Here is a 115,343-nt window from a genome sequence, read left to right as displayed (position 1 = left end):
ACCTGTGGCCACTTAGCGCGGAAGTTTTCCAGCGCTGGCGTTAGCCACTGAATACAGCTATGGCACTCAATGGCGATGCGCAGGCGCGTTTGCTGTGGTTCGTTACAGGCCTGTAGCGCACGACTAATCTGTGGCAGCACCTGGCCTGCCAGTTGTAACAGGATCTCCCCCTGTGGCGTAAAGCGCAGCGGTTGGCTTTTACGAATAAATAACCGAAAGCCAAGGCGCTGTTCCAGATCGCTGAACTGGTGAGACAGGGCGGATTGGGTCTGATGCAATGTCGCCGCAGCGGCGGCGAGCGACCCGGTATTCCGCAACGCCTGGAGCGTTTTCAGGTGTTTAATCTCGATCATGAAAGTCCTTCACTTCGGCATGAACAAATTGCGCTTGAGGAATATACAGTAACTGTCAATTATGGATGTGTAAACATCCAGACGGCTAAAATCCTTCATCTTTTAAATTTATGATGCGTTGGCTGCGTTTACTCACCCCGGACACTTACGACTTGTAAGCGCCCGAGGATGAGCAAACTTGCCGCCTTCCCTAAATTCAAAATCCAAAGGATTTACCAATAATTAGAGGAAGAAAATATGACAATTATTAATCACACCCTCGGTTTCCCTCGCGTTGGCCTGCGTCGCGAGCTGAAAAAAGCGCAAGAAAGCTACTGGGCGGGTAACGCCACACGTGAAGAACTGCTGGCGGTGGGGCGTGAACTGCGCGCACGCCACTGGGATCAGCAGAAACAAGCGGGCATTGACCTGCTGCCGGTGGGGGATTTCGCCTGGTACGATCATGTTCTGACCACCAGTCTGCTGTTAGGTAATGTGCCGGCTCGTCATCAGAACAATGAGGGCACGGTCGATCTCGATACGTTGTTTCGCATTGGTCGTGGCCGTGCGCCAACCGGAGAGCCGGCGGCGGCGGCAGAAATGACCAAGTGGTTTAACACTAACTATCACTACATGGTGCCGGAGTTCGTTAAGGGGCAGCAGTTCAAACTGACCTGGACTCAATTGCTGGATGAAGTGGACGAAGCGCTGGCCCTGGGCCATAAGATCAAACCCGTGCTGCTAGGGCCGGTGACATACTTGTGGCTGGGCAAAGTAAAAGGCGAACAGTTCGAACGCCTGAGTCTGCTGAACGACATCCTGCCGGTATATCAGCAGGTGCTGGCTGAACTGGCGAAACGCGGCGTTGAGTGGGTGCAAATTGATGAACCTGCACTGGTACTGGAACTCCCGCAGGAATGGCTTAACGCCTTTAAGGTGGCTTATGACGCGCTTGCCGGTCAGGTGAAACTGTTATTGACCACTTACTTCGAAGGCGTGACGCCGAACCTCAACACCATCACCGCTTTGCCAGTGCAGGGTCTGCATGTTGACCTGGTCCACGGTAAAGACGACGTGGCGGAATTGCACCAGCGTCTGCCTGCTGACTGGCTGTTGTCTGCCGGTCTGGTGAATGGACGTAACGTCTGGCGCGCCGATCTGACGGAAAAATATACCCAAATTAAAGACATCGTCGGAAAACGTGCTCTGTGGGTGGCGTCGTCCTGTTCCCTTCTGCACAGCCCCATTGATTTGAGTGTTGAAACCCGCCTGGATGCAGAAGTGAAGAGCTGGTTCGCTTTTGCCTTACAAAAATGTGAAGAGCTGGCACTGCTGCGCGATGCGCTGAACAGTGGCGACACAACGGCGATTACCCAATGGAGCGCGCCGATTCAGGCCCGTCGTCACTCAACCCGCGTACATAACGCAGCGGTTGAAAAACGTCTGGCGGCTATTACGGCACAGGACAGCCAGCGCCAGAGCGCCTATGAGGTACGTGCTGAGGCGCAGCGTGCGCGCTTCAACCTGCCTGCATGGCCGACGACGACGATAGGCTCTTTCCCGCAAACCACCGAGATTCGCGGCCTGCGTCTGGACTTCAAAAAGGGCAACCTGGATGCGGGCAACTACCGTACCGGTATCGCTGAACACATCAAACAGGCGATTGTTGAGCAGGAGCGCTTAGGGCTGGATGTATTGGTTCACGGCGAAGCTGAGCGTAACGACATGGTGGAATACTTTGGTGAACATCTGGACGGGTTTGTCTTTACCCAGAACGGCTGGGTGCAGAGCTACGGTTCCCGCTGCGTGAAGCCGCCGGTGGTTATCGGTGACGTAAGCCGTCCGGAGCCGATCACCGTGGAATGGGCGAAATATGCGCAATCCCTGACTGACAAACCGGTGAAGGGGATGCTCACCGGGCCGGTAACCATTCTGTGCTGGTCGTTCCCTCGAGAGGACGTGACGCGGGAAACCATCGCGAAGCAAATTGCGCTGGCGCTGCGTGATGAAGTCGCCGATCTGGAAGCCGCAGGTATTGGCATCATTCAGATTGACGAACCGGCGCTGCGCGAAGGTCTGCCGCTACGCCGCAGTGACTGGGACGCGTACCTGCAGTGGGGCGTGGAGGCTTTTCGCATCAATGCGGCAGTGGCGAAAGACGACACGCAGATCCATACGCATATGTGTTATTGCGAGTTCAACGACATTATGGATTCCATCGCAGCACTGGATGCGGATGTCATCACCATTGAAACCTCGCGTTCAGATATGGAACTGCTGGAGTCGTTCGAAGAGTTCGATTATCCGAACGAAATTGGACCGGGCGTGTACGACATTCACTCGCCAAACGTTCCGAGCGTGGAGTGGATAGAAGCGTTGCTGAAAAAAGCGGCACAGCGTATCCCGGCGCAGCGCCTGTGGGTAAACCCGGATTGCGGCCTGAAAACCCGCGGCTGGCCAGAAACCCGCGCCGCGCTGGCGAACATGGTGCAAGCGGCGCAGAACCTGCGTCAGAGTTAATATGTAGGCCGGGTGAGGCGAAGCCGCCGCCCGGCATTTCACCTTTTACTTCTTGCTACCGTACCTGGCAAACCATTCAAGCATTCTCTGCCAGCCGTCTTTCGCAGATTCCTCGTGATAGCTGGCACGATAATCGGCATTAAACGCGTGTCCGGCGTCAGGGTAGACGATAATTTCCGTTGTGGCGTTAGCGGCACGCAGCGCCTGACGCATGGTTTCAACAGTATCCTGCGTGATGCTGTTATCCTGACCACCGTAGAGTCCCAACACCGGGGCATTCAGGTCGGTCGCCACATCGACAGGATGTTTTGGTGAATTCAGAGACTTATCACCAACCAGCTTGCCATACCAGGCAACGGCTGCTTTTAATTGCGGATTATGCGCGGCATACAGCCAGGTAATCCGACCGCCCCAGCAAAAGCCGGTGATCATCAGTCGATGTGCATCGCCACCGTTTCGGGCGGCCCAACTGGCGACGTGATCCAGATCGGCCAGCACCTGAGAGTCTGGCACTTTGGCGACCAGACCGCTTAATAGCGTCGGAATATCGGCGAAGTCATTGGGATCGCCTTCGCGAAAATAGAGTTCTGGTGCGATAGCCAGATACCCTTCCAGCGCCAGGCGACGGCAAATATCGCGGATATGTTCATGCACGCCAAAAATTTCTTGCACTACAATGACCACTGGCAGCGGGCCATCGCTCTGCTTTGGTCGGGCGTGATACGCTGGCATATCATCACCCTGGGAAGGGATCGACGTCATGCCGGCGACAATCGTATCATCCGGGGTATTAACCGTTGTTGAGGCAAGGGGAGAGGCCGCAGGTGCAAAGCCAGTTTGTTGTGTTAGTGTCATGGTATTCTCCGTACCCTTAAAAAATAGCGCAACGTTAACTATAGACAGCCTTTATCAAACCACACTGCCCTGGACAGTTCGATTGTTAAGCAGAAAAAGAAAGTGACGGGTCTTTATTGTGATCTAAATCACTATCTCAAGGTAAATTAATGCAATCGAATATCGTCATGGTGATGAGTGTCACGAAAACATCTCAGTACCTTCGGTAAAGTACCGCTTTGCTTCTTCTGACAAAAACCGAATCACAGAGGAGTTGTATATGTCTAAGTCTGATGTTTTTCATCTCGGCCTCACTAAAAACGATTTACAAGGGGCTACGCTGGCTATCGTCCCTGGCGATCCGGAGCGTGTTGAAAAAATCGCCGCGCTGATGGATAAGCCGGTTAAGCTGGCATCACATCGCGAATTCACGACCTGGCGTGCAGAACTGGATGGTAAGGCCATTATTGTCTGCTCGACCGGGATTGGTGGTCCGTCAACATCTATTGCGGTTGAAGAACTGGCGCAGTTAGGCATTCGCACCTTCCTGCGCATCGGTACTACCGGGGCGATTCAGCCACATATCAATGTGGGTGATGTTTTGGTTACTACAGCGTCTGTTCGTCTGGATGGCGCGAGCCTGCATTTTGCTCCGATGGAATTCCCGGCGGTAGCTGATTTCGAATGTACAACAGCGCTGGTTGAAGCCGCTAAATCCGTTGGCGCGACGACGCATATTGGCGTCACCGCTTCTTCAGATACCTTCTACCCAGGCCAGGAGCGCTACGATACCTACTCTGGTCGTGTGGTAAGCCGTTTCAAAGGTTCGATGGAAGAGTGGCAGGCCATGGGCGTAATGAACTATGAAATGGAATCTGCCACCCTGCTGACCATGTGTGCAAGCCAGGGTCTGCGCGCAGGGATGGTTGCGGGCGTTATCGTTAATCGTACCCAACAAGAGATCCCTAACGCCGAAACGATGAAGCAAACCGAAAGCCATGCGGTGAAAATCGTGGTGGAAGCGGCACGTCGTCTGATCTAGTCCTCCTCTCTGAGATAAAAGGCCGATACGTTCGGCCTTTATTTTTTGCGTAGCGCCTCGCAGGAAATTCCTTTAAAACTGGACGTTTATACAGCACAATTCTATGTTGTGCGGGTGAGTTGTAGCGTCGGGAGGCATTTTGGATATCTCAATCGTCATTTATGCGGTGATTGCACTGGTGGGCATTGCGCTTGGCTGGCTGATTGCCAGCTATCAGCATGCGCAACAAAAAGCCGAACAATTCGCCGAGCGCGAAGAGATGGTGGCGGCATTAAGCGCGACAAAACAACAGCTTGCTCAAAGTGACCACTGGCGCGATGAGTGTGAAATGCTCAATAACGAATTGCGCAATCTGCGCAGCATTAACTCCTCCCTTGAAGCCGATCTGCGTGAAGTCACAACGCGGATGGAAGCAACGCAGCAGCATGCGGAAGAGAAAATACGCCAGATGATAAACAGCGAGCAGCGCCTCAGCGAACAATTTGAAAACTTGGCTAACCGGATATTTGAACAAAGTAATCGCCGGGTTGATGAGCAAAACCGGCAGAGCCTTAATGGTTTGCTGACGCCGCTACGTGAACAGTTAGACGGCTTTCGTCGCCAGGTGCAGGAGAGCTTTGGTCAGGAAGCGCGCGAGCGTCATACCCTGGCGCACGAAATCCGCAATCTCCAACAGCTTAATGCGCAAATGGCGCAGGAGGCCGTTAACCTGACGCGTGCGCTGAAAGGGGATAACAAAACCCAGGGCAACTGGGGCGAGGTGGTGCTGACTCGCGTTCTGGAAGCTTCTGGTCTGCGCGAAGGTTACGAATACGAAACGCAGGTGAGCCTCGAAAATGACGTTCGTTCGCGGATGCAGCCCGATGTGATTGTGCGGTTGCCGCAGGGCAAAGATGTGGTGATCGACGCCAAAATGACGCTGGTGGCCTACGAACGTTACTTTAATGCCGAAGATGATTACACCCGTGAAAGTGCGCTTCAGGAACATATTGCGTCGGTGCGTAACCACATTCGCTTATTGGGGCGTAAGGATTATCAGCAGCTTCCGGGCTTACGCACGCTGGATTATGTGCTGATGTTCGTTCCCGTGGAGCCTGCATTTCTGTTAGCGCTGGACAGGCAACCCGAACTGATTACCGAAGCGCTCAAAAATAATATAATGCTGGTCAGCCCAACGACGCTGCTTGTAGCGTTGCGTACTATTGCTAACCTCTGGCGTTACGAACATCAAAGCCGCAATGCGCAGCAGATTGCCGATCGTGCCAGTAAGCTTTACGACAAGCTGCGACTGTTTGTTGACGATATGTCCTCCATTGGACAGAGCCTGGACAAAGCGCAGGATAACTATCGTCAGGCAATGAAAAAACTCTCTTCAGGGCGCGGTAATGTGCTGGCGCAGGCGGAAGCATTTCGCGGGTTGGGCGTAGAAATAAAACGCGAGATTAATCCGGAACTGGCGGAACACGCCACATCGCAAGATGAAGAGTATCGTTTGCGATCGGTCGCTGAAGAAGCGGATGACACGCCTTATCCCGACGATGACGAGATAAAGCAGCAATCACTTTAAGTCGTCTGGAGTTAGCGGACCGGGCAGAAGGGTAGGGCATTGCGCCCCAATCTGTTACACTTCTTGAACAATTTTTTGATGAGCAGGCACTGAGATGGTGGATAATTCACAAGAAACGACGCACTTTGGTTTTCAGACCGTTGCTAAAGAGCAAAAAGCGGACATGGTGGCCCACGTTTTTCATTCAGTGGCATCAAAATATGATGTCATGAATGATCTGATGTCCTTCGGGATACATCGTTTGTGGAAGCGCTTCACCATTGACTGTAGCGGCGTGCGTCGTGGTCAGACAGTGCTTGATTTGGCCGGTGGTACAGGTGACCTGACGGCGAAATTCTCCCGCATGGTGGGGGAAACGGGCAAAGTGGTCCTGGCCGACATTAACGACTCGATGCTCAAAATGGGCCGTGAAAAGCTGCGCAATATTGGCGTCATCGGCAACGTTGAATACGTCCAGGCGAATGCCGAAGCGCTGCCCTTCCCGGATAACACCTTTGACTGCATCACTATTTCCTTCGGTCTGCGTAACGTCACGGACAAAGACAAAGCCCTGCGTTCGATGTTCCGCGTACTGAAGCCAGGTGGTCGTCTGCTGGTGCTTGAGTTTTCTAAGCCAATTATTGAGCCGCTGAGCAAAGCCTACGACGCATACTCTTTCCATATCCTGCCGCGTATTGGTTCGATGGTCGCTAATGATGCCGACAGCTATCGCTATCTGGCTGAATCCATCCGTATGCATCCGGATCAGGACACCCTTAAAGCCATGATGCAGGACGCCGGATTCGAAAGCGTCGACTATTACAACCTGACTGCGGGTGTGGTTGCGCTACATCGCGGCTATAAGTTCTGACAGGAGAGCGGGGATGCCTTTTAAACCCTTAGTGACCGCAGGAATGGAAAGTCTGCTCAATACTTTTCTGTATCGCTCGCCCGCGTTGAAAACCGCGCGTGCGCGTCTGCTGGGCAAAGTGCTACGTGTGGAGCTAAAAGGCTTTTCGACCTCTTTAATTCTGGTATTCAGCGAGCGTCAGGTTGACGTACTGGGCGAGTGGGCGGACGAGGCGGATTGTACCGTCATTACCCATGCCAGCGTGCTGCCAAAATTGCGTGACCGCCAGCAGCTCGCTGCGTTAATTCGCAGTGGCGAACTGGAAGTGGTGGGCGACATACAGGTAGTACAGAATTTCGTGGCGCTTGCTGACCTGGCGGAATTCGACCCCGCCGAACTGTTGGCCCCTTATACTGGCGATATCGCCGCAGAGGGGATCGGCAAAGTCCTGCGCGGCGGAGCCAAATTTCTTCGTCACGGGATCCAGCGTCAGCAGCGTTACGTCGCTGAAGCGATAACTGAAGAGTGGCGAATGGCTCCGGGACCGCTTGAGGTCGCCTGGTTTGCGGAAGAAACGGCGGCAGTGGAACGCGCTGTTGATGCGCTGAGCAAGCGACTGGAAAAACTGGAGGCTCAATGACGCCAGGTGAAGTACGGCGCCTATATTTCATCATTCGCACCTTTTTAAGCTACGGACTTGATGAGCTCATTCCCAAAATGCGGATCACACTGCCGCTGAGGTTATGGCGTTACAGCCTGTTCTGGATGCCGAACCGGCATAAAGAAAAACTGCTTGGTGAGCGGCTGAGACTGGCACTGCAAGAGCTGGGGCCGGTGTGGATCAAGTTTGGTCAAATGCTCTCCACTCGTCGCGACCTTTTTCCGCCGCAGATTGCCGATCAGCTTGCGCTTTTACAGGACAAAGTCGCGCCATTCGATGGCGCAAAGGCAAAAGAACAGATTGAAGCCGCAATGGGGGGACTTCCCGTTGAGGCCTGGTTTGATGATTTTGACATCCAGCCCCTGGCGTCCGCATCGATTGCCCAGGTTCACACGGCCAGGCTGAAAACCACTGGCAAAGAAGTCGTCATCAAAGTGATTCGCCCGGACATTCTGCCGGTGATTAAAGCGGATCTGAAACTGATCTATCGCCTCGCCCGTTGGGTGCCGCGCTTATTGCCGGATGGCCGCCGTCTGCGACCAACGGAAGTGGTGCGGGAATATGAAAAGACGCTCATAGATGAACTGAATCTGCTGCGCGAGTCGGCCAACGCCATTCAACTGCGTCGAAACTTTGAAGACAGCCCCATGCTCTACATCCCAGAGGTCTATTCTGACTATTGCAGTGAGAATATGATGGTGATGGAGCGCATTTACGGTATCCCTGTTTCCGATGTGGCGGCGCTTGAGAAGAACGGCACCAACATGCAACTGTTGGCAGAGCGTGGGGTACAGGTTTTCTTCACCCAAGTATTCCGCGACAGCTTCTTCCATGCTGACATGCATCCGGGAAATATCTTTGTCAGCTATGAACATCCGGATAACCCGAAATACATCGGCATTGATTGCGGCATCGTCGGTTCCCTCAATAAAGAAGACAAACGTTATCTGGCGGAAAACTTCATCGCTTTCTTTAATCGCGATTATCGCAAAGTTGCTGAACTGCACGTCGATTCCGGTTGGGTGCCACCGGATACCAACGTGGAAGAGTTTGAGTTTGCCATTCGCACCGTCTGTGAGCCTATCTTCGAAAAACCGTTGGCGGAAATTTCATTTGGTCACGTGCTGTTAAATCTGTTCAACACTGCACGTCGCTTTAACATGGAAGTGCAACCGCAACTGGTACTCCTGCAGAAAACCTTACTGTATGTTGAAGGTGTGGGGCGGCAGCTCTATCCGCAGTTAGATCTGTGGAAAACGGCGAAGCCCTTCCTTGAGTCGTGGATTAAAGATCAGGTCGGTATTCCGGCTTTGGTACGGGCATTTAAAGAAAAAGCCCCGTTCTGGGTCGAAAAAATGCCAGAACTACCTGAATTGGTATACGACAGTTTGCGCCAGGGCAAATATTTACAGCACAGCGTTGATAAGATTGCGCGCGAGCTTCAGGCTAACCATGTACGTCAGGGCCAATCCCGTTACTTATTTGGAATTGGTGCGACGTTACTGTTGAGCGGGACATTTTTGCTGATTAATCGACCAGAGTGGGGCTTCATGCCTGGCTGGTTAATGGCGGGTGGGCTGGTCGCCTGGATTGTCGGTTGGCGCAAAACTCGCTGATTTTTTCATCGCTCTGAATGGGTCGCGTAAAGTATAATGTGATCTAATTAATTTAATCATCATCTATCACGAGGAACATGTATGGGTGGTATCAGTATTTGGCAGTTGGTGATCATTGCCGTCATCGTTGTACTGTTGTTTGGCACCAAAAAACTCGGCTCCATCGGTTCCGATCTCGGCGCATCCATCAAAGGCTTCAAAAAAGCGATGAGCGATGAAGACACTAAACAGGATAAAACCAGCCAGGATGCTGACTTTACCGCTAAGTCTATCGCTGAAAAACCGGCAGATGCTAAAAAAGAAGACGCGAAAAGTCACGATAAAGAGCAGGTGTAATTCGTGTTTGATATCGGTTTTAGCGAACTGTTACTGGTGTTCATTATCGGCCTCGTTGTGCTGGGGCCACAGCGACTCCCGGTGGCAGTCAAAACGATTGCCGGCTGGGTGCGCGCCTTGCGTTCCCTTGCAACAACCGTACAGAATGAACTGACCCAGGAACTTAAACTCCAGGAGTTTCAGGACAGCCTGAAAAAGGTTGAAAAAGCGAGCCTGGAGACCCTGACGCCGGAACTGAAAGCATCAATGGATGAACTGCGTCAGGCGGCCGAATCAATGAAGCGCTCATACAGTGTGAATGATCCGGAAAAAGCCAGCGATGAAGCACATACCATCCATAATCCGGTGGTGAAAGGGAACGAAGAACAGCATGAGGGCGTCACGCCTGCCACTGCTGAAGCTCAGGCCAGCGCGCCGGAACAGACACCGAAGATGGCAGAAGATAATCCCCCTGCTGTAAACGTGATGGATGCTCAACCGAAATCCGCAGCGCCTGTTGCAGGCACTTCCCCTACGTCGAGTGATAAACCGTAAACATGGCTGTAGAAGATACTCAACCGCTTATCACGCATCTGATCGAGCTGCGTAAACGTCTGCTTAACTGCATCATTGCGGTTATCGTGATCTTTCTGGCATTGGTCTATTTTGCCAATGACATCTATCACCTGGTTTCTGCGCCGCTCATCAAACAGCTGCCGCAGGGGGCTACGATGATTGCGACAGATGTCGCATCGCCGTTTTTTACCCCTATCAAGCTGACCTTTATGGTGTCGCTGATTCTGTCAGCGCCAGTGATCCTCTATCAGGTCTGGGCTTTTATCGCGCCGGCGCTGTATAAGCATGAACGCCGCCTGGTGGTGCCGCTGCTGGTTTCCAGTTCATTATTGTTTTATATCGGTATGGCGTTTGCCTACTTCGTCGTCTTCCCGCTGGCGTTTGGTTTTCTTGCCAATACCGCGCCGGAAGGTGTTCAGGTATCGACGGACATTGCCAGTTATCTGAGCTTCGTGATGGCGCTGTTTATGGCATTTGGTGTCTCGTTTGAGGTACCGGTCGCTATCGTGTTGATATGCTGGATGGGGATAACTACACCTGATGATTTGCGTAAAAAACGGCCTTATGTGCTGGTTGGCGCGTTTGTCGTCGGGATGTTGCTGACCCCGCCGGACGTTTTTTCGCAAACGCTTTTGGCTATTCCCATGTACTGCCTGTTTGAAATTGGTGTTTTCTTCTCTCGTTTTTATGTGGGTAAGCGACGGTCGAGGGATGAAGATAACGAGGCAGAAATGGCCGCCGAAGCTGAGAAAGCCGAAAAGACTGAAGAATAATTTCAACCGCCCGTCAGGGCGGTTGTCATATGGAGAGACGCATGTTTGATATCGGCGTGAATTTAACCAGTTCGCAGTTCGCCAAAGATCGCAACGAAGTGGTAGCGCGAGCATTTAAGGCTGGCGTGGCGGGAATGCTTCTCACGGGAACCAATCTCCATGAAAGCCAGCAGGCGCAGCGAATGGCGCAGCACTACCCTAACTGCTGGTCAACGGCAGGCGTTCATCCTCACGACAGCAGCCAGTGGCAGGCTGCAACAGAAGCGGCAATTGCGGAACTGGCGCGTTTGCCTGAAGTGGTGGCGATTGGCGAATGCGGCCTCGATTTTAACCGTAATTTTTCCACGCCGAACGAACAAGAACACGCCTTTACCGCACAACTACGACTCGCCGCTGAGTTAGAAATGCCGGTCTTTATGCATTGCCGTGATGCCCACTCACGCTTTCTGGCGCTGCTGGATCCGTGGCTGGATAAACTGCCTGGCGGGGTGCTGCACTGTTTCACCGGTACGCGTCAGGAAATGCAGGACTGTGTCGACAGGGGGTTACACATCGGGATCACCGGGTGGGTATGCGATGAACGTCGTGGGCTTGAACTGCGCGAACTACTGCCCTTTATCCCGGCGGAGAAATTGCTGATCGAGACAGACGCCCCCTATTTGTTACCTCGCGATCTGTCGCCTAAACCCGCCTCGCGGCGCAACGAACCGGCACATTTGCCGCACATTCTTGAACGCATAGCCTTCTGGCGTGGGGAAGATCCGCAGTGGCTTTCCACCACAACGGATGCGAATGTCAGAACGCTATTTGGAATTACTCTCCCGGCAGAGTAAGCCGTTATGCCGTCTTCCAGCACAACGGATTTAAAGCTTACGAAAACCGGTATTCTTCACGCTCTGCTTAACCTCTTTATTCAGCAGGTTGAGCAGCAACATAGATCGTGCTTCGCCGTCCGGTTCGGTGAAAATGGCCTGTAAGCCTTCAAATGCGCCTTCAGTGATAATGACGCTATCGCCAGGATAAGGCGTTTGCGGATCGACAATGCCTACCGGTGTGTGGACAGAAAGTTGATGAATCACGCTGGAAGGCACGGTAGCAGGGGATGCGCCAAAGCGAACGAAATGGCTGACGCCGCGCGTGGCATTGATCGTGGTGGTATGAATCACCTCGGGATCGAACTCCACGAACAGATAATTGGGAAACAATGGCTCGCTGACTGCGGTACGTTTTCCACGCACTATTTTTTCCAGGGTGATCATCGGCGTCAGGCAGTTTACTGCCTGTCTTTCGAGGTGTTCCTGGGCACGCTGAAGTTGCCCGCGTTTGCAGTACAGTAAATACCAGGATTGCATAATAGCTCTTATCCGCTTGTTCGGGGCGCAAGCATAGCAAAACTCATTATACACTTCATCCTTCAAGCCGCATCTGAGTTGGCTGCGCTTAATGTCTCTGCGTCGGCCGCCAGAGTTCACGCTAATTTAACAAAATTACAGCATCACGAAGATGAACACCGTATAATGAGATGCTTACGAAGAGGCCATAATGGACGCCATGAAATATCACGATCTACGCGACTTCCTGACGCTGCTTGAACAACAGGGCGAACTCAAACGCATTTCGCTACCGGTGGATCCATACCTGGAAATCACGGAAATTGCTGACCGCACGCTGCGTGCCGGTGGGCCTGCGCTGCTGTTTGAAAACCCTAAGGGTTATTCGATGCCCGTGTTGTGTAACCTGTTTGGTACGCCAAAGCGCGTTGCGATGGGTATGGGACAAGAAGATGTCTCTGCGCTGCGGGAAGTGGGTAAGCTGCTGGCATTTCTGAAAGAACCTGAGCCACCGAAAGGCTTTCGTGACCTGTTTGATAAGCTGCCGCAGTTTAAGCAAGTGCTGAATATGCCGACGAAGCGACTGCGCGGCGCACCCTGTCAGCAAAAAATTGTCTCAGGCGATGACGTGGATTTAAGCCGCATTCCCATTATGACCTGTTGGCCGGAAGATGCTGCACCGCTCATTACCTGGGGACTAACTGTGACGCGGGGTCCGCATAAAGAGCGGCAAAACTTAGGAATCTATCGCCAGCAGTTGATCGGCAAAAATAAACTGATTATGCGTTGGCTGTCCCATCGCGGCGGCGCGCTGGATTATCAGGATTGGTGCGCGGCCCATCCGGGTGAGCGTTTCCCGGTCTCTGTGGCGCTGGGTGCAGACCCGGCCACCATCCTGGGGGCAGTGACGCCCGTGCCGGATACGCTTTCTGAATATGCGTTTGCGGGCCTGCTGCGTGGCACCAAAACTGAAGTAGTCAAATGCCTGTCAAACGATCTGGAAGTGCCCGCCAGCGCGGAAATAGTGCTGGAAGGGTATATTGATCCGGGCGAGATGGTGCCGGAAGGCCCTTATGGCGATCACACCGGTTATTACAACGAAGTGGACAGCTTCCCGGTCTTTACCGTTACGCACATTACCCAGCGTGAAGACGCAATTTATCACTCTACCTATACCGGTCGTCCGCCGGATGAACCCGCAGTACTCGGTGTGGCGCTCAACGAAGTGTTCGTGCCCATTTTGCAAAAGCAGTTTCCGGAAATTGTTGATTTTTATCTGCCGCCTGAAGGTTGTTCTTATCGCCTTGCTGTCGTCACCATTAAAAAACAGTACGCCGGGCATGCTAAACGCGTCATGATGGGCGTCTGGTCATTTTTGCGCCAGTTTATGTACACTAAGTTTGTCATCGTTTGTGATGATGACGTCAACGCACGCGACTGGAACGATGTAATTTGGGCAATTACTACCCGTATGGATCCTGCTCGGGATACGGTGTTGGTTGAAAACACGCCAATTGATTATCTGGATTTTGCCTCGCCCGTTTCCGGACTGGGTTCAAAAATGGGGCTGGATGCCACGAACAAATGGCCGGGCGAAACCCAACGCGAGTGGGGACGACCTATTAAAAAAGATCCTGAAGTCACCGCGCGTATCGATGCGATTTGGGATGAACTGGCCATTTTTAATGACGGTAAAGGCGCCTGAGGCGCTCGTTTTGCCCTACAGACCCATAGAGGGAGCGCATGACAACCTTAAGCTGTAAAGTGACCTCGGTAGAAGCTATCACCGATACCGTATACCGTGTCCGTTTAGTCCCCGAAGCGGCATTTTCGTTTCGTGCTGGTCAATATTTAATGGTCGTGATGGACGAGCGGGATAAGCGCCCGTTTTCAATGGCATCCACGCCTGATGAAAAGGGGTTTATTGAACTCCACATTGGCGCGTCTGAAATTAACCTCTATGCCAAAGCGGTGATGGATCGCATCCTGAAAGACGATGAAGTTATTGTCGATATTCCTCACGGTGAAGCGTGGCTGCGTGACGATGAAGAGCGTCCTCTGATCCTGATTGCTGGCGGTACTGGCTTTTCCTACGTGCGTTCGATTCTGCTGACCGCGCTGGCTCGCAATCCGAACCGGGATGTCACTATCTATTGGGGGGGGCGTGAAGAGAAACACCTGTACGACCTGTCTGAACTTGAGGCGCTGTCGGTGAATCATCCAGGCCTGCGCATTGAGCCCGTGGTTGAACAGCCTGAAGCCGGCTGGCGTGGGCGTACCGGAACGGTATTAACGGCAGTGATGCAGGATTATGGATCGCTGGCAGAGCATGACATTTACATCGCCGGGCGTTTTGAAATGGCGAAAATTGCCCGCGACCTGTTCTGCAATGAACGTAGCGCGCGTGAAGATCGTCTTTTTGGCGATGCGTTCGCTTTTATTTAAAGAAAAAGCCCGCCCCTGACAGGCGGGAAGAACGGCAACTAAACTTTCTCTCTTCGCCATTGGCACCAATGGCTTTGAGATAACATTTCGTAGGCCGGGAAAGCGCAGCGCCCCCGGCATTATGATGATTAAACTCGCTCAAACACCGTCGCGATGCCCTGGCCCAACCCGATACACATGGTTGCCAGACCAAACTCCACGTCTTTGCGCTCCATTAAGTTCAGCAGTGTGGTACTGATACGTGCGCCCGAACAGCCCAGCGGGTGACCCAACGCGATCGCGCCACCGTTAAGGTTGATCTTCTCGTCGATCTGCTCCATCAGCCCCAGATCTTTAATGCACGGCAGGATCTGTGCAGCAAACGCTTCGTTCATCTCGAACAAACCGATGTCGCTGGCGGATAGGCCGGCCTTTTTCAATGCCAACTTCGAGGCCGGAACCGGACCGTAACCCATGATTGAGGGATCGCAGCCCACAACCGCCATGGAACGCACGCGGGCACGGATTTTCAGCCCCAGCTCACGCGCCCGGCTTTCGCTCATGACCAGCATGGCCGCTGCGCCATCCGAAAGTGCTGAAGAAGTACCGGCGGTGACCGTACCGTTGACCGGATCAAATGCCGGACGCAGTGCAGACAGCGCTTCAACGGTGGTTTCCGGACGGATAACTTCGTCAAAGTTATATTGCTTCAGCACGCCGTCGGCATCATGACCACCGGTCGGGATGATTTCATTTTTAAACGCCCCGGACTGCGTGGCGGCCCAGGCGCGGGCATGGGAACGTGCGGCAAAGGCATCCTGCATTTCACGACTAATACCGTGCATACGAGACAGCATCTCTGCCGTCAGGCCCATCATCCCAGCCGCTTTCGCTACGTTACGACTCATGCCAGGGTGGAAGTCCACGCCGTGACTCATTGGCACATGGCCCATGTGTTCTACGCCGCCGACCAGGCATGCCTGCGCGTCGCCGGTCATGATCATCCGCGCCGCATCATGTAATGCCTGCATCGATGAACCGCACAGGCGGTTAACCGTGACGGCCGGGACAGAGTGTGGAACCTCTGCCATCAGCGCGGCGTTACGGGCGATATTAAAACCCTGCTCCAGCGTCTGTTGGACACAACCCCAGTAGATATCGTCCAGCGCGGCTGGATCCAGCGCCGGGTTACGGGCCAGCAGGCTACGCATTAAGTGAGCGGAAAGATCTTCCGCACGCACGTTGCGAAATGCGCCCCCTTTCGAACGGCCCATTGGGGTACGGATCGCATCAACAATTACAACCTGTTCCATTGTGACTCCTTAAGCCGTTTTCAGGTCGCCAACCGGACGGGCAGGCTCAACCGGGGGATAATACGGTTCGTTATGACGCGCTTTATTGCGCAGACCTTCCGGCACTTCATACAGTGGGCCGAGGTGTTGATACTGCTGTGCCATGTCGAGATATTTTGCACTTCCGAGCGTATCCAGCCAGCGGAACGCACCGCCGTGGAACGGAGGGAAGCCCAGACCGTAAACCAGCGCCATATCGGCTTCTGCCGGGCTGGCGATAATGCCTTCTTCCAGGCAGCGTACTACTTCGTTGACCATCGGGATCATCATGCGGGCGATAATCTCTTCTTCGCTGAAGTCGCGTTTTGCGTGGCTGGTTTCAGCCAACAGGCCATCGACGGCAGCATCTTCTTCTTTCTTCGGTTTGCCTTTGCTGTCTTCTTTATAGCGCCAGAATCCGAGGCCGTTTTTCTGGCCAAAGCGGTTGGCATCAAACAGTGCATCGATCGCGTCGCGGTAATCTTTTTGCATACGCTGCGGGAAGCCTGCCGCCATCACCGCCTGGGCATGATGGGCGGTGTCGATGCCGACAACGTCCAGCAGATATGCTGGGCCCATCGGCCAGCCAAACTGTTTTTCCATCACTTTGTCGACCTTGCGGAAGTCCGCACCGTCGCGCAGCAACTGACTGAAACCGGCGAAGTAAGGGAACAGCACGCGGTTTACAAAGAATCCTGGGCAGTCGTTAACCACGATCGGCGTTTTGCCCATTTTGCTGGCCCAGGCCACCACTTTGGCGATGGTTTCATCGGAGCTTTTCTCGCCGCGAATGATCTCAACCAGCGGCATCCGGTGAACCGGGTTAAAGAAGTGCATGCCGCAGAAGTTTTCCGGGCGCTTCAGCACACTCGCCAGCTCGCTGATGGGAATGGTAGAGGTATTCGATGCCAGAACGGTGTCCGGACGGACTTTATCTTCAGTTTCCGCCAGCACCGCTTTTTTCACTTTCGGGTTCTCAACGACCGCTTCAACAACCACATCCACGCGGTCGAAACCGCTATAGTCCAGCGTCGGGTGGATTGTCGAGATCACACCGGAAAGCTTCAGACCGTCAATTTTGCCGCGCTCAAGCTGTTTATTCAGCAGCTTGGCGGCTTCAGTCATCCCCAGCGTTAAGGATTTATCATTGATATCCTTCATGATCACCGGTACGCCTTTCCAGGCCGACTGATAGGCAATGCCGCCACCCATAATGCCTGCACCCAGCACCGCCGCCTGTTTTGGCGTTTCAACGTTTTTGGTCAGCTGTTTGGCTTTGCCTTTCACGTATTGATCGTTAAGGAAGATACCGACCAGCGCGCGAGCCTCATTGGTATGCGCCAGCGGGACGAAGCTTTTATTTTCCAGGTTTAACGCTTCTTCACGACCAAAACGCGCGGCCGCTTCGATGGTTTTCACGGCGGTAATCGGCGCCGGATAATGCTTACCCGCGGTTTGTGCCACCATGCCTTTGGCGATGGTGAAACTCATGGCGGCCTCGATTTTGCTTAAGCGCAGCGGTTCCAGCTTCGGCTGACGCTTCGCTTTCCAGTCGAGATCGCCGTTAATCGCCTGCCGCAAGATTGCCTTAGCGCCGTCAATCAGCTTCTCGGCCTTTACCACGCCATCGACCAGGCCGATTTTCAGCGCCTGTTCGGCGCTCACGTCTTTACCGGCGGCAATGATCTCCAGCGCACTGTCTGCACCGAGCATTCGTGGCATACGAACTGAACCGCCAAAGCCCGGCATAATGCCCAGCTTTGTTTCCGGCAGGCCGATACGCAGGTCCGGCGTCGCCAGACGGTAGTCGGTGGCGAGTACGCATTCGCAGCCGCCGCCCAACGCGTAGCCGTTGACGGCAGAAATGGTTGGTACCGGCAGATCTTCCAGACGGTTAAAGACGCTATTGGCAAAATGCAGCCACTGACTTAACTGTTCTTCGGGAACGAGAAACAGTGAGAGGAATTCGGTGATATCCGCACCGACAATAAAGGCCGCTTTATTCGAACGCAGCAGCAGCCCTTTTAAATCTTTCTGTTTTTCCAGTACGTCTAGCGCCTGGCCTAGGCTGGCGACGGTCGCAGTGTCGAGTTTATTGACCGAACCTGGCGCATCGAACACCAGTTCGGCGATGCCATCTTCCAGCCAGTCAAGGTACAGGGTGTCGCCTTTGTAAAGCATGTCAGTCTCCTGAATCCGCAAGGTGATCTGGTCATACCAGATGAGGCAAAGTGTGTATATTGTGTTAATAAAATGCAAATGAATGATTAAAGAAATGCCGATGCGATCACGCTCGGCAGAAATCACGCTTCCTGAAACGATGTGCTAAGATGCGGGGACTTAAGGTCAATAAATCAGAAGGATAGAAAATGGAATCGCTGGCCTCACTCTATAAAAATCATATTGTTACCCTGCAAGAGCGAACCCGTGACGCCCTGGCGCGTTTTAAACTGGACGCGCTGCTTATTCACTCCGGTGAGCTGATTAATGTCTTTCTTGACGATCATCCTTATCCATTCAAGGTTAATCCCCAGTTTAAGGCCTGGGTGCCTGTGACACAGGTACCAAATTGCTGGCTGCTGGTGGATGGGGTTAACAAACCGAAATTATGGTTCTATTTGCCTGTCGATTACTGGCATAACGTTGAGCCGCTGCCGACTTCTTTCTGGACAGAAGAAGTGGATGTGATTGCCCTGCCGAAAGCGGATGGAATTGGTAGCCAACTGCCTGCCGCACGCGGCAACATTGGCTATATTGGTCCGGTTCCGGAGCGTGCGCTACAACTGGATATCGCTGCCAGCAATATCAATCCGAAAGGGGTGATCGACTACCTGCATTATTATCGTTCGTACAAAACAGATTACGAGCTGGCGTGTATGCGCGAAGCGCAGAAAATGGCGGTGAGTGGCCATCGTGCGGCGGAAGAAGCATTCCGTTCTGAGATGAGCGAGTTTGATATCAACCTGGCCTACCTGACGGCGACCGGTCATCGTGATACCGATGTGCCTTACAGCAACATCGTTGCGCTCAATGAGCATGCTTCTGTACTTCACTATACAAAGCTTGATCATCAGGCACCGTCTGAAATCCGCAGCTTCCTGCTGGATGCGGGCGCTGAGTACAACGGCTACGCGGCAGACTTGACCCGGACCTGGTCAGCAAAAAGCGACAACGACTACGCACAGCTGGTGAAAGATGTTAATGACGAACAGCTGGCGCTGATCGCGACGATGAAAGCGGGGATGAGCTATGTGGATTATCACGTTCAATTCCATCAGCGTATTGCAAAGCTACTGCGTAAACACGAAATCGTCACCGACATGAGCGAAGAGGCGATGGTCGAAAACGATCTCACCGGACCGTTTATGCCGCACGGTATTGGGCATCCGCTGGGACTACAGGTGCATGATGTTGCTGGCTTTATGCAGGATGACAGCGGCACCCATCTTGCTGCGCCGGCAAAATATCCATACCTGCGTTGCACTCGCGTGCTGGAACCGGGAATGGTTCTGACTATCGAGCCCGGCATTTACTTCATCGAATCACTGTTAGCGCCATGGCGTGAAGGGCAGTTCAGTAAACACTTCAACTGGCAAAAAATTGAAGCCCTGAAGCCGTTCGGCGGCATTCGCATTGAAGATAATGTGGTCGTTCACGGCAATCATATTGAAAACATGACGCGGGATTTGAAACTGGCGTAATGGAAAGTTGGTTAATCCCTGCGTCTCCCGTCACCGCCGTTGAGGAGATCAAAAAAAGCCGCTTCATTACCTGTCTTGCCCATACAGACGGTGTAGAGGCGGCGAAAGCGTTTGTGGAATCAGTGAAAGCGGCGCACCCGGATGCCCGCCACCATTGTGTGGCGTGGGTGGCGGGCGCGCCGGATGATTCGCAACAGTTAGGATTTTCCGACGATGGCGAACCTGCGGGGACGGCGGGTAAGCCTATGCTCGCCCAACTGATGGGGAGCGGTATTGGAGAGATCACCGCCGTCGTGGTGCGTTACTATGGCGGCATTCTTCTTGGTACGGGTGGGCTGGTGAAAGCCTATGGCGGTGGCGTCAGTCAGGCGTTACGCCAGTTAACGACACAGCGCAAGACGCCATTAACCGAATATACTTTGCAGTGTGAGTACGGCCAGTTGGCTGGCGTTGAGGCTCTGCTGGGACAACATGACGGTAAAATCGTCGCCAGTGATTATCAGGCGTTCGTTCTACTGCGGGTAGCGCTTCCTTATGCAAAAGTGGATGAATTTACCGCTAAGCTGGCAGATTTTAGCCGTGGTTCATTGCAATTGTTAGCCGTTGAAGAATAATCCCCATCTCATTTTAAAGAACAAAGGAAGCGGCAGAGATGCATTTTCGCGCCATTACCCGAATCGTTGGACTGCTGGTCATCTTATTTTCGGGAACAATGATCCTCCCTGGGTTAGTAGCGCTACTCTACCGTGATGGGGCGGGGCGTGCATTCACACAAACCTTTTTTGTCGCGCTAGCAATCGGTTCTATGCTGTGGTGGCCGAACCGTCGCGAGAAGGGCGAGCTGAAATCCCGTGAAGGGTTTTTGATTGTGGTGCTGTTCTGGACCGTGCTGGGTAGCGTGGGTGCGCTACCGTTTATTTTCTCCGAAAGCCCGAACCTGACGATTACCGATGCGTTCTTTGAGTCGTTCTCCGGCTTGACCACCACTGGTGCAACCACGCTGGTGGGACTGGACTCCTTACCACACGCTATTCTCTTTTATCGTCAAATGCTGCAATGGTTTGGCGGTATGGGGATCATTGTGCTGGCGGTAGCAATTCTGCCAATTCTTGGGGTCGGTGGGATGCAGCTCTATCGCGCTGAAATGCCCGGGCCACTGAAAGATAACAAGATGCGCCCGCGAATTGCGGAGACAGCGAAAACACTGTGGCTGATCTACGTTCTGCTGACGGTTGCCTGTGCGCTCGCGCTGTGGTTCGCCGGGATGCCTGCGTTTGACGCTATTGGACACAGCTTTGCCACTATCGCAATTGGCGGCTTCTCGACCCACGATGCCAGCGTCGGCTTTTTCGACAGCCCGACGATTAACACGATTATCGCTATCTTCCTTTTAATCTCCGGTTGTAACTACGGCCTGCACTTCTCTTTATTGAGTGGGCGTAGTCTGAAGGTCTACTGGCGTGACCCGGAGTTCCGCATGTTCATTGGCGTTCAGTTAACGCTGGTGGTCATTTGTACCCTCGTGCTGTGGTTCCATGATATTTACAACTCCGCGCTCACGACGCTCAATCAGGCCTTTTTCCAGGTGGTGTCGATGGCAACCACTGCCGGGTTTACAACGGACAGTATTGCGCGCTGGCCGCTGTTCCTGCCGGTGCTGCTACTCTGCTCTGCGTTTATCGGCGGCTGTGCCGGCTCAACGGGCGGGGGGCTGAAGGTTATTCGTATCCTTTTACTGTTCAAACAGGGCAATCGTGAATTAAAGCGTCTGGTGCACCCGAATGCGGTTTACAGCATCAAACTGGGGAATCGGGCACTACCGGAACGCATCCTCGAAGCAGTTTGGGGTTTTTTCTCGGCGTATGCTCTGGTATTTATTGTCAGTATGCTTGCTATTATCGCGACCGGTGTGGATGACTTTTCCGCATTTGCTTCCGTCGTGGCGACGCTAAACAACCTTGGGCCCGGACTGGGTGTTGTAGCCGACAACTTCGCCAGCATGAATCCCGTGGCGAAATGGATCCTGATTGCCAATATGTTATTCGGTCGTCTGGAAGTCTTCACTCTGTTGGTACTTTTTACCCCGACATTCTGGCGTGAATAATGGAGTAACACGTGAAAACACTGATTCTTTTCTCAACCCGGGATGGACAAACCCACGAAATAGCCTCGTATCTGGCTTCTGAGCTCAAAGAGCTTGGGGTTTTGGCGGATGTGATGGATTTGCATCACACCGAGGAACCGGACTGGGAACGCTACGACCGGGTGGTGATCGGCGCGTCAATTCGCTACGGTCACTACCATTCGGCTTTCCAGGCGTTTGTGAAAAAGCATGCTACTCGCCTGAACGGTATGCCGAGTGCATTTTTCTCGGTCAACCTGGTTGCGCGGAAACCAGAAAAGCGGACGCCGCAGACCAACAGCTACGCGCGCAAGTTTTTAATGCATTCACAATGGCGGCCTGACCGTTGTGCAGTCATTGCCGGTGCGCTGCGTTATCCTCGCTATCGCTGGTATGACCGCATCATGATAAAACTCATTATGAAGATGTCGGGTGGCGAAACGGATACGAATAAAGAAGTGATTTATACCGACTGGGAGCAGGTCGCGAGTTTTGCCCGTGATATTGCTCAACTAACCAGCAAATCGACGGTAAAATAGGCGTAAAGAATAAAAATTGCGCGGTTGATAAATAATTTTAAATTTCCCCTTGTCAGCCCGAAATAACTCCCTATAATGCGCCTCCACTGACACGGAACAACGGCACGCAAGCCGCCGGGTCAGCAGGGTTCTCCGGTGAAAACCAGTGATGAACGCCGACAGAGAAAAGCGAAAATAAATGCTTGACTCTGAATGAGGAAAACGTAATATACGGGACCTCGCGACAGAGCGCTGAAGCGCGTCGCAACTGCTCTTTAACAATTTATCAGACAATCTGTGTGGGCACTCAAAGTGACATGGATTCTTAATGTCCTCGGACACTAAATGAATACCAAGTCTCAAAGAGTGAACACGTAATTCATTACGAAGTTTAATTCTACGAGCATCAAACTTAAATTGAAGAGTTTGATCATGGCTCAGATTGAACGCTGGCGGCAGGCCTAACACATGCAAGTCGAACGGTAACAGGAAGCAGCTTGCTGCTTTGCTGACGAGTGGCGGACGGGTGAGTAATGTCTGGGAAACTGCCCGATGGAGGGGGATAACTACTGGAAACGGTAGCTAATACCGCATAACGTCGCAAGACCAAAGAGGGGGACCTTCGGGCCTCTTGCCATCGGATGTGCCCAGATGGGATTAGCTTGTTGGTGAGGTAACGGCTCACCAAGGCGACGATCCCTAGCTGGTCTGAGAGGATGACCAGCCACACTGGAACTGAGACACGGTCCAGACTCCTACGGGAGGCAGCAGTGGGGAATATTGCACAATGGGCGCAAGCCTGATGCAGCCATGCCGCGTGTATGAAGAAGGCCTTCGGGTTGTAAAGTACTTTCAGCGGGGAGGAAGGTGTTGAGGTTAATAACCTCAGCAATTGACGTTACCCGCAGAAGAAGCACCGGCTAACTCCGTGCCAGCAGCCGCGGTAATACGGAGGGTGCAAGCGTTAATCGGAATTACTGGGCGTAAAGCGCACGCAGGCGGTCTGTCAAGTCGGATGTGAAATCCCCGGGCTCAACCTGGGAACTGCATTCGAAACTGGCAGGCTAGAGTCTTGTAGAGGGGGGTAGAATTCCAGGTGTAGCGGTGAAATGCGTAGAGATCTGGAGGAATACCGGTGGCGAAGGCGGCCCCCTGGACAAAGACTGACGCTCAGGTGCGAAAGCGTGGGGAGCAAACAGGATTAGATACCCTGGTAGTCCACGCCGTAAACGATGTCGACTTGGAGGTTGTGCCCTTGAGGCGTGGCTTCCGGAGCTAACGCGTTAAGTCGACCGCCTGGGGAGTACGGCCGCAAGGTTAAAACTCAAATGAATTGACGGGGGCCCGCACAAGCGGTGGAGCATGTGGTTTAATTCGATGCAACGCGAAGAACCTTACCTGGTCTTGACATCCACAGAAGAATCCAGAGATGGATTTGTGCCTTCGGGAACTGTGAGACAGGTGCTGCATGGCTGTCGTCAGCTCGTGTTGTGAAATGTTGGGTTAAGTCCCGCAACGAGCGCAACCCTTATCCTTTGTTGCCAGCGGTCCGGCCGGGAACTCAAAGGAGACTGCCAGTGATAAACTGGAGGAAGGTGGGGATGACGTCAAGTCATCATGGCCCTTACGACCAGGGCTACACACGTGCTACAATGGCATATACAAAGAGAAGCGACCTCGCGAGAGCAAGCGGACCTCATAAAGTATGTCGTAGTCCGGATTGGAGTCTGCAACTCGACTCCATGAAGTCGGAATCGCTAGTAATCGTGGATCAGAATGCCACGGTGAATACGTTCCCGGGCCTTGTACACACCGCCCGTCACACCATGGGAGTGGGTTGCAAAAGAAGTAGGTAGCTTAACCTTCGGGAGGGCGCTTACCACTTTGTGATTCATGACTGGGGTGAAGTCGTAACAAGGTAACCGTAGGGGAACCTGCGGTTGGATCACCTCCTTACCTTAAAGAACCTGCCTTTGTAGTGTCCACACAGATTGTCTGATGAAAAACGAGCAGTAAAACCTCTACAGGCTTGTAGCTCAGGTGGTTAGAGCGCACCCCTGATAAGGGTGAGGTCGGTGGTTCAAGTCCACTCAGGCCTACCAAATTCGCTCCCGTGCTTTGTTGTGGCAAAGCTCGCATACCTAAGTATGCTTCGCTTCACCACGCCGCGCCCGGAAACGAATTGGGGATGAGGTTTAACTACACTGTATGGGGCTATAGCTCAGCTGGGAGAGCGCCTGCTTTGCACGCAGGAGGTCTGCGGTTCGATCCCGCATAGCTCCACCATACTGTAGAACATTTACTTAAGAAAACTTCAGAGTGTACCTGAAAGGGTTCACTGCGAAGTTTTGCTCTTTAAAAATCTGGATCAAGCTGAAAAATTGAAACGACACACAGTTAATGTGTGTTCGAGTCTCTCAAATTTTCGCAATCATGAAGATAACCTGTAAAAGGTGACAAGACATCTTCGGGTTGTGAGGTTAAGCGACTAAGCGTACACGGTGGATGCCCTGGCAGTCAGAGGCGATGAAGGACGTGCTAATCTGCGAAAAGCGTCGGTAAGGTGATATGAACCGTTATAGCCGGCGATGTCCGAATGGGGAAACCCAGTGCAATTCGTTGCACTATCGTTAACTGAATACATAGGTTAACGAGGCGAACCGGGGGAACTGAAACATCTAAGTACCCCGAGGAAAAGAAATCAACCGAGATTCCCCCAGTAGCGGCGAGCGAACGGGGAGCAGCCCAGAGCCTGAATCAGCATATGTGGTAGTGGAACGGTCTGGAAAGGCCGGCGATACAGGGTGACAGCCCCGTACACAAAATCACACATGTTGTGAGCTCGATGAGTAGGGCGGGACACGTGGTATCCTGTCTGAATATGGGGGGACCATCCTCCAAGGCTAAATACTCCTGACTGACCGATAGTGAACCAGTACCGTGAGGGAAAGGCGAAAAGAACCCCGGCGAGGGGAGTGAAAAAGAACCTGAAACCGTGTACGTACAAGCAGTGGGAGCCTCTTTTATGGGGTGACTGCGTACCTTTTGTATAATGGGTCAGCGACTTATATTCTGTAGCAAGGTTAACCGAATAGGGGAGCCGAAGGGAAACCGAGTCTTAACTGGGCGTTAAGTTGCAGGGTATAGACCCGAAACCCGGTGATCTAGCCATGGGCAGGTTGAAGGTTGGGTAACACTAACTGGAGGACCGAACCGACTAATGTTGAAAAATTAGCGGATGACTTGTGGCTGGGGGTGAAAGGCCAATCAAACCGGGAGATAGCTGGTTCTCCCCGAAAGCTATTTAGGTAGCGCCTCGTGAATTCATCTTCGGGGGTAGAGCACTGTTTCGGCTAGGGGGTCATCCCGACTTACCAACCCGATGCAAACTACGAATACCGAAGAATGTTATCACGGGAGACACACGGCGGGTGCTAACGTCCGTCGTGAAGAGGGAAACAACCCAGACCGCCAGCTAAGGTCCCAAAGTCATGGTTAAGTGGGAAACGATGTGGGAAGGCTCAGACAGCCAGGATGTTGGCTTAGAAGCAGCCATCATTTAAAGAAAGCGTAATAGCTCACTGGTCGAGTCGGCCTGCGCGGAAGATGTAACGGGGCTAAACCATGCACCGAAGCTGCGGCAGCGACACTATGTGTTGTTGGGTAGGGGAGCGTTCTGTAAGCCTGTGAAGGTGTACTGTGAGGTATGCTGGAGGTATCAGAAGTGCGAATGCTGACATAAGTAACGATAAAGCGGGTGAAAAGCCCGCTCGCCGGAAGACCAAGGGTTCCTGTCCAACGTTAATCGGGGCAGGGTGAGTCGACCCCTAAGGCGAGGCCGAAAGGCGTAGTCGATGGGAAACAGGTTAATATTCCTGTACCTGGTGTTACTGCGAAGGGGGGACGGAGAAGGCTATGTTGGCCGGGCGACGGTTGTCCCGGTTTAAGCGTGTAGGTGTGTGTACCAGGTAAATCCGGTTCACTTTAACACTGAGGCGTGATGACGAGGCACTACGGTGCTGAAGTGACAAATGCCCTGCTTCCAGGAAAAGCCTCTAAGCATCAGGTAACATCAGATCGTACCCCAAACCGACACAGGTGGTCAGGTAGAGAATACCAAGGCGCTTGAGAGAACTCGGGTGAAGGAACTAGGCAAAATGGTGCCGTAACTTCGGGAGAAGGCACGCTGATATGTAGGTGAAGCGACGTGCTCGTGGAGCTGAAATCAGTCGAAGATACCAGCTGGCTGCAACTGTTTATTAAAAACACAGCACTGTGCAAACACGAAAGTGGACGTATACGGTGTGACGCCTGCCCGGTGCCGGAAGGTTAATTGATGGGGTTATCCGTAAGGAGAAGCTCTTGATCGAAGCCCCGGTAAACGGCGGCCGTAACTATAACGGTCCTAAGGTAGCGAAATTCCTTGTCGGGTAAGTTCCGACCTGCACGAATGGCGTAATGATGGCCAGGCTGTCTCCACCCGAGACTCAGTGAAATTGAACTCGCTGTGAAGATGCAGTGTACCCGCGGCAAGACGGAAAGACCCCGTGAACCTTTACTATAGCTTGACACTGAACACTGGTCCTTGATGTGTAGGATAGGTGGGAGGCTTTGAAGCGTGGACGCCAGTCTGCGTGGAGCCGCCCTTGAAATACCACCCTTTAATGGCTGGTGTTCTAACGTAGGCCCGTGATCCGGGTTGCGGACAGTGTCTGGTGGGTAGTTTGACTGGGGCGGTCTCCTCCTAAAGAGTAACGGAGGAGCACGAAGGTTAGCTAATCCTGGTCGGACATCAGGAGGTTAGTGCAAAGGCATAAGCTAGCTTGACTGCGAGCGTGACGGCGCGAGCAGGTGCGAAAGCAGGTCTTAGTGATCCGGTGGTTCTGAATGGAAGGGCCATCGCTCAACGGATAAAAGGTACTCCGGGGATAACAGGCTGATACCGCCCAAGAGTTCATATCGACGGCGGTGTTTGGCACCTCGATGTCGGCTCATCACATCCTGGGGCTGAAGTAGGTCCCAAGGGTATGGCTGTTCGCCATTTAAAGTGGTACGCGAGCTGGGTTTAGAACGTCGTGAGACAGTTCGGTCCCTATCTGCCGTGGGCGCTGGAGAATTGAGGGGGGCTGCTCCTAGTACGAGAGGACCGGAGTGGACGCATCACTGGTGTTCGGGTTGTCATGCCAATGGCACTGCCCGGTAGCTAAATGCGGAAGAGATAAGTGCTGAAAGCATCTAAGCACGAAACTTGCCCCGAGATGAGTTCTCCCTGAGACTATAAGTCTCCTGAAGGAACGTTGAAGACGACGACGTTGATAGGCCGGGTGTGTAAGCGCAGCGATGCGTTGAGCTAACCGGTACTAATGAACCGTGAGGCTTAACCTTACAACGCCGAAGATGTTTTGGCGGAATTGAGAGAATTTTCAGCTTTGATTACAGATTGTAGTGCGCAATAGTTTGCGCAGCGGCAAGGCGGCAAGTGAAGCGACGGAAGGAGCATACATAAGTATGTGACTGAGGTTCGCGAATGCGGCCAACGCAGCTGATGCGATAAAATATTGCGTACTGAGCACAAAGAATTTGCCTGGCGGCTTTAGCGCGGTGGTCCCACCTGACCCCATGCCGAACTCAGAAGTGAAACGCCGTAGCGCCGATGGTAGTGTGGGGTCTCCCCATGTGAGAGTAGGGAACTGCCAGGCATCAAATAAGTGAAGAGCCCATCCTGACGGATGGGCTTTTTGCGTTTTTTCCCCGCAGAGCAGAGTTGCCGGATGGCGGCTCCGCCTTATCCGGCCTACAGGGAATGTGCTTTCTCTAACCATCGCAAAATGAAGGCAGAAATCTGCGATACATCATTAAGATCCAAAACGGGTACCGCTACGGCAAGTGGAATATCACTGGCAACCGCAATAACATGCTCATCAAGAATTAATTCTTCCTCGCTGTGTCCACATCCCTGACGAAAAAGTAAGATCTTCGCAACTGCTTCGTGTTTAAACCCTTCAACAAGCACTATATCTAGCTTTGCAGCATCCATCCTGCTGACCAGATACGCTAAATTCAACTCGGGCTCTTCCGGAGTTTCCGTCATTAATGCCCAGCGTTGCTGACTGGCGACCAATGTTTGTGCAGCCCCGGCCTTACGTAATTCGTAGCTATCTTTTCCCGGTTTATCTACATCCATATCATGATGAGTATGCTTGATAAGCCCCGGACGAACACCACTGGCACACAGATCCGGAATCAACTGCTTGAGCAACGTTGTTTTTCCCGTTCCGCTCCATGCTGCAATAGCCAGTAAAGGGATCAGCGTGTCTGCTGCCATTTATCGAGTTCCTCAAGAGTATTCACATTCACAAACGCTTCTTTGCAATCGCTGAAATCAACCGCATGCCCCCCGGCGAGAGTCATAAAAACCATTACCCGACGCTCGCCGGACTGCAAATAATCCTGCAACAGCGGCTGAACCGACCGGTTAACCAACGCAATTGTCGGGTGGTCTCGCTCTCCGTCGTGCACCCATACCACATGCGCCTGTTGACGCTCGGCGGCTAATCGTGCGGCAAGCGTCGGGGGAATGTAAGGCGTATCGCAGGGGCAAAACAAAAACCAGTCGCCTTCTTCCTGTTGAAAAACGGAAAGCATACCCGCAAGCGGGCCGGGAAAATCTTCCATAAGATCCGGGATCACTTTCAGCCCACCCGCCCGATACATTTCCTGGTGGCGATTCGCATTCACAATGACGTTATCGAGCTGCGACAAAAGCGTGTCAGCGACATGTTTCCACAGCGGTTTCCCATTTAACTCAAGCAGTCCCTTATCAATGCCGCCCATTCGCCTGGCCTTACCGCCAGCCAGCACAACCCCTGTAATTGCACTATCCTGATTCACTGATATCGCCTCTTTTATTGTGGGATTGACCCTGCTAACGTGTCTGTCTCAAGAGTAAGGAGCACTACCATGAAATGTAAACGCCTGAATGAAGTTATCGAACTCCTCCAGCCAGCCTGGCAAAAAGAGCCAGAACTTAACCTGATGCAATTTTTGCAGAAACTGGCGAAAGAGTCAGGTTTTGACGGCGAACTGACGGAATTAAGTGATGACATTCTGATCTACCACCTGAAAATGCGCGACTCCGCGAAAGATGCCGTTATTCCCGGTATTCAGAAAGACTACGAAGAAGATTTTAAAACGGCACTGCTTCGGGCACGTGGCGTAATTAAAGAGTAAAAGCTTGTAAGAGGCGTCACCGAATGCGTCGTGAAGTGATATCCTGAATTATTCGTAGTAATTTCCGGATGATGGGATGAACGACAACGCTTTTACTTTCCAGACACTACACCCGGATACCATCATGGATGCGCTGTTTGAGCAGGGGATCCGGGTGGATTCCGGTCTTACCCCGCTTAATAGCTATGAAAACCGTGTCTATCAATTCCAGGACGAAGACCGTCAGCGTTTTGTCGTCAAATTCTACCGCCCTGAACGTTGGTCTGTTGATCAAATACTGGAAGAACATCAGTTTGCCATTGAATTGCTTGAAAATGAGGTCCCGGTTGCTGCCCCTTTAGCTTTCAACGGACAAACATTGCTGGCGCATCAGGGGTTCCACTACGCCATTTTCCCAAGCGTAGGGGGCAGACAGTTTGAGTCTGACAACATAGACCAAATGGAAGCGGTAGGCCGCTATCTGGGGCGTATACACCTTAAAGGGCGTGAACACCTCTTTTCATACCGGCCAACCATAGGGCTGGATGAATATCTTATTGAACCGCGGAAGTTATTTGAGAACGCTAAACTCATTCCGTCAGGGCAGAAAGTTGCCTTTCTGAAAGCGACAGATGCCCTGATCGCGGCAGTGACGGATAAATGGCATACCAAATTTGATATGCTTCGTCTGCACGGCGACTGCCATGCTGGAAATATTCTCTGGCGTGATGGCCCGCTGTTTGTCGACTTAGATGATTCACGCAATGGCCCTGCAATTCAGGATCTGTGGATGCTTCTTAATGGAGACAAAGCGGAGCGCCGTATGCAGCTTGAAACGATTATTGAAGCGTATGAAGAAGTTAATGAATTTAATACGGATGAAATCGGACTGATTGAACCTTTACGTGCCATGCGTTTGGTTTATTATCTAGCCTGGCTGATCCGTCGTTGGGACGATCCCGCGTTTCCCAAAAACTTCCCGTGGCTGACCGGAGAAGATTACTGGCATCGCCAGACCGCAACATTTATTGAGCAGGCAAAAATTCTGCAGGAACCCCCGTTACAACTGACACCTATGTATTAATCGGAGATGTGAACATGAAAAAGATTTGGCTGGCGCTGGCTGGTATGGTTTTAGCTTTTAGCGCATCGGCAGCGCAGTTCCAGGATGGTAAGCAGTATACCACGCTGGAAAAGCCTATTGCCGGTGAACCGCAGGTGCTGGAGTTCTTCTCTTTCTATTGCCCACACTGTTACCAGTTTGAAGATGTGCTTCATGTTTCTGATAACGTGAAGAAAAAACTGCCGGAAGGCGTAAAAATGACTAAATACCACGTTGAGTTCCTGGGCCCACTGGGTAAGGATATGACTCAGGCGTGGGCTGTCGCAATGGCACTGGGTGTTGAAGATAAAGTAACCGTGCCTATGTTTGAGGCAGTGCAGAAAAACCAGACGGTACAGACCGTTGCAGATATTCGTAAAGTCTTCGTTGACGCGGGTATCAAGGGTGAAGAATACGATGCAGCATGGAACAGCTTCGTGGTGAAATCCCTGGTAGCACAGCAGGAAAAAGCCGCTGCGGATCTGCAGTTGCAGGGCGTTCCGGCGATGTTTGTTAATGGCAAATACCAGATCAATCCTCAGGGCATGGATACCAGCAGCACGGATATCTTTGTTCAGCAGTATGCCGATACAGTGAAATACCTGGTAGGTAAGAAATAAAAACGAAAACGCCGGTCACTGACCGGCGTTTTGATGTTCGGTTTTAATCTCTTCAATTAGTATGTCTTTCTCGCCCCAGAGCGTATTCAACCAAAGCTGGAAGCGCCGTTTAAACTCTTTATCGTTAATGTAATCGCCGTGAAGCTCGTCGCTAATGGGCTGCATATCTACCCGTACGACAATGCGCGTCAGTTTTCCGCTCAGCATATCGAAGAAAGGTGTGCGATCATTTTCAGGATAACAGAGGGTTACGTTGAGTAACTTATCAAATTGCGATCCTAAAACATTCAATGCCATTGCAATGCCAGCCGCTTTTGGCGGCAACAAATGTTTAAACGGCGAATGGGTTTGCTGATGTTTCTCTGTGGTAAAGCGTGAGCCTTCGACGAAATTAACGATGGTTGTCGGATGCACACGGAATTTTTCGCAGGAACGGCGAGTTGTCTCAATATCCTTACCGCGGCGTTCCGGGTGGCGCAAAAGATAAGCTCGTGAATAACGCTTCATAAACGGCATATCCAGAGCCCAACAGGCGAGGCCGATAAACGGTACCCATGCCAGTTGCTGCTTAAGGAAGTATTTGTTCATGGGAATATGCTTTCGAAAAAGAACGCAAAGCACAACAATGTCGGCCCAGCTGCGATGATTACAAACGAGCAGATACCAGTTTTTTTTGCTTAACCCCTCAAGACCTTCTACATCCCATTTCAAATGTGGATTGAGATGCAGCAAAAGCGCCAGCCCCACGCACCAGCAATACATCATAAAATTACAAAACAAAGAAACCTTGCGCCAGACAAAAGGAATTGGCAGCAGGAGCTTAACGACGCCTGCAAGAATGATCGGTACTGAGCAAAAAATCGTGACCAGAATGGTCATGATAATGCTCAGTAAAAGGGTCACTGACGCGAATAATCTCGTCAAAAATAAACTATTCAAAGGGTTAGCCATAAACAGAACGCGAACGCTGCGCAAAGGGGGCTGATTTTATCAGAAAATGACTCAAATGACGGTTCTTGGCAATAGAGAAAAATTCGCCTTTTCTATCCACATTCAATATTTCAGGAAGATGAAATGGAAATTAAGCGATGATTAATTTAACCATTTGAAATTAAATGAAAAATCAAATGATAGGTAAAGCATTAATTTGAAATTAAATCGAATTAAATTATTTACACACAAAGTTATCCACAGATGTTTGCAACGCGCAGGCTGAAGAACTGTAAAAGATTTACGACAAAAGGGGCGAAATACTCATGTTTTCAGTCTGTCTGTGGCATCCTTTACCCATAATCTGATAAACAGGCACGGACATTATGGTTCAGATCCCAGAAAACCCACTTATCCTTGTAGATGGCTCTTCATATCTCTATCGCGCATACCATGCGTTTCCTCCGCTGACTAACAGTGCAGGCGAACCCACAGGCGCGATGTATGGCGTCCTTAACATGCTGCGCAGCCTGATCATGCAGTATCAGCCAACACATGCCGCTGTGGTCTTTGACGCCAAGGGTAAGACCTTCCGTGATGAATTATTCGAACATTACAAATCACATCGTCCACCCATGCCTGACGATCTCCGCGCGCAAATAGAGCCCCTGCATGCGATGGTCAAAGCGATGGGGTTACCGTTACTGGCCGTATCTGGCGTAGAAGCAGACGATGTCATCGGTACCCTAGCGCGCGAAGCAGAAAAAGTAGGTCGTCCGGTGCTAATCAGTACGGGCGATAAAGACATGGCCCAACTGGTGACGCCAAATATTACACTCATCAACACCATGACCAACACGATCCTTGGTCCGGATGAGGTAGTGAATAAATATGGCGTACCGCCTGAGCTGATCATCGACTTCCTGGCGCTGATGGGTGATTCCTCCGATAACATTCCGGGCGTTCCGGGCGTTGGAGAAAAGACCGCTCAGGCGCTGCTCCAGGGGCTGGGTGGCCTGGATACCCTTTATGCCGAATCAGAGAAAATTGCCGGGCTGACCTTCCGTGGTGCAAAAACCATGGCAGGCAAACTCGAGCAAAACAAAGAGGTCGCTTACCTCTCGTATAAGCTGGCGACGATCAAAACTGACGTTGAGCTGGAGCTCACCTGTGAACAACTGGAAGTCCAACAGCCATTGGCCGATGAGCTGGTTGGCCTGTTTAAAAAGTATGAGTTTAAGCGCTGGACTGCGGACGTTGAGGCTGGAAAATGGCTACAGGCGAAGGGCGCGAAGCCTGCGGCCAAACCGCAGGAAACCATTGTTATTGATGAGACGCCGGAAGAGCCTGCAGTCGCGCTTTCACATGAAAATTATGTGACCATCCTTGATGAAGCGACGCTGGAAACATGGATATCGAAGCTGAAAAAAGCGCCAGTCATCGCTTTCGATACCGAAACCGACAGTCTGGATAACATTTCCGCCAATCTGGTTGGGCTTTCTTTCGCCATTGAACCGGGTGTCGCCGCGTATGTACCGGTTGCGCATGACTATCTTGATGCGCCGGATCAAATCTCCCGCGACCGTGCGCTGGAAATGCTCAAGCCACTGCTGGAAGATGAAAACATTCGCAAAGTTGGTCAAAACCTGAAGTACGATCGCGGTATCCTGGCTAATTACGATATCGAACTGCGCGGTATCGCCTTTGATACCATGCTTGAATCCTACATTTTAAACAGCGTTGCCGGTCGTCACGATATGGACAGCCTGTCTGACCGCTGGCTCAAGCACACGACCATCACGTTTGAACAGATCGCGGGCAAGGGCAAAAACCAACTGACGTTTAATCAGATCGCACTTGAAGAAGCCGGACGATACGCCGCCGAAGATGCTGACGTGACGCTGCAACTGCATCTGAAAATGTGGCCAGAGTTACAACAGCATAAAGGGCCGTTGAATGTCTTCGAAAACATCGAAATGCCGTTGGTGCCTGTGCTTTCACGCGTAGAGCGTAACGGTGTGAAGATTGACCCTGCCGTGCTGCACAAACATTCTGAAGAGATCACCCTGCGCCTGGCGGAGCTGGAAAAGAAAGCCCATGATATCGCGGGAGAAGCGTTTAATCTCTCTTCGACCAAGCAGCTGCAAACGATTTTGTTCGAAAAACAGGGCATTAAGCCGCTGAAGAAAACCCCAGGCGGTGCGCCGTCAACATCAGAAGAAGTGCTGGAAGAGCTGGCGCTGGATTACCCGCTACCGAAAGTGATTCTGGAATATCGTGGTCTTGCGAAGCTGAAATCGACCTATACCGACAAGCTACCGCTGATGATTAACCCGAAAACCGGGCGCGTGCATACGTCGTATCACCAGGCTGTCACCGCGACGGGGCGCTTATCTTCTACCGATCCGAACCTGCAAAATATTCCGGTGCGTAACGAGGAAGGGCGTCGAATCCGTCAGGCATTTATCCCACCGAAAGACTATGTGATTGTCTCTGCCGACTACTCCCAGATTGAACTGCGCATCATGGCGCACCTGTCGCGGGATAAAGGGTTGCTTACTGCCTTTGCCGAAGGGAAAGATATTCACCGTGCCACTGCGGCGGAAGTGTTTGGCCTGCCGTTAGAGTCAGTGACTAACGAACAGCGCCGTAGCGCGAAAGCAATCAACTTTGGTCTGATCTACGGCATGAGCGCGTTTGGTCTGGCGCGTCAGCTGAATATTCCACGCAAAGAAGCGCAGAAGTACATGGATTTGTATTTCGAACGTTATCCTGGCGTACTGGAATATATGGAGCGCACGCGCGCTCAGGCGAAAGAGCAAGGCTATGTTGAAACGCTGGAAGGCCGTCGTCTCTACCTGCCGGATATCAAATCCAGCAATGGCGCACGCCGCGCCGGAGCAGAGCGCGCAGCAATTAACGCCCCGATGCAGGGGACCGCAGCCGATATCATCAAACGCGCGATGATCGCTGTCGATGGCTGGCTGGAAACCGAACAGCCACGCGTGAGAATGATCATGCAGGTGCACGATGAACTGGTGTTTGAAGTGCACAAAGATGACCTTGAAGCCGTATCGCAGAAGATTCATCAATTGATGGAAAATTGTACACGTATTGATGTGCCGCTGCTGGTGGAAGTCGGAAGCGGTGAAAACTGGGATCAGGCGCACTAAGAGGACATGGAATAACGCGATTTTTCCGTAATAAAGCAACATAAGAGAACGCTTTTTGTGATGAGCATTGGAATTTCTTATGCAACAAGTGAAAAAAAATTACAAAAAGGGCTTTCTGTGCTGCTCAAAAAAGAGTAAAGTTATTCGCGTAGGGTACAGAGGTAAGATGTTCTATCTTTCAGACCTTTTACTTCACGTAATCGGATTTGGCTGAATATTTTAGCCGCCCCAGTCAGTTTCTGACTGGGGCGTTTTTTATTGTAGGTACTTATCCGGCATTGCCGGCGGTGCTTCGCTTGCCCGGCCTACGTGACTGCACCTTGCTGTAGGCCGGATAAGGCGTTTACGCCGCCATCCGGCAGATTAACGGTGGGATCACTCCCCGTCCTGCTCCTCTTCCACCGGCGCCAGCTCACTAAACCAGCTATCCAGTTTCTGACGTAGTTTGTCCACGCCCTGTTTCTTCAGGGATGAAAACGTCTCCACCTGCACGTCGCCATTAAAGGCCAGCACTGCTTCACGAACCATATTCAGCTGTGCTTTACGCGCACCGCTCGCCAGCTTGTCTGCTTTAGTCAGCAGTACCAGCACCTGAATATTGCTCTCCACGGCCCACTGCACCATCTGCTGATCGAGATCTTTAAGCGGATGTCGTATATCCATAAGTACAACCAGACCCTGAAGGCTCTGGCGTTTTTCCAGATATTCACCCAGGGCACGTTGCCATTTACGCTTCATCTCTTCCGGTACTTCGGCATAGCCATAGCCCGGCAGGTCAACCAGACGCTTGCCGTCAACCACTTCAAACAGGTTGATAAGCTGAGTACGGCCCGGCGTTTTTGAGGTACGCGCCAGGCTTTTCTGGTTAGTCAGCGTATTCAATGCGCTGGATTTGCCTGCGTTTGAACGGCCAGCAAAAGCCACTTCAATTCCGGTATCGGAAGGTAAATGGCGAATATCAGGCGCACTCATCACAAAGTGCGTCTGTTGATAATTCAGGTTAATCAAAGCGGTCGTCTCCGTCAGTCAAAGCTTTGCGGCGATTATACCTGAACAGCAGCAAAAGACTGATTTTTCGGCATGGGTATCCTGTAAGTGAAAACCCTGTGCTTTGTAAGACATTGCCGATCGTTCTTATGCGAAAATTAGGAGTAATTGCAGAGGCATTAATCAATTAATGTAACTAAATCAGTTGATTATATTCTTGTAATATTCTGAAAATAGCTGAAGTGTGCTCTGGGTAGCTTGTTACTTACCCCCAAAAGAGTAAAGTAGCACCCATAGCGAGGACGCTGACAGGATATACGACTCAGGATGAGGGTCAGGAGCGCCAGGAGGCGAAGACACAGGATTGTCAGGATGACAGACGTCCGGAGACGTTAGTATAAGGAAATGGAAAAGACACGGAGCGTTCCAGGCTGAAGGAAAAACAGGGTGTGTTGGTAGCCGACATGGAATGTAGGACCCTTTCAGGGTTGTGAGTTAGGTTAAAAGGCGACAGAGCAATCTGTCGCCTTTTTTCTTTATTTCTGCTAGATTCCGGCGCAATTATATACTGAATAAAACAGCCAAAGACGAATCACTATGAAATCCACTTCTACACCACACGGCAAAGGTCCTGCAAAGGCGCGCCGTAAAACCCGCGAAGATCTGAATCAGGAAGCTCGCGACCGCAAGCGTCAGAAAAAGCACCGTGGTCACGCGGCGGGTAGCCGTGCGACGGGTAGTGACGCGGCGACAGGTGCAAAAAACCAGAGCAAGCAGAAAGATCCACGCATTGGCAGTAAAACCCCCATTCCATTGGGCGTGACCGAAAAGGTCACCAAACAGCACAAACCGAAGAGTGAGAAACCTATGCTTTCACCGCAGGCTGAGTTGGATTTACTGGAAACGGATGAGCGCCTGGATGCGCTTTTAGAACGTCTGGAAGCGGGTGAAACCCTGAGTGCTGAAGAGCAGTCATGGGTTGATGCCAAACTGGACCGCATCGATGAGCTGATGCAGAAGCTGGGCCTCTCCTACGATGACGACGAAGAAGAAGAGGAAGAAGACGAGAAGCAGGAAGATATGATGCGTCTGCTTCGGGGTGGTAACTAACGGTTTACACCGTGGGTCTGGCCGTCCTGCTTATAACCCTTCCGGTTATATGTTATCTGGCGTGGTTATTCGTTAAACTACAGCGGTTGTCGCGGCGACAGAAGTGGCTGCGCAACCGGCAGTTCACTCGTAACGGAGTGAAGCCGGTACGCCGTACTCGCCAGAGACGCCATCGGAAGGAGTGAGCATGTCTGAACAGCTAATAGACTGGGATCTGGCCCTGATCCAGAAATATAACTATTCCGGGCCACGATATACCTCGTACCCGACCGCGCTGGAGTTCTCTGAAGATTTTGGCGAACCGGCGTTCTTAAACGCAGTAGCGCGCTACCCCGAGCGTCCGCTCTCGCTGTATGTTCATATCCCGTTCTGCCACAAGCTCTGCTACTTTTGCGGCTGCAATAAGATTGTGACTCGCCAGCAGCATAAAGCCGATCAATATCTGGATGCGATAGAACAGGAAATTATCCATCGTGCGCCGTTGTTTGCCGGGCGCAGTGTGAGCCAACTCCACTGGGGCGGCGGTACACCGACCTATCTGAATAAGGCGCAAATCAGCCGCTTAATGACGCTGCTGCGCGACAACTTCCATTTTAATGCTGATGCGGAAATCTCGATCGAAGTTGATCCCCGCGAAATTGAACTGGATGTGCTCGATCATTTACGTGCGGAAGGGTTTAACCGCCTGAGTATGGGCGTGCAGGATTTCAATAAAGAGGTTCAGCGGCTGGTGAACCGTGAGCAGGATGAAGAGTTTATCTTTGCGCTGCTCAACCATGCTCGCGATATTGGTTTTACCTCAACCAATATCGATCTCATCTACGGATTGCCCAAACAGACGCCGGAGAGCTTCGCATTTACCCTGAAACGCGTGGCAGAGTTAAGTCCTGACCGTCTGAGCGTATTTAACTATGCGCACCTGCCGACGCTGTTTGCCGCACAGCGCAAAATCAAAGACGCGGATTTACCGAGCCCGCAGCAGAAGCTGGACATCCTCCAGCAGACCATCTCCTCGCTGACGGAAACGGGTTATCAGTTCATCGGCATGGACCACTTTGCGCGTCCGGATGACGAACTGGCTGTCGCACAGCGTGAAGGCGTTCTGCATCGTAATTTCCAGGGTTACACTACCCAGGGCGATACCGATCTCCTGGGACTGGGCGTTTCCGCGATCAGCATGATTGGCGATTGCTACGCGCAAAACCAGAAAGAGCTGAAGCATTACTATCAGCAGGTGGACGAGCAGGGGAATGCGCTGTGGCGCGGTATCGCGTTGACCCGTGACGACTGTATTCGCCGTGATGTCATTAAATCTTTGATCTGTAACTTCCGGCTTAACTACTCTGCCATTGAACAGCAGTGGGATCTGAACTTTGCTGATTATTTCGCTGAAGACCTGAACCTGCTTGCGCCACTGGCGAAAGATGGGCTGGTGGATGTGAATGAGCAAGGGATTCAGGTCACGCCGAAAGGCCGTTTGCTGATCCGCAATATTTGCATGTGTTTTGATACGTATCTGCGCCAAAAAGCGCGCATGCAGCAGTTTTCGCGAGTGATTTAAACACGTTGCCCGGTAGCGCGAACGCGTACCGGGCTCGTCTGTAGGCCGGATAAGGCGTAGCCGCCATCCGGCACCTGAGTTACTCCATTCCCAACTCTTTTAGCTTCCGCGTCAGGGTATTTCGCCCCCAGCCTAGCAGTCTTGCCGCTTCCTGTTTATGACCCTGTGTATGGCGCAGCGCCGTTGTCAGCAGGGTACGTTCCATCTCAGGCTGCGCTTCCGAAAGCAGGTTTTGATGACCGGAACGCAGCGCCCGATCGGCCCATTGTGCGAGGAGGGTCGCCCAGCTGTCTGGCTGAATATGCGAAGGGCTGTCCGGCACCGTTGCTTCAAATAACTCACCGGGTAAATCCTGAATCAACACTTCCTGCCCGGCGGCCATTACGGTTAACCAGCGACAGGTGTTTTCCAGTTGGCGCACGTTGCCCGGCCACGCCAGACGCGTCAGTGCGGCTTCGGTTTCCGGATGCAGTAGCTTCGCTTCTACACCTAATTCGCGCGCTGCGACCTGTAAGAAGTGGCGAGCAAGACGTGGGATATCCTCCCGGCGCTCGCGCAGCGGTGGAAGATGCACGCGGATGACGTTCAGTCGATGGAACAGGTCTTCACGGAATTTGCCTTCCTGAACCCGCTGTTCCAGATTCTGGTGCGTTGCGGCGATAATACGCACATCAACCTTCACCGGCGCATAGCCGCCCACGCGATAAAACTGACCGTCAGCGAGGACACGTAATAAGCGCGTCTGCACATCCAGCGGCATATCGCCAATCTCATCAAGAAACAGCGTACCGCCGTCGGCCTGCTCAAAACGCCCCTGGCGAATGGTGTTTGCCCCGGTAAACGCCCCTTTTTCATGGCCGAACAGCTCAGACTCAATCAAATCTTTTGGGATCGCCGCCATGTTCAGGGCGATAAACGGCGCTTTGGCGCGGGGGCTATGACGATGCAATGCATGAGCGACCAGCTCTTTACCGGTTCCCGATTCGCCGTTAATCAGTACACTGATTGATGAACGGGAAAGCCGCCCAATAATGCGAAACACATCCTGCATTGCCGGTGCTTCGCCAATGATGTCCGTCGTCGGGCCGTTGATCTGAATATTGCGCGGCTGCTGCTGTTCCTGATAATGGCTGATGGCGCGCTCGACCAGCGCCACAGCTTCGTCGATATCAAACGGTTTGGGCAGATAATCAAATGCCCCTTGCTGATAGGCGCTGACGGCGGCATCCAGATCGGAATGGGCGGTCATTATGATGACCGGAAGCATCGGATGCCGCTGTTTGATCTGCTTTAACAGCGCCAGTCCGTCCATTCCCGGCATACGGATATCAGACAACAGCACGTCTGGCGTCTTGCTCGCCAGCGCGTTCAACACCTCATTACCGCTTTCGAATGTGGTGCAACTCAGACCCGCTCCAGCGAGAGCGCGTTCAAGCACCCATCGGATGGAGCTATCGTCATCGACGACCCAGACAATTCCTCGTTGCATAAACGTCACCTTATTTCCTGATAGGCAGATAAACCGAGAACTCGGTATGACCTGGCCAACTGGTAAATTCAATTTTGCCGGAATGTTGATCGATCAAATTACGGGCGATGGACAACCCCAGCCCGGTACCGCCTTCGCGGCCACTGACCATTGGGTAAAACAGCGTATCCTGGAGGTAGGAAGGAATACCTGGCCCGTTATCCTCGACATCAATGCGTGCGGCCAGGCGATAGCGTTCGCCATGCAGCGTGAGCTGGAATGCTGTACGGGTGCGTAGCACAATTTCTCCGCCTTCCGGCCCCAGAGCCTGGAGCGCGTTACGGACAATGTTCAACAGCACCTGTTCAATCTGTTCCGGGTCATGCGGCAACTCTGGCAGGCTGGGATCGTAATCCCGCACCAGCGTGATATTGTCAGGAAGTTCCATTGAAACCAGCGCCACCACACGTTCCGCCACTTTATGAATGCTCTCAGTGACGTGCGTGCCTGGCATCTGCGGGCCTAACAGCCTGTCGACCAGATTACGCAGGCGATCGGCCTGTTCAATGATGACTTTTGTGTATTCCAGCAGCGAAGGGTCGGGTAGCGCTTTACTGAGTAGCTGTGCAGCGCCACGTAAGCCACCGAGCGGGTTTTTAATCTCATGGGCTAGCCCACGTACCAGATCGCGCGCTGCGACCTGCTGAGCGTGCTGGAGCTGCTCCTGGCTCAGTCGCCGCTGGTTATCCATTGGCGCCATTTCAAGCAGGATCTGACCGTCGGTTAGCCGCTGCGCGGTCAGCGAAAGGATATGCGATCGCCCGTCAATCACCAGCGTGACTTCGTTATCAGTGAAACCCTGACCCGCATCTAAGCTTTCTCGCATCAGGTCGGTATTGAGTGAAAAGTAACTCAGCAGTTCGGGCAACGGTGTGCCAAACAGTTTGCGTGAGCTTTGGGCGAGTAATTGCTGCGCGGCGGGATTGGCGTAATGCACCGCCAGTTCGTCATCAACCAATAAGATACTGTTGATTAAAGAATTGAGGATCTGCCCAGCATCGGGCAGCGTGCCTGTTGCCATAAAGCAGTCTCCTGAAAAGTGTGCACCAATTTAGTGCATTATAGCTTTTAACGCAGAAAAAGAACGACGAATCAGTTTGTTGGCGGAGAAAAAAGCCCATCGTGAGATGGGCTACAGATTGCTGACAAACCGTGATGCCGGATGGAGGCTTCGCCTTATCCGGCCTACAAGGTGGTTGCCCGGTAGGCTCGATAAGCTTGCGCCATCGGGCATCGTAATGTTTGCCATCAACCTCAAACCTGTCAGAAACAGGCTAAAGTTTCCACGGCAACTTAAAACGATTAAACGCTGTAGTACAGCTCAAACTCTACCGGGTGCGGTGTCATGCGAACGCGGTCGTTTTCTTCAATGCGCAGCGCGATGTAAGCGTCGATGGCTTCATCAGTGAACACGCCGCCGGCTTTCAGGAACTCGCGGTCCAGATCCAGTTCGTTCAGTGCTTCTTCCAGAGAACCCGCAACCTGTGGGATCTCTTTCGCTTCTTCTGGCGGCAGGTCGTACAGGTTTTTGTCCATCGCTTCGCCCGGGTGGATCTTGTTCTTAATGCCGTCAAGACCCGCCATCAGCAGGGCTGCAAAGCACAGGTACGGGTTAGCGGCCGGGTCCGGGAAGCGCACTTCGATACGACGCGCTTTCGGAGAAGCCACTACCGGAATACGAATGGAAGCAGAACGGTTACGGGCAGAGTAAGCCAGCATTACCGGCGCTTCGTAACCCGGGACCAGACGCTTGTAGGAGTTGGTGGTCGGGTTCGCCAGGGCGTTGATCGCTTTAGCGTGTTTGATCACGCCGCCAATGTAGTACAGCGCTTGCTCTGACAGGCCTGCGTATTTGTCGCCGGAGAACAGGTTTACACCGTTTTTGGACAGAGACATGTGGCAGTGCATACCGGAGCCGTTATCGCCGAACATCGGTTTTGGCATAAAGGTTGCGGTTTTACCGAAGCGGTGAGCGACGTTGTGAACCACATATTTGTAGATCTGAATTTCGTCGGCTTTTTTGGTCATGGTGTTGAAGCGGGTTGCCACTTCGTTCTGACCCGCAGTTGCCACTTCGTGGTGATGCGCTTCAACGACCAGGCCCATCTGCTCCATGACCAGACACATTTCAGAACGGATGTCCTGAGCGGAGTCTACTGGAGGAACTGGGAAGTAGCCGCCTTTCACTGCCGGACGGTGACCTTTGTTACCACCTTCATACTGGGTGGAGGAGTTCCATGCGCCTTCGATGTCATCGATAGCCACATGAGAACCGGAGATTGACGCGCCGAAACGGACATCGTCAAACAGGAAGAATTCTGGTTCTGGCCCGAACAGCACGGTATCCGCGATACCGGTGGAGCGCAGGTACTCTTCTGCACGTTTAGCGATAGAGCGCGGGTCGCGGTCATAGCCTTGCAGCGTGCCGGGTTCCAGGATGTCACAGCGGATGATCAGAGTAGAATCCGCGAAGAACGGGTCAATGACCGCAGTAGAGGCGTCTGGCATCAGCACCATGTCGGATTCGTTGATACCTTTCCAACCACCAATGGAGGAGCCGTCAAACATTTTGCCTTCTTCGAAGAATTCGGCATTTACCTGATGAGCAGGAATTGTGACGTGCTGTTCTTTACCTTTGGTATCAGTGAAGCGCAAATCAACAAACTTCACTTCGTGCTCATTCAGCATCGTCAATACGTGTTCAGCGGACATACATAACTCTCCAGATTGGTCATAGTCGTCGTGGTAACGAGGTGTTCAATTCTTTAATCATTGGCCGTGTCGCCGTAAAAAATATAAAGCGAAATCTGTGCCAACTTTTAAATTGCCCCTAAAAGGCGTTATCATGCGCACCATCGTGCAAAAGGGCTGCACTATGATGAGTATGTTGCACCAATATAGTGCTTTAATGTGAACATTAAGCACCATGTTGGTGCAATGGACAGTGTATAACCCTTTTAACGCTCCGTGAAAGCGATCACAAAGAAACTCTGCAATACTTGTTTGCGGAGGATGTTTGTGATCCTGTTTTGTAGTGCGATTAATCCGTGTACAATAACGCGCTATTTCTAATGCCTGAGGCAAAGTTGTGATCGAAAATTTGCGTAATATCGCCATCATCGCGCACGTTGACCATGGTAAAACTACCCTGGTTGACAAGCTGCTGCAGCAATCCGGTACGTTCGATGCGCGTGCCGAAACTCAAGAGCGTGTGATGGACTCCAACGATTTGGAGAAAGAGCGTGGGATTACCATCCTCGCTAAAAACACCGCTATCAAATGGAATGATTACCGTATCAACATCGTTGATACCCCTGGGCACGCAGACTTCGGTGGTGAAGTTGAGCGTGTCATGTCCATGGTTGACTCAGTGCTGCTGGTGGTTGACGCATTTGACGGCCCGATGCCGCAGACGCGCTTCGTGACCAAAAAAGCCTTTGCTCATGGCCTGAAACCTATCGTCGTTATCAACAAAGTTGACCGTCCAGGCGCGCGTCCGGATTGGGTTGTCGACCAGGTATTTGACCTGTTCGTAAACCTCGACGCCACCGACGAACAGCTGGACTTCCCGATCATCTACGCTTCGGCGCTGAACGGTATCGCGGGTCTGGATCACGAAGATATGGCTGAAGACATGACCCCGCTGTATCAGGCGATTGTTGATCACGTACCGGCTCCGGACGTTGATCTCGACGGTCCGTTCCAGATGCAGATCTCTCAGCTGGATTACAACAACTACGTTGGTGTCATCGGCATCGGCCGCATCAAGCGCGGTAAAGTGAAGCCGAACCAGCAGATCACGATTGTCGACAGTGAAGGCAAAACCCGTAACGGTAAAGTCGGTAAAGTGCTGACTCACCTGGGTCTGGAGCGTATCGACAGCGACCTGGCTGAAGCAGGCGACATCATTGCGATCACCGGTCTGGGCGAGCTGAACATCTCCGACACTATCTGCGATCCGCAGAACGTCGAAGCGCTGCCGGCACTGTCTGTTGATGAACCGACTGTAACCATGTTCTTCAACGTCAACACCTCTCCATTCTGCGGTAAAGAAGGTAAATACGTTACCTCTCGTCAGATCCTTGACCGCCTGAACAAAGAGCTGGTGCACAACGTTGCGCTGCGTGTTGAAGAAACCCAGGATGCAGATGCATTCCGTGTCTCCGGTCGTGGCGAACTGCACCTGTCAGTTCTTATCGAAAACATGCGTCGTGAAGGTTTCGAAATGGCGGTTTCCCGTCCGAAAGTAATCTTCCGCGAAATCGACGGCCGTAAACAAGAGCCGTTCGAGAACGTAACGCTCGACGTAGAAGAACAGCACCAGGGTTCCGTGATGCAGGCGCTGGGTGAGCGTAAAGGCGACCTGAAAAACATGAATCCAGATGGCAAAGGCCGCGTACGTCTCGACTACGTGATCCCAAGCCGTGGTCTGATCGGCTTCCGTTCTGAGTTCATGACCATGACCTCCGGTACGGGTCTGCTGTACTCCACCTTCAGCCACTACGACGACGTGCGTCCGGGCGAAGTGGGCCAGCGTCAGAACGGCGTACTGATCTCCAACGGTCAGGGTAAAGCGGTTGCGTTTGCGCTGTTCAGCCTGCAGGACCGCGGTAAGCTGTTCCTGGGCCACGGTGCAGAAGTTTATGAAGGCCAGATCATCGGCATTCACAGCCGTTCTAACGATCTGACGGTTAACTGTCTGACCGGTAAGAAACTGACCAACATGCGTGCGTCCGGTACTGACGAAGCAACGGTTCTGGTTCCGCCGGTGAAGATGACCCTGGAGCAGGCTCTGGAGTTCATCGATGACGACGAACTGGTAGAAGTGACACCGCAGTCTATCCGTATTCGTAAACGTCACCTGACGGAAAACGATCGCCGCCGTGCGAACCGTGGTCCGAAAGAAGACTAATACGGTTAATCCGTTTGTCAGCCGGGTAAGCGCTAGCGCCATCCGGTAACTAAAAAGCCGCTGAATACCAGCGGTTTTTTTATTTTAAAAAGCCCAATATTAAATACTTTTATTAAACCTTTTTTATATTTAGACGGCGTAAAAAGAGAACAATCAGCCTTGTATTCTCGATAGCGTAATTCGCATCGGGTTTATTAAATATCCACTTATTTTAGGTTTAATAATCAAGAAGTATTGTTATAGCAAAATCATTATTAATCATGGGCCGCAGAACTCAGGGCGCGGGCTGTTTTAACTCACCTTATTCTCGCATTGTTGCTCTGGACGCGGAAACTTTGCAGCCCTTATTGGCTAACTGGCAGTATGAAGGTGATAGCCAGATTACCCAAGGTACGGGATTTTATGATAAAAACGCTGTTAATCGCCTCATTGTTTCTGCTGATGAATATCAGTCGGTGATTTTAAACTCCGGTAATATTGATTATCGCCCTGGTGATATTATTACGGTAGTCAATAATGATGGACAGCTGAAGCAATGGGGCGTATCGGTCACCGGCTATTATTCCCTGCCAGAGAAAATTGCCGAGATGGATAATATTATCGATCTTGTCTGTAATGACGAAGTTCGCATTGTGCTGACCAGCGACGGTAAAATTATGGCATGGGGCGTCGCTGATGCGGGTGGCACTTTGCCTGACGACATTGCCGCGCTGACCGGGGTTAGTAAATATTGTTAAGCGCTGAAAAAAGACGGCACGGTCGTTAACTGGGGGAACAGTAGCCATCTCATCTGGACGATTCGCTAATCAAAGATAAGCTGGTAGACGTTCGGGCGGTTTACGGTACGTCATATGGCATGACCGCGATCAAAACGGACGATACCCTGATGATCTGGGGACGAACTTCCACAGGCGAGTTGATGACGCTGAATCTCAGCGGCTTCTCACTTACGGCCTTCGGATAGCAGGTATCCTTTATTACAACCCTCGATTTCTGGTTCCGTTGACTGGCCTAAAACTGTTTCCATCTCATATCATTTTTCTTATAGGAATTTTCACGAAATTAAAAATAGCTAAATATCCTGGCATTAAATCTAATATTCCTAAAGATGGTAACATTTTGCAATAAGTGCTTTTAATTGTGTTTGATTTCTAAGTCTTTTCCCTCTTAACACGCATTTATTTTATTCTTTAAAAAGATATTCCAGGAATAGTGCAAATAAACTCTGTGGATTTTTATTTTTCCCATTATTTAACGTGTTTGGGCTCCGTTGACAGTGAGTTTTAATAATTGTATTAATGCTGAAAAGGGAAAGTTCATACATCTTCAGGTAAGCGAATCTTTAAGTTCTTAAAGATGAACGGACCCGCTTTGCCTTTTGATGAATTCAAATTACAGCGTCTTATAAACTCTTATCCGAAAAAAGAGTTGTACGGAAAAGGTATTCCTATGAAAACTCATAAACTAAATTGCAAACCTCCCTCACCGGCGAAGTTAGCGCTCTGCATTGCCAGTGCGTTGGCGCTGAGTGGGCTAAGCGGACAGGCCATTGCTGCTGGATGTTCGTACACGACAACGGCTCAATTTCTCTGTGACGATCAGACCATTTACTATAGTGGTAACCCGTTGACGTCAAATAGCCGCGATTACACCACATTTACCGAAACCTTGATTAATACCAGCCAGAACGGCACAACCACACCTTTACAAGGGTGGGGGGTATATCTCGATAGCACAGGCTATAAATTTAAAAACCTCGTCATCAATACGACCGGTTCGGAGGCGGATGGTATCCACTCTAAAAACGCCGGGGGTAAACTGGTTGCTGACAATATCTCTATTATTACCACTGGAACAAGTTCAGACGGTATTAACCTCGGACGTGAACTGACAAGCGCCTCCTCGATTGTAGAAGTGAGCGGTAATGTGAGAGTTGATGCGGCAAACGGCATGGGGCTTCGCGCAAATATATCGCGAGCAAACGCCAGCGCCCGATCTTCAATCATTGTTCATGGGGATGCGGATATGGCCACCCGTGGTAACGGTGGCGCGAACTCCGGGTACGGGATTTATGCGGGTAAAGACATTGGTGACATTTTAGGCAGCGCGGCAGGAACCGGTGATGTCACGATTGGCGGCACCGCGAAAATTACCACTGCGGGTTCAAGTGCGTATGGCGTGTATGCGGGAAGAAAAGGCACAGTCAACCTCAACGACGTTGAGATCACCACAACCGGTAATGGGGCGACAGGCATCTATGCTTATGCCAGCACTGATTACTCTGCGGTCAACCTCGGTGGGGATACGGCCATTGAAGTGACGGGGACCAATTCTCTTGCGATGAGCGCCTCCAGAGGGGTCATTCGCTCCTGGGATGCGGCTACGGATACCGCAAGCTCTGGTGTTTATAATATTAAGGGTAACCTTCTTGCGCGCAGTACTGGCGTCATCGACCTGACGATGGAAGACGGCAGTCAGTTTGTCGGTAGTGCCGACTCCTCTCAACAATCCGCTACAGTTTCTACACACGGAACCCTGAATTTAAACATGAAGGGTGCCAGCAGCGAATGGACGATGACCGGAAACTCCACAGTCTCTGCGTTGACAATGGACCAGGCCACGCTGCGTTACAGCCCTGAGGGGGTTTCTCGCGACGATGAAGGCACCTTCAAAAAGCTGACCGTCATGGGCAACTACATCGGTACCAATGCGCTGTTAGTGCTGAACACGGTACTTGAAGGGGACGGGTCTTTAACCGATCAACTGATTGTTAAAGGCGATACGTCCGGGAACACCAACGTTGGCATTAACAATATTGGTGGCGTGGGCGAGCAGACCGTTGAAGGGATTAAAATCGTTGAGGTTGCCGGTAATTCTGACGGTACCTTCGCCAAAGCAGGACGTATTGTTGCCGGCGGCTACGATTATGACGTCGTGAAAAAAGAGAAGGACTGGTATCTGACCAGCCAATTGTCACCGGTTGATCCGCCGGAAGATCCAGAACCTGAGCCAGATCCAGATCCGGTTGACCCGATCGATCCGCCAGGACCGCCAGCCCCGTATACGCCGCTGCCACCACCGTCTGAGTCGAATTATCGTCCGGAGTTTGGTAGCTACCTGGCGAACAACTACGCGGCCAATACCATGTTCATCACCCGTCTGCACGATCGTCTGGGTGAAACACAGTATACCGACATGCTGACCGGTGAAGAAAAAGTCACCAGTATGTGGATGCGTAACCAGGGCGGACATACTCGCTTTACGGACAGCAGCGGCCAGTTGAAAACCACCGCTAACCGCTACGTGCTGCAAATTGGCGGCGATCTGGCGCAGTGGTCCAGCGACGGCCTTGACCGTTGGCATCTGGGCGCAATGGCCGGTTACGCTAACGAGAAAAACAAAACTACCAACCATCGTAATCACTACGCTTCCCGTGGTCAGGTAGATGGTTATAGCGTGGGTCTGTATGCCACCTGGTATGCTAACGAAGCCGATAAGTCCGGTACCTATCTGGATAGCTGGGTGCTGTACAACTGGTTCGATAACACCGTTAAAGGCGATTATCTGGCCAGCGACAGCTACAAATCAGACGGTATTACCGCATCCATCGAAGGGGGTTACAGCTTCCTGGTCGGTGAAAGTGAAAACGCGACTTACTGGATCCAGCCGAAAGCGCAGGTTATCTGGATGGACGTTCAGGCCGATACGCACCGTGATAAAACGGGCGCAGTGGTCAAAGACAACACCGACAGCAATCTGATGACGCGTCTTGGCGTGAAGGCTTACCTGAAAGGCCATGCGACGAAGGATGAAGGTAAAGGTCGTGAGTTCCAGCCGTTTATTGAAGCGAATTGGATCCACAATACCGATAACCAGGCGGTACAGATGGGTTCTATCAAAGATGAAATGCGTGGAACCCGTAATATTGGTGAGCTGAAGGTGGGTGTTGAAGGCCAGATTACACCACGTCTGCAAATGTGGGGTAACGTGGCGCAACAAATGGGCGACAATAGCTACAGTGACACCTCCGCAATGGTGGGTGTGAAATATAGCTTCTAAAAAGAACGGCTCCTGAACCGATAAGGCGCAAGCAGTTATCCGGCGAAGGCCACACCAGGACAAGGCGATGCTGAAATAGCATCGCCTTTTTCATTCATCTTTCCCGGAGTGACGCATAGTCAAACCTCTGCTTTCCCGCTACAGTTATTCATCCACGGCGAGTAAGGGGATGAATATGCTCTATATCTTTGATTTGGGTAATGTGATTGTTGATATCGACTTCAACCGCGTGTTGGGTACCTGGAGCGATCTGAGCCGTGTGCCCCTGGCATCGTTAAAGCAAAGTTTTACCATGGGCGATGCCTTCCATCAGCACGAGCGCGGCGAAATGACCGATGAAGCGTTTGCTGAAGCCCTATGCCGCGAGATGGACATCTCGCTAAGCTATGAGCAATTTTCCCACGGCTGGCAGGCTATTTTTGTCGGCCTGCGTCATGATGTTATCGACATCATGCACAAACTGCGTGAGCAGGGGCATCGCGTGGTGGTGCTGTCGAACACCAACAGACTGCACACCACCTTTTGGCCAGAAGAATACCCGGAGATTCGCCAGGCCGCAGACCATATTTATTTATCGCAGGATCTCGGCATGCGTAAGCCGGAGGCGCGGATTTACCAGCATGTTCTACAACAGGAAGGTTTTTCCCCAAGCGACGCGGTCTTTTTTGACGATAACGTCGATAATATAGAAGGGGCTAACCAGTTGGGGATCACCAGTATTCTGGTTGTTGATAAAACCACTATCCCTGACTATTTCGCGAAGTTGTTATGCTAAAAAACGTGCACCAAAAAGCCAGACATCATACGCGCCCGATTTGGGCGTGGCTGAGGCTATTATGGCAGCGTATTAATGAGGACAACATGACGACGCTGGCGGGGAACCTTGCCTACGTCTCGTTACTCTCGTTAGTGCCGCTGATTGCCGTCGTCTTTGCGCTTTTCTCCGCCTTTCCGATGTTTGCCGATGTCAGCGTGCAGTTGCGGCACTTTGTTTTTGCCAACTTTATTCCTTCAACGGGCGATGTTATCCAGCGTTATATCGAGCAGTTTGTTGCCAATTCCAACAAAATGACGGCGGTAGGCGCATGCGGGCTGATTGTCACCGCGCTGCTGTTGATGTATGCCATTGATAGCGCCCTCAATGCGATATGGCGAAGTAAGCGCCAGCGTCCAAAAATCTACTCATTTGCAGTTTACTGGATGATTTTGACGCTCGGGCCGCTACTGGCGGGAGCGAGTCTTGCCATCAGTTCCTATTTGCTCTCACTGCGTTGGGCCAGCGATCTCAATACGGTGATAGATGACATACTGCGGCTCTTTCCGCTGATCCTCTCCTGGCTCTCATTTTGGCTTCTCTACAGTATTGTTCCCACGACGCGGGTGCCCAACCGGGATGCGATAGTTGGCGCGTTTGTCGCGGCGGTTCTGTTCGAAGCGGGAAAGAAAGGTTTCGCGCTTTATATCACCATGTTCCCTTCATATCAGCTCATTTATGGCGTATTAGCGGTGATCCCCATTTTGTTCGTCTGGGTGTACTGGACGTGGTGTATCGTCTTGCTTGGCGCGGAAATAACTGTCACTCTCGGGGAATACCGTAAACTCAAACTAGCCGCAGAACAAGAAGACGACGACCAACCATGATTGCATTAATACAGCGCGTAACCCGTGCCAGCGTCACCGTGGAGGGCGAAGTGACGGGTGAAATTGGCTCCGGACTTTTAGTGTTATTGGGCGTCGAAAAGGATGACGACGAGCAGAAAGCGAATCGCCTGTGCGAGCGCGTGCTCGGCTATCGTATTTTCAGCGATGCCGACGGCAAGATGAATTTGAATGTGCAGCAGGCGGGAGGGAGCGTGCTGGTGGTTTCACAATTTACGTTGGCGGCAGACACGGAGCGCGGCATGCGTCCGGGGTTCTCCAGAGGGGCAGCGCCGGATCGCGCCGAAGCCCTGTATGACTATTTTGTCGACCGCTGCCGCCAGCAGGAAATGAACACGCAAACCGGGCGTTTCGCTGCGGACATGCAGGTCGCTCTGGTGAACGATGGCCCCGTGACGTTTTGGTTACAGGTATGAACCAACTTCCGGGGTGGTCGCGGGTAACAAGAGAGAGTACAGCTATGTATCACCTTCGAGTACCGCAAACAGAAGAAGAATTAGCGCGTTACTATCAGTTTCGCTGGGAAATGCTGCGTAAACCGTTGCATCAACCGAAAGGCTCAGAGCGCGATGCCTGGGATGCCATGGCACATCACCAGATGGTTGTGGACGAAGAGGGGAACCTGGTCGCCGTCGGGCGACTGTATATCAATGCCGATAACGAGGCGTCCATCCGCTTTATGGCCGTCGATCCCGCGGTGCAGGACAAAGGCCTGGGGACACTCATGGCGATGACGCTGGAGTCTGTTGCGCGTCAGGAAGGGGTCAAGCGGGTCACCTGTAGCGCCCGTGAAGACGCCGTGGAATTCTTTGCCAAACTGGGCTTTATCAATCAGGGTGAAATCACCACCCCGCAAACCACGCCGGTTCGCCACTTCCTGATGATCAAACCGATTGCCTCCCTCGATGATATTCTGCATCGCGGCGACTGGTGCGGGCAGCTTCAGCAGGCGTGGTATGAGCATATCCCGCTGAGCGAAAAAATGGGTGTACGCATTCAGCAGTACACCGGGCAAAAATTTATTACCACGATGCCGGAGACGGGCAATCAAAATCCGCACCACACGCTGTTTGCCGGGAGCCTGTTCTCGCTGGCAACGCTGACCGGCTGGGGGCTGATCTGGTTGATGCTCCGCGAGCGTCATCTGGGTGGCACTATCATCCTGGCCGATGCGCATATCCGCTATAGCAAACCGATCAGCGGCAGGCCGAGTGCGGTTGCCGATCTGGGGTCGCTGAGCGGCGATCTCGATCGTCTGGCGCGTGGGAAAAAAGCACGCGTACAGTTGCAGGTAGAGCTACTGGGCGACGAGACTACTGGCGCGATATTTGAGGGGATTTATATCGTCCTGCCCGCCAAACCCTTCGGACCCTATGTCGAAGGCGGCAATGAGGAAGAGTAAGGATAAGATTTCAATAGCCGTATTGGGTTTAATGGATTAAGCAAAATACGGCACGTAATCACGGGTCCGGTTTCTGGAAAGTGTCTCGCAAAAATAAAACAACGTCTTAATTTACAATGATTTTTATCAACACCAGAGAACAGAAATTCGCTTGTTGCTGATTTATCGAAAAGGTCTGAAGGATGATCTGACCCAGCAGGAAAAGTCAGTTCTCCGGCTTTTGAATGAGAGGTGGTAAATGGAAAAGGCACTCTTTGAGCGGCTTGCTAATAGCATGACGCAAATGAACGAGATCATCGAAGGAAACCGCCAGCCTTCACGAACTTTTCATATAGATGCGATGAAAATAAAAGAAATTCGTCAGGCATCTGGGTTATCGCAATCGAAGTTTGCGGATTTGATTTCTGTAAGTGTCGATACCTTGCGCAACTGGGAGCAGGGAAGGCGTTCTCCTACTGGCCCAGCAAAAGCCCTATTACGGGCGATTGCTAACGACCCGCAGCATGTGATCTCTGCCCTGGGGCGATAATTTCTGCCTTGAACTTGTGACGCGCAATACGACAGATTTTGCCAGGTTCCCAGGAGTGATCACACCGTACCAATTATAAACCGGGCGACCACTGCCGCCCGGCATAGCGGAAAAAACTACTCCCCTTCGCCCGGGAACAGGAACGGGTTGATGGAGCTACGGGCGAAGCCCTCTTGTTCCATTCGCGCGTCCAGTACCAGTGAGGCGAGGTCGTCAGCAACGGCTTCCACCTTCGGGTCTTTTTCCTGATAGAGGATCTTCAGGTAGGTACCGCAGTCGCCGCAGCTTTCGGCTTTAATCGCCGCCTGCTCGTTGTCCAGCGACCAGTAATGCAGATCGCGGCTCTGCTCGCAGTTGCTGCACTTCACGCGCACTACGTGCCACTCGGTTTCGCACAGGTTACAGTGCAGATAGCGCAGACCTTGAGTCGTGCCAATCTGCACCATACTGGAAACGGGCATTGAGCCGCACACCGGGCAGAACTGGCGTTGTTCACCATATTCCGCGCGGGTTTTGCCTGGGATCAGGCTGGCCATTTGCGCCCAGTAAAGCGAGAGCGCAGCCCAGATAAACGGCGCTTTATCGCTGCTGACAGAGGCAAAATCCGCCGCAAACAGTGCGCTGGCCATCTGCTCAAGCTCCTGTTCTGAGGCTTTTTCCAGATTCTCAATCACTGCCAGCGCAGGGCCGCTCATCTCCGGCTTCAGCTCGGCAATCAGCGAATGCAACAGTTTCTGCCAGTGCTTATCGCGCGGCAGAACGTGGATATCCAGCGGCGGTTTACCCTGCTCGTTGGCTTCTTTAATGCGCGCGGTGAGGTCCATCTGTAGCGGATGGTCGTACAGCACAACTTCCTGCGCATGGGCGATCAGCGCAGCAAAGCGCAGGTAATCACCCAGCGGATTGCTCTCAGCCAGTTCGCGCAGACGCTCGGCGCGGCGGTTGTATAAATTTTTGAGCCGGGGGAATAGTAACGGTGGGATCATATCCGTCGCGCGTTTCTCGCTTTTTTCCAGCTCATCTTGCGGGATGATACGAATGCTCATTTAATCATTTCCTGATTATCACGGGCATCTCGCGCCCGTTCTGGTGAATGTCTTCATGATAACCGCAATCGGCCTGCGGGATAACCCATGACATTGCAAAGTGTGCGTCACGATACCTGATATCGATAGCCCAGGCCATGCACCGTTCGGATTAGCTGAGGGTTATTTGCATCCCGCTCAATCACTTTACGTAACCGGGAAATGTGTTGATCCAGCGTGCGACTGTTAGGGAGATAGTCATATCCCCATGCGGCATCAAACAACATGTCACGCGTGACAACCTGATTTTTATGCCGTTCCAGGCAGCGCAAAATATTCACTTCGCGCAGGGTCAGTTCTAAGCGCTGTTCATCGCGCCAGGCGCACAGCTCGTTAGGAAGCACGGTGAGATCGCCAAAAGCAAAGCTGAGATTAGGCTGGGCAGCTTGCTGGTTTAAACAACGCCGGGCGATGGTTTTTATGCGCGCCCGCAGTTCATGAATGCCAAACGGCTTACTGATGTAATCGTCCGCACCCAGTTCCAGCCCCACGACGCGGTCGATCTCTTCATCTTTGGCGGAGAGAAACACAATCGGGATGTGCTCATTGTGGCGGCGGATTTCCCGGCAGACGGAGTAACCATCCATTTCCGGCATCATAATGTCGAGAAGCACGAAATCTGGTCTGTCGCGGTGATAACTTTCCAGCGCTGCGTGGCCATCAGGCGTGGCAAGCAGCGTATAGCCTTCGCGCGCCAGCGCATCCACAAGACCCTGCCGAATGTGGGCATCATCTTCAGCAATCAGTATCTTCATCTTCTCATCCCCGAGGTAATTTTAGCGTAAACCGCACGCCGGGATATTCCGGCTGAACCTCAATGCGGCCAGTCAGGCGGGCAGCCAGTTGAGAGGCGATAGTCAGGCCGATGCCCGTACCAGAAACTCCTTCGGTGATGGAGGATTTCACCCGGTAAAAGGGACGGAAGATCATTTTCAGCTCTTTCTCAGCAATGCCGGGGCCATAATCGCGAACGGCGATATCGACGTCATCTTCGGTGGTTTGTACGGTCAGATCCACGCGCTTTCCCTGCGCCGCATATTTTTCGGCATTACTTAAAAAGTTGCTGACAATTTGGGTGATCACGTCGCGATCGCTGCAAAAAATTAGATTATCAGGACAGGTTATGTGAATCACGATACCTTTCGCCTGGAGCGCAGGGGTGAAGATCTGCGCAATCTCGGCGATCAGCTGTGAAATATCGATCTGCTGGATATGCAGTTTTGGCGTTCGGGTGAAGGTCAGGATGTTCTGGATAAGCCGGGACAGGCGCTGGCCCTCCTGGGTAATCACATCAACATAGCGAAGCTCTTGCGTTTGATCATCGTCGAGCCCTTCACGCAGCAATTCGGCATACAGCGTAATGTTGGTCAGTGGGGTTTTTAGCTCGTGGGAAACCTGACTGACAAAATCAACCTGCTGGCGTGCCCGACGCGCACTGAGGGTATATTCCCGCCACAGTGAGAATCCCAGTAGCGCGACGGCAGTCAGCAGCAGGGCAATGAGTGCGCTCCCCCAAAGCCAGACGTGCCAGAGCGACGTATTCACGCCATAGACCCTGATTTGCCACGTTGCGAGCGGGTAGGGCAGCGTTTGAGCGTCCTGAAGTGTCAACGTGCGCAGATCCGCCGGGCCGCTCTGATAAAGCTGGCGGCTATTTTCAGTGACCTGAACAACCTGCCGGGGTTCGGTGGGGCTTGCCTGAACGCCGTTGGCGATATCCATCATCAGTTGAACGTAAGAAAGTCTAAAGCCAATGAGGGCGTTTCCCTTTTGCCGCCAGTAAATCAGCATAGGTTCCTGAGTTTCATGGCTGATGAACCATCCCGCCTGCGGCGTTTCCTGCTCGCTATGTGGCATATGGCTGGCAAGCTGGCTGGGATCGTTGACGAGTGGGGTCAGCTGGCGCACCCACTCTTTCTCTTCATTACTCAACGACTGATGTTCATCGGGATAGAGCAGTTGATTTTTGCGCAAGATAAAAACGTCAGCAATATCGCTGTCAGTGTCTTTGAGTACACTAAGGCCAGCAGAGTCGCTGGGATCGACAAAAACACTGATGGCATGCAGACGCGAGGCCTTTTGGAGAAGGACATTTTCTATCTCTGCTGCCACGCGGGCGGTTTGTGCCTTTGCCAGGGTTTGTGTCTGCTGCTGTCGTAGCAGCACTTCATGCTCCAGAGTGCGGACGCCCAGATACGCAAGCAGGATGAAAAACATCACAGTGATGAGGAGATAAATCAGCTTGCGTCTGAACATCCAGCGCTCCTTGTGGATTAGTTCGCCTTCGAACTTTGGTTTTTGGTTTTATAACTTTTTTCTTTCAGCGACTTGCGTGAAGCTTCTTTGCTTTCGCTCTCCATTCTTTCCAGCAGACGAAGATTTTCTTCCGCGCTTTCCTGGGCTTTCATCATCGGCGCTGGTGCCGTGAGCGGCAGCGCGCTGAGCTCATTGGCGCTTTCACGCAGCACCGCTTTCGCCTCATCCATTTTGCCTTCGTCAATCAGCTGTAACGCCTGTTCGTTCTGAATGGCTGACTTCTGAATCGCCGAGTCGACGACCACATCTTCCACCAGCGCTTTTTGCACGTCGCTGGCAGAGGCGGTGTACTGCACGGCCAGTTTCCCTTCCCAGCGATCTTTCTGACGGGTGGCAAGGTTGTCATAGCGCACGTTCACCTCCGCCAGCGGCTTGCTTTGCGCGGCGCGGCCTTTTGCCGGAAGCACTTCCAGCATGACATATTTTTCCTGGTTGGCGTAAAGCTGGTTCAGCTTAACAGTGACGGTGTTATCGCGAATGTGCCCTTCACGCCCCAACAGGTGCAGTGGCTTTACGTTGTCGGCGACGTTGATTTCCACCACCACATCCTGCGCGACCACCGACATCACATCACCAAATTCATGGGCAAAGGCTTTTTCCAGCGCGTCGGTGTTCTGCACAAACACGTGGTTGCCGTCGCTGTATTGCGCAATCGCCGCCATTAGATCTTCATTGTACCCTTCGCCAATGCCCATCGTCGTGATAGCAATCCCTTTACGCGCGGCGATTTTTCCCAGTTCTGCCAGTTCGCTGGTGGAGGAGGGGCCAACGTTCGCCTGCCCGTCGGAAAGCAAAATAATACGATTGACGTGCGCTTTATCGAGAAACTTATTGGTTTCCTTAATGCCGCGACTGACGCCTGCAAATAGCGCGGTGCCGCCGCGCGCAGTCAGCCGTTCGCGGATATGGCTTATCACCTTCGCTTTATTATCAAGCTTCGCCGCTGGCACGATGACATCCACGACGTCGTCGTAAATCACCACCGAGAGCGTGTCCTGAGCGCTCAAGGTCTTTACTGCCATTACGGCGGCTTCGGTGGCCTGTTCGATACGGTCGCCACCCATCGAGCCGGAACGGTCGATCACCAGCGCGAGGTTTATCGGGCTGCGCTTAGCGGTGTTCAGCGGAAACCCCGTCAGCGACACTTTGAGGTAGTTTTTATCCTGCGAGTTTTCCAGTACCACCGGGGAGGCCAGCTCCGATTTAATAAGCACTTTTGGGGCTGGCTGTTCGGCGTATGCGCTCGCGGACGCGGCGAGCAGACCCAGCGTCAGGGCGGCAAACAGATGTTTAAGATTCACGGTACGTCTCCTTGTCATTAGAATCGACTCCATTCTTCAGCGACCTGCACCCCAGTTGGTCTGATATCTGTAATAAGTTGTCAAAAAGTTGTCAAAACCGAACCGTTAAGGCAAAAAAATGGCGCCGGTGTCGGCGCCATGTTGTTAACCACAAACGAGGAGCGGGTTACGGCTGGGTCTTATCCTGCTTTTCGCGAACCTCGCGGTACCAGCGTGGGTGGTGTTTCTTCGCCCAGGAGCGTGTCACCCAACCTTCGACCATTGCGGTAATTGTGCCCTTCACCCACAGCGCGGCGTAAATATGCACCATGATAACCACAATCAGCGCGACGGCGGCAAATGAGTGCAGCATTAACGCGAAGCGGATCACCGGAATGGAGAACGCAGGCGCAAAGTACGGACGCCAGATAATCACACCGCTGACCAGCAGCAGCACCAGGAAGATAATCGCCGCCCAGAAAACGCATTTCTGACCGAAGTTATACCGTCCGGTGTCGCCCACTTCCTCGTTGACGACAATCTTGCGAATGTTCTTCGCCCAGAAAATATCGTCCCGATTGATCAGGTTGTGGTGCCAGTAGCGGAAGAACATGATGATGAACGAGGCAAACATCACAACGCCCACGAACGGGTGCAGAATACGCGCCAGTTGCGGGGTGCCCAGGATTTGCATCAGCCAGTTGAAGGACGGGAAGAAAAAGCCCAGTCCGCTCACCGCCGCCAGAATGAAGCAGAAGGCGGTGACCCAGTGGTTGATGCGTTCCGGCGCGGTGTAGCGCACGATGGTGTCACGTCTTTTCATTTGCGCACCTCGTCTTTCTCTTCATGCAGATTGTCATCTTCCTCGTCCGCACGGTTCGGACCGACGCCGACGTAATGGAAGATGCTGGCTGCGAAGGTCGCCGCAAAGCCGACCGCCGCGAGAGGCTTCCAGATACCTTTCCAGAACTTCACGGTAGCACTGATTTCCGGGTTCTCCGGCAGGCCGTGGTACAGATTCGGCTTGTCGGCATGGTGCAGCACGTACATCACGTGCGTACCGCCAACGCCGGCCGGATCGTACAAACCTGCATTATCGTAACCACGGGTTTTCAGCTCCGCCACACGCTCGCCTGCCAGCGTTTTCATATCCTCTTTGGAACCAAAGTGGATAGCGCCCGTTGGGCAGGTTTTCACGCAGGCAGGTTCCTGGCCGACGGTAACGCGGTCAACGCACAGCGTACATTTATAGACGCGGTTGTCTTCCGGGTTTAGTCGCGGTACGTCGAACGGGCAGCCCGCGATGCAGTAGCCGCAGCCGATGCACTGCTCGGACTGGAAGTCGACGATGCCGTTGGCATACTGAATGATCGCCCCTTCCGCAGGACACGCCTTCAGGCAGCCCGGATCGGCGCAGTGCATACAGCCGTCCTTACGGATCAGCCATTCCAGTTTGTCATTCTGTTCCACTTCCGAAAAGCGCATCACCGTCCATGATTTGGCGGTCAGATCCGCCGGGTTGTCGTACACCCCGACGTTGCTGCCGATTTCATCACGAATGTCGTTCCACTCCGAACAGGCCACCTGACAGGCTTTACAGCCGATGCAGGTGGTGACGTCGATAAGCTTCGCCACTTCTTCCTGGAAGTCCCGCGCCTGAGGCGCGGGGGTGAGACCGTTAGTCGCGGAACGACGAATGATGTCTTGCGATTGATAAGCCATAAGTCGTCTCCGTTATACCTTTTCCACGTTCACCAGGAAGGACTTAAATTCCGGCGTCTGGGAGTTTGCATCACCCACGGATGGCGTCAGGGTGTTAGCAATAAACCCTTTCTTCGCCACGCCTTCATAGCCCCAGTGAATCGGAATACCGATGGTATCGATATCTTTGCCGTCTGCTTTCAGCGTGCGAATACGCTTCGTCACCACCGCTTTGGCTTTGATATAGCCACGGTTAGAGGAGACTTTCACGGTGTCACCATGGGCAATACCGAGCTTATTCGCCAGCGTCTCGCCAATTTCCACAAACTGTTCCGGCTGCGCGATAGCGTTAAGCAGTGCGTGCTTCGTCCAGTAGTGGAAGTGCTCGGTCAGACGGTAAGTGGTTCCGACATACGGGAACTTATCGGCTTTACCCAGCGCTTCGGCGTCGCCCTTAAAGATACGGGCGGCAGGGTTAGAGATAACGTTCGGGTGCAGCGGGTTGGTACCCAGCGGCGTTTCAAACGGCTCGTAGTGTTCAGGGAACGGCCCTTCCGCCATCTTGTCGATAGCAAACAGGCGACCCATCCCTTCCGGCTGCATGATGAACGGTCCGACGTCGCTGCCCGGTGCGGCGGCGCTGTAGTCCGGAATATCCATCCCGCTCCATTTCGCGCCGTCCCATTTCAGGATCTGGCGCTTCGGATCCCACGGGTTGCCCTGCGGATCGGCGGAGGCACGGTTGTACAGAATGCGGCGGTTGAGCGGCCACGCCCACGCCCAGCCCAGGGTATTCCCCAGACCTGACGGGTCGGCGTTATCGCGACGCGCCATCATATTGCCTTCCGGCGTCCAGCTACCGGCGAAAATCCAGCAGCCGCTGGCGGTGGTGCCGTCATCACGTAACTGTGCGAAGGAGCTTAACTGCTGGCCTTTCTTCACAATTACCGCGCCCGTTGTCGGGTCGATAATATCCGCCAGCGCTTTGCCGTTGTTCTCCATCGCCACTTCTTCCGAAGCCGGTTCGTGCGGCGTGGAGTAGTTCCAGCTCATGCTGAGAACCTGTTCCGGGTTCGCGCCGCCCTGCTCGGCATACAGCTTGCGCAGGCGCAGGAAGATACCGGCCAGAATCTCACCGTCGGTGACCGCAATCCCCGGGGCGTCCGCGCCTTTCCAGTGCCACTGTAACCAGCGGCCGGAGTTAACGATTGAACCGTTCTCTTCGGCGAAGCAGGTGGAGGGCAGACGGAACACTTCGGTCTGGATTTTCGACGGATCCACATCGTTCGACTCACCATGGTTTTGCCAGAAGGTGGACGTTTCGGTGTTGAGCGGATCGATCGTGACCAGGTACTTCAGCTTCGACAGTGACGCAATGGTCTTGTTTTTATTCGGGAATGAAGCAACCGGGTTAAAGCCCTGGCAGATATAGCCATTGACCTTGCCCTCTTTCATCATCTCGAAATATTGCAGGACGTCGTACCCTTTATCCCACTTCGGCAACAGGTCAAAGCCCCAGCTGTTTTCCGCTGTCGCTTTGTCACCATAGAAAGTCTTCATCAACGAGACGAAGAATTTCGGGTAGTTGCCCCAGTAGTTCACCTGATCTTTCAACAGCGGTTTCGGCGTGTTGGCGGTCAGGTAGGTTTGCAGATCGGGCTGTTTTTCGTTTGGCAGCGTCAGGTAGCCCGGCAGGCTCTGCGACAGCAGGCCGAGGTCGGTCAGACCCTGAATGTTGGAGTGACCACGCAGGGCGTTCACGCCGCCGCCTGCCATCCCCATATTACCGAGCAGCAACTGGATCATCGCCATGGTACGGATGTTCTGCGAACCGATGGAGTGTTGCGTCCAGCCGAGTGCATACAGGAACGACGCGGTTTTATCTTTCGCGCTGGTTTCTGCAATGTACTCGCACACTTTCAGGAAGTCGGCTTTTGGCGTCCCGCAGATATTTTCCACAACGTCCGGCGTATAGCGGGAGACGTGCTGTTTCAGCAGGTTCCACACGCAGCGCGGGTGTTGCAGAGTCGTATCGCGTTTGGCAAAGCCGTTTTCGTCCAGCTCGTAGTTCCAACTGGTTTTGTCGTACTTGCGTGCATCCGCGTCATAGCCGGTGAATAGGCCATCTTCGAAGCCAAAATCTTCACGCACGATCAGACTGGCGTTGGTGTAGGCTTCGGTATATTCGCGGTTATATTTTTCGTTAGTCAGCAGGTACAGCATCACGCCTGACAGGAAGGCAATGTCAGTACCGGAACGAATTGGGGCATAGAAATCGGCCACCGACGCCGTTCGCGTAAAGCGTGGATCGATCACAATCAGCTTCGCGCCGTTGTGAATTTTCGCTTCCATCGCCCAGCGGAACCCGACAGGGTGAGCTTCAGCGGCGTTACCGCCCATCACCACGACGAGGTTGGCGTTCTTGATGTCGACCCAGTGGTTGGTCATCGCACCGCGACCAAATGTTGGAGCAAGACTTGCTACCGTTGGTCCGTGTCAGACACGCGCCTGGTTGTCGACCGCGAGCATACCCAGCGCGCGGGTGAATTTTTGGGTTAAAAAACCGGTTTCGTTACTGGACGCAGAAGCACACAGCATCCCGGTAGAAAGCCAGCGGTTAACGGTGACGCCTTCCGCGTTCTGCGCAACGTAGTTAGCGTCGCGGTCTTCTTTCATCAGCTTCGCGATGCGGTCAAACGCCTCATCCCAACTGATTTTCTGCCATTTATCTGAGCCTGGCGCACGGTATTCCGGGAATTTCAGGCGGCTTTCCGAGTGGATGAAATCCACCAGACCAGCGCCTTTCGGGCAGAGCGCCCCGCGGTTAACCGGGTGGTCTGGATCCCCTTCAATATGGAAGATAGACGCTTTGGCGTTTTTCGCACCGTCGCCGAGGCTGTACATCAACAGCCCGCAGCCAACGGAACAGTAAGTGCAGGTATTACGGGTTTCGCGGGTGCGCAGCAGTTTATATTGCCGTGTTTCCGCTAGCGCTACGCCGGGCGCAAAGCCCAGTGCCGCCGCCGTGGTGCCTGCCATACCGCCAGCGCAGATCTTAAAGAACTGCCTTCTGCTGACCTGCATGGTTTGCTCCTATTTCGACATTGTCACATCCCTTTCACATTCGTATTCACAAGCGCTTAGGGAGTGGTTGTTATTTTTCTTTGCGGACGGCGCCGCAAAGGTCCAGAATTGGGTCGTTTCCCCTCGTCCGGGAGGGGGTGGCGACAGAATACCACAATGTTGGTATGTGTGTTCTTATACGGTTAAATGAAAGTGAATAAGATACATCCAGAAGAAGTCAAAAATGTGATAAATGTCACCAGTCATCGGCAAATTAACCTCTGGAAGCGTGGGGACCTACAACATTCGCAACCAGACGAGGTCGCTGAAGAAGTCCCCGTTGCTCTGGTTTACAACGGTATTTCTCACGTCGTGATGATGGCCTCACCGAAGGATCTGGAACATTTCGCGATGGGATTTTCTCTGTCGGAAGGCATCATTGAGAGCCCGCGTGATATTTTTGGCATGGAGGTGGTCTCTTCCTGTCACGGTCTGGAGGTACAGATCGAACTCTCCAGCCGCCGTTTTATGGGGCTGAAAGAGCGTCGTCGCGCACTGGCCGGTCGGACCGGCTGCGGTGTTTGCGGCGTGGAACAGCTCAATGACATCGGCAAACCCGTGCAGCCGCTGCCGTTCACCCAACGTTTTCACCTGGCGAATCTTGACCGCGCATTAACGCATCTCACGGACTTCCAGCCCGTCGGGCAACTTACCGGCTGTACGCATGCGGCGGCGTGGATGATGCCGTCCGGGGAACTGGTGGGCGGGCATGAAGATGTCGGACGCCACGTGGCGCTGGATAAATTACTGGGGCGTCGTGCAACGGAAGGTGAACGCTGGCAGCCGGGGGCAGCGCTGGTATCCAGTCGTGCGAGCTATGAGATGGTGCAGAAGTCGGCAATGTGCGGCGTTGAAATTCTGTTTGCCGTTTCCGCCGCCACCACGCTGGCGGTGGAGGTAGCAGAGCGCTGCAATCTGACGCTGGTGGGGTTCTGCAAGCCGGGCAGGGCGACAATTTACACCCATCCGCAGCGGCTGATCGCTGAATAACAAATATTCAATTTATTTGAATAATTACGGCAAATCCTTCCGCTTTAAGTTGTATGAGTAACGGCCTATCATTTATTACATAAAGGCACGGTGCCTTACTCAAACAACTAAGTTAAAGGGTTTATACCATGAAAAGCATCAAAACTTTTGTCGCAGTTATCGCTCTCGCTACTTCTTTCGGTTCTTTCGCTGCTCAGTCTGTGACCGCGACCGGTTCAACGCTGGAAAGCGCAGAAGCAAAAATTGCTGCTCAGGCTGAACAGGCTGGCGCAAGTGATTACAAAATTACTCAGGCTTACACCGGTAACCGCGTACACATGACCGCAGAACTGCTGAAATAAGCAGGCATTGCCGGATGGCGGCGCAAGCGCCTTATCCGGCCTACAACACGTAGGCCTGATAAGCGCAGCGCCATCAGGCAAAAGTCATCAGAACGAGGCTTTCACACCCAGCGTCGCGGAAGCATCACTGTAGCCTTCATCACCCACTTGCTGAGCAATATTCCCCCACAGCGCAACGTTTTTTGTCAGTAGCCCTTCAACACCGGCTTTCACTTCTGCGATATTACGACTGCCCGCCAGGCTCACCTTCTGGTCATCCAGCGACGTAGCGAAGTTTTTAGTGTTGTGGATCCAGTTTGTTTCCACAAAAGGCTGGAAGGTGCGGTCATTACCGTCATCCAGCTTGTTGTGACCCTTGCCGAACAGGCGTACACCCATGCGGGTTTGAATATTGCCATCGCCGCGACCCTCAACGCGGGTACCGTTAACTTCCCGGTGATTGTCCGCCTTCACACCCATCCAGGTCACCTGCGCTTTTGGCTGAACGTACAAAACGCTACGCTCGCTTAACTCCGCAACCCTCCAGGTGTAGCCAGATTCAACAGAGGCGGTGAACCCCTTCGACTTATACTTCTCGCTTGCCACTTCATCTGCAGCAACGGTGTTATTAAACCAACTGTATTGCAGCCAGGTGTCAACATGCGCGCCTTCGTAGGTATCGTTATCTTCCAGCCAGGTACCGTACAAACCCACGCTGTAACCGTTGATAGTGCTGCGGGCGCGATGACCAGTAAGCTGGTTTCTCGTACGACTCTTCTGGTTGGCATACCCTGCCATCAACCCTAAATGGAAACGGTCAGTTTCTGTACTGCACCACTGCGCGAGATCGCCGCCAAGCTGCATCACGTAACGATTACTCTGGATGTTCATCTGCCCGCTGCTGTCGCGCTGACGAGTATGTCCACCAACGTTACGCAACCACATGCTGGTCACCGCTTTCTCACCAGTCAGCGCATCGACGTAATGAGTTTCACCCAGACGGTCATGCAGACGGGAGTTAAACAGGGTATTCGCCGCTGCCAGGTTAGTGCCGTATAGCGCGGCTTCTGGACGTATTCCGTCAACGTCGTTATCGGGTTGTTGGGGAGGTTGGGGTTGTGGTAAAGGAGCCGGCGGAGGTTCAACAATCAGCTCTGACTCCGGCGGCGAGACTTTACTGCTCAGATACCAGTTCTGGGCGTCGCTGCCTTTATGCAGCACGTAATCATACGCGCCCGCAACGATACGCCCGACCTGTTTGAAGATCCCCTCAGAAGCCCCTTCTACGGTGATCAATCTGATCCCATTAATGGTTTCCGCGCCCTTACCACCGATATTATTCACCTTCACATTGGTGATACCGCTGGTGGAACCCTTCACCACTAATTTGTCTGTTGAGGAATAATCACCGCCCAGATTGGCATTCATGATGATCGTGCCGTTATCACCGTGATAATCGTTTGCTATGGTAAGCGTCTTGTACCAGGCGGCCTCTGTTATTGATGGGCTGTCCTGTGAGTCGGCAACAGCATGCATAAAATTCAGAGTGGAATCTTTCAGCGTCAGATTAGTCAGTTCGGAATTTCTCACCAAGTCCCAACGGCTATTGCTTCCCTTTAACGTCAGGTTAATCGTTCCTTTCGGATAACCTTGATCATAGCCCAACCCTGTTTGGCCATGGAAATACGAATGATCTCCCGTAACAATATTGATTGCGTAATTATTCCGGGCAATCATTCTTCCCCATGCCATAAATCGATTGTTATCAATAATATTTGTGGCACGTGGCGTTAAACTTGAACCATAAATGGCGACGTAATCATTTGCAGCATCATATGCCGCCTGACTACCCAGGATAACATTGCCTGTGAAACGGGCAGTCACATTATCTAATAGCGTGACAGAATTGCCGCCAATGGTCTGGATATTGATATTATTGACAACAATATCTGGATCCCATTCGAAATCTAAAAATGTGCCATCAGATTGTATTTCAGTATCGTACGACACCGCAAAGCCATTAATTCTCGTGTCTTTATCGCCTGTAAGCTGCATATAGACATCGCCAAAGCGGAACTTTGAGGTTCCCTGCCTTGAATAATCTCGCAGGGAAATGCCCTCCACCATATAAGCCCCCGAGAGATCAATATTCAGTTTCTGCACCGAGAGATCGGTATTGCCCACTTCCCCTAAATAGTAAATACCGTAAATCGGCCCTTCGCCTTCGGGAACAGGGAAGGCGGCATGATGGCCGGTGATGGTTAAATCCTTGAAAACACGTTTCCCCTGCGTATCTCCAAGTGATGGAAGAGGATCGCGCAGATAAACCCCGATGACATTTTGGTAAAAGTTATAATCCGGGTTAAAACTTCTGACCACATTGACAGCGGTCTTTCCAAGAAACTGTACCGCGTCACCATCAACAACTATTCCAAACATCGACATGGCTACAGGATTTGGCCCTTTGTTACTGTTAACCGTGACATCTCCGTAATAATTGGCTTCCTTCTCAACTACATTTAAACTGTCGACAAAAATGTTCTCCCTAACATTTAAAACGTCATTATTAATAGACTTATTATATTCTGCAAAAGCAGGCCAGGATGTTGTGGTAAGAAGTATGCTCAGTATCAGAGCTAATTTTGAAAGGGTGAAGGATCTTTTCACTTTAGATAGTCCTTGTTTTCACGTTATCAGCGGAGATATTTCTTTCCTGAGTGAAGTAAATATTTTGTTTTTTCCTAAGATAGAGAAAATATTGCCCTTTGAAAATAGCGTTATTTCGCTTTAAATAAATCGAATGATTAATAATGTGATTTTTTAACTATATATTATGACGATGGGGTATTTAAGCGTAAAAGAATTGGCTGTAAATGCCCTGGCTTCTGGCTCGTTATTCCAGTAGCGGGTAGCTGGGTTGCATTTGATAAGAATCGTCTGGATTTTGCTTTCCAGAATTTATATTTAAATGCAGAGGGAATGATAATAATTGAAATAAATAGAATATAGAGCCAGGTGCTATCCCTGACTCATCAGATTATTGGTTAATGTAGACCTGCCAGCCGCAACAACGCGGTGACAACCGCCGCAGCAATAATCACCACGATAAGCGGCATCTTTCGCCAGGCAAGAAACACCGCGAAGGCCACGCCCAGAACGCGAGCCATTCCCGCAAAATGTTCACCTTCATAGAAAGTCGTCGCCAGGGCGACGGAAAACAGCAGGATCGTCGCGGCGTCGGAAAGCATGGCCTGCGACCGTTCTGACAGCGCCAGACGATTGCCCAGTTTCGCCCCGCCGAGGCGCATTAAGTAAGTGCCTGCTGATAAAATCGCGATACCGAGGATAAACAGCGTCATGTCGCCCATTATTTTTTCCTCGCCAGTAAACCCAGTAACGAAAGCAGCACCGGCATACCGACCGGGGCAAAGGGCACGGCGGCGAGCGACACGGCGGCACCGCTCAGACCACGAATTAGCGTCGTGCGGTTTTTAAATGCCGGAACGACGAGCGCGAGCAAAATCGCCGGGAAAACGGCATCCAGCCCGATGGTTTCCGGCGCGGGCAGCAGTTGCCCGACTACCGTGCCCAGCATCGTGCCGAGCGGCCAGAGGATCGCCACACCTAATCCGCAGAGCCAGTAGGCGGCTTTACGTTGCGCCAGGGTTTTCTGCGACAGACCAAACACGACGCTTTCATCGTTCATAATGTGGCAGCCGAAAAAACCAGCAGCGCGGGTGCCGACCAGATCGCGCACCGTCACGCCAAACGGCACGTGCCGGGCGTTGACCAGCAAACCGGCGGCCGCTGCCGCTAACGGATTGCCGCCGCTGGCAACAATGCCGATGAACATAAATTCCGAAGCGCCCGCCAGCACAAATATGGAGAGTACAAACGGCACCCACACCGGGAAGCCATAGGCCATCGCCAGCGAGCCGTAGGACATCCCGACCACGCCCACCGCAAGGCAAACCAGAAATATCGCTTTGATGGTGTCTGCCTTGAGACACGAGAAGAAGTGCTTCATACATTATCCATATCAAATAATAAAAGCGGGGTTTTATCAGGGCCACGCTGAACTATAATCCGGGATTATAGCGTAGAACAAATTATATTTATTTGTTTTTATGATATGTCGTTAATCTCTCACTTTGGTTATATGCCTACGAACTGAAAAACCTTTTATTTTCTCTTCGAAATCAAAATGATAGTGTGGCTCGTTCGTTTAACTGTCGTGGTAGAATATGCATCGTTGGTGGTTTTAATCGAGGTGTTATTAAATAGAGAGAGTAGTTAAGTTAACTGTTTTTTATTCCTTTGTGGGAATTCATACCGTAAAAAGCGGAATATTTTTTATTTCAGGGGAAGCAAATACATGAAGAGACAACATTGTCGTTAGCGATCGGCTTATTATTAGTGCCAAATAACGGTTTCGCTAAAACACAACATTTAGCGCTGGAACACTGAGTCTAACAGCCCTGGGCCAGGATAATGCCCGGTGGCGCTGACGCCTACCGGGCTAAAACAGTGTCCAGACGTGTAGGCCGGATAAGACGCGTTAGCGTCGCCATCCGGCGAAGTTTTGCCTGATGGCGCTTCGCTTATCAGGCCTACGATATTACAACTTCCGCCTGTTACTCGAGGTAAAACACCTCTTTCAGCTCCGCGCTGACCGGGCTGTTATCCGGATTAGCGGGCATCACGTCGCGCATAAACTTCCACCAGCGCTGACACACCTCAGTATTCGCGACCGCATTCCAGCGCTCTTCGGACTCTATCTCTACCGTGGCGAACAGCAGGTTGCGCGCCTTATCGAGATAGATTGCGTAGTGATGTGCGCCATGCGCTTTCAACACTGCTTCCAGTTCCGGCCAGATGGGGTTATGACGGCGCTCATACTCTTCGTGCGCGTCGGCATTCACCTGCATCACGAATGCTTTGCGGATCATAACGCCTCCAGGTACAGCTCGCGCACTTCATCACGGCTGGCAGTTCGCGGGTTGCATGGCGCACACGGGTCAGCCAGCGCTTTGTCCAGCCAGCCTTCGATATCCTCTTTGGTCACGCCGAGCTGGCTGAACCCTTCCGGAATACCTACACGCTTGCTCAGCGCACGAATGGCGTTGATCGCTTCCATGCTGGCTGCTTCATCGCTCATGCCACGGGTATCAACGCCCATTGCCTGCGCCACGCGCGCAAAGCGAGTTACCGCGTTCGGGCGGTTGAAGTTCTCAATGATCGGCAGCAGAATCGCGTTACACACGCCGTGCGGCAGGTTGTGGGTCGCACCCGGCTGGTGCGCCAGCGCGTGCACCAGGCCCAGACCGGCACTGTTAAACGCCATACCTGCCAGATACTGACCAAACGCCATCTGCTCGCGCGCTTCCATGTTATGACCATCATCGACCGCTTTTGGCAGCCACAGGTTGATCAGACGAATGGCTTCCAGCGCGTTCGCGTCGGTGAGCGGGTGCGCGCCCACGGAAACGTAGGCTTCAATCGCGTGAGTCAGCGCATCCATCCCGGTCGCTGCTGTTACAGAGGCCGGGATTTCCAGCATCACGCTGGCGTCATCCACCGCGATGTCCGGAATGATGTTTGGATCAATGATCACTTCTTTAACCTGACGCCCGGAATCGATAATCACCGCGTTGCTGGTCATCTCGGCGGCGGTACCGGCGGTGGTGTTAATAGCAACCAGCGGCACGCCTGGGTTTTTCACTTTGCCCACGCCGGAATAGGCGGTAGACGGCGCCGGGTTGGCGGTCAGGATTTTCACCGCTTTGGCGGTGTCGATTGGGCTGCCGCCGCCAAATGCAATGATGTAATCACAGTTCGCATCCTGGTAGGCCGCGTAGCCTTTTTGCACCAGTGCTTCGGTCGGGTTCGGGAATACCTCGTCGAACAGGTGATAAGACATCTGATGTGCGTCCAGCGCAGCGAACAGACTGTCGAGCAGCCCCAGTTTCACCAGTTGTCCGTCGGTGACAATCAGCGCTTTCCCCCACTGCTTGTTAGCAACCAGGTTGACCATATCGCCAATCGCCCCTGCACCGTGCAGGCTGATTTTAGGAAGTGCCAGCATAAAGCTCATCGTATTTTCTCCTTGATTACTTTGAATTTATGCCAGGTAAACATCGCGTTACCCGACATTTAGATCCGTCTTCGTTGCAAAATTCGGCGGGTGATAATCGGAAGTGAAATTACCACAATCAGCATCGCGCCGATGATGATGGACATCACGATACCCGGCACGTTGAGCAGGCTCAGGCCGAAGGTCACCAGCCCCATCAGGAACGCGGCAATAATGACACCTGTCATGCTGCCGGAACCGCCGAGAATATTAACGCCGCCCAGCACCGCCATCGTCACCACGGCCAGCTCCCAGCCCAACGCGATGGTGGGGCGGGTGCTTCCCAACCGCGAGGTCAGTAACACCGCCGCAAGCCCGGCCATCAGTCCGACCAGCGCGAACAAAATCAGGTTGTGGCGTTTGACGTTAATGCCGGAATACCACGCGCCGACCGGATTATTGCCAATGGCATAGGTCCGGCGGCCAAAGTTGGTTTTGTGCAGCAGAAACGCGAACGCGATCGCCAGCACGATGAACAGCGCGAACTCAAATGACAGCGCCCCCCAGACGTAACCCTGGCCAAACCAGGCAAAGCTTTCCGGATACGCGTTCAGCGCCTGGTCGCCGAGCAAAATATAAGTGATGCCGCGATACAGACTCATGGTGCCGATGGTGATGACAATTGACGAGAGGTTAAACCGCGTCACCAGAATTCCGTTCAACAGCCCACACAGCAGTCCGGTTCCCAGCCCGATGCAGACCAGCAGCGGCGTGTCCATGCCGGCAGCGGCACAGAATCCCATTGCCGTTGAACTTAGCGCCAGCGTCGAAGCCACCGAGAGGTCGATTTCACGGGCGATAATCAGCATCGCCATTGGCAGCACGATGATCGCTTTTTCGGTGAAATTGAACGTCGCGTCGGACAGGTTCCAGATATTGAGGAAGTAGGGTGAGGCCAGTACGTTGACGATAAACACTGCCAGCGTGACGGCCAGCAGAAAGCCTTCCCAGCACAGCAGGCGCTGCCAGACCGCGCGCGTGTCGGGAGCGCGTTTTATCGCTTCAGATGTCATCGCTTTACTCATGGGACACCGCCTGTTTTTGTCGTACCAGCGCTGCATTACGCAGAATCAAGCGACCTTTGCGCTTGTTGCTGCGCTCATTGAGCAGCACGGCAACCACAATCACTGCGCCGGATATGGCCATCTGCCAGAAAGGCGAGATGCCAATCACGGGCAACGCGTTATTGATGACGCCGAGGAACAGCGCACCGCACAGGCAGCCGAGAACACGACCGATGCCTCCCATCGTACTGATCCCTCCGATCACACAGGCTGCCACGACCTGTAATTCAAAACCGTTAGCCACATCGACATATGCGACTGCAAAGCGGGAGATCCATAAATAGCCGCAAAAACCCGCGAGGGCGCCAGAGAGACAGAAGCTGATAAACTGCATTTTTCCGGCGTTAATGCCGGTGTAGTAAGCCGCAGTGGCATTTCCGCCGGCGGTGTATAGCGCCCGTCCCGTCCGGCTGTAGCGCAGGAAGTAGCTCACCCCAAGAAGCGCGATGATGGCGCACCAGCTCAGAACCGGCATCCCCAGCAGAGCGAAGCGGGGCAGGGCGAGAAATCCATCGCTCATCTGATGCGAGTTAATCCAGCCGCCGTTTGACAGCAAAAAGATAATGCCCCGGTAAATACTCATGGTGCCGAGGGTGACCACAATGGCCGGAATGCCGAGCTTCCAGACCAGCAGACCGTTAATCACGCCCATGACTAGGCCGCACACGGTCGCCAGCAGCATTAATGCCCAGACGGGGATCTCCGGATGGTGGAAATTGAGCAGGGCGACGATCATGCCGCTGAGGGCCAGATTGGCGGCCATCGACAGATCGATCCCTTTGGCGAGCAGCACCATCATCTGCCCGAGTGCGAGGATGATCAGAATCGAGGTGTCGTTAAAAATTTCCACCAGGTTGCCCGGACGGATAAACGACGGCACGCGACTGCCGATCGCGGCGATCATCAGGATGATCACCCCAGCCAGCAGCGCTTCGCGATGTTTAAGCAGGCGTTGAAACATTATGCTGCCTCCTTACCGATGCCGCTGGCGGCGCTGACAATGGCCTCCGCCGTGGCTTCACCGGCGCGGTATTCCGCCACAATCAGCCCTTCGTGCATGACAATAATCCGGTCGGCCATGCCCATCACTTCCGGCAGCTCAGATGACACCATAATGACCGCCAGCCCCTGCGCGACCAGTTCAGACATAAACTGATGCACCGCGGCCTTTGAGCCAATATCAATCCCTTTGGTGGGTTCATCGAGAATGATCACGTCCGGATGAGTGGCGAGCCATTTGCCGATCACCACTTTTTGCTGATTACCGCCGGAGAGCGTTTCCACCGCCTGCCGCCAGCTAAAGGCTTTCACCTGCAGGCGCTTAGCGTACTCATCTGCCAACTGCCATTCGCGCACGGCGTTGAGCACCCCGTGCGGGTTCAGTTTACTGAGCTGCGGCAGGCTGATGTTTTCGGCAATACTCATTGCCACGATCGCGCCCTGTTTCTGCCGCTCTTCCGGTACGCAGACAATGCCAGCGCGAATGGCGTCGGCGGGCTGGTGGAAGTGAACGACGTGCCCGTTTAGCACAATTTGTCCCGAAGAGGGACGCGACACGCCGGAAAGCGCCTGCATCAACTCGGTGCGTCCCGCGCCGACCAGTCCGTAAAAGCCCAGAATTTCGCCTTTTTTCAGGCTGAAGTTGATATGAGCAAACTCGGTGGGGTGGCAGAGGTCTTTCACCTCCAGTACCGTTTCGCCCTGTTCGCAGGCCGTTTTCGGGAAGGTCTGGGTAATGGCGCGGCCGACCATCTGCGCCACCATCCGCTCTTCACTAATCTCATGAATATTGCCAGAACTGACAAAAACGCCGTCGCGCAGAATGGTGTAGTGATCCGCCAGCTCAAAGATTTCATCAAACTTATGCGAGATAAACAGAATCGCTTTGCCTTCCTGCTTCAGGCGCTCAACAATTTGATAAAAATCGAGAATTTCATGCTGAGAGAGCGCGGCGGTGGGTTCGTCGAGGATCACCACCTGGGCGTCAAACGACAGGGCGCGGGCAATCGCGACCATATGACGCTGGGCGATACTCAGGGTTTTCAGCGTGGCGTGCGGATCAATCTGCACATCGAGGCGGGTGAGGATGGCCGCTGCCTGGCGGTGCATTTCCGGCCAGTCGAGTGTTTTGAGCAAGCCTTTATACAAATACTGGCCGACGAAGATATTCTCGGTGACCGACAGCTCATCAAAAAGTACGGTTTCCTGATGAATGGCGGTAATGCCGACTTTGTGTGCTGCTTCCGGCTGGGGCAAATGAATGGGAATCGCCTTATAGAGGATTTCGCCCTCGTCAGGCTGATAGATGCCGGTCATCACTTTGACCAGCGTCGATTTGCCCGCGCCATTTTCACCCACCAGGGCGGTCACTTTGCCGGGCCAGAGTTCGAGCTGCACGTTTTCCAGTGCGCGCACGCCGGGGAATATTTTGGTGATGCCAGCAAGCTGTAGCAATGGGGTCATGATAGTTCTCCTGGACAGGGGAATTTGTAGGGCGGGTAAGCGGCAGCGCCACCCGCCTTTTGCCGGATGGCGCTACGCTTATCCGGTCTACAAATCGCATCAAAAGATTTTGGAGAACTTATCAATGTTGCTGGCATCGTAAACGAACGGCTCAGCCATTGCGCCATTGCCGTCGGCATCCAGTTTCACCTTACCCAGCTTGCCCATATTGGCTTCGGTTTTGGTGGCTGTGCCTTTGACCAGATCGTCTGCCAGATACGTTGCCGCATAGCCAAGGTCGATCGGGTTCCAGATGGCAAAACTCTTCGACGCCCCGGACTTCACCGCGCCCGCCATTTCAGAGGGTAAGCCCAGCCCTGTCACATAGACTTTGCCGATTTTGCCCTGATCCTTCACCGCCTGTGCCGCCGCCACAATGCCGACGGAAGATGGGGAGACAATCACCTTCAGGTCCGGATAAGACTTAAGCAGTCCCACCGCTTCGCGGTAGCTCTTGTCGGAGAGATCGTCACCATAGGCTACGGACACCAGGTTGATGGACGGGTATTTCGGGAGCACCTTTTTCATCTCGGCGATCCAGATATTCTGGTTGGTCGAGGTCGGCGTGGCGCTCAGAATCGCCACATCGCCTTTTTCTACATTCAGCGCCTTCAGCGCGTCGGCGGCGAGCTTGACGTTGGTTTCGCCAATCAGCGCGTTATTCGACGGATTAAGATGGATCTGTCGACCGGCGGTCGCTACGCCGGAATCCCAGGACACGACTTTGATCCCGCGCTGCATCGCTTTTTTCAGCACCGGCACCACGGCGTCCGGATCGTTAGCCGAAATCGCGATCGCATCGACGCCCTGGGCGATCAGTCCGTTCAGCACTTCAATCTGTGCCTCGGCGGTGGTCGTGGTGGGACCGGTGTAGATCACTTTGACATCACCTATCTCTTTGGCCGCCTCCTGCGCGCCGACGTTCGCTGCTTCGAAGAATCCATTCCCGAGGGATTTTGCCACGAGGGCGATTTTGACTTCTGCTAAAGCGGAACCGGACAACGCCAGAGCGGCAACGGTGAGGATCAAGCTTTTCTTTATATTCATTGCTTTTACTCCACAGGATAGGGGTGATGATTGTTTGCAGGTGACAGAGTTCGCCCCGTCTCAGTGAGCGGGGCGCGATGTTGTTATTAATACAGTTCTAATGCACTGGCGAGCGGGGTGACGCCAAAGCGTTTACCCAGCGCGATCAGTTCTTCACGGCTGATGGTTTGCTTCATACCGCCCATCGACAGCACTTTGACTAACACTTCTGCGGACTTCTCGGCGGTGTCGATCAGGCCGAACGCTTCATCCAGCGTCGGGCCACTGCCGAATACGCCGTGGAACGGCCACAGTACCAGCGAATGCTTTTGCATTTCCTGCGCGGTGGCCTGACCGATCTCGTCGGTGCCCGGCACCATCCACGGCAGAATGCCTACGCCGTCCGGGAAGACCACCAGACACTCGGTAGAGCCTTCCCACAGCTTGCGGGTGAAAAGCTCAGTGCTGTTTTCCAGCACGTAGGTCAGGGCAATCAGGTTAGTGGCGTGGCAGTGCATAATCACGCGGTCTTTGCCGTTAGTCGCCTTGATGCGCTCGCAGTGGGAGAGGAAGTGCGCTGGAAGTTCAGAGGTTGGCACCGCTTCGTGGGTCAGCCCCCAGAGAATGTGGTAGCCCGCACCGTCGCTGTCCACTTTCACCACGCCTAAGTTCGCGGCTGGATCGAGCTGAACGTTGCGGAAGAATTTGCCGGAGCCGGTCACGATGAACGGCGTATTGGCTAACTGCGGCATCGGCTGGCTGAGGGCGATATAGCGCGGCGTAGCGTGGAAATCGGCGCTGAACGGCGCGATATCGGCTTCATCGAGGCGCAGCGTCAGGTTGCCGCCGTTACGCTCGTCCCAGCCTTTCAGCCAGGCGTCGGAGGTGGCTTTAATCATTCCCTGGACGAACCAGGAATCAGTAATAGTCTGCATAGTCTTGTGTCCTGTTTACTTAAATGCCCGATGGCGCTGCGCTTATCGGGCCTGGAATGGCTTGTTTCGTAGGCCGGATAAGGCGAAGCCGTCATCCGGCAAAAAGGCTTAGCTACGTTTGTTCAGAATCTCTTTCTCATACGCACGCACGCTTTCCAGCCATTCGCTGCCGACTGGCGTGTCGTGGCGCTGGCAGTACATTTCCCATACCGCCTGCCACGGCAGAGATTTCTGCTCTTCCAGCAGCGCCAGACGGGCGGTGTAATCGCCGCTGGCTTCCAGTTGACGCAGTTGCTCTGTTGGCTCCAGCAGGGCGCGCAACAGGGCTTTTTTCATGTTGCGGGTGCCGATGACCCATGCAGCGATACGGTTGATAGAAGCATCAAAGAAGTCGAGGCCGATATGTACGCGGTCGAACAGGTCGTGGCGCACAATCTCGCTGGCAATCGCCTGGGTTTCGTCATCCAGCAGCACGACGTGGTCGCTGTCCCAACGTACCGGACGGCTGACGTGCAGCAGCAGGCGCGGCACGTAGAGCATCGCGCTTGAGATCTTGTCGGAGATCACTTCAGTTGGATGGAAGTGACCGGCATCCAGGCACAGTGCGGTCTGACGGCTGGTGGCGTAGCCCATATAGAACTCGTTGGAGCCGACGGTATAGCTTTCCGCGCCAATACCGAACAGCTTGCTTTCCACGGCGTCGATGTGATGCGCCGGGTCGAATTTCTCGCTGATCACCTCGTCCAGCGCCTCCAGCAGACGCTGGCGCGGTGCTAAGCGGTCAACGGTGATGTCCTTCATGCCGTCCGGGATCCAGATGTTCATCACCGACGGGGTACCCAGTTGTTCACCGAAGTACGCAGAAACGCGACGGCTGGCCTTGCAGTGATCGATCCAGAATTGACGGATTTTGTCGTCAGCGTGCGCCAGCGTGAAGCCGTCAGCGCTCAGCGGATGCGAGAAGCAGGACGGGTTGAAGTCCAGGCCTAGCTGGTTGGCTTTTGCCCAATCCACCCAGTTTTTGAAGTGTTCCGGCTTGATTTGATCGCGGGAAACCGGAGTGTCAGATTCCAGATAAATAGCGTGCAGGTTGAGGCGTTTTGGCCCCGGAATCAGGCTCAGCGCCTGCTCCAGATCGGCGCGCAGCTCCGTGGCGTTACGCGCTTTGCCCGGATAGTTGCCTGTCGCCTGAATGCCGCCGGTGAGCGAACCTTCCGGATTTTCGAAACCGGCTACGTCGTCGCCCTGCCAGCAGTGCATGGATACCGGCAGACGATCGAGCTGGCGCAGAGCCTCCTCGACATCAATACCTACCGTGGCAAAACGGTGTTTCGCCAGTTCCCAGGCTTGTTCCAGTTGAGTGGTCATGCGCAAAGCTCCTTTGTCTGTCGTTTTGAGTGAAACTGCGCGACGTAGCGGGCAATTTCACTGTCGGAATTGGGGGTAAACGTGGTCAGGTTGTAGTTCGCGGTGACCACCTGACGGAAGTCATCGACATTATTCAGTTCGTCCAGCGTCATCAGCTGAATGCCGATATTGCCAAGCGTTGAGGCTTCAATCGGACCGGCCATCACGCGAATGCCGCAGGCATCGGCGCAAAGCTGGTTCAGCAGGGCGTTCTGGCAGCCGCCGCCGACGATGTGCAGTTGGGTAAAGGCTTCGCCGCGCAGGGTGGCCAGCTCTTCCAGCACGTCTGCATACAGCAGCGCCAGACTGTCGAAAATGCAGCGCGCCAGCTCCGCGTCGCTTTCCGGCAACGGCTGGCCCGACTCGCGACAGGCGGCCTGAATTTCGGCGCTCATATCGGCGGGGTTAATAAAGCGGTCGTCATTGGGATTGATCAGGAAGCGGCAGGCCGTTAGCGCCTGCGTATCGGCGATCAGCGCGGGCAGATCGGTAATTTGGCGCTCTTTTAAAACGCGCTGTAAAAGCCACAGCCCCATGATGTTTTTCAGCACCCGATAGCGGCCTTCCGCACCGCCTTCGTTGGTGATATTCGCTGCCAGCGCCGTGTCGTCGGTATAAGGCGTTCTGCTTTCAAACCCCATCAACGACCAGGTGCCGGAGGAAAGATAGGCGCTGTGTGTGTCTTGCAGTGGGGAGGCAATAACGGCACTGGCGGTATCGTGACTGGCGACGGCGACCACCGGGATCTGATTCTTCTGCGGACAAATCCAGTAGCCAATGACATTACCCGGATGCGTCGGGCGGCCAAACCAGGCTTTATCTGCCCCGGTCCACGTCAGCAGCGTTTCGTCCCAGTCATCGCTGTTGATATTGACCAGTTGCGTGGTGGTCGCGTTGGTATATTCCCAGTTCATTTCGCCGGTCAGGCGGTAGCTGAAGTAGTCCGGGATCAGCAGGGCATGTGCCACTTGTGGCACCACTTCCGGCTGCTGTTCAACCAGCGCGCGCAGTTGGTACAGGGTATTGAACGGCAGGAACTGGATCCCGCTGCGCTGATAGATATCGCATTTGCCGAGCTGTTCCTGGGCCTGCTGCATAATGCCGGTGGTGCGGCTGTCGCGATAGGAGACAGGTAAGCCGACGCGCCGGCCCTGCTTATCCAGCAGGACATAATCCACACCCCAGGTATCAATGCCGATACTGTCAATGCGGATGCCCTCATCGCAGACCTTTTCCAGTCCAAGGCGGATAGCGTCTTCCAGGCTGTCGATATCCCACGTGTCGAAACCGTCCTGTTTTTGCAGGCAGTTCACGAAGCGGTGGATTTCACGCAGCGACAGGGTGCGGCGTTCACTGTCATAACGCGCCAGCATAACGCGCCCGCTGGAGGCGCCGAGATCGACTGCGACACAATGACGAAAAGTCATAACAAGGTCCTTCTGATTTTCATTGAAACCAGTCTAGAAAACCTCGTAATGGCTCACCTTCTTGCTACTGACAGCGCAAATTGGGCGCTGGCAAGAAAGCAAAGATGAACGTGATAGCGTTCACAGTTTCCAGTAATAAGCGCCAGGTCGGTTGATGTGACGCCACCCGCATTTCCGGATCTTTCCCGGCCTTTCTTGAAAAATTGACCGTATTTGCCGCTTTTCACGTCAAAAATTTAAGGTGAGGTCACTATCCCTTAATTACTATTTCTGACATGTTCAACTGCTTCTGAAAGGGGATCGTGATGACCGTACTGCATAGCGTGGATTTTTTTCCATCAGGCACCGCGCCTGTGGCTATTGAACCGCGACTTCCTCAGTCTGCCTTTCCCGAGCATCATCATGATTTCCATGAAATTGTGATCGTTGAACACGGCACCGGTATCCACGTTTTCAATGGCCAGCCTTACACCATCAGCGGCGGCACGGTCTGTTTCGTGCGCGACCATGACAGACATTTGTATGAACATACTGACAACCTGTGTCTGACCAATGTGCTCTACCGGTCCCCCGATGCGTTTCAGTTTCTTGCCGGGCTCAACCAATTGCTGCCGCAGGAGCAGGACGGCTTGTATCCCTCCCACTGGCGGGTAAACCAAAGTGTGCTTCAGCAGGTACGCTTACTGGTGTCGCAGATGGAGCTGGTCGGGGATGAGAAAGATCTGTCGGTGGTGGCAAACCGCGAAATTCTGTTTATGCAATTGCTGGTGCTGTTACGTCGCAGTAGCCTAATGGAAGGCGCAGCCAACAACGACGCGCGGTTAAACCATCTGATGGCATGGCTGGAAGACCATTTTGCCGAAGAGGTGTGCTGGGAAGCGCTGGCCGATCAGTTTTCGCTTTCTCTGCGCACGCTGCACCGCCAGCTTAAGCAGCATACCGGGCTGACACCGCAGCGTTATTTGAATCGCCTGCGTTTAATCAAAGCCCGCCACCTGTTGCGGCACAGCGATCAAAGCGTCACGGAAATCGCTTATCACTGCGGTTTTGGCGACAGTAACCACTTTTCTACGCTGTTTCGCCGCGAGTTTAACTGGTCACCGCGCGACATCCGTCAGGGGCGCGATGCCTTACTTCAGTAACGCGAATAGTATCAACGTTTTTTGCCGCGAGATTTGATAGTAATGATTCAATTGTTATGCCGGATGGCGACGCTTTAGCGTCTTATCCGGCCTACGTGTCACGTTATTTGTAGGCCGGATAAGGCGACGCCGCCATCCGGCAAGGAAGAATTTGGTGGCGAATGAGTTAGTCCTTCTAAAAGCTGATTTTTTTGCGAGTGACAAACAAGCTGTCGCCGTCGCTGACCGCTACCCGCAAAATGTCTTTGCCGAGCATACTCATGATTTCTGCGAGCTGGTGATGGTCTGGCGCGGCAACGGATTGCACGTGCTGAATGACCGTCCGTATCGCATCACCCGTGGCGACCTGTTTTACATCCGCGCCGAAGATAAACACTCCTATACCTCGGTCAACGATCTGGTCTTACAGAATATTATCTACTGCCCGGAACGACTGAAGCTAAACCTGGGCTGGGAGAGTGCGATTCCCGGATTTAACGGCACCCAGAGACAACCTCACTGGCGACTGGGAAGCGCAGGAATGACGCAGGCCCGCCAGGTGATCGGTCAGCTTGAGCATGAAAGTAATCACCACGATCCGCTTGCCAACGAGATGGCGGAACTGCTGTTTGGGCAACTGGTGATGACGCTAAAACGTCACCGCTATGCCACCGATAGCATGACGGCGACCTCCAGCGAAACGTTGTTGGATAAACTGATCACCGCGCTGGCGGGCAGTCTGGAACGGCCGTTTGCGCTGGATAAGTTTTGCGATCAGGAAGCGTGCAGCGAGCGTGTGCTGCGCCAGCAGTTTCGTAGTCAGACCGGGATGACCATCAACCAGTACCAGCGGCAGGTGCGGGTTTGCCATGCACAGTACCTCCTTCAGCACAGCCGGTTAATGATCAGTGAGATTTCGATGCAGTGCGGGTTTGAGGACAGTAACTACTTTTCGGTGGTGTTTACGCGGGAAACCGGGATGACGCCCAGTCAGTGGCGTCATCTCAGCACCCAAAACGATTAGCTCGCCATTCCCAGGCCGACGATATTGGCGGCGATAATAATCACCACGCAGCCCAGACTCAGTACACCCACAGGACGTCTTCCGGCGTTATTCCACTCTTTCAACACCAGACCGACAATGCCGCCGCACAGCACGTAGAAGCTCATGTGCAGCATCCAACTGATGTAGTCATACTGTGGCGGAATGCTTGCGTGTCCCCAGGCATAGAAAAAGAACTGCAGATACCACATCAGACCGCCCAGCGCGGAAAGCAGAACGTTGGTGATGATCAGCGATTTTGCCAGCGAGAAGTCCGCTTTTATCGACAAATCTTTGACTTTTGCCAGACGAATAAAGCAGAAGCCCAGGTTGACTAATGCACCGCCGCCCATGATCACCACATAGCTGGGTAGCGCGACATATAAAGGGTCTACGCCCAACGCCGCCGCCGCTTCGTGCATCGGCTTCGCCGCGTTCATCGCAAATGACATACCGGCAGAAAAAATGCCGCACATTACCGCCAGCATCAGCCCTTTTTTCAGGTTGAACTCTTCGGCTTTGATACCCATTTTGCGCTCTTTGAGCTGGCCTGCGCGGGTGACAATGCCAACGCCAATCAGCGCAACCAGCACGCCCAGCAGCGTCATCCTTCCGCCTTCGGTGTGGATAAGTACATCAAAGTTGCCATTGATAATCGGCGTCATCAGCGTGCCGACAATCAAGGTAATACCGATTGCAATGCCAATGCCCATCGACATGCCGAGATAGCGCATCGTCAGGCCGTAATTGATATTTCCGATGCCCCACATGGCACCGAACAGGAACACAGGCAGCAGGGTGGAGAGATTAAAGGAGCTGTAATAGCCCCAGAAATCAGGCAGCAGCATAGCGCTGATGGTCCAGGGCAGAATCAGCCACGATACGATCCCGCCGACGGACCACATCGTTTCCCATGACCACTGTTTGACTTGTTTGAACGGAGCATAGAAACAGGCTGCACTGGCCGCACCTATCAAATGCCAAAAGATTCCCATCGTAATCGCGTTACTCATCACGTAATCCTCATTGTTTTTATCGTCGGTATAACCCTTCCGACGTGATGAGTTTAAAAATTGCGCAGCGGCATAACCTTTTAACGATTGCCGTGGTTTCATCCTTTCTGGCAATCAGCGCGTTAAGTGGGTGATAAAGGTCACGTTTTAAAAATGTCGAAACAGCCAGCGTAATATACTTTGCTTTCTTATCCTTTGGCAGAAAACCGTGAAAACGTCTTTCGCCTTAATAATAACGACACGAGATTAGTTTACTGGCAATAATACAAAGAAGAGCGCGTAGCGGATCACATTCCCACATAAATGAGGAATATCTTAACGATAAAACCGGACTATATAATATTTATTTGAATTTCCGTTTAATATTTATGTTTTTGATGTCGAAAATATGTCTTATTTTTCAGTGGCATAGCCACTTAAGAATATCCCTATATAAATGCTGCATATGAGATGGTGTTATTTTTATTTTGTTGCGAATAGGTATTTCATTTATTTTATTTTTCTTTTTGAACGCACTCTCAAAATTAAATTAAAGACATTCGACGATATTGTCGTAGCAAAAATTGCGTATTACTGTTCCAGTGCTTCACTAAAACAGTGTTTTAAATCTTAATTAAATGGAACTTACCATGAGAAAAGCTCTTTTCTTACTATTACCTCTTACTGTAACAAGTGCGCACGCAGTATATGTCGATGTTCGTCACGAATATCTTGATGACAGCAAAGCAAACTATGACCGTGCTTATATCTCGCACCGTTTTGCGAACGGCTTTGGATTTGCCATTGAAGCCATTTCTAAATCCGGTGGCGATGATACGAATAAAGCCTTTAACGATCTGGAAACGCAGGGCAACGAATATACGTTAAGCTATCAGTTCAAAACCGGTGATGTTGCATGGCAACCGGGTTTTGTGCTGGAAACCGGCGATGGTTACTCAAACTATAAACCGTATTTCCGCGCCCACTGGACCTTAAACGAAAGCTGGTGGCTGGGCGCTCGCTATCGTTTTGAATACGTCCGTCGCTCTTCTGATGTGCGTGATGACGATACGATTAATCGTATGGACGTCTGGGCAGGGTATAAATGGAATAACTTTGACTGGACGATCGAAGGTATTTATAAGAAAGCCGACAAATACGATTTGTATGACGGCGGCAAAGACAACTATGAATATAACTTCAGAACCGCTTATATCATCGACCAGTGGTCACCTTTCGTTGAGGTGGGTAATGTTTCCGTCAGCAGTAACAGCGATGAACGCCAGACGCGTTTCCGTGTTGGGCTAGGTTATACCTTCTAAATTTACACCACATAATTATTTATTCCCTTTTACCGGTTACCTGCAAGGCAACCGGTTTTTTTATAGGCCTGATAAGCGAAGCGTCATCAGGCACAAGGTAATTACATAATGCCCAACAGGCGCGGTAAGAATAAGGTCAGTTCCGGAATATAGGTGATTAACAGCAGCACACCGATGATGGCCGCATAGAACGGAATTAACGGTTTGATGACCTCTTCGACTTTTACTTTTCCGACGCTGGCCCCGACGTATAAACCGCTACCCACCGGTGGCGTGATGGTGCCAATGGCCAGGTTGTAAATCATGATAATGCCAAAGTGAACCGGATCGACACCGAGTTTAGTCATGATTGGCAGCAGGATTGGCGTGAAAATCAGAATCGCCGGACCGATGTCCATAAACGCGCCGATCACCAGCAAAAAGACGGTGATGACGAGCAAGATAACCATCTTATTGGCGGAAATCCCCAGAATCATGTCACTGAGCGCCGCCGGAATATTGGTGATCGACATCGAGAAGGACATCGCCGATGAGGTCGCCAGCAGGAACATAATGACGCCAGTCATGATCACCGTTTGCAGTAAAATCGAAGGTAAATCTTTGATTTTTAGCGTGCGGTAAAACACCATCGTCAGCAGCAGCGTATACACCACGGCGATAGCGGAAGCCTCAATGGCGGTGAAAATTCCCTGCACGATGCCGCCGACAATAATCACAATCAGCAGCAGGCTGGGGATGGCTTCAACCGCGACTTTTAACGCCATGCCCTTTTGCACGGTGAAAAAGACGCGGTAGTTGTTGCGTTTTGCCACCACCAGCGTCACCAGCATACAGCCGACACCCCAAAACACTCCCGCCACCAGACCGCCTGCGAACAGTGCAGCAATGGATGTGCCTCCGCTGGCCAGCGCGTAGAGAATAAACGCGGTTGTGGGTGGAATGAGCATACCGGTAGGCGCAGAGGCGATGTTAACCGCAGCGGCAAAACTCCGATCGTAACCTTCACGCGCGCTCATCGGCACCATCACACCGCCAATGGAGGTTGAGGCGGCAATCGCAGAACCGGAAATCGCGCCAAACATCATGTTGCCCACGATGTTGGTGTAAGAGAGCGAGCCGGGTAATTTGCCGGTAAACAGTTTGGCAAAATTCACCAACCGGGTGGCGATGCCCCCACTGTTCATGATCACCCCAGAGAGCACAAAGAACGGCACCGCCAGCAGGGCGAAACTGTCGAGGCTGGAAAACATTTTCTGCGCGGTGGCAAACATCGAAATATCAAACGGCAGTACCAGCATCATGGTGCTGAAGGAGGCGATAACAATGCAAATCCCGATGGGCGCACCCATCGCCAGCAGAACAACAAAAACGGCTATCAGCGTGCAGGACGCCAGAATGGGGTCAATCATGAGATTTCTCCAGAGCAGATTCAGAGACATTGGAAGCGGAATGGGGCGCTTTCAGAGATTCAGCGATATTCAACAGGCCATAGAGGATGATCAGGACGCCAGCGCAGGGCAGGGCGTAATACACTTTGCCCATCGGAATACCCAGCGCCGGGGAGACTTTGTCCAGCAGGATGGTCAGGCTGATATGCTGCTTTTTGCCTGCGACATAGGCCATCCCCAGCATGGAAACCCACACCAGTAAAAAACGTAACATCTCTTCGGTAATGGTACTGGGGACGCCCAGAATATAACGGCTGATCACCTGCCAGCAGGAGATGCCCACCATGATTGCCAGCACCAGGCAACAAACGCTGCCGAGCACCACATCAAGTCCCTTTCTGAATGTGTTCATCTTCATTTCCTGTTCAGATTAATTTTTGGCGTTCTGGATACGCTGATAAAGCGCGTAAAGCTGCGGCTTCGCTTTTAAACTTTCGTAGATGGGCTGCACCGCTGCCTGGAACGGCTTTTTATCGATCTCAAAAAATTCGACGTTGAAATCCTTCACAGCGGCCTGCCGGGTTTTTTCGATCTCTTTGTCCCATGCGGCTTTTTCAAATTCGATGGAGTCCTGAATCGCGGCTTTGACGATGCGCTGCTGATCCGGCGTCAGTTTTTCCAGGGTGAGGGTGCTCATCAGCAAAATATCGGGAATGCGGGTGTGCATGTCATAGGTGTAATAGCGCGCTACTTCGCCGTGGCGAGCGATGGTCAGCGCGAACTCGTTGTTTTCCGCGCCGTCCAGAATGCCCTGCTGCAATGAGGTATACACTTCCGCCTGGCTCATCGCGATGGGGGACGCGCCGAGCAGTTTGAGGGTCTGAATGGCCGTTTCGCTCTGCATTACGCGGATCTTTTTCCCGCGCAAATCTTCAATGCTTTTGACGGGGCCTTTGCTCATATAAAAGTTGCGCGCCCCGGAGTCGTACCAGCCCACGCCAACAAAGCCTTGCGCCGCCGTGGACTGATAAACGGGTTCCATCACCGTCGGGTTGTCCATTACCGCGTAATATTCTTCTACGCTGGCAAACAGATACGGTAGCGAGAAGACGCCGTAGGCGGGAGAAAAGCTCTCCATCAACGCGGAGGAGACTTTGGTGATATCCACCACGCCGACCTGCGTCAGTTCCACCAGTTCGCGCTCCCCGCCAAGCTGGCCATCCGGGAAGTACTGTACTTTGATATCGCCACCCGTTTTCTCTTCAACCTGTTGGCCGAAGAAATGCAGTGCATCCTTCACCGGCTGGCTGTTTTCCGCATAAGCGAGGCGCAAAACGGTTTCGCCATGGGAGAAAAAGGAGAGTGTTGAGAGTAAGGCCAACGTAGCCAGACGTATAAAACCAGGTTGCTTCATGATTCCCTCGCAATTTTAATAATTTGCCGGAAATCTAATTGCGCTGGGTCACGATAACCTTTTTGATTTTGCCAACGCAGGCAAAATTTGGCACCGAAAGAAAGATTTTGAAACTCTGTTTCACATATCGATCTTTCCAGGAATTTATAAAGATGTATCAGGCTTGACGGCTGAGTTTAAATGCACCGAATTCAGTGGGTAAGAGCAGGGATAAACCCACAAAAAAAGTACGGCATTGATAATCATTTTCAATATCATTTAATTAACTATAATGAACCAACTGCTTACGCGGCGTTAACACCCAGCCGCTCGATTATTATGGAGATGAATATGAGTTATACACTGCCATCCCTGCCGTACGCTTACGATGCTCTGGAACCGCACTTCGATAAGCAGACGATGGAAATCCACCATACCAAACACCACCAGACCTACGTTAACAACGCTAACGCGGCGCTGGAAAACCTGCCTGAATTCGCGAATCTGTCTGCGGAAGAGCTGATCAGCAAACTGGATCAACTGCCGGCAGATAAGAAAACCGTACTGCGCAACAACGCAGGCGGTCACGCTAACCACAGCCTGTTCTGGAAAGGCCTGAAAAAGGGCACCACCCTGCAGGGTGACCTGAAAGCCGCTATCGAACGTGATTTCGGTTCCGTTGATAACTTCAAAGCCGAGTTCGAAAAAGCTGCCGCGACCCGCTTCGGTTCCGGTTGGGCGTGGCTGGTGCTGAAAGGCGACAAGCTGGCCGTTGTCTCTACCGCTAACCAGGACTCCCCGCTGATGGGTGAAGCTATTTCTGGCGCTTCCGGTTTCCCAATCGTGGGCCTGGATGTGTGGGAACACGCTTACTATCTGAAATTCCAGAACCGTCGCCCGGACTACATCAAAGAGTTCTGGAACGTGGTGAACTGGGACGAAGCTGCGGCGCGTTTTGCTGCGAAGAAATAAAGACGTTTGTAGGCCGGGTAAGGCGATACGCCACTTCCCGGCATGACAATCAGAACCCCATCGGTGACGCCGTTGGGGTTTTTTTTGTGATCAAAATCAAAATAAAAACAGCGATCCATTAAAAATGAAACATTGTTTTTATATGTGGTTTCGATCACTTTAATTTGTGCTATGAATGTCTATCGTTTACTCATCTTTACATCCTGAGGCGATGGAAATGCAGATAAAACGCACAATTGAAAAAATCCCTGGTGGCATGATGCTTGTCCCTTTGTTCCTGGGCGCGCTGTGTCATACCTTCTCACCCGATGCGGGGAAATATTTCGGCTCCTTTACCAACGGAATGATCACCGGTACGGTGCCGATTCTGGCCGTGTGGTTTTTCTGCATGGGAGCATCGATCAAACTCAGCGCAACCGGCACGGTACTACGAAAATCCGGTACGCTGGTGGTCACGAAGATTGCCGTGGCGTGGGTGGTCGCGGCGATTGCCTCGCGGATCATTCCCGAGCATGGCGTTGAAGCCGGATTCTTCGCCGGGTTGTCCACGCTGGCGCTGGTGGCGGCAATGGATATGACCAACGGCGGCCTATACGCTTCCATCATGCAGCAGTACGGCACTAAAGAAGAAGCGGGCGCATTTGTCCTGATGTCGCTGGAATCTGGCCCGCTGATGACCATGATTATCCTTGGTACCGCCGGGATAGCTTCGTTTGAGCCGCATGTGTTCGTCGGTGCGGTGCTGCCGTTCCTGGTCGGCTTTACATTGGGTAACCTGGACCCGGATCTGCGTGAATTCTTCAGCAAAGCAGTGCAGACACTGATTCCGTTCTTCGCCTTCGCGCTCGGTAACACCATTGACCTGAGCGTCATCGCCCAGACCGGTCTGTTGGGTATCCTGCTGGGCGTGGCGGTAATTATCGTTACCGGTATTCCGCTGATTATTGCCGACCGACTGATTGGCGGCGGTGACGGTACGGCGGGCGTAGCGGCATCCAGCTCGGCGGGTGCGGCGGTAGCGACGCCGGTGCTGATTGCTGAAATGGTGCCAGCGTTTAAACCCATGGCGCCTGCGGCGACGTCTCTGGTGGCGACCTCCGTGATTGTGACGTCGATCCTGGTGCCGATCATTACCTCCGTATGGTCGAAGAAGGTGAAAGCGCGAGCGGCGGAAGCAGATATTCGTGCAGCGGTGAAGTAAGTTTAGGAAAGTAAAGGGGAAGAGGCCCGGTCAGCGTTAGCGCTGCCGGGCTTTTTACGTTTAACGACCAAACACCTCGTCAATCGTGCGACATTCACTCTCGTTCAGCTCACCGCCCGCGCTGCGTGAAACGCCGGTACAGTAACCGAACTTGCGTGACACCACCGTCTTGATGGTGGTAACAAAATCTTCGCCAATGGCATAGATGGACATATAGGTGCCGATCTTCTGCTGGATCTCCTGTAATGCATTCAGGTCACCGCGCTTAAACGCCTCGCGCGCGCTGACAAACAGCTCAGGCATGACGTTGTTTAAGCCCGAGATAATCCCTGCGCCACCCGCCAACAGATTCGGAATGTAATATTCGTCATAACCGGAAAGTACCGCAAAATCGTCGCGCACTGCGCGGGTTTTCTGGATCATGCTACGGGTATGAGACTGACAGTCGACGGTATCTTTTATTCCGGCAAAATTGGGGAATTCGGCAGCAAGCGTCGCGACCAGATCCGGTGTTAAATCACAGCCGGTGCGCGGCGGAAAGTTGTAAGCAAACCATTTTCCACTGAGTTTCTGGCCCAACTGGCGGAAGTAGCTCAGCAGCTGCTTCGGCGTTTGGCCATAGTAATAAGGCGGCAGAATCATCACCGCATCATACCCCGTGCGATAGGCTTCCTGCGCCATTTGCAGAACGTCCTGGGTGCAGGTTGAAGAGACGTTGGCGACCATTTTTAGCGGGCTCATGCTGCGCGCTTCACGAATCAGCAACAGCCTCTCCTCTAGCGTGAAAGAGGCAAACTCTCCGATACTGCCCATTAGCAAAATGACGTCGATTTTCGCCTCTGTCAGGCGTTGGAGATGTTGCTTCAGACCGATGAGATCCACTTTTCCGTCATGATCCATTGGCGTAATGGATGGGCACCAGACGCCAGCAAATTGCGATTGAACTGTCACGTTGTTGACTCCTCATTATGAAATAGCGTTTCAAAAAACACTTCTATTGATAGCATTTATATTTGCGCGGGGAGTGAACCGTGCTCGCATTTTGCGCGGCTGAGTTAAAATAATTGTGGTTAAATAGGACAACTTTATCGGGGAGAGGGACCCATGCGATATCCAGTAGACGTATTCAGCGGGAAGATTCAGGACTATGCAGGGAATCGCCCCAGCGCGATTAGCAAAATTCAGCTCGATGGCGAACTGATGCTGACGGAGCTGGGACTGGAAGGTGATGAGCAAGCGGAAAAGAAAATTCACGGCGGGCCCGATCGCGCGCTGTGTCATTATCCGCGTGAGCATTATTTATATTGGGCGCGTGAATATCCTGAACAGGCCGATCTCTTTGTCGCCCCTGCTTTTGGCGAGAATCTCTCCACCGAGGGTCTGACCGAGCAGAATGTCTACATTGGTGATATTTTTCGCTGGGGTGAGGCGCTGATTCAGGTCACGCAGCCGCGCTCGCCATGCCATAAGCTTAATTTCCATTTTGGTATTTGCGACATGGCAAGCCAGATGCAAAACAGCGGCAAAACGGGCTGGCTGTGCAGCGTCATCATGGCTGGCAAGGTCTCGACCGAGGCGCCGCTGGAGCTGGTGTCACGCGTCAGCGATGTGAGCGTGCAGGAAGCCATTGCTATCGCCTGGCATATGCCGTTTGATGACGATCAGTACCACCGTCTGATGTCCGCAGCAGGGCTGTCGAAAAGCTGGACCAGAACGATGCAGAAACGTCGCCTGAGCGGCAAGATTGAAGATCAAGCGCGACGTTTGCGCGGCTGAGGATTGCCCGGTGGCGCTGCCGCTTACCGGACCTACGGGTTATGAGGGCCGGATAAGGCATTACGCCACCATCCGGCATCCCGGTTAAGAACGCTTATACAGCGGTAGCCAAATCACCAGCCGTAAACCGCCTAACGGGCTGTCTTCGGCTTTCACCCAGCCACGGTGCTGCTGGATCGCGGTTTCGACAATCGCCAGACCCAGACCGGTACCACCCGATTCGCGATCGCGTGCTTCATCGGTTCGGTAAAACGGACGGAATATCTGCTCGCGATCTTCAGGGCTTACTCCCGGACCATCGTCATCAACGGTAATCGTAATCCCGTCTTTATCCACTGCGAAACCGACTTCAATTTTGGTGTGCGAATAACGCAGGGCATTACGAACGATATTTTCCAGCGCACTTTCCAGCGCATTCGGGTTACCGTATAGCGGCCACGGCCCCGGAGGGAAGTTCACCGTCAACGATTTACCCATCTGTTCGGCTTCAAAGGCGGCGTTATCCAGCACTTCGTCCCACAACTGGTTGGCCTTTATCGTTTCGCTGAGCAACGCGTTTTTCTGCTGATTACGTGACATGACCAGCAGGTCGTTGATCATGCTATCCAGGCGTTGCGCTTCCGTCTCAATGCGCTCCAGCTCTTTGCTCTCACCGCTGCGGCGGCGTAACAATGCAGTGCCTAACTGTAGGCGGGTGAGTGGCGTTCTCAGTTCGTGTGAGATATCCGACAGCAGACGCTGCTGGGTGGTCATCATGCGTTCCAGTGCGGTCACCATCTGGTTAAAACTGGCGCCGGCAGCAAGAAATTCCTGCGGGCCAGCTTCTAGCTCCGGATGCTGACGCAGGTTACCCTGAGCGACCTCATCGGCGGCGTTTTTCAACTTACGCGCCGGTTTCGCCAGGCTCCAGGCGAGCCATAACAGCAGGGGAGAACTGACCAACATGGTGACAATCAGCAACAGTAGCGGGCGGTCAAACAGCAGGTTAATAAAATCGGATTGCGAATTGCTGGCCGGCCGAATCAGGTACAGTTGGTAGTTATCTTCTCCATCTCTGACGGAGAAGGGGCCTACCATTTCGACGCGACCGTACTTCTTCTTCTGCGGATGATCGGCGTTGTCTGCCTGACCAATAAAGTTACGAATGATCTGCATTTCGCTGCGTTCAGCGCCGATCACCCGTCCTTCGCTGGTTACAAGTAATAACCGCTGTCCCGGCGGCGCCCACTTGTCAATCGCACGGAACAGGCGACGCCACCACATCAAATCATTAGGCGGATCGTTCGCGAGTTCGGCTTCAACATGTTGTTCAATCATTAACCCCTGGCGCTGTTCGCTGTCCAGTAGCTCGGTCATCTGGCGTGAGTCGAGCTTGGGTAACATCAGTACCAACATCAGCACCAGCGCCAGCGTCAACCAGAAGATGGCGAAGATGCGCGCGGTTAAACTGCCTATCATGAAGCGGAAACCATCAGATAGCCGCGACCACGCAGGGTTTTAAACCACGGATGTCCGTCTTTTCGCTCTGGTAATTTACGACGCAGGTTAGAGATATGCATGTCGATGGCGCGGTCGAAAGGCGTGAGGCGCTTGCCCAGCACTTCCTGACTCAAATGTTCACGTGATACCACCTGGCCGAGATGCTGCGCCAGCAAATACAGAAGCGTGAATTCCGTGCCGGTCAACTCCAGCGTCTGTCCATCGAAACTGGCTTCCTGGCGGCCCGGATTGAGGCTTAACGCATCCACTTCCAGTGTTGGCGAGCCGTTATCGCTGTTCTGCTGTTGTTCGCTCCAGTGAGAGCGGCGCAGAATCGCGCGGATACGCGCAACCAGTTCACGATCGTTAAACGGTTTCGGTAAATAGTCATCCGCACCCAGTTCGAGGCCGAGTACGCGATCCAATTCGCTGCCGCGCGCGGTCAGCATAATAACGGGGGTCTGGTGTGTCTGGCGAAGCGCTTTCAGGGTATCGATACCGTTTTTCTTCGGCATCATTACATCAAGCAAAAGTAGATCAATGCTGTCGTCCAGAAGTTCCAATGCCTGCTCCCCATCATGGGCAACGGTCACATTGAAGCCTTCCATTTCGAGCAGCTCCTTTAACAGGGAAGTCAGCTCTCGGTCATCATCAACTAACAGGATTTTATTCATTTTTTACGTACCTCCGAGGCAGAAATTACGTCATCAGGCGTCGCTAATCCATGACTTTACGTTGTTTTACACCCCCTGACGCATGTTTGCAGCCCGAATCGTAGACTGTCTCTCGTTGAATCGCGACAGAAAAGATTTTGGGAGCAAGTGATGCGCAAAGTTACCGCTGCCGTCATGGCCTCAACGCTGGCATTCAGTACTTTAAGCCATGCTGCTGAAGTCGTTACAGGCGATAACTGGCACCCGGGTGAGTTACCTGCGCCGCGCACTGTACAAAACCATATGTTCGACGGCATAAGTTTAACCGAACATCAACGTCAGCAGTTGCGAGATTTAATGCAACAGGCCAGACATGAGCAGCCGCCTGTTAATGTTAGCGAAATGGAGACAATGCATCGCCTTGTCACCGCAGATAAATTTGATGAAACCGCTGTACGCGCTCAGACAGAAAAGATGGCGCAGGCACAGGTTGCCAGACAGGTCGAAATGGCCAGAGTTCGCAACCAGATGTATCGCCTGTTAACGCCCGAACAGCAAGCGGTTTTAAATGAGAAACATCAACAACGAATGGAGCAGTTGCGTGACGTGGCGCAATGGCAAAAAAGTTCGCCGTTGAAGGTATTGAGTAGTAGCAACTCACGTCCCCAGTAACAACCCTGTTTTCCTTGCCATAGACACCATCCCTGTCTTCCCCCACATGATGTGGGGGTTTTTTTTATCAATAATTACACTTAATTATAAGTAAAAACAGTGGATTAATAAAATTGATCCAGCCTGCCTTGTTTACAGTTTCCGAGACTGTAGGCACTTTTGGTCATCTTGAAGAAGCTCTTTGCTTCAAATTAGCAACTTTTCAAATAACTTTTCGTTGCTGGTTCTATGTGGGAAGCCTGCTCAGAACAAGGGATTTCAAATCGACGAAATGATCTCATGAAATCCTTTTCAGTTCGTTGAACGCATCATTTCATCGACAGTAATTTGTCATAATCTGGGAAGATATAAGGTATCTCTTCCTTACTTCCATCCGGGTAGATTGCTATCCAATTATCCGTATTGTCTGGTGCCAACAAGGTCACAACCTTATTAAGGTGAATTACAGGAGCAATGGCAATATGTCGGGTGCCATTAAGACTAAAACGTCGCCCCCACTTTTCATTGGCTGTATCACCGCCGAAAAACTTCAAATTAATATCGTTATCAGTGAATTTTGTTATCATCGGGAAAAAGTCAGTTTTAATATCTAGATCGCCTTTCACTTCTTTTGTACGACTTGTCCCGAAACCACCACCATCAGCCCCATACCCTATGAAATCAAAGTCATAAGTTGTATCTACTACCTTTTCCCCCTTCGCGAGAGGATTATCGTTAGCAGCCCTGAATCTCACCTGAATGGAAAGCAACTTCCACTTGCACCTTCCCCCGCCATCTTTTGCGATACTGACCGTCCGGAGATTGTCCACCCCATTGACAAAGGGCAGAGAAACTCCCGCAGTGGCATCTTCCTGATAAGTTTTAAAAGCGCCGGTAAGGCGTGTATTCGTACATTTCGATGACACATACACCCCTCCCAACGGTAAAAGCATCACTCCCTCCGGCACCCGGAAAGATATAGTGATCTGTTCAGAATTAGCGGGCGGTGAGAGTTTTCGGCTCAGAAACATTTCGTACCCGAGAAACAGAAGAACCAGAACGATGAGGAACTTGCTGCGATTTTTAGTTAGAAAGTTCAACTTCTTCCTCCGTGACTGCTACAAACCGGCTCAAGGCATTCAGCCCTTCCTCATTTTCACGCATACGCTGCAACGTTAGTGGCAACTTGTCCTGCAGGGACAAAAATATCCTGTTGCGCGCGACTTCATCTGGCTGCCGGTACTCAGCAGCGCTTTCTTCCACAGCCTCACGGAACTGGTTCCGCATGGATTTTCTTTCCATCGGCAGCGCCGGATTTGCAAGTTCTAACACCTGATTGTGGATATAAGGAAGGTATTTGCTTGCCATAAAATGATTCAACGGTTTGCTGGTTGAACCGGCTGAGACAAGATTTTCTCCCCGAGGAAACCGTTTCTCCAGCTCGCCCGGGGCAAGACACTGCGTAAACGCAGCCTGATGCTCTCCGCTCGCCTTCAGGCAATCATCATTGAGAGACGGCACCACGAATAGCTTCACGGCCGCCCGTTCAACTGAGGAGATTGTCACCGGAAAAGGCTCACCCGGCTTCTGACTTTGTCGCCGGCGGATATAGGACTGCACCGCCCGTAAAAATGCCACGGCATTACCATGATGCCAGTATGGGTCTCTCTTCAGCTTAACCCCCATCTCAGCTTCCATACTTCGTTGCCAGAGTAGTGGGTAAAGCCCATCTATTGACGTGACCAGCCAGTCAAAACCCAGCTTATCCCCCAGTGGCCCCAGCGTCTGATAGAACAGGCTGTCCATATCCATATCCGGCGGAACCTGGGGCACTATATCGTTATCATTAACGTGTCGGTAATGGGTAATACTTGTCAGGGATGCCATCGCTGAACGGGTGAAGGTGCGTGGCATTCCGTACGTGTACAGTACGGGATTAAAGTCTTTCATCTCGGCGGCATACAGCAGAGCCAGAGAACCGCCCAAACTATGACCACAGATGAAGAGTTTTTTCTTCTTCTTTAAAGCTCTATTAATCGCATCAAGCTTGTCCTCAAACTTCCGACTCATCAACTGATAGGCTTCCAAAAAACCACCGTGCACGTTCCCTGACCCTCCAAGCGTTCCCGGACAGCGTTTTGGCGCAAAGGATGCATCAGTAACTACGTTTAGCCCGCTCGCTGTTCCGCACCATGCAACTAGCACGTGTGACGCGCATTCTACTGCAAAAAGGCGGGAGTCCCCCTCAGGGGAGTGTTCTTCAGGAACCTGTGACGTGTTCAGATAGAGCGGTGTCAGATAACGCCCCCTAAACGGCACGTCTACCGCCAGCGTGTGGAAATAATTAGGATATTCTGCGAACTGAGGGATACAGGAAAGATCCCGACATTTCTGTTCAAAAAAATGCGAGATAAGGTGCGCGTCTTTATCCTTGTCAAATTCTTTGGCATAAGCCAGATCAGCCATAATACCCAGATTCAACCCATTAGCGAGGTCATAGTCTTTCCTGTCATGAAGCGCTAACACCCATGCGCGGAACGGGCAGATTTCAATAACGTGGCGCTTATCTAAAGTTTCTCGCTCTATAACCGTCCCTTTCAATGAGCGGCCTGGCGGGAAATGAAATACTGGCGGCTCAGTCGCATCCCAGCCAGGCATGTCAGGAAGCCGATTGCACAATTCCCCGATGGTTACATAGTGATGCTGGTATCCGGCAGATTCCGCCTTTTCTTGCACGTCAGAACGCCAGCTCTTGTCCCGCGTCTCTCGTTTGAAGACATTCCCACTTACTGGCTGGCTGTTTGGGTTGCGCCTAATACCCAGCGGCCGTTGTTCCATTTCGTCAGCGAGCTGCTGGCCATCCGTTGTTACATTGACATGAATCCAATACAGATCATCGAACCGGACCAATCCCTCGCTGTCGGTAATACCGGCAGGAGGATGGGGCGGTGGTGTAGCATTAAAACTGTGCCCACCCCATTGAAACATGGCCATCTCTTTTTCCGTAGCCAGAGGATGGTACTCAAGTTGTACATTCAACCCCGATACCGCGTTGTTGTTTTCATCAACGAATTGTAGCTCCAGCCAGTGTTTTTTCTGCTTACCGCAGAACACTTCTTTGAATATTGGGTTCAGACTGGTAACTGTTGAGTTGTCTCCTGATACTCCCATAGCTGTATATCCCTTCACTTCAAATGGTTAAGTATTCACCAATCATACACTGGTCATGACTTAACCAAAATAAGAGCTGTATAACTTCACAGCATGGTGCGGCTCGATGAATCACTAAACCAAAATCAGTCAGCATTTGGCGCGGTAGTTCCTGAAGCTCTTATTCCACCAATTCCTCGTGGCGAAGGTCAGCCTGGCAACATACTTTAACCACGTAGAAATAATGGCTTTGACGTAAATCAGGCCGATATTTTTATCGAAGTGAAGATGAAATGTAGACGAGAGATATATTAAATCCTTTTATTTCAATATGTTAAATTTGACTTTTTCTTCACTCTTACCTCTCCTTACTTAATGGATTTTTAGGTGTTAGTTCAAGAATTACTGTCTTTTCACCAAATACAGTTGGTAGAGCGATAAATTGTCCTCTTCATAATCACTTGTTGTGTTACACCTTCCGTTATACTACCGGCATGAGATGTCAGGAGTGTTTATGATTCAATCCTATGGGCGGTTAGTCAGCCGGGCGGCGATTGCGGCGACAGTGATGGCGTCGCTGTTACTTTTGATCAAAATTTTTGCATGGTGGTATACCGGTTCGGTCAGTATTCTGGCTGCGCTGGTCGACTCGCTGGTGGATATCGGCGCGTCGCTTACGAACCTGTTAGTGGTGCGTTACTCGCTGCAACCGGCGGATGAAGAACATACGTTTGGTCATGGCAAGGCGGAATCTCTGGCTGCGCTGGCGCAAAGTATGTTTATTTCCGGTTCGGCGTTATTTCTGTTTTTAACCGGCATACAGCATTTGATTACCCCAACGCCGATGAAAGATCCGGGTGTGGGGGTTGTGGTTACCATTATTGCCCTGATATGTACTGTAATTCTTGTCACGTTTCAGCGCTGGGTCGTGAAGCGCACGCAGAGCCAGGCGGTACGGGCAGATATGCTTCATTATCAGTCTGATGTTATGATGAACGGCGCTATTCTCGTGGCGCTCGGGCTTGCCTGGTACGGCTGGCATCGAGCGGATGCGTTGTTTGCATTAGGGATTGGCATCTATATTTTATATAGCGCTTTACGCATGGGTTATGAAGCGGTGCAGTCATTACTGGATCGTGCCTTACCCGATGCAGAACGTCAGGAAATTTTTGAAATTGTGACGTCATGGCCCGGGGTCAGCGGCGCTCACGATCTTCGCACGCGGCAGTCAGGGCCGACCCGCTTTATTCAGATTCATTTGGAAATGGAAGATAATCTGCCGCTCGTTCAGGCGCATTTGGTGGCTGAACAGGTTGAGCAGGCAATATTACGACGTTTTCCAGGTTCGGATGTCATTATCCATCAGGATCCTTGTTCCGTCGTGCCCAGGGAAGGTAAACAGTTAGAGCTTTCTTAAAGCATCGTAAAAAGAAGAGAGCCTGACTCGCATTTTGTGTATAAATTACCGCCATTTGGCCTGACCTGAATCAATTCAGCAGGAAGCAATTGTTATACTATCAGCATATTCGTTGGAGGGTTTCGATATGCAGGATCGGCTTCCGGCAACAGATTTCATTTTGCATTCCAAAGTTCAGAGGTAGTCATGATTAAGAAAATCGGTGTGTTGACAAGCGGCGGTGATGCGCCGGGCATGAACGCAGCAATCCGTGGAGTGGTGCGTGCAGCGCTGACGGAAGGTCTGGAAGTCATGGGTGTTTATGATGGCTATCTGGGTCTGTACGAAGACCGCATGGTGCAGCTTGACCGTTACAGCGTGTCCGACATGATTAACCGTGGTGGTACCTTCCTGGGTTCCGCGCGTTTCCCTGAGTTCCGGGACGAAAATATCCGTGCAGTGGCTATCGAAAACCTGAAAAAACGCGGCATCGATGCGCTGGTCGTTATCGGCGGCGACGGTTCTTACCTGGGTGCAAAACGCCTGACCGAAATGGGTTTTCCGTGCATTGGTTTGCCGGGCACCATTGATAACGACATCAAAGGCACTGATTATACCATCGGTTATTTCACTGCACTGGGTACCGTTGTTGAAGCAATCGACCGTCTGCGTGACACCTCTTCTTCTCACCAGCGTATCTCTATCGTTGAAGTGATGGGCCGCTACTGTGGCGACCTGACCCTCGCGGCGGCCATTGCCGGTGGCTGTGAGTTCGTCGTCGTACCGGAAGTCGAATTCAGCCGTGACGATCTGGTAACGGAAATCAAAGCGGGTATTGCGAAAGGGAAGAAGCACGCCATCGTGGCTATCACCGAGCACATGTGCGATGTTGACGAACTGGCGCATTACATCGAGAAAGAGACGGGACGTGAAACCCGTGCCACCGTGCTGGGCCACATTCAGCGTGGGGGTTCTCCGGTACCTTATGACCGTATTCTGGCCTCCCGTATGGGTTCTTACGCAATTGAGCTGCTGCTGGAAGGCTACGGCGGTCGTTGCGTTGGTATTCAGAACGAAAAACTGGTTCACCATGACATCATCGACGCTATTGAAAATATGAAGCGTCCGTTCAAAGGTGACTGGCTGGACTGCGCTAAGAAACTGTACTGATTTAATATGCCTGGTGGTGCTACGCTTATCAGGCCTACCGATCGCAGATTCGGGTAGGCCGGATAAGGCGTAAGCCGCCATCCGGCACAATCGCCTCACATATTCCCTCAAGTTATAGCCAATCTTTTTTTATTCTTTAATGTTTGGATTTCTTTCTGGCACGCTTTGCTCATCACAACACAACATAAGAGAGTTGGGCGATGAACAAATGGGGCGTGGGGTTAACATTGCTGCTGGCATCCGGCAGCGTTCTGGCAAAGGATATTCAGTTGCTTAACGTGTCTTACGATCCAACACGTGAGCTGTACGAGCAGTATAACAAAGCGTTTAGCGCACACTGGAAACAAGAGACGGGTGATAACGTCGTTGTTCGCCAGTCGCACGGTGGCTCCGGCAAGCAAGCTACGTCCGTTATTAACGGCATTGAAGCTGATGTGGTGACCCTGGCGCTGGCTTACGACGTTGATGCGATCGCCGAGCGTGGGCGCATTGATAAAAACTGGATCAAACGTCTGCCAGACAACTCTGCACCTTATACCTCCACCATCGTTTTTCTGGTACGCAAAGGCAACCCGAAACAGATTCATGACTGGAACGATCTGATTAAGCCGGGCGTATCCGTCATTACCCCGAACCCGAAAAGCTCCGGCGGCGCACGCTGGAACTATCTGGCGGCCTGGGGCTATGCTCTGCATCACAACAACAATGACCAGGCAAAAGCTCAGGATTTCGTGAAAGCACTGTTTAAGAATGTGGAAGTGCTGGACTCCGGCGCGCGTGGCTCAACCAACACCTTTGTTGAGCGTGGTATTGGCGACGTGCTGATTGCCTGGGAAAACGAAGCGCTGCTGGCGACGAACGAGCTGGGCAAAGATAAGTTCGAAATCGTCACTCCGAGTGAATCGATTCTGGCGGAACCGACCGTTTCGGTGGTTGATAAAGTTGCCGAGAAAAAAGGGACCCAGGCCGTGGCGGAAGCTTACCTGAAGTATCTCTATTCGCCGGAAGGCCAGGAGATCGCAGCGAAAAACTTTTACCGTCCACGTGATGCGGAAGTCGCGAAAAAATACGACAGTGAATTTCCAAAGCTGAAACTCTTTACCATTGATGATGTGTTCGGTGGCTGGACGAAAGCACAGAAAGAACACTTCGCCAACGGCGGCACGTTCGACCAAATAAGCAAGCGCTGATTACCGATGTAAAAAGAAGCCCGGAGGCCATCCAGCCGCCGGGTTTTTTATTTGTCATTCTTTTGCGTTACTCTTGCAGGTCGTTGAGATACAGGGAACGCGTAATGAAAAAAACAGGCTTTGGATTACTGGCGCTTCTTGTCATCGCCGCAGTGGCGGGGGTGACTTACTGGAAACTGGCTGGAAATCCCGACGCGCTGCGTAAAATTGTCCTCGAGCAATGCTTGCCGAATCAATTACAGCAGCAAAACCCGGCACCCTGTGCTGAAGTTAAACCGGATGCAGGCTACGTGGTATTCAAAGACCGTAATGGCCCTTTGCAATATCTTTTGATGCCAACGTACCGCATTAACGGCAGCGAAAGCCCACTACTGTTGGAGCAAAACACGCCCAACTTCTTCTGGCTGGCCTGGCAGTCCCGCGTGTTTATGAGCCAGAAAAACGGTCAGGATGTTCCCGACAGCGCCGTTTCGCTCACCATCAACTCGCGCACAGGGCGGACGCAAAACCATCTTCACATCCATATCTCCTGCCTGCGTCCTGACGTGCGGGCGCAACTCGACGCCAGCCATGCCAAAATGGGTACCCGCTGGCAACCGCTGCCGGGTGGACTGCGTGGGCATGAATATCTGGCGCGACGCGTGACGGAAAGTGAACTGGCGCAACGCAGTCCGTTCATCATGCTGGCGCAAGAAGTACCGGACGCGCGTGACCATATGGGCAGTTATGCGCTGGCCATGGTGCGCCAGAGCGATGATTCGTTTGTGCTGCTGGCGACGCAGCGTAATTTACTGGCGCTTAACCTGGCGTCGGCTGAAGAGATTCAGGATCATCAGTGTGAAATTCTGCGTTAACCCGCATCTGTCTTCCATTTACTCGGCCTGCCTGTCCCCGTATTCTTGTTGAAAAAACAACAGGAGACAGGCATGTCGCTCTGGCTTACTCACCCTCTTTTCCTTCCCTCGCTGGTAGTGGTTGTCACCATTCTGCTCTGGGCTACTTCGCTATTGCCAGAGTTCACCACCGCGCTGCTCTTCTTTACCGTTGCGATGGTGGCGAAGATTGCCCCGCCGGAGGTTATTTTCGGCGGCTTTGCCTCGTCGGCATTCTGGCTGGTGTTCAGTGGTTTCGTACTGGGCGTGGCGATCCGTAAAACGGGGCTGGCGGACAGGGCGGCAAGGGCACTTTCTTCTCGGTTAACGGATTCCTGGCCGCTGATGGTATCAAGCGTCGTTCTACTGAGCTACGCGCTGGCCTTCGTTATGCCGTCGAATATGGGGCGCATCGCACTGTTGATGCCGGTCGTTGCGGCGATGGCGAAACGTGCCGGAATTCTTGAGAGTACCCGCGCGTGGTACGGGCTGGCGCTTGCCGTCGGGTTTGGCACCTTCCAACTCTCCGCCACGATATTGCCTGCCAACGTTCCCAACCTGGTGATGAGCGGGGCGGCGGAGGGGTCTTACGGTATCCATCTGAATTATCTGCCGTATCTGCTGTTGCACACGCCCGTGCTGGGCTGGCTGAAAGGGACGCTGCTGATTATTCTCATCTGCTGGTTATTTCCCGGCAAACCCCATGCACCGCGCGATCTTACCCCGCTGCCGCCGATGAGCCATGACGAAAAAAGACTGGCCTGGATGCTGGCGGTGGTGCTGGTGATGTGGGTCACCGAAAGCTGGCATGGTATAGGTCCGGCCTGGACCGGGCTGGCAGCGGCGGCCATTACGTTACTTCCGCGCGTCGGGTTTATCACGGGTGAAGAGTTTTCCTCCGGCGTAAACACCCGCACCTGCTTCTATGTCGCCGGTATTCTCGGGCTGGCGAACGTGGTCACCCAAACGGGTATCGGCAGCGCCGTTGGCGAGGCGCTGCTCCAGGTGATGCCGTTAGATCCGCAACGGCCTTTTACCAGTTTCCTGGCGCTGACCGGCATCACGACGGCGCTTAACTTTATCATGACTGCTAACGGCGTTCCGGCGTTATATACCACGCTGGCGCAGAGTTTCTCAGAGGCCACCGGGTTCCCGCTGCTGTCGGTGATTATGATTCAGGTGCTGGGGTATTCAACGCCGCTGCTACCGTATCAGGCATCCCCGATTGTGGTGGCAATGGCCTTAGGCAAAGTACCGGCAAGGATGGGGCTGCTGCTGTGTCTGGCATTGGCTATCGCGACGTATCTGATCCTGCTGCCGCTGGACTACGTGTGGTTCAACGTTACCGGGAATTTGTAACGGTAATCCACTGATAATTTTACTTTTGTGAGAGGGCGGGGAGTTTTATCGGTACGAATGGCGGTTAATACCGAAACGCATAGTCATGCGTTGAAAATTCAAGGATTGATCCATGGACAGATTAACCCCCATTCGCTGCTGGCCTGCGATTATCTCAATCGCTATCACCCTGACAATCTGGTTTGTCATTCCCTGTCCTGCGGACGTCACGCCTGACGCATGGCATCTGCTGGCACTGTTTATCGGCACCATTGCGGCGATTATCGGAAAAGCGCTCCCCATTGGCGCGATCGCGATTGTGGCGATCATGCTGGTGGCCATGACTGGGGTGACGAATCCCAGCAAACCTTCCGCAGCGCTTAACGACGCACTGAGCGGCTTCTCTAACCAGCTCATCTGGCTGATAGGCTTGTCGATCATGCTGTCGCAGAGTTTGTTAAAAACCGGACTGGGGGCGCGGATTGGCTACGGATTTATTGCGCTGTTTGGCAAACGTACGCTGGGTATTGCCTGGGCATTGACCCTGGCGGAGACGCTGATTGCGCCGGTGACGCCAAGCAACACCGCGCGTGGCGGGGGCATTATCCACCCGGTAATGCGCGCCATAGCCGAAAGCCTTGGCTCCCAGCCAGGGGATCGCAATAATGGGTCGACGGGGCGTTATCTGGCGCTGGTGAATTACAACATTAACCCGATCAGTTCGGCCATGTTTATCACCGCGACGGCACCGAATCCGCTCATTGTCAGCTTTTTGACCAAAGGGACAGACGGCGTGCTGCACATGACGTGGGGGATGTGGGCGGTTGCTGCGTTCCTTCCGGCGGTGGTCTCGTTGGTGGTAATGCCGATAGTCATCTGGTGGCTTTACCCGCCAGCTATCACGCGTACGCCAGATGCGCCACAGTTTGCCCGTCAAAAGCTCGATGGGTTGGGACCGCTGTCTCTGGCCGAGAAAATCACCCTCGCGGTGTTTATTTTGCTGCTGGGCCTGTGGGCGGGCGTGCCTGAAATGCTCATGGGCAAGGGCTGGGCCGTTAACCCTACCAGTGCGGCACTCATAGGCCTTTCCATCCTTCTACTGACTGGGGTATTGCACTGGGACGATATTCTCAAGTGTCGCGGCGCATGGGATACGGTCGTCTGGTTTGCTGCACTGGTGATGATGGCCGATTTTCTCAGTAAGCTGGGGCTGGTCGGCTGGCTGGCGACCACGGTAGGTAGCGCCATTGACCATCTCGGCGTCCACTGGAGCGTGGCGACGCTGCTGCTGATTTTGCTTTATGTCTATTCCCACTATTTCTTTGCCAGCACTACCGCACATATCACGGCGATGTTCGCGGCTTTCTTCGCCGCAGGGCTGGGCTTAGGGGCGCCGCCGGCGCTGCTTGGCCTGATGCTCGGTTTTGCCTCTTCGCTGATGATGTCGCTCACTCACTACGGGACGGGAACGGCGCCCATTATCTTTGGTTCGGGCTATGTGACGCTGGCGGAATGGTGGAAAACAGGATTAGTGATGAGCGTGGTCAACCTGACCATCTGGATCGTGACGGGTGCCTTCTGGTGGCACTGGCTGGGCTACTGGTGATACGAGGTGTGAAACGGGAGGAGAGATCCTCCCGTTTTAACGGCATTACGCCTGCTTAGCGGCTTCTGCTGCTTTCACGATGACGGCAAACGCGTCAGCTTTCAGAGAAGCACCACCAACCAGCGCGCCGTCGATGTCCGGCTGAGCGAACAGTTCTGCCGCGTTGGCTGCGTTTACGGAACCGCCGTACTGGATGATAACTTGCTCAGCGATTTTCGCGTCTGCTTTAGCAATGTGGTCACGGATAAATTTGTGAACAGCCTGTGCCTGTGCCGGAGTCGCAGATTTGCCGGTACCGATCGCCCAAACCGGTTCGTAAGCGATAACAACGCCTTCGAATGCAGCTGCGCCCTGAGTTTTCAGCACGGCGTCGATCTGACGTGCACACACTTCTTCCGTTTTGCCCGCTTCGTTTTCTGCTTCGGTTTCACCGATGCACAGAACCGGAGTCAGACCCTGCTCTTTCAGCACAGCGAATTTTTTCGCGATCAGTTCGTCAGACTCTTTGTGGTAAGTACGACGCTCAGAGTGACCGATAATGATGTACTGCGCACCGATATCTTTCAGCATTTCCGCTGAAGTTTCACCTGTAAATGCGCCAGACAGGTTCAGGTCAACGTTTTGCGCGCCCAGGATGATGTGGCTACCGGCAGCTGCGTGTTTCGCCAGGTCGATGTACATTTCCGGCGGAGCAATCGCAACCGCGCAGCCAGCCACGCCAGCCAGCTCTTTACGCAGGTTAGCAACCAGTTCGTTTACCATATGGCGGCTGCCGTTCAGTTTCCAGTTACCCATCACTAAAGGATGTCGCATTTCAATTCTCCACGCTTAAACAGCGAATTAAGGAAGATGGCCACCCGTCAGGGCAGCATGGTCTGTGAAACAGTATAGAGATTCGTCTCAGGAAAGGCTTTGCTTTTTATCATCAATTCGGCCTCTCAAGGTTTTCAGATAGCGCCAGCTTAATCGGTTCAACAGCGAAGGTCAGCCCTTTTTCACCGTTATCTGCGATGACATAGCGAATTGCACCTTCAGTCTCTGCCAGGTAGCGTTTGTTTTTGCCCGCATTGAGCAACTTCTGCACTTTATTCTGGCTCTGTTCTTTTGTCTGTAACGGCGCAACGGTGCGAATAATTGCCGCCATATACTCCAGGGCTTTTGCTCTTGCGGCCTTGCGCTCTGGCCCCTGAATCGGTAGCCAGGTGATTTGCATACTTTTGATTTTTAACGTGCCGCGCTCAAGAGCGGTAGAGGCATACAGGTTCTCATTGATTTTGCTGGCGGCGCGGGTGAGATTGGCTTTGTCGCGACTGCTGTCGATAGAACGAAATTCGCTCAGGGCAAGCGCTGGATTCTGGGTATTAAAATTCTCGCGAAACTGGCTAATGGAGAGATCAAACGTCGGCGCGCCAGCGAGCAAATAGGGCGCGGTCGTTACCGTCTGAGGCTCAGCCGCGTGTGCCGTTATGCCCACGGACATTGCGGAAAACAGGAATATCAACAGAGTACATCCAGGCTTCATCAAACATACCTTTTGTTTTGGCTGCTTACGATTAAAACGATAACCGTCCGGCTTGTCAAAAGGGTAAACTGTCGCGGATGACAATTTTAAGGGAACTTACATGACCATACAGCAATGGTTATTTTCATTTAAAGGGCGTATTGGACGCCGCGATTTCTGGCTTTGGATCGGCTTGTGGATTGTCAGCATGGTGGTGCTTTTTTCCCTCGCCAGCAAAAATCTTCTCGACATCAAAACCGCGGCGTTTTGTCTGGTCTGCCTGCTATGGCCAACCGCAGCGGTGACGGTCAAGCGTCTGCACGATCGTGGACGCTCCGGGTTATGGGCATTATTGATGATTCTGGCGTGGATGCTGCTCGCTGGTAACTGGGCGATCCTGCCGGGCATGTGGGCGTGGGCGGTGGGACGCTTCGTGCCAACGCTGATCCTCATCATGCTGATTATCGATCTGGGCGCGTTTGTGGGCACTCAGGGTGCGAATAAGTTTGGTAAAGATACTCAGGACGTTAATTTTAAAGCGGAACCGAAGTAGGCCGGATAAGGCATCGACACCATCCGGCAGAAAATTCACCAGTAATGCTCAGCCGTCATATGTCCCGGTCGGCGACGCAGATGTTTGGTCATCTGCCGGGAGTCTTTCAATAGCTGCTGCGTATCACGTACCATTTGAGGGTTGCCGCACAGCATCACATGGCTGGTGTCTTTATCCATCGATAACCCTACCGCTTTTTCAAGTTCACCGCTTTCAATCAGCGCCGGAACGCGACCGGTTAACGAGCCCGCCACCGTCTCACGACTGACCACCGTCTGGATCCGCAGCTTACCTTCATAACGTTTTTCCAGCTCCTGCATCATCGGCAGATAGCTGAGATCGGCGGCATAGCGTGCGGCATGGACCAGCACCAGATTTTTAAAGCGTTCTAAATCTTTCCCGAACTGAAGAATCGACAAATAGGGGCCAATCGCGGTGCCGGTGGCGAGCATCCACAGCGTATCGCAGTCTGGCACTTCTTCGAGGACGAAGAATCCCGCCGCTTCGCTCACGACCTGAATGTCGTCGCCGGGCTTTAGCGCCGCCAGGCGCGGGCTCAGTTTACCGTCAGGCACAGTGACCAGGTAAAACTCCAGATCGGGATTATCAGGGGCATTCACATAAGAATAGGCGCGCTGGACGCGCTCACCGTCGATCTCAAGACCGAGTTTGGTGAATTGGCCTGCAGTGAAAGGATGAACGGGGGCGTGGACGGTCAGACTAAACAGGGCATCGGTCCAGTTTTGTACCTTAGTGACTTTGCCTGTTACCCAATCTGCCATGGTTATCTCCTGTTCTGAACGTGTCCCATTATCTTCGTTCCATGAACAGAAAAATTCCAGCCCGCGAGGGCCGGAAGGCTCGATCTAACAAATTTATGCCGAATAGCAGCACAGGTGCCTGTAGGCCGGTCAAGCGAAGCGCCTTATCCGGCCTACAACACTGCACCCCTGTAGGCCGGGCAAGCGAAGCGCCCCCGGCAGGGAGCGATTACAGGATATGCGCCTGTACGTCCGGGTCTTTGCGATCGAGATAGTGAATCGACTGAATGCGGCGGATGGTGCGGGATTTACCGCGAATCAGCAGCGTTTCGGTGGTGGCGATATTGCCTTTGCGACTAATACCTTCCAGCAGGTCGCCTTTGGTGATGCCGGTGGCGGAGAAGATAACGTTGTCGCTGCGTGCCATCTCATCCAGACGCAGAGCTTTGCCTGCTTCAATGCCCATCGCCTGGCAGCGTGCCAGCTCTTGCTCACCAATACGACGGTTTTCTTCACTGTCACCTTTAACATCGTGACGCGCCAGCAGGCGGCCCTGCATGTCGCCGTCCAGCGCGCGGATCACCGCTGCGGACACAACACCTTCCGGCGCACCGCCAATGCCGTACAGCACATCAACTTCGCTGTCTGGCATACAGGTCAAAATCGACGCCGCCACGTCGCCGTCAGGGATGGCGAATACGCGCACGCCCAGTTTCGCCATTTCTGCAATCACGTCATCGTGGCGGGGTTTTGCCAGAATAGTGACGGTGAGTTCACTCAGCGGTTTACCCAGCGCGAGAGCGATGTTGCGCAGGTTATCCGCCAGCGGCAGGTTGAGATCGATAGCGCCTTTTGCGCCCGGCCCGACAATCAACTTTTCCATATACATGTCCGGCGCGTTCAGGAAGCAGCCCTTATCGCCGACCGCCAGCACCGCCAGCGCGTTGGCCTGGCCCATCGCGGTCATGCGCGTACCTTCGATAGGATCCACGGCAATATCCACCGCGTCACCGCGACCGGTACCGACTTTCTCACCGATGTAGAGCATCGGCGCTTCGTCGATCTCGCCTTCACCGATCACGATGGTCCCGTCAATGTTGACCTGGTTGAGCATAATGCGCATGGCGTTGACCGCTGCGCCGTCTGCCGTGTTTTTATCACCACGACCCAACCATTTGTAGCCAGCCAGCGCCGCCGCTTCGGTTACGCGGGAAAATTCGATGGCAAGTTCTCGTCTCATAGCAAACTCATAGCAGAAATGAATGGCGCGAAGTGTATCACAGGGGAGAGGGGGGAATTATTGATGTGTACACAGGTGCAGGGTTTCCCCCGCACACTGATTTTTCCGGATGGCGACGCTAACGCGTCTTATCCGGCCTACGTCTCTAATGACGGATTACTCGTCGTGATCTTCCCACGCCAGCGCGCGTTTGACCGCTTTCTTCCAGCCGCTGTAGCGGTAATTACGCTCGGTGGTTTCAATGCCCGGGCGGAATTCACGTTCGATAACCGCTTTTTCCTGCAACTCATCCAGGTTCTGCCAGAAGCCGACAGCCAGCCCTGCCAGATACGCGGCACCCAGCGCCGTGACTTCGCGGACTTCCGGGCGCTCAACGCGCGTACCGAGAATGTCAGACTGGAATTGCATCAGGAAGTTATTGGCGACCGCACCGCCGTCCACGCGCAGGGCGTGCAGGCGTATACCAGAGTCTGCCTGCATCGCTTCCAGCACGTCGCGGGTCTGGTAGGCAATGGATTCCAGCGTGGCACGGATGATGTGGTTGGAGTTCACCCCACGGGTCAGACCGAAGATCGCGCCACGGGCATACGGATCCCAGTACGGTGCGCCCAGACCGGTAAACGCCGGAACCACGTACACACCGTTGGTGTCTTTCACCTTAGTGGCAAAATATTCGGAATCGAACGCGTCACTAATGAGCTTCATTTCGTCACGCAGCCACTGGATGGAAGCGCCCGCCATAAATACCGCCCCTTCCAGCGCGTAGTTCACTTCTCCGGTCGGACCACAGGCGATGGTGGTCAGCAGACCATTTTCCGACTTAACCGCTTTTTCGCCAGTGTTCATCAGCATAAAGCAGCCGGTGCCGTAGGTATTCTTCGCCATCCCTTCTTTCACGCAGAGTTGGCCAAAAAGCGCCGCCTGCTGATCGCCGGCGATACCGGAGATTGGAATACGTGTACCGCCTTTCCCACCAATGTTGGTCTGGCCGTAGACTTCAGAGGAACGGCGCACTTCCGGCAGCATGGCGCGCGGGATATCCAGCGCATCCAGCATTTTGTCGTCCCAGTCCAGAGTATGGATATTAAACAACATGGTCCGTGAGGCGTTGGTGTAATCCGTTACGTGTACGCGTCCCTGCGTCATTTTCCAGATGAGCCAGGTATCGACCGTACCGAACAGCAGTTCGCCGCGACGTGCGCGCTCACGGGAGCCTTCGACGTGGTCGAGGATCCACTTCACTTTGGTACCGGAGAAGTACGGGTCAATCACCAGACCGGTGTTGCTACGAACGTACTCTTCCATACCGTCACGCTTTAAGCGCTCACAGATGTCCGCGGTACGACGGCACTGCCAGACGATGGCGTTATAAATCGGTTTGCCGGTTTCACGTTCCCAGACGATGGTCGTTTCACGCTGGTTAGTTATCCCGATAGCTGCAATTTGATCGGAACTGATATCTGCTTTCGCCAGGACTTCCACCAGTGTCGAACTTTGTGTTGCCCAGATTTCCATTGGGTCGTGTTCTACCCAGCCAGCTTTCGGGTAGATCTGCTCAAATTCGCGCTGTGAAACGCTCACGATATTGGCGTCGTGATCCATCACGACTGCACGAGAGCTGGTGGTGCCCTGGTCGAGCGCGACGATATACTTTTTCTCAGTCATAATTTTTGTCCCGTAGTCACATTACAGCGAAGCTTTTTGTTGTGAAGTGGTCGTGGTTTCCTTCTCTTCCACGGCACAGGTATCGCACGGCAAATGGCGGCCGATCAGCTTGCGATAGGCAAATGCGCCCACAATAGCGCCAACGATAGGGCCGAAGAGCGGCACCAGGAAGTAAGGAATATCTTTGCCACCGGTAAAGGCCACGTTACCCCAGCCAGCGAGCCAGGCGAACGCTTTCGGACCGATGTCACGCGCCGGGTTCATCGCAAATCCGGTCAATGGACCCATCGATGCGCCGATAACGGCAATCAGTAAGCCAATCAGAAGTGGAGCCAGTGGGCCACGCGGAACGCCGTTACCGTCATCGGTCAGCGCCAGGATAAGCCCCATCAGGATAGCGGTAATCACCATTTCAACCGCGAAGGCCTGCACAAAATTGATATGTGGATTCGGATATGTTGAGAAAGTGCCAGCCAGATCAACACTTTCAATGCTACCACGCACGATGTGGTGGGTTTGTTCAAAGTCCGCGAAAAGATTGTAGTAAAGCCCGTAAACTAACGCCGCTGCGCAAAACGCACCGGCAAATTGAGAAATGATAAAAGGGACAACTTTACGTTTGTCAAAACAGGCGAAGAGCCATAATGCGATGGTGACTGCCGGATTAAGATGTGCGCCAGAAACGCCTGCGGTCAGGTAGATAGCCATTGCCACCCCCAGCCCCCAGATAACGCTGATTTCCCACTGACCAAAAGACGCGCCAGCGACTTTAAGAGCAGCGACACACCCTACACCGAAAAAAATCAACAACCCGGTACCGAGGAATTCAGCAATGCACTGGCCTTTTAAGGTTGATGTTTGACTCATAATCGGATCCTGAAGAGTTTAAGTTTATTGTTAGCGAGGAGGTCAGCGACATCCACGATGCCCTGTAGGCACACTGTTAATTTATCGTTAACGAGCAAAAACGAGAAATATCGAACTTTAAATGTGTGTGCTGCGTCAATAAAATGAGCGTTATCGCGCCAATAAGCGCATTTTGTGACACTGATATGGAGTGATTTAAATCATTTCATTAACGAATGTGTTAACACTTAATAGTTATGTAAATGATGTCACCAGGAGAAAGACGAAAATTCCTGCAAACCGCAATCTACGCGGGATGCTGCTGGACAGGGACTGCGGGGCTTCATACAATCGGGGGCATATTGATTATGCGATATTGTGCGCGTATGCGTGAAGCGTCGCCTTGCAATTCAGGAGAGAAATAGCCATGTCTTTAGAAGTGTTTGAGAAACTGGAAGCAAAAGTTCAGCAGGCGATCGATACCATCACTCTGTTGCAGATGGAAATTGAAGAGCTGAAAGAAAAGAACAACAACCTGGCGCAGGAAGTGCAGTCTGCACAACATAGCCGTGAAGAACTGGAACGCGAGAACGCTTCGCTGAAAGAACAGCAGCATGGCTGGCAGGATCGACTGCAGGCACTGCTCGGCCGTATGGAAGAAGTCTAATCCTCGTCATCTTTCACGTTATGGCGGCGTTGGCTGCGCGTATTCACACCAGTCACGTAGTTTACTACGCTCCTGGGGATTCATTCGCTTGCCGCCTTGCCCTAACGCGAAAACTTTAGAGGATTCCTGAGCAAGTGGCTTGTAGGCCGGATAAGGCACTCGCGCCGCCATCCGGCATTGTCTCAGATGACACCGCGCATAAAAAAGGCACCTTACGGTGCCTTTTTTGATCACTCTATATCGAGCGGGTCTTCGGAAAGTATGATGCCGGTGTTGTCTGCGTAGAGATGATCGCCAGAGAAGAACGTCACGCCGCCGAAATTGACGCGGACATCGCTTTCTCCAATGCCTTCACCTGCTGCTCCAACGGGTATTGCGGCAATCGCCTGAATACCGATATCCAGTTCTTCCAGATCGTCCACCTGACGCACCGCGCCATAGACGACCAGACCTTCCCATTCATTCTGTACGGCAAGACGCGCCAGTTCAGCGTCGACCAGCGCACGACGGACAGAACCCCCGCCGTCGACCAGCAGAATGCGACCACGGCCGTTTTGTTCGAGCAGATCGTACAGCAACCCGTTATCCTCGAAACATTTCACCGTGACGATTTGTCCGCCAAACGACGACCGCCCTCCAAAGTTAGAGAACAGTGGTTCCACGACGTTGACATCTTCTTGATAGATGTCACAAAGCTCGGAAGTATCGTATTTCATTGGCTTAACGTTCAGTTGCTGCGAGAATTTTTAGTATATCGCGCTATGTGTACTGTTGGCAAAATCATCAATTGTTAATTGATATTTGTCAGTTAACGTGCCCACTGACTTAAGAAAATGCCTATCACAAACAGTAGGTTAGTCAACAGTGCGGCTTTTACCGTGCGTTCCAGCATGGGACGCATTGCCGCCGGTTCCAGTTCGCGCATCACATAACGAGCCTGTTTAATCAGCAGTGGCGCGGCCAACAGGAACAACCATCCCCACGGGCTTTGCAGTGAAAGCAGGTTAAACAGCGCCAGACAAACCAGCGTCCCCATTAGCAGGCAGGCATGGTAACGGCGGGCGTTAACCGCACCCAGACGCACAACCAGCGTGTTTTTACCGTTCTCACGGTCGCTGTTAATATCGCGCAGGTTGTTGATATTCAGCACGGCGGTGGCCAGCAGCCCACAGGCCGTCGCCGGCAGGATTAATTCTGGAATCAGCGTATGCGCTTGCAGATACCAGCTCCCCATCACGCTTAGCCAGCCGAAGAATACCAGTACAGAAATATCGCCAAGGCCAATGTAGCCATAAGGGCGATTGCCGACGGTGTAGGTAATGGCGGCGATAATCGACAGCACGCCCAGCACCAGGAAACCGACAAAATCGGCGGGCGTTTTGCAGGCTACTGCCACCAGTGCCAGACCAGACAAGCAAATTAGCACCACGGTGACGATCAGCGCGCGCTTCATCTCCTGCTGGGTAATGACACCTTTCTGCATACCGCGCAGTGGCCCAATGCGATCGGGTTTGTCGCTTCCCTTGACGGCATCGCCATAGTCGTTAGCAAGATTCGACAGAATTTGTAAGAGTCCCGCGGTGATCAGCGCCAGCAAAGCGACCAGTGGGTCAAAATACCCTTGCCACCATGCCAGGGCCGTACCGACGATGATCGCTGCGAAAGCCAGCGGCAGCGTCTTGGGTCGTAAACTCTCCAGCCAGGCCTGGGAGCGGCTAATTTGTTGTTGTTCAGTCATATTTAGCGCCAATAAAAATGGGGCTTTTCAGCCCCATCAACAATGATGAAAATGCATTGAACGCGATTATAGGATAAAACGACTCAGATCTTCATCTGCGACCAGCGCATCCAGATGTTTGCTCACATAATCCGCATCAATTGTTATGCTTTGACCGTTCAAATCGCTCGCATCATAGGAAATATCTTCCATCAGTCGCTCCAGAACGGTGTGCAAACGACGAGCGCCGATGTTTTCTGTCGTCTCGTTGACCTGCCACGCCGCTTCGGCAATCCGTTTGATACCGGAGTCAGTAAATTCAATATTTACTCCCTCGGTCGCCATCAGCGCTTTGTACTGCACGGTGATAGAGGCATTGGGTTCGGTCAGGATACGTTCGAAGTCGCCCGTGGTCAGCGCCTGAAGCTCAACGCGAATCGGCAGACGCCCCTGAAGTTCAGGGATCAGATCGGACGGTTTAGCGACCTGGAACGCACCAGAGGCGATAAACAGGATATGGTCGGTTTTCACCATGCCGTGCTTGGTGGAAACGGTGCAGCCTTCAACCAGTGGCAGCAGGTCGCGCTGCACGCCTTCGCGGGACACGTCCGGGCCTGAGGATTCGCCGCGCTTACAAATTTTGTCGATTTCGTCGATAAACACGATCCCGTGTTGCTCCACGGCATCAATGGCTTCCTGTTTCAGCTCTTCAGGATTTACCAGCTTGGCCGCTTCTTCTTCAATCAGCAGCTTCATCGCATCTTTGATTTTTAGCTTACGTGCTTTTTGCTTTTGACCGCCCAGGTTCTGGAACATCGACTGCAACTGGCTGGTCATCTCTTCCATGCCCGGAGGCGCCATGATTTCGACGCCCATCGGCGCAGCGGCAAGATCGATCTCGATTTCTTTATCGTCGAGCTGGCCTTCACGCAGTTTTTTGCGGAACGCCTGACGCGCAGCGGACGGTTCAGACTGCTGTTCCGCCTGGCCCCAGTTGTTTTTGGCCGGTGGGATCAGCACGTCCAGAATTCGCTCTTCCGCCATCTCTTCAGCGCGGAAGCGGTTTTTCTCGATCGCCTGGACGCGGACCATTTTAATGGCGGCATCGGTCAGATCGCGGATGATAGAATCCACTTCTTTCCCGACATAACCTACTTCGGTAAATTTGGTGGCTTCCACTTTAATGAATGGCGCATTGGCCAGTTTAGCCAGACGACGGGCGATTTCGGTTTTACCGACGCCGGTCGGGCCAATCATCAGAATGTTTTTCGGGGTCACTTCGTGACGCAGCTCTTCGTCGAGCTGCATGCGGCGCCAGCGGTTACGCAGGGCAATAGCCACAGAACGCTTGGCGTTATCCTGCCCGATAATGTGTTTATTCAGTTCGCTGACGATTTCGCGTGGGGTCATTTCAGACATGGGAGATCCTTACGCCTTAGATGGTAATTCTTCAATGGTGTGGAAATGGTTGGTGTAAATGCAGATATCGCCTGCAATATCCAACGCTTTTTCAGCAATTTCGCGAGCGCCGAGCTCGGTGTTTTCCAGCAGAGCACGTGCTGCGGCCTGGGCGTAGGGACCACCAGAACCGATAGCAATCAGATCGTTTTCCGGCTGCACCACGTCACCATTACCGGTGATAATGAGGGAGGCGTTTTCATCCGCGACCGCCAACAGCGCTTCCAGTTTGCGCAGCATTCGATCGGTACGCCAGTCTTTCGCCAACTCAACGGCGGCTTTCACCAGGTGCCCCTGATGCATTTCCAGCTTGCGCTCAAAAAGTTCGAACAGCGTGAACGCATCCGCCGTACCGCCAGCAAAGCCGGCAATCACTTTGTCGTTGTACAGACGGCGTACTTTTTTCACGTTGCCTTTCATTACGGTGTTACCCAGTGTGGCCTGACCATCACCGGCGATAACTACATGGCCGTTACGACGTACGCTTACTATTGTTGTCACGAGCAGACCCCTTGGTTACAAATGCAGAATACAAGCCCCACATTTTGTGTGGGGCATAATGCAAGTATAGATGGGGGGGATTTTGGGGGTTTCAACCCCCGGAGGCGAGTCGAATGCAGTTTGTATGACCTGCCATCTTCAGACGGCTAATGGTGCTGTCGGCATTTTCTTTGCCCTTCACCGGCCCAATGACTACGCGGTTCCAGCCATTGTTAGTAGTGATTTTAGAATCAAAGCCTTCGAATGCCAGTTGCGCGCGGACGGTTTCTGCCTGATCCACGCCTTTGAAGGAGCCGCACTGAACCATCCAGCGACGCTCATCTTTTTTCTCGGTCGTCGGCTTTGGTGCTTCCGGCGCTCGGGTTATGGGCGCTGCCGGCTGCGTTTTCGGTTGTGACGCAGTGGTATGCGCAGGGGTTTGCAGCAGATCCTGATACGGCTGCTGGGTCGCGGCCGGCTTTTGCGGCTGCGTGGTTTGCTTCGGTTGCTGTACCGGCGCGCTTTGCACCGTGCGCGTTTGCGGCTGCGGCTGGGTACGCGGCGGCTGCGTTTGCTGTTGCGCCTGACGCTGCTGTGCCTGCCGTTGTAGCGTTTGTTGACGCTGCTCCGGGGTTTGCTCGTTCCAAGGCACTTCGTTCAACTGTGTTGGTTGCTGGCGCATATCCGCCTGCATTTGCGCCAGCAGTTGACGCTGTTCGTTAGTCAACTGGTCCGGGTTCATAACTTCACCACCAGCGGACGGTTCGGTTGGCGCGCGGACGCCGGGCTGGCGGCTTTCCAGCTCTTTAATATAACGCCAGCGCTCTTCTGGCTTTGGCGGCAGCCCGTTGCCCGTTACTTTCTGACCTTGCAACGTCTCGGACTCTTCTTTCTTGTGATGAGTAATGAAGTACAGACCACCGATAAAGGCGACAAGGACAGCTGCGGCAATAGCGACCATTGCGGGCGATACCGCAGACGTGTTGCGTTGCTTTTTCCGTGAGGTGCTTTTCTTGCGCCGCGAAGGTGCCGGTTGGCCGCGACGTACATAATCTCGTTGTGCCACTATCGTTTCGCTGTATTTATTCGTTCGTCAGCCCGCCATGTTACTTAAGCGGCGGGGCTTTGACCAGACACGGTGTCTGAATTAAGGTAATGCGC

At 52.8% G+C, this 115,343-nt stretch carries 99 protein-coding genes, 2 tRNA genes, 3 rRNA genes and 1 pseudogene (2 of these 105 cut by a window edge); 53 read left to right on the top strand and 52 right to left on the bottom strand.

The genetic code is table 11. The features are described 5' to 3' along the window. A protein-coding gene (gene metR / locus HVY19_RS20100) for an HTH-type transcriptional regulator MetR (protein WP_181682329.1) crosses the window boundary here: on the bottom strand, positions 1-353 show its beginning. Its footprint begins 601 nt before the window's first position; the window shows 353 of its 954 coding nt (coding positions 1-353); the start codon lies at positions 351-353; its stop codon lies beyond the left edge, outside the window. Between the two features lie 237 nt (positions 354-590). Here metR and metE point away from each other — a divergent pair, with 237 nt between their 5' ends. Then, complete coding sequence (gene metE / locus HVY19_RS20095) at positions 591-2,852, top strand: 5-methyltetrahydropteroyltriglutamate--homocysteine S-methyltransferase (protein ID WP_181682328.1); 2,262 nt, start codon at positions 591-593, stop codon at positions 2,850-2,852. A gap of 45 nt (positions 2,853-2,897) precedes the next feature. Here metE and HVY19_RS20090 read toward each other — a convergent pair whose 3' ends face one another. Beyond that, on the bottom strand, positions 2,898-3,707 hold the full coding sequence (locus tag HVY19_RS20090) for a dienelactone hydrolase family protein (RefSeq protein WP_181682327.1): 810 nt from the start codon (positions 3,705-3,707) through the stop codon (positions 2,898-2,900). Between the two features lie 259 nt (positions 3,708-3,966). Between HVY19_RS20090 and udp the strand changes: the two genes are divergently transcribed. From udp to tatD, 9 genes are all read left to right on the top strand, one after another. Then, positions 3,967-4,728 carry a uridine phosphorylase gene (gene udp / locus HVY19_RS20085; protein ID WP_181682326.1) on the top strand — a complete coding sequence of 254 codons (762 nt, stop codon included), beginning with the start codon at positions 3,967-3,969 and terminating at the stop codon, positions 4,726-4,728. A 139-nt stretch (positions 4,729-4,867) separates the two neighbouring features. Beyond that, positions 4,868-6,295, top strand: coding sequence for a DNA recombination protein RmuC (gene rmuC, locus HVY19_RS20080; RefSeq protein WP_181682325.1), 1,428 nt, complete (start codon positions 4,868-4,870; stop codon positions 6,293-6,295). A 94-nt stretch (positions 6,296-6,389) separates the two neighbouring features. Then, positions 6,390-7,145, top strand: coding sequence for a bifunctional demethylmenaquinone methyltransferase/2-methoxy-6-polyprenyl-1,4-benzoquinol methylase UbiE (gene ubiE, locus HVY19_RS20075; protein ID WP_181682324.1), 756 nt, complete (start codon positions 6,390-6,392; stop codon positions 7,143-7,145). A 13-nt stretch (positions 7,146-7,158) separates the two neighbouring features. Then, positions 7,159-7,764, top strand: a complete 606-nt coding sequence (gene ubiJ, locus HVY19_RS20070) for a ubiquinone biosynthesis protein UbiJ (protein ID WP_181682323.1) — start codon at positions 7,159-7,161, stop codon at positions 7,762-7,764. After that, positions 7,761-9,401, top strand: coding sequence for a ubiquinone biosynthesis regulatory protein kinase UbiB (ubiB, locus tag HVY19_RS20065; RefSeq protein ID WP_181682322.1), 1,641 nt, complete (start codon positions 7,761-7,763; stop codon positions 9,399-9,401). The genes ubiJ and ubiB overlap by 4 nt, the downstream gene beginning before the upstream one ends. A gap of 81 nt (positions 9,402-9,482) precedes the next feature. Further along, entirely contained in the window at positions 9,483-9,737 is a 255-nt protein-coding gene (tatA, locus tag HVY19_RS20060) for a Sec-independent protein translocase subunit TatA (RefSeq protein WP_181682321.1), read from the top strand. A 3-nt stretch (positions 9,738-9,740) separates the two neighbouring features. After that, positions 9,741-10,271 carry a Sec-independent protein translocase protein TatB gene (tatB, locus tag HVY19_RS20055; RefSeq protein ID WP_181682320.1) on the top strand — a complete coding sequence of 177 codons (531 nt, stop codon included), beginning with the start codon at positions 9,741-9,743 and terminating at the stop codon, positions 10,269-10,271. Positions 10,272-10,273: 2 nt separating this feature from the next. Further along, positions 10,274-11,065 (top strand): Sec-independent protein translocase subunit TatC, encoded by a 792-nt coding sequence (gene tatC, locus HVY19_RS20050; RefSeq protein ID WP_181682319.1) that lies wholly within the window; start codon positions 10,274-10,276, stop codon positions 11,063-11,065. A gap of 41 nt (positions 11,066-11,106) precedes the next feature. Next, positions 11,107-11,898 carry a 3'-5' ssDNA/RNA exonuclease TatD gene (tatD, locus tag HVY19_RS20045; protein WP_181682318.1) on the top strand — a complete coding sequence of 264 codons (792 nt, stop codon included), beginning with the start codon at positions 11,107-11,109 and terminating at the stop codon, positions 11,896-11,898. Between the two features lie 30 nt (positions 11,899-11,928). Here the strand turns inward: tatD and rfaH are convergent, their stop codons facing one another. Further along, positions 11,929-12,417, bottom strand: a complete 489-nt coding sequence (rfaH, locus tag HVY19_RS20040) for a transcription/translation regulatory transformer protein RfaH (RefSeq protein ID WP_181682317.1) — start codon at positions 12,415-12,417, stop codon at positions 11,929-11,931. Positions 12,418-12,607: 190 nt separating this feature from the next. Here rfaH and ubiD point away from each other — a divergent pair, with 190 nt between their 5' ends. Beyond that, positions 12,608-14,101, top strand: coding sequence for a 4-hydroxy-3-polyprenylbenzoate decarboxylase (gene ubiD / locus HVY19_RS20035; protein WP_181682316.1), 1,494 nt, complete (start codon positions 12,608-12,610; stop codon positions 14,099-14,101). A 38-nt stretch (positions 14,102-14,139) separates the two neighbouring features. Continuing rightward, entirely contained in the window at positions 14,140-14,841 is a 702-nt protein-coding gene (gene fre, locus HVY19_RS20030) for an NAD(P)H-flavin reductase (RefSeq protein WP_181682315.1), read from the top strand. 128 nt (positions 14,842-14,969) lie between these two features. On the opposite strand, the gene fadA is transcribed toward fre, so the two are convergent. Together fadA and fadB are read right to left on the bottom strand one after the other, a co-directional pair. Beyond that, the gene (gene fadA, locus HVY19_RS20025) at positions 14,970-16,133 is read right to left on the bottom strand and encodes an acetyl-CoA C-acyltransferase FadA (protein WP_181682314.1); all 1,164 of its coding nucleotides are present in this window, start codon (positions 16,131-16,133) and stop codon (positions 14,970-14,972) included. 9 nt (positions 16,134-16,142) lie between these two features. After that, the gene (gene fadB, locus HVY19_RS20020) at positions 16,143-18,332 is read right to left on the bottom strand and encodes a fatty acid oxidation complex subunit alpha FadB (protein ID WP_181682313.1); all 2,190 of its coding nucleotides are present in this window, start codon (positions 18,330-18,332) and stop codon (positions 16,143-16,145) included. Between the two features lie 188 nt (positions 18,333-18,520). On the opposite strand from fadB, the gene pepQ reads away from it, so the two are divergent. From pepQ to rrf, 9 genes are all read left to right on the top strand, one after another. After that, positions 18,521-19,852: a Xaa-Pro dipeptidase gene (gene pepQ, locus HVY19_RS20015; protein ID WP_181682312.1), complete on the top strand. Its 1,332-nt coding sequence runs from the start codon at positions 18,521-18,523 to the stop codon at positions 19,850-19,852. Beyond that, entirely contained in the window at positions 19,852-20,466 is a 615-nt protein-coding gene (locus tag HVY19_RS20010; RefSeq protein WP_181682311.1) for an IMPACT family protein, read from the top strand. Before pepQ ends, HVY19_RS20010 begins: the two co-directional genes overlap by 1 nt. Before the next feature lie 38 nt (positions 20,467-20,504). Beyond that, positions 20,505-21,956, top strand: coding sequence for a Trk system potassium transporter TrkH (gene trkH, locus HVY19_RS20005; protein ID WP_181682310.1), 1,452 nt, complete (start codon positions 20,505-20,507; stop codon positions 21,954-21,956). A gap of 11 nt (positions 21,957-21,967) precedes the next feature. After that, entirely contained in the window at positions 21,968-22,513 is a 546-nt protein-coding gene (gene hemG / locus HVY19_RS20000) for a menaquinone-dependent protoporphyrinogen IX dehydrogenase (protein ID WP_181682309.1), read from the top strand. Between the two features lie 393 nt (positions 22,514-22,906). Next, positions 22,907-24,448, top strand: a 16S ribosomal RNA gene (locus HVY19_RS19995). 69 nt (positions 24,449-24,517) lie between these two features. Further along, positions 24,518-24,594 (top strand) — tRNA-Ile (locus HVY19_RS19990). Between the two features lie 108 nt (positions 24,595-24,702). Continuing rightward, positions 24,703-24,778 (top strand) — tRNA-Ala (locus tag HVY19_RS19985). Between the two features lie 192 nt (positions 24,779-24,970). Next, positions 24,971-27,877, top strand: a 23S ribosomal RNA gene (locus HVY19_RS19980). A gap of 198 nt (positions 27,878-28,075) precedes the next feature. After that, a 5S ribosomal RNA gene (gene rrf / locus HVY19_RS19975) occupies positions 28,076-28,191 on the top strand. The 16S, 23S and 5S rRNA genes sit together here with 2 tRNA genes alongside, the layout of an rRNA operon. 95 nt (positions 28,192-28,286) lie before the next feature. Here rrf and mobB read toward each other — a convergent pair. Together mobB and mobA are read right to left on the bottom strand one after the other, a co-directional pair. Further along, complete coding sequence (mobB, locus tag HVY19_RS19970) at positions 28,287-28,802, bottom strand: molybdopterin-guanine dinucleotide biosynthesis protein MobB (protein WP_181684339.1); 516 nt, start codon at positions 28,800-28,802, stop codon at positions 28,287-28,289. Next, entirely contained in the window at positions 28,799-29,383 is a 585-nt protein-coding gene (mobA, locus tag HVY19_RS19965) for a molybdenum cofactor guanylyltransferase MobA (protein WP_181682308.1), read from the bottom strand. Before mobA ends, mobB begins: the two co-directional genes overlap by 4 nt. A gap of 69 nt (positions 29,384-29,452) precedes the next feature. Between mobA and HVY19_RS19960 the strand changes: the two genes are divergently transcribed. The 3 genes from HVY19_RS19960 (at position 29,453) to dsbA (ending at position 31,423) form a co-directional block, all read left to right on the top strand. Then, on the top strand, positions 29,453-29,722 hold the full coding sequence (locus tag HVY19_RS19960; protein WP_181682307.1) for a YihD family protein: 270 nt from the start codon (positions 29,453-29,455) through the stop codon (positions 29,720-29,722). A 76-nt stretch (positions 29,723-29,798) separates the two neighbouring features. Further along, a complete protein-coding gene (locus HVY19_RS19955) occupies positions 29,799-30,785 on the top strand; it encodes a serine/threonine protein kinase (protein ID WP_181682306.1) in 987 nt (328 codons plus the stop codon). A 14-nt stretch (positions 30,786-30,799) separates the two neighbouring features. Beyond that, entirely contained in the window at positions 30,800-31,423 is a 624-nt protein-coding gene (dsbA, locus tag HVY19_RS19950; protein ID WP_181682305.1) for a thiol:disulfide interchange protein DsbA, read from the top strand. 15 nt (positions 31,424-31,438) lie between these two features. Here the strand turns inward: dsbA and HVY19_RS19945 are convergent, their stop codons facing one another. Next, positions 31,439-32,374 (bottom strand): acyltransferase, encoded by a 936-nt coding sequence (locus tag HVY19_RS19945; protein WP_181682304.1) that lies wholly within the window; start codon positions 32,372-32,374, stop codon positions 31,439-31,441. A gap of 365 nt (positions 32,375-32,739) precedes the next feature. Between HVY19_RS19945 and polA the strand changes: the two genes are divergently transcribed. Beyond that, positions 32,740-35,526, top strand: a complete 2,787-nt coding sequence (polA, locus tag HVY19_RS19940) for a DNA polymerase I (protein WP_181682303.1) — start codon at positions 32,740-32,742, stop codon at positions 35,524-35,526. Positions 35,527-35,901: 375 nt separating this feature from the next. Here the strand turns inward: polA and yihA are convergent, their stop codons facing one another. Then, on the bottom strand, positions 35,902-36,534 hold the full coding sequence (yihA, locus tag HVY19_RS19935; protein ID WP_181682302.1) for a ribosome biogenesis GTP-binding protein YihA/YsxC: 633 nt from the start codon (positions 36,532-36,534) through the stop codon (positions 35,902-35,904). A gap of 272 nt (positions 36,535-36,806) precedes the next feature. Between yihA and HVY19_RS19930 the strand changes: the two are divergent. From HVY19_RS19930 to hemN, 3 genes and pseudogenes are all read left to right on the top strand, one after another. Further along, a pseudogene (locus tag HVY19_RS19930) lies at positions 36,807-37,007 on the top strand (hypothetical protein). A gap of 103 nt (positions 37,008-37,110) precedes the next feature. Then, positions 37,111-37,623, top strand: a complete 513-nt coding sequence (gene yihI / locus HVY19_RS19925; protein ID WP_181682301.1) for a Der GTPase-activating protein YihI — start codon at positions 37,111-37,113, stop codon at positions 37,621-37,623. A gap of 187 nt (positions 37,624-37,810) precedes the next feature. Then, positions 37,811-39,184 carry an oxygen-independent coproporphyrinogen III oxidase gene (gene hemN / locus HVY19_RS19920; protein ID WP_181682300.1) on the top strand — a complete coding sequence of 458 codons (1,374 nt, stop codon included), beginning with the start codon at positions 37,811-37,813 and terminating at the stop codon, positions 39,182-39,184. Between the two features lie 79 nt (positions 39,185-39,263). Here the strand turns inward: hemN and glnG are convergent, their stop codons facing one another. The 3 genes from glnG to glnA form a co-directional block, all read right to left on the bottom strand. Continuing rightward, entirely contained in the window at positions 39,264-40,673 is a 1,410-nt protein-coding gene (gene glnG / locus HVY19_RS19915; protein ID WP_181682299.1) for a nitrogen regulation protein NR(I), read from the bottom strand. 10 nt (positions 40,674-40,683) lie between these two features. Continuing rightward, complete coding sequence (glnL, locus tag HVY19_RS19910) at positions 40,684-41,733, bottom strand: nitrogen regulation protein NR(II) (RefSeq protein ID WP_181682298.1); 1,050 nt, start codon at positions 41,731-41,733, stop codon at positions 40,684-40,686. 281 nt (positions 41,734-42,014) lie between these two features. Then, positions 42,015-43,424: a glutamate--ammonia ligase gene (gene glnA, locus HVY19_RS19905; protein WP_181682297.1), complete on the bottom strand. Its 1,410-nt coding sequence runs from the start codon at positions 43,422-43,424 to the stop codon at positions 42,015-42,017. Between the two features lie 376 nt (positions 43,425-43,800). Here glnA and typA point away from each other — a divergent pair, with 376 nt between their 5' ends. From typA to nadS, 8 genes are all read left to right on the top strand, one after another. Continuing rightward, complete coding sequence (typA, locus tag HVY19_RS19900) at positions 43,801-45,624, top strand: ribosome-dependent GTPase TypA (RefSeq protein ID WP_181682296.1); 1,824 nt, start codon at positions 43,801-43,803, stop codon at positions 45,622-45,624. 260 nt (positions 45,625-45,884) lie between these two features. After that, positions 45,885-46,361, top strand: coding sequence for a hypothetical protein (locus tag HVY19_RS19895; RefSeq protein ID WP_181682295.1), 477 nt, complete (start codon positions 45,885-45,887; stop codon positions 46,359-46,361). A gap of 712 nt (positions 46,362-47,073) precedes the next feature. After that, positions 47,074-49,683 carry an autotransporter outer membrane beta-barrel domain-containing protein gene (locus HVY19_RS19890; RefSeq protein WP_181682294.1) on the top strand — a complete coding sequence of 870 codons (2,610 nt, stop codon included), beginning with the start codon at positions 47,074-47,076 and terminating at the stop codon, positions 49,681-49,683. 175 nt (positions 49,684-49,858) lie between these two features. After that, complete coding sequence (gene yihX / locus HVY19_RS19885) at positions 49,859-50,458, top strand: glucose-1-phosphatase (RefSeq protein WP_181682293.1); 600 nt, start codon at positions 49,859-49,861, stop codon at positions 50,456-50,458. Further along, complete coding sequence (locus tag HVY19_RS19880; protein WP_181682292.1) at positions 50,452-51,324, top strand: virulence factor BrkB family protein; 873 nt, start codon at positions 50,452-50,454, stop codon at positions 51,322-51,324. The genes yihX and HVY19_RS19880 overlap by 7 nt, the downstream gene beginning before the upstream one ends. After that, positions 51,321-51,758, top strand: a complete 438-nt coding sequence (gene dtd, locus HVY19_RS19875; protein WP_181682291.1) for a D-aminoacyl-tRNA deacylase — start codon at positions 51,321-51,323, stop codon at positions 51,756-51,758. The genes HVY19_RS19880 and dtd overlap by 4 nt, the downstream gene beginning before the upstream one ends. A 44-nt stretch (positions 51,759-51,802) precedes the next feature. Beyond that, positions 51,803-52,744, top strand: coding sequence for a fatty acid biosynthesis protein FabY (gene fabY / locus HVY19_RS19870; protein ID WP_181682290.1), 942 nt, complete (start codon positions 51,803-51,805; stop codon positions 52,742-52,744). A 238-nt stretch (positions 52,745-52,982) separates the two neighbouring features. Further along, the gene (gene nadS / locus HVY19_RS19865) at positions 52,983-53,273 is read left to right on the top strand and encodes a NadS family protein (protein WP_181682289.1); all 291 of its coding nucleotides are present in this window, start codon (positions 52,983-52,985) and stop codon (positions 53,271-53,273) included. A gap of 116 nt (positions 53,274-53,389) precedes the next feature. On the opposite strand, the gene fdhE is transcribed toward nadS, so the two are convergent. The 7 genes from fdhE to fdnG form a co-directional block, all read right to left on the bottom strand. Beyond that, complete coding sequence (gene fdhE / locus HVY19_RS19860) at positions 53,390-54,319, bottom strand: formate dehydrogenase accessory protein FdhE (protein WP_181682288.1); 930 nt, start codon at positions 54,317-54,319, stop codon at positions 53,390-53,392. A gap of 107 nt (positions 54,320-54,426) precedes the next feature. Continuing rightward, positions 54,427-55,113, bottom strand: a complete 687-nt coding sequence (locus HVY19_RS19855; protein ID WP_181682287.1) for a response regulator transcription factor — start codon at positions 55,111-55,113, stop codon at positions 54,427-54,429. Positions 55,114-55,117: 4 nt separating this feature from the next. Continuing rightward, complete coding sequence (locus HVY19_RS19850; protein ID WP_181682286.1) at positions 55,118-56,614, bottom strand: HAMP domain-containing sensor histidine kinase; 1,497 nt, start codon at positions 56,612-56,614, stop codon at positions 55,118-55,120. A gap of 17 nt (positions 56,615-56,631) precedes the next feature. Then, a complete protein-coding gene (locus HVY19_RS19845) occupies positions 56,632-57,975 on the bottom strand; it encodes a VWA domain-containing protein (protein ID WP_181682285.1) in 1,344 nt (447 codons plus the stop codon). Positions 57,976-58,141: 166 nt separating this feature from the next. Further along, entirely contained in the window at positions 58,142-58,777 is a 636-nt protein-coding gene (gene fdoI / locus HVY19_RS19840; RefSeq protein WP_181682284.1) for a formate dehydrogenase cytochrome b556 subunit, read from the bottom strand. Then, positions 58,774-59,676 carry a formate dehydrogenase O subunit beta gene (fdoH, locus tag HVY19_RS19835; protein ID WP_181682283.1) on the bottom strand — a complete coding sequence of 301 codons (903 nt, stop codon included), beginning with the start codon at positions 59,674-59,676 and terminating at the stop codon, positions 58,774-58,776. Before fdoH ends, fdoI begins: the two co-directional genes overlap by 4 nt. A gap of 12 nt (positions 59,677-59,688) precedes the next feature. Further along, positions 59,689-62,739 carry a formate dehydrogenase-N subunit alpha gene (fdnG, locus tag HVY19_RS19830; RefSeq protein WP_181682282.1) on the bottom strand — a complete coding sequence of 1,017 codons (3,051 nt, stop codon included), beginning with the start codon at positions 62,737-62,739 and terminating at the stop codon, positions 59,689-59,691. Between the two features lie 192 nt (positions 62,740-62,931). Between fdnG and fdhD the strand changes: the two genes are divergently transcribed. Further along, a complete protein-coding gene (fdhD, locus tag HVY19_RS19825) occupies positions 62,932-63,768 on the top strand; it encodes a formate dehydrogenase accessory sulfurtransferase FdhD (RefSeq protein ID WP_249419095.1) in 837 nt (278 codons plus the stop codon). A 128-nt stretch (positions 63,769-63,896) separates the two neighbouring features. Further along, the gene (locus HVY19_RS19820; RefSeq protein ID WP_181682280.1) at positions 63,897-64,109 is read left to right on the top strand and encodes a DUF1471 domain-containing protein; all 213 of its coding nucleotides are present in this window, start codon (positions 63,897-63,899) and stop codon (positions 64,107-64,109) included. An 87-nt stretch (positions 64,110-64,196) separates the two neighbouring features. Here the strand turns inward: HVY19_RS19820 and HVY19_RS19815 are convergent, their stop codons facing one another. The 12 genes from HVY19_RS19815 to rhaB form a co-directional block, all read right to left on the bottom strand. Further along, the gene (locus HVY19_RS19815; protein ID WP_249419094.1) at positions 64,197-66,755 is read right to left on the bottom strand and encodes an autotransporter outer membrane beta-barrel domain-containing protein; all 2,559 of its coding nucleotides are present in this window, start codon (positions 66,753-66,755) and stop codon (positions 64,197-64,199) included. Between the two features lie 377 nt (positions 66,756-67,132). Continuing rightward, positions 67,133-67,456 carry an AzlD domain-containing protein gene (locus tag HVY19_RS19810; protein WP_181682279.1) on the bottom strand — a complete coding sequence of 108 codons (324 nt, stop codon included), beginning with the start codon at positions 67,454-67,456 and terminating at the stop codon, positions 67,133-67,135. Then, positions 67,456-68,115 (bottom strand): AzlC family ABC transporter permease, encoded by a 660-nt coding sequence (locus tag HVY19_RS19805; RefSeq protein WP_181682278.1) that lies wholly within the window; start codon positions 68,113-68,115, stop codon positions 67,456-67,458. The genes HVY19_RS19810 and HVY19_RS19805 overlap by 1 nt, the downstream gene beginning before the upstream one ends. 607 nt (positions 68,116-68,722) lie before the next feature. Beyond that, positions 68,723-69,037: an L-rhamnose mutarotase gene (rhaM, locus tag HVY19_RS19800; RefSeq protein ID WP_181682277.1), complete on the bottom strand. Its 315-nt coding sequence runs from the start codon at positions 69,035-69,037 to the stop codon at positions 68,723-68,725. Then, entirely contained in the window at positions 69,034-70,182 is a 1,149-nt protein-coding gene (gene fucO / locus HVY19_RS19795; RefSeq protein ID WP_181682276.1) for a lactaldehyde reductase, read from the bottom strand. The genes rhaM and fucO overlap by 4 nt, the downstream gene beginning before the upstream one ends. Positions 70,183-70,241: 59 nt before the next feature. Continuing rightward, a complete protein-coding gene (locus tag HVY19_RS19790; protein WP_181682275.1) occupies positions 70,242-71,246 on the bottom strand; it encodes an ABC transporter permease in 1,005 nt (334 codons plus the stop codon). After that, the gene (locus HVY19_RS19785; RefSeq protein WP_181682274.1) at positions 71,239-72,246 is read right to left on the bottom strand and encodes an ABC transporter permease; all 1,008 of its coding nucleotides are present in this window, start codon (positions 72,244-72,246) and stop codon (positions 71,239-71,241) included. The genes HVY19_RS19790 and HVY19_RS19785 overlap by 8 nt, the downstream gene beginning before the upstream one ends. Further along, entirely contained in the window at positions 72,246-73,748 is a 1,503-nt protein-coding gene (locus HVY19_RS19780; protein ID WP_181682273.1) for a sugar ABC transporter ATP-binding protein, read from the bottom strand. Before HVY19_RS19780 ends, HVY19_RS19785 begins: the two co-directional genes overlap by 1 nt. A gap of 99 nt (positions 73,749-73,847) precedes the next feature. Then, positions 73,848-74,834: a rhamnose ABC transporter substrate-binding protein gene (rhaS, locus tag HVY19_RS19775; protein WP_181682272.1), complete on the bottom strand. Its 987-nt coding sequence runs from the start codon at positions 74,832-74,834 to the stop codon at positions 73,848-73,850. A gap of 86 nt (positions 74,835-74,920) precedes the next feature. After that, entirely contained in the window at positions 74,921-75,748 is an 828-nt protein-coding gene (gene rhaD / locus HVY19_RS19770) for a rhamnulose-1-phosphate aldolase (RefSeq protein WP_181682271.1), read from the bottom strand. A 108-nt stretch (positions 75,749-75,856) separates the two neighbouring features. After that, entirely contained in the window at positions 75,857-77,116 is a 1,260-nt protein-coding gene (gene rhaA, locus HVY19_RS19765; RefSeq protein ID WP_181682270.1) for an L-rhamnose isomerase, read from the bottom strand. Beyond that, a complete protein-coding gene (gene rhaB, locus HVY19_RS19760; RefSeq protein ID WP_181682269.1) occupies positions 77,113-78,582 on the bottom strand; it encodes a rhamnulokinase in 1,470 nt (489 codons plus the stop codon). Before rhaB ends, rhaA begins: the two co-directional genes overlap by 4 nt. A 305-nt stretch (positions 78,583-78,887) precedes the next feature. On the opposite strand from rhaB, the gene rhaS (HVY19_RS19755) reads away from it, so the two are divergent. Together rhaS (HVY19_RS19755) and rhaR are read left to right on the top strand one after the other, a co-directional pair. Next, entirely contained in the window at positions 78,888-79,724 is an 837-nt protein-coding gene (gene rhaS, locus HVY19_RS19755; protein ID WP_181682268.1) for an HTH-type transcriptional activator RhaS, read from the top strand. 154 nt (positions 79,725-79,878) lie between these two features. Next, complete coding sequence (gene rhaR / locus HVY19_RS19750) at positions 79,879-80,727, top strand: HTH-type transcriptional activator RhaR (RefSeq protein ID WP_220132934.1); 849 nt, start codon at positions 79,879-79,881, stop codon at positions 80,725-80,727. Here the strand turns inward: rhaR and rhaT are convergent. After that, positions 80,724-81,758: an L-rhamnose/proton symporter RhaT gene (gene rhaT / locus HVY19_RS19745; RefSeq protein WP_181682266.1), complete on the bottom strand. Its 1,035-nt coding sequence runs from the start codon at positions 81,756-81,758 to the stop codon at positions 80,724-80,726. The genes rhaR and rhaT overlap by 4 nt on opposite strands. A 617-nt stretch (positions 81,759-82,375) precedes the next feature. Between rhaT and HVY19_RS19740 the strand changes: the two genes are divergently transcribed. Continuing rightward, positions 82,376-83,059 (top strand): oligogalacturonate-specific porin KdgM family protein, encoded by a 684-nt coding sequence (locus HVY19_RS19740; RefSeq protein WP_181682265.1) that lies wholly within the window; start codon positions 82,376-82,378, stop codon positions 83,057-83,059. A 101-nt stretch (positions 83,060-83,160) separates the two neighbouring features. Here HVY19_RS19740 and HVY19_RS19735 read toward each other — a convergent pair whose 3' ends face one another. From HVY19_RS19735 to HVY19_RS19725, 3 genes are read right to left on the bottom strand one after another with little or no spacing between them, the layout of a single operon-like run. Continuing rightward, positions 83,161-84,468, bottom strand: coding sequence for a TRAP transporter large permease (locus HVY19_RS19735; protein ID WP_181682264.1), 1,308 nt, complete (start codon positions 84,466-84,468; stop codon positions 83,161-83,163). Beyond that, positions 84,461-84,859, bottom strand: coding sequence for a TRAP transporter small permease (locus tag HVY19_RS19730; RefSeq protein ID WP_181682263.1), 399 nt, complete (start codon positions 84,857-84,859; stop codon positions 84,461-84,463). Before HVY19_RS19730 ends, HVY19_RS19735 begins: the two co-directional genes overlap by 8 nt. A gap of 18 nt (positions 84,860-84,877) precedes the next feature. Beyond that, the gene (locus HVY19_RS19725; RefSeq protein ID WP_181682262.1) at positions 84,878-85,861 is read right to left on the bottom strand and encodes a TRAP transporter substrate-binding protein; all 984 of its coding nucleotides are present in this window, start codon (positions 85,859-85,861) and stop codon (positions 84,878-84,880) included. 330 nt (positions 85,862-86,191) lie between these two features. On the opposite strand from HVY19_RS19725, the gene sodA reads away from it, so the two are divergent. Both sodA and kdgT read left to right on the top strand, forming a co-directional pair. Further along, positions 86,192-86,812, top strand: coding sequence for a superoxide dismutase [Mn] (gene sodA / locus HVY19_RS19720; RefSeq protein WP_181682261.1), 621 nt, complete (start codon positions 86,192-86,194; stop codon positions 86,810-86,812). A gap of 217 nt (positions 86,813-87,029) precedes the next feature. Continuing rightward, on the top strand, positions 87,030-88,013 hold the full coding sequence (kdgT, locus tag HVY19_RS19715) for a 2-keto-3-deoxygluconate transporter (RefSeq protein WP_181682260.1): 984 nt from the start codon (positions 87,030-87,032) through the stop codon (positions 88,011-88,013). A gap of 60 nt (positions 88,014-88,073) precedes the next feature. On the opposite strand, the gene HVY19_RS19710 is transcribed toward kdgT, so the two are convergent. Then, on the bottom strand, positions 88,074-88,964 hold the full coding sequence (locus tag HVY19_RS19710) for a dihydrodipicolinate synthase family protein (RefSeq protein WP_181682259.1): 891 nt from the start codon (positions 88,962-88,964) through the stop codon (positions 88,074-88,076). 153 nt (positions 88,965-89,117) lie between these two features. Between HVY19_RS19710 and yiiM the strand changes: the two genes are divergently transcribed. Beyond that, the gene (gene yiiM / locus HVY19_RS19705; RefSeq protein WP_181682258.1) at positions 89,118-89,789 is read left to right on the top strand and encodes a 6-hydroxyaminopurine reductase; all 672 of its coding nucleotides are present in this window, start codon (positions 89,118-89,120) and stop codon (positions 89,787-89,789) included. An 84-nt stretch (positions 89,790-89,873) separates the two neighbouring features. Here yiiM and cpxA read toward each other — a convergent pair whose 3' ends face one another. Together cpxA and cpxR are read right to left on the bottom strand one after the other, a co-directional pair. Beyond that, positions 89,874-91,247 (bottom strand): envelope stress sensor histidine kinase CpxA, encoded by a 1,374-nt coding sequence (gene cpxA, locus HVY19_RS19700; protein ID WP_181682257.1) that lies wholly within the window; start codon positions 91,245-91,247, stop codon positions 89,874-89,876. Further along, a complete protein-coding gene (cpxR, locus tag HVY19_RS19695) occupies positions 91,244-91,942 on the bottom strand; it encodes an envelope stress response regulator transcription factor CpxR (RefSeq protein ID WP_181682256.1) in 699 nt (232 codons plus the stop codon). Before cpxR ends, cpxA begins: the two co-directional genes overlap by 4 nt. Positions 91,943-92,092: 150 nt before the next feature. Between cpxR and cpxP the strand changes: the two genes are divergently transcribed. Next, the gene (cpxP, locus tag HVY19_RS19690) at positions 92,093-92,593 is read left to right on the top strand and encodes a cell-envelope stress modulator CpxP (protein WP_181682255.1); all 501 of its coding nucleotides are present in this window, start codon (positions 92,093-92,095) and stop codon (positions 92,591-92,593) included. 308 nt (positions 92,594-92,901) lie between these two features. Here the strand turns inward: cpxP and HVY19_RS20855 are convergent, their stop codons facing one another. Continuing rightward, positions 92,902-93,672, bottom strand: a complete 771-nt coding sequence (locus HVY19_RS20855; RefSeq protein ID WP_249419093.1) for a hypothetical protein — start codon at positions 93,670-93,672, stop codon at positions 92,902-92,904. After that, positions 93,656-95,743, bottom strand: a complete 2,088-nt coding sequence (locus tag HVY19_RS19680; RefSeq protein ID WP_181682254.1) for a lipase family protein — start codon at positions 95,741-95,743, stop codon at positions 93,656-93,658. The genes HVY19_RS20855 and HVY19_RS19680 overlap by 17 nt, the downstream gene beginning before the upstream one ends. Positions 95,744-96,236: 493 nt before the next feature. Here HVY19_RS19680 and fieF point away from each other — a divergent pair, with 493 nt between their 5' ends. The 6 genes from fieF to HVY19_RS19650 all read left to right on the top strand — a co-directional run bounded on the left by fieF (position 96,237) and on the right by HVY19_RS19650 (position 103,294). Further along, a complete protein-coding gene (gene fieF, locus HVY19_RS19675; RefSeq protein ID WP_181682253.1) occupies positions 96,237-97,139 on the top strand; it encodes a CDF family cation-efflux transporter FieF in 903 nt (300 codons plus the stop codon). A gap of 186 nt (positions 97,140-97,325) precedes the next feature. Further along, positions 97,326-98,288: a 6-phosphofructokinase gene (pfkA, locus tag HVY19_RS19670; protein ID WP_181682252.1), complete on the top strand. Its 963-nt coding sequence runs from the start codon at positions 97,326-97,328 to the stop codon at positions 98,286-98,288. A gap of 200 nt (positions 98,289-98,488) precedes the next feature. Beyond that, the gene (sbp, locus tag HVY19_RS19665; protein WP_181682251.1) at positions 98,489-99,478 is read left to right on the top strand and encodes a sulfate/thiosulfate ABC transporter substrate-binding protein Sbp; all 990 of its coding nucleotides are present in this window, start codon (positions 98,489-98,491) and stop codon (positions 99,476-99,478) included. A gap of 104 nt (positions 99,479-99,582) precedes the next feature. Next, entirely contained in the window at positions 99,583-100,332 is a 750-nt protein-coding gene (locus HVY19_RS19660) for a CDP-diacylglycerol diphosphatase (protein WP_181682250.1), read from the top strand. A 72-nt stretch (positions 100,333-100,404) separates the two neighbouring features. Then, entirely contained in the window at positions 100,405-101,709 is a 1,305-nt protein-coding gene (locus HVY19_RS19655; protein ID WP_181682249.1) for an SLC13 family permease, read from the top strand. A 112-nt stretch (positions 101,710-101,821) separates the two neighbouring features. Continuing rightward, a complete protein-coding gene (locus HVY19_RS19650) occupies positions 101,822-103,294 on the top strand; it encodes a DASS family sodium-coupled anion symporter (RefSeq protein WP_181682248.1) in 1,473 nt (490 codons plus the stop codon). Between the two features lie 45 nt (positions 103,295-103,339). On the opposite strand, the gene tpiA is transcribed toward HVY19_RS19650, so the two are convergent. After that, positions 103,340-104,107 (bottom strand): triose-phosphate isomerase, encoded by a 768-nt coding sequence (gene tpiA / locus HVY19_RS19645; RefSeq protein ID WP_003028783.1) that lies wholly within the window; start codon positions 104,105-104,107, stop codon positions 103,340-103,342. A gap of 112 nt (positions 104,108-104,219) precedes the next feature. Beyond that, entirely contained in the window at positions 104,220-104,816 is a 597-nt protein-coding gene (locus HVY19_RS19640) for a DUF1454 family protein (protein ID WP_181682247.1), read from the bottom strand. Positions 104,817-104,916: 100 nt separating this feature from the next. On the opposite strand from HVY19_RS19640, the gene HVY19_RS19635 reads away from it, so the two are divergent. After that, a complete protein-coding gene (locus HVY19_RS19635) occupies positions 104,917-105,348 on the top strand; it encodes a DUF805 domain-containing protein (protein ID WP_181682246.1) in 432 nt (143 codons plus the stop codon). Positions 105,349-105,383: 35 nt separating this feature from the next. Here the strand turns inward: HVY19_RS19635 and fpr are convergent, their stop codons facing one another. From fpr to glpF, 4 genes are all read right to left on the bottom strand, one after another. Then, complete coding sequence (gene fpr / locus HVY19_RS19630) at positions 105,384-106,130, bottom strand: ferredoxin--NADP(+) reductase (RefSeq protein WP_181682245.1); 747 nt, start codon at positions 106,128-106,130, stop codon at positions 105,384-105,386. Between the two features lie 208 nt (positions 106,131-106,338). Then, on the bottom strand, positions 106,339-107,349 hold the full coding sequence (gene glpX / locus HVY19_RS19625) for a class II fructose-bisphosphatase (RefSeq protein WP_181682244.1): 1,011 nt from the start codon (positions 107,347-107,349) through the stop codon (positions 106,339-106,341). A gap of 156 nt (positions 107,350-107,505) precedes the next feature. After that, on the bottom strand, positions 107,506-109,014 hold the full coding sequence (gene glpK, locus HVY19_RS19620) for a glycerol kinase GlpK (RefSeq protein ID WP_181682243.1): 1,509 nt from the start codon (positions 109,012-109,014) through the stop codon (positions 107,506-107,508). A gap of 21 nt (positions 109,015-109,035) precedes the next feature. Next, positions 109,036-109,881 (bottom strand): glycerol uptake facilitator protein GlpF, encoded by an 846-nt coding sequence (gene glpF, locus HVY19_RS19615; RefSeq protein WP_181682242.1) that lies wholly within the window; start codon positions 109,879-109,881, stop codon positions 109,036-109,038. Between the two features lie 400 nt (positions 109,882-110,281). Between glpF and zapB the strand changes: the two genes are divergently transcribed. Continuing rightward, positions 110,282-110,527, top strand: a complete 246-nt coding sequence (gene zapB / locus HVY19_RS19610; RefSeq protein ID WP_181684336.1) for a septal ring assembly protein ZapB — start codon at positions 110,282-110,284, stop codon at positions 110,525-110,527. A gap of 230 nt (positions 110,528-110,757) precedes the next feature. Here zapB and rraA read toward each other — a convergent pair whose 3' ends face one another. From rraA to cytR, 6 genes are all read right to left on the bottom strand, one after another. Continuing rightward, complete coding sequence (gene rraA / locus HVY19_RS19605; protein ID WP_181682241.1) at positions 110,758-111,243, bottom strand: ribonuclease E activity regulator RraA; 486 nt, start codon at positions 111,241-111,243, stop codon at positions 110,758-110,760. Between the two features lie 92 nt (positions 111,244-111,335). Beyond that, complete coding sequence (menA, locus tag HVY19_RS19600) at positions 111,336-112,265, bottom strand: 1,4-dihydroxy-2-naphthoate polyprenyltransferase (RefSeq protein ID WP_181682240.1); 930 nt, start codon at positions 112,263-112,265, stop codon at positions 111,336-111,338. A 66-nt stretch (positions 112,266-112,331) separates the two neighbouring features. Further along, positions 112,332-113,663 carry an HslU--HslV peptidase ATPase subunit gene (hslU, locus tag HVY19_RS19595; RefSeq protein ID WP_181682239.1) on the bottom strand — a complete coding sequence of 444 codons (1,332 nt, stop codon included), beginning with the start codon at positions 113,661-113,663 and terminating at the stop codon, positions 112,332-112,334. 9 nt (positions 113,664-113,672) lie between these two features. Then, on the bottom strand, positions 113,673-114,203 hold the full coding sequence (hslV, locus tag HVY19_RS19590; protein ID WP_007369227.1) for an ATP-dependent protease subunit HslV: 531 nt from the start codon (positions 114,201-114,203) through the stop codon (positions 113,673-113,675). 91 nt (positions 114,204-114,294) lie between these two features. Continuing rightward, positions 114,295-115,248, bottom strand: coding sequence for a cell division protein FtsN (ftsN, locus tag HVY19_RS19585; RefSeq protein ID WP_181682238.1), 954 nt, complete (start codon positions 115,246-115,248; stop codon positions 114,295-114,297). A gap of 81 nt (positions 115,249-115,329) precedes the next feature. Then, a protein-coding gene (gene cytR, locus HVY19_RS19580; RefSeq protein WP_181682237.1) for a DNA-binding transcriptional regulator CytR crosses the window boundary here: on the bottom strand, positions 115,330-115,343 show its final stretch. Its footprint extends 1,012 nt past the window's final position; 14 of the gene's 1,026 nt are visible here — the last part of the coding sequence; the start codon falls outside the window, past its right edge; its stop codon occupies positions 115,330-115,332.

Source organism: Citrobacter sp. RHB25-C09 (assembly GCF_013836145.1).
Classification (GTDB): Bacteria; Pseudomonadota; Gammaproteobacteria; order Enterobacterales; family Enterobacteriaceae; genus Citrobacter_A.
Note: the sequence above shows the minus strand (reverse complement) of the source record. Positions and strands in the feature narration are given on the sequence as shown.

What these genes read in the sequence shown, in the direction of transcription:
- metE (WP_181682328.1), top strand. Translation starts at nt 591, where the DNA reads ATGACAATTATTAATCACACCCTCGGTTTCCCTCGCGTTGGCCTGCGT.
- HVY19_RS20090 (WP_181682327.1), bottom strand. Translation starts at nt 3,707, where the DNA reads ATGACACTAACACAACAAACTGGCTTTGCACCTGCGGCCTCTCCCCTT.
- udp (WP_181682326.1), top strand. Translation starts at nt 3,967, where the DNA reads ATGTCTAAGTCTGATGTTTTTCATCTCGGCCTCACTAAAAACGATTTA.
- ubiE (WP_181682324.1), top strand. Translation starts at nt 6,390, where the DNA reads ATGGTGGATAATTCACAAGAAACGACGCACTTTGGTTTTCAGACCGTT.
- ubiJ (WP_181682323.1), top strand. Translation starts at nt 7,159, where the DNA reads ATGCCTTTTAAACCCTTAGTGACCGCAGGAATGGAAAGTCTGCTCAAT.
- ubiB (WP_181682322.1), top strand. Translation starts at nt 7,761, where the DNA reads ATGACGCCAGGTGAAGTACGGCGCCTATATTTCATCATTCGCACCTTT.
- tatA (WP_181682321.1), top strand. Translation starts at nt 9,483, where the DNA reads ATGGGTGGTATCAGTATTTGGCAGTTGGTGATCATTGCCGTCATCGTT.
- tatC (WP_181682319.1), top strand. Translation starts at nt 10,274, where the DNA reads ATGGCTGTAGAAGATACTCAACCGCTTATCACGCATCTGATCGAGCTG.
- tatD (WP_181682318.1), top strand. Translation starts at nt 11,107, where the DNA reads ATGTTTGATATCGGCGTGAATTTAACCAGTTCGCAGTTCGCCAAAGAT.
- rfaH (WP_181682317.1), bottom strand. Translation starts at nt 12,417, where the DNA reads ATGCAATCCTGGTATTTACTGTACTGCAAACGCGGGCAACTTCAGCGT.
- ubiD (WP_181682316.1), top strand. Translation starts at nt 12,608, where the DNA reads ATGGACGCCATGAAATATCACGATCTACGCGACTTCCTGACGCTGCTT.
- fre (WP_181682315.1), top strand. Translation starts at nt 14,140, where the DNA reads ATGACAACCTTAAGCTGTAAAGTGACCTCGGTAGAAGCTATCACCGAT.
- fadA (WP_181682314.1), bottom strand. Translation starts at nt 16,133, where the DNA reads ATGGAACAGGTTGTAATTGTTGATGCGATCCGTACCCCAATGGGCCGT.
- fadB (WP_181682313.1), bottom strand. Translation starts at nt 18,332, where the DNA reads ATGCTTTACAAAGGCGACACCCTGTACCTTGACTGGCTGGAAGATGGC.
- pepQ (WP_181682312.1), top strand. Translation starts at nt 18,521, where the DNA reads ATGGAATCGCTGGCCTCACTCTATAAAAATCATATTGTTACCCTGCAA.
- HVY19_RS20010 (WP_181682311.1), top strand. Translation starts at nt 19,852, where the DNA reads ATGGAAAGTTGGTTAATCCCTGCGTCTCCCGTCACCGCCGTTGAGGAG.
- trkH (WP_181682310.1), top strand. Translation starts at nt 20,505, where the DNA reads ATGCATTTTCGCGCCATTACCCGAATCGTTGGACTGCTGGTCATCTTA.
- HVY19_RS19960 (WP_181682307.1), top strand. Translation starts at nt 29,453, where the DNA reads ATGAAATGTAAACGCCTGAATGAAGTTATCGAACTCCTCCAGCCAGCC.
- HVY19_RS19955 (WP_181682306.1), top strand. Translation starts at nt 29,799, where the DNA reads ATGAACGACAACGCTTTTACTTTCCAGACACTACACCCGGATACCATC.
- dsbA (WP_181682305.1), top strand. Translation starts at nt 30,800, where the DNA reads ATGAAAAAGATTTGGCTGGCGCTGGCTGGTATGGTTTTAGCTTTTAGC.
- HVY19_RS19945 (WP_181682304.1), bottom strand. Translation starts at nt 32,374, where the DNA reads ATGGCTAACCCTTTGAATAGTTTATTTTTGACGAGATTATTCGCGTCA.
- polA (WP_181682303.1), top strand. Translation starts at nt 32,740, where the DNA reads ATGGTTCAGATCCCAGAAAACCCACTTATCCTTGTAGATGGCTCTTCA.
- yihI (WP_181682301.1), top strand. Translation starts at nt 37,111, where the DNA reads ATGAAATCCACTTCTACACCACACGGCAAAGGTCCTGCAAAGGCGCGC.
- hemN (WP_181682300.1), top strand. Translation starts at nt 37,811, where the DNA reads ATGTCTGAACAGCTAATAGACTGGGATCTGGCCCTGATCCAGAAATAT.
- glnG (WP_181682299.1), bottom strand. Translation starts at nt 40,673, where the DNA reads ATGCAACGAGGAATTGTCTGGGTCGTCGATGACGATAGCTCCATCCGA.
- glnL (WP_181682298.1), bottom strand. Translation starts at nt 41,733, where the DNA reads ATGGCAACAGGCACGCTGCCCGATGCTGGGCAGATCCTCAATTCTTTA.
- glnA (WP_181682297.1), bottom strand. Translation starts at nt 43,424, where the DNA reads ATGTCCGCTGAACACGTATTGACGATGCTGAATGAGCACGAAGTGAAG.
- HVY19_RS19895 (WP_181682295.1), top strand. Translation starts at nt 45,885, where the DNA reads ATGGGCCGCAGAACTCAGGGCGCGGGCTGTTTTAACTCACCTTATTCT.
- HVY19_RS19890 (WP_181682294.1), top strand. Translation starts at nt 47,074, where the DNA reads ATGAAAACTCATAAACTAAATTGCAAACCTCCCTCACCGGCGAAGTTA.
- yihX (WP_181682293.1), top strand. Translation starts at nt 49,859, where the DNA reads ATGCTCTATATCTTTGATTTGGGTAATGTGATTGTTGATATCGACTTC.
- HVY19_RS19880 (WP_181682292.1), top strand. Translation starts at nt 50,452, where the DNA reads ATGCTAAAAAACGTGCACCAAAAAGCCAGACATCATACGCGCCCGATT.
- dtd (WP_181682291.1), top strand. Translation starts at nt 51,321, where the DNA reads ATGATTGCATTAATACAGCGCGTAACCCGTGCCAGCGTCACCGTGGAG.
- fabY (WP_181682290.1), top strand. Translation starts at nt 51,803, where the DNA reads ATGTATCACCTTCGAGTACCGCAAACAGAAGAAGAATTAGCGCGTTAC.
- nadS (WP_181682289.1), top strand. Translation starts at nt 52,983, where the DNA reads ATGGAAAAGGCACTCTTTGAGCGGCTTGCTAATAGCATGACGCAAATG.
- fdhE (WP_181682288.1), bottom strand. Translation starts at nt 54,319, where the DNA reads ATGAGCATTCGTATCATCCCGCAAGATGAGCTGGAAAAAAGCGAGAAA.
- HVY19_RS19855 (WP_181682287.1), bottom strand. Translation starts at nt 55,113, where the DNA reads ATGAAGATACTGATTGCTGAAGATGATGCCCACATTCGGCAGGGTCTT.
- HVY19_RS19850 (WP_181682286.1), bottom strand. Translation starts at nt 56,614, where the DNA reads ATGTTCAGACGCAAGCTGATTTATCTCCTCATCACTGTGATGTTTTTC.
- fdoI (WP_181682284.1), bottom strand. Translation starts at nt 58,777, where the DNA reads ATGAAAAGACGTGACACCATCGTGCGCTACACCGCGCCGGAACGCATC.
- fdoH (WP_181682283.1), bottom strand. Translation starts at nt 59,676, where the DNA reads ATGGCTTATCAATCGCAAGACATCATTCGTCGTTCCGCGACTAACGGT.
- HVY19_RS19820 (WP_181682280.1), top strand. Translation starts at nt 63,897, where the DNA reads ATGAAAAGCATCAAAACTTTTGTCGCAGTTATCGCTCTCGCTACTTCT.
- HVY19_RS19810 (WP_181682279.1), bottom strand. Translation starts at nt 67,456, where the DNA reads ATGGGCGACATGACGCTGTTTATCCTCGGTATCGCGATTTTATCAGCA.
- HVY19_RS19805 (WP_181682278.1), bottom strand. Translation starts at nt 68,115, where the DNA reads ATGAAGCACTTCTTCTCGTGTCTCAAGGCAGACACCATCAAAGCGATA.
- rhaM (WP_181682277.1), bottom strand. Translation starts at nt 69,037, where the DNA reads ATGATCCGCAAAGCATTCGTGATGCAGGTGAATGCCGACGCGCACGAA.
- fucO (WP_181682276.1), bottom strand. Translation starts at nt 70,182, where the DNA reads ATGAGCTTTATGCTGGCACTTCCTAAAATCAGCCTGCACGGTGCAGGG.
- HVY19_RS19790 (WP_181682275.1), bottom strand. Translation starts at nt 71,246, where the DNA reads ATGAGTAAAGCGATGACATCTGAAGCGATAAAACGCGCTCCCGACACG.
- HVY19_RS19785 (WP_181682274.1), bottom strand. Translation starts at nt 72,246, where the DNA reads ATGTTTCAACGCCTGCTTAAACATCGCGAAGCGCTGCTGGCTGGGGTG.
- HVY19_RS19780 (WP_181682273.1), bottom strand. Translation starts at nt 73,748, where the DNA reads ATGACCCCATTGCTACAGCTTGCTGGCATCACCAAAATATTCCCCGGC.
- rhaS (WP_181682272.1), bottom strand. Translation starts at nt 74,834, where the DNA reads ATGAATATAAAGAAAAGCTTGATCCTCACCGTTGCCGCTCTGGCGTTG.
- rhaD (WP_181682271.1), bottom strand. Translation starts at nt 75,748, where the DNA reads ATGCAGACTATTACTGATTCCTGGTTCGTCCAGGGAATGATTAAAGCC.
- rhaA (WP_181682270.1), bottom strand. Translation starts at nt 77,116, where the DNA reads ATGACCACTCAACTGGAACAAGCCTGGGAACTGGCGAAACACCGTTTT.
- rhaB (WP_181682269.1), bottom strand. Translation starts at nt 78,582, where the DNA reads ATGACTTTTCGTCATTGTGTCGCAGTCGATCTCGGCGCCTCCAGCGGG.
- rhaS (WP_181682268.1), top strand. Translation starts at nt 78,888, where the DNA reads ATGACCGTACTGCATAGCGTGGATTTTTTTCCATCAGGCACCGCGCCT.
- rhaT (WP_181682266.1), bottom strand. Translation starts at nt 81,758, where the DNA reads ATGAGTAACGCGATTACGATGGGAATCTTTTGGCATTTGATAGGTGCG.
- HVY19_RS19740 (WP_181682265.1), top strand. Translation starts at nt 82,376, where the DNA reads ATGGAACTTACCATGAGAAAAGCTCTTTTCTTACTATTACCTCTTACT.
- HVY19_RS19735 (WP_181682264.1), bottom strand. Translation starts at nt 84,468, where the DNA reads ATGATTGACCCCATTCTGGCGTCCTGCACGCTGATAGCCGTTTTTGTT.
- HVY19_RS19730 (WP_181682263.1), bottom strand. Translation starts at nt 84,859, where the DNA reads ATGAACACATTCAGAAAGGGACTTGATGTGGTGCTCGGCAGCGTTTGT.
- HVY19_RS19725 (WP_181682262.1), bottom strand. Translation starts at nt 85,861, where the DNA reads ATGAAGCAACCTGGTTTTATACGTCTGGCTACGTTGGCCTTACTCTCA.
- sodA (WP_181682261.1), top strand. Translation starts at nt 86,192, where the DNA reads ATGAGTTATACACTGCCATCCCTGCCGTACGCTTACGATGCTCTGGAA.
- kdgT (WP_181682260.1), top strand. Translation starts at nt 87,030, where the DNA reads ATGCAGATAAAACGCACAATTGAAAAAATCCCTGGTGGCATGATGCTT.
- yiiM (WP_181682258.1), top strand. Translation starts at nt 89,118, where the DNA reads ATGCGATATCCAGTAGACGTATTCAGCGGGAAGATTCAGGACTATGCA.
- cpxA (WP_181682257.1), bottom strand. Translation starts at nt 91,247, where the DNA reads ATGATAGGCAGTTTAACCGCGCGCATCTTCGCCATCTTCTGGTTGACG.
- cpxR (WP_181682256.1), bottom strand. Translation starts at nt 91,942, where the DNA reads ATGAATAAAATCCTGTTAGTTGATGATGACCGAGAGCTGACTTCCCTG.
- cpxP (WP_181682255.1), top strand. Translation starts at nt 92,093, where the DNA reads ATGCGCAAAGTTACCGCTGCCGTCATGGCCTCAACGCTGGCATTCAGT.
- HVY19_RS19680 (WP_181682254.1), bottom strand. Translation starts at nt 95,743, where the DNA reads ATGGGAGTATCAGGAGACAACTCAACAGTTACCAGTCTGAACCCAATA.
- fieF (WP_181682253.1), top strand. Translation starts at nt 96,237, where the DNA reads ATGATTCAATCCTATGGGCGGTTAGTCAGCCGGGCGGCGATTGCGGCG.
- pfkA (WP_181682252.1), top strand. Translation starts at nt 97,326, where the DNA reads ATGATTAAGAAAATCGGTGTGTTGACAAGCGGCGGTGATGCGCCGGGC.
- sbp (WP_181682251.1), top strand. Translation starts at nt 98,489, where the DNA reads ATGAACAAATGGGGCGTGGGGTTAACATTGCTGCTGGCATCCGGCAGC.
- HVY19_RS19660 (WP_181682250.1), top strand. Translation starts at nt 99,583, where the DNA reads ATGAAAAAAACAGGCTTTGGATTACTGGCGCTTCTTGTCATCGCCGCA.
- HVY19_RS19655 (WP_181682249.1), top strand. Translation starts at nt 100,405, where the DNA reads ATGTCGCTCTGGCTTACTCACCCTCTTTTCCTTCCCTCGCTGGTAGTG.
- HVY19_RS19650 (WP_181682248.1), top strand. Translation starts at nt 101,822, where the DNA reads ATGGACAGATTAACCCCCATTCGCTGCTGGCCTGCGATTATCTCAATC.
- tpiA (WP_003028783.1), bottom strand. Translation starts at nt 104,107, where the DNA reads ATGCGACATCCTTTAGTGATGGGTAACTGGAAACTGAACGGCAGCCGC.
- HVY19_RS19640 (WP_181682247.1), bottom strand. Translation starts at nt 104,816, where the DNA reads ATGAAGCCTGGATGTACTCTGTTGATATTCCTGTTTTCCGCAATGTCC.
- HVY19_RS19635 (WP_181682246.1), top strand. Translation starts at nt 104,917, where the DNA reads ATGACCATACAGCAATGGTTATTTTCATTTAAAGGGCGTATTGGACGC.
- fpr (WP_181682245.1), bottom strand. Translation starts at nt 106,130, where the DNA reads ATGGCAGATTGGGTAACAGGCAAAGTCACTAAGGTACAAAACTGGACC.
- glpX (WP_181682244.1), bottom strand. Translation starts at nt 107,349, where the DNA reads ATGAGACGAGAACTTGCCATCGAATTTTCCCGCGTAACCGAAGCGGCG.
- glpK (WP_181682243.1), bottom strand. Translation starts at nt 109,014, where the DNA reads ATGACTGAGAAAAAGTATATCGTCGCGCTCGACCAGGGCACCACCAGC.
- glpF (WP_181682242.1), bottom strand. Translation starts at nt 109,881, where the DNA reads ATGAGTCAAACATCAACCTTAAAAGGCCAGTGCATTGCTGAATTCCTC.
- rraA (WP_181682241.1), bottom strand. Translation starts at nt 111,243, where the DNA reads ATGAAATACGATACTTCCGAGCTTTGTGACATCTATCAAGAAGATGTC.
- menA (WP_181682240.1), bottom strand. Translation starts at nt 112,265, where the DNA reads ATGACTGAACAACAACAAATTAGCCGCTCCCAGGCCTGGCTGGAGAGT.
- hslU (WP_181682239.1), bottom strand. Translation starts at nt 113,663, where the DNA reads ATGTCTGAAATGACCCCACGCGAAATCGTCAGCGAACTGAATAAACAC.